Annotated in this window: 116 protein-coding genes, 1 tRNA gene and 1 riboswitch (2 of these 118 running past the window's edge); of the genes, 63 read left to right on the forward strand and 54 right to left on the reverse strand. The window is 63.4% G+C overall.

All coding sequences use genetic code 11. The features are described from left to right. On the reverse strand, positions 1-631 hold the 5' portion of the coding sequence (locus IB277_RS11480; protein WP_090294479.1) for an alpha/beta hydrolase. The gene continues 269 nt to the left of window position 1, outside the view; 631 of the gene's 900 nt are visible here — the first part of the coding sequence; the start codon lies at positions 629-631; the stop codon falls past the left edge of the window. A 179-nt stretch (positions 632-810) separates the two neighbouring features. On the opposite strand from IB277_RS11480, the gene IB277_RS11485 reads away from it, so the two are divergent. The 10 genes from IB277_RS11485 (at position 811) to IB277_RS11530 (ending at position 10,921) form a co-directional block, all read left to right on the forward strand. Then, a complete protein-coding gene (locus IB277_RS11485; protein WP_029742595.1) occupies positions 811-1,719 on the forward strand; it encodes a LysR family transcriptional regulator in 909 nt (302 codons plus the stop codon). 183 nt (positions 1,720-1,902) lie between these two features. Beyond that, positions 1,903-3,063, forward strand: a complete 1,161-nt coding sequence (locus IB277_RS11490; protein ID WP_029742594.1) for an ABC transporter substrate-binding protein — start codon at positions 1,903-1,905, stop codon at positions 3,061-3,063. A 193-nt stretch (positions 3,064-3,256) separates the two neighbouring features. Further along, positions 3,257-4,255: an ABC transporter ATP-binding protein gene (locus tag IB277_RS11495; protein ID WP_029742593.1), complete on the forward strand. Its 999-nt coding sequence runs from the start codon at positions 3,257-3,259 to the stop codon at positions 4,253-4,255. Continuing rightward, positions 4,252-5,202 (forward strand): ABC transporter permease, encoded by a 951-nt coding sequence (locus IB277_RS11500; RefSeq protein ID WP_060515874.1) that lies wholly within the window; start codon positions 4,252-4,254, stop codon positions 5,200-5,202. The genes IB277_RS11495 and IB277_RS11500 overlap by 4 nt, the downstream gene beginning before the upstream one ends. Next, positions 5,192-6,004, forward strand: coding sequence for an ABC transporter permease (locus IB277_RS11505; RefSeq protein ID WP_034792091.1), 813 nt, complete (start codon positions 5,192-5,194; stop codon positions 6,002-6,004). The genes IB277_RS11500 and IB277_RS11505 overlap by 11 nt, the downstream gene beginning before the upstream one ends. Before the next feature lie 24 nt (positions 6,005-6,028). Then, on the forward strand, positions 6,029-7,456 hold the full coding sequence (locus IB277_RS11510; protein ID WP_034792090.1) for a gamma-aminobutyraldehyde dehydrogenase: 1,428 nt from the start codon (positions 6,029-6,031) through the stop codon (positions 7,454-7,456). Positions 7,457-7,515: 59 nt separating this feature from the next. Next, complete coding sequence (locus IB277_RS11515; RefSeq protein WP_060515873.1) at positions 7,516-8,010, forward strand: ester cyclase; 495 nt, start codon at positions 7,516-7,518, stop codon at positions 8,008-8,010. 333 nt (positions 8,011-8,343) lie between these two features. Next, positions 8,344-9,003 carry a siderophore-iron reductase FhuF gene (fhuF, locus tag IB277_RS11520; protein WP_090294481.1) on the forward strand — a complete coding sequence of 220 codons (660 nt, stop codon included), beginning with the start codon at positions 8,344-8,346 and terminating at the stop codon, positions 9,001-9,003. A 33-nt stretch (positions 9,004-9,036) separates the two neighbouring features. Continuing rightward, positions 9,037-10,146, forward strand: a complete 1,110-nt coding sequence (locus tag IB277_RS11525) for an ABC transporter substrate-binding protein (RefSeq protein ID WP_034793544.1) — start codon at positions 9,037-9,039, stop codon at positions 10,144-10,146. A gap of 250 nt (positions 10,147-10,396) precedes the next feature. After that, a complete protein-coding gene (locus tag IB277_RS11530; protein ID WP_060515871.1) occupies positions 10,397-10,921 on the forward strand; it encodes a hypothetical protein in 525 nt (174 codons plus the stop codon). A gap of 59 nt (positions 10,922-10,980) precedes the next feature. Here IB277_RS11530 and IB277_RS11535 read toward each other — a convergent pair whose 3' ends face one another. Next, positions 10,981-11,565 carry a cysteine hydrolase family protein gene (locus tag IB277_RS11535; protein WP_089043398.1) on the reverse strand — a complete coding sequence of 195 codons (585 nt, stop codon included), beginning with the start codon at positions 11,563-11,565 and terminating at the stop codon, positions 10,981-10,983. Between the two features lie 113 nt (positions 11,566-11,678). Here IB277_RS11535 and IB277_RS11540 point away from each other — a divergent pair, with 113 nt between their 5' ends. Continuing rightward, the gene (locus IB277_RS11540) at positions 11,679-12,122 is read left to right on the forward strand and encodes an Lrp/AsnC family transcriptional regulator (RefSeq protein WP_226020607.1); all 444 of its coding nucleotides are present in this window, start codon (positions 11,679-11,681) and stop codon (positions 12,120-12,122) included. Between the two features lie 62 nt (positions 12,123-12,184). Here IB277_RS11540 and IB277_RS11545 read toward each other — a convergent pair whose 3' ends face one another. From IB277_RS11545 to IB277_RS11555, 3 genes are all read right to left on the reverse strand, one after another. Further along, complete coding sequence (locus tag IB277_RS11545) at positions 12,185-13,417, reverse strand: aromatic ring-hydroxylating dioxygenase subunit alpha (RefSeq protein WP_090294368.1); 1,233 nt, start codon at positions 13,415-13,417, stop codon at positions 12,185-12,187. Between the two features lie 130 nt (positions 13,418-13,547). Continuing rightward, the gene (locus IB277_RS11550; protein ID WP_090294370.1) at positions 13,548-15,995 is read right to left on the reverse strand and encodes an FAD-dependent oxidoreductase; all 2,448 of its coding nucleotides are present in this window, start codon (positions 15,993-15,995) and stop codon (positions 13,548-13,550) included. After that, positions 15,992-18,439 carry an FAD-dependent oxidoreductase gene (locus IB277_RS11555; protein WP_090294372.1) on the reverse strand — a complete coding sequence of 816 codons (2,448 nt, stop codon included), beginning with the start codon at positions 18,437-18,439 and terminating at the stop codon, positions 15,992-15,994. The genes IB277_RS11550 and IB277_RS11555 overlap by 4 nt, the downstream gene beginning before the upstream one ends. 123 nt (positions 18,440-18,562) lie before the next feature. Between IB277_RS11555 and IB277_RS11560 the strand changes: the two genes are divergently transcribed. Then, entirely contained in the window at positions 18,563-19,438 is an 876-nt protein-coding gene (locus IB277_RS11560) for a LysR family transcriptional regulator (RefSeq protein ID WP_090294373.1), read from the forward strand. Here the strand turns inward: IB277_RS11560 and IB277_RS11565 are convergent. The 4 genes from IB277_RS11565 to IB277_RS11580 all read right to left on the reverse strand — a co-directional run bounded on the left by IB277_RS11565 (position 19,435) and on the right by IB277_RS11580 (position 22,038). Beyond that, positions 19,435-20,106: an amino acid ABC transporter permease gene (locus IB277_RS11565; protein ID WP_034792072.1), complete on the reverse strand. Its 672-nt coding sequence runs from the start codon at positions 20,104-20,106 to the stop codon at positions 19,435-19,437. The two genes, IB277_RS11560 and IB277_RS11565, sit on opposite strands and share 4 nt — an antisense overlap. A 17-nt stretch (positions 20,107-20,123) precedes the next feature. Beyond that, positions 20,124-20,939: a transporter substrate-binding domain-containing protein gene (locus tag IB277_RS11570; protein ID WP_176960265.1), complete on the reverse strand. Its 816-nt coding sequence runs from the start codon at positions 20,937-20,939 to the stop codon at positions 20,124-20,126. Between the two features lie 11 nt (positions 20,940-20,950). Next, complete coding sequence (locus tag IB277_RS11575) at positions 20,951-21,253, reverse strand: GYD domain-containing protein (protein WP_090294375.1); 303 nt, start codon at positions 21,251-21,253, stop codon at positions 20,951-20,953. A 119-nt stretch (positions 21,254-21,372) separates the two neighbouring features. Continuing rightward, positions 21,373-22,038, reverse strand: a complete 666-nt coding sequence (locus tag IB277_RS11580; protein ID WP_090294377.1) for a cysteine hydrolase family protein — start codon at positions 22,036-22,038, stop codon at positions 21,373-21,375. Between the two features lie 137 nt (positions 22,039-22,175). Here IB277_RS11580 and IB277_RS11585 point away from each other — a divergent pair, with 137 nt between their 5' ends. Then, a complete protein-coding gene (locus IB277_RS11585; protein ID WP_110818695.1) occupies positions 22,176-23,090 on the forward strand; it encodes a LysR substrate-binding domain-containing protein in 915 nt (304 codons plus the stop codon). Here the strand turns inward: IB277_RS11585 and IB277_RS11590 are convergent. The 3 genes from IB277_RS11590 to IB277_RS11600 all read right to left on the reverse strand — a co-directional run bounded on the left by IB277_RS11590 (position 23,084) and on the right by IB277_RS11600 (position 26,803). Continuing rightward, a complete protein-coding gene (locus IB277_RS11590) occupies positions 23,084-24,769 on the reverse strand; it encodes an alpha/beta-hydrolase family protein (RefSeq protein WP_090294380.1) in 1,686 nt (561 codons plus the stop codon). The two genes, IB277_RS11585 and IB277_RS11590, sit on opposite strands and share 7 nt — an antisense overlap. A 148-nt stretch (positions 24,770-24,917) precedes the next feature. Continuing rightward, positions 24,918-26,207 (reverse strand): mechanosensitive ion channel family protein, encoded by a 1,290-nt coding sequence (locus tag IB277_RS11595; protein WP_060515860.1) that lies wholly within the window; start codon positions 26,205-26,207, stop codon positions 24,918-24,920. Positions 26,208-26,344: 137 nt separating this feature from the next. Beyond that, positions 26,345-26,803, reverse strand: a complete 459-nt coding sequence (locus IB277_RS11600; RefSeq protein ID WP_034792047.1) for an Lrp/AsnC family transcriptional regulator — start codon at positions 26,801-26,803, stop codon at positions 26,345-26,347. Between the two features lie 126 nt (positions 26,804-26,929). Here IB277_RS11600 and IB277_RS11605 point away from each other — a divergent pair, with 126 nt between their 5' ends. Then, complete coding sequence (locus IB277_RS11605; protein WP_192370997.1) at positions 26,930-28,213, forward strand: cystathionine gamma-synthase family protein; 1,284 nt, start codon at positions 26,930-26,932, stop codon at positions 28,211-28,213. Positions 28,214-28,367: 154 nt separating this feature from the next. Here the strand turns inward: IB277_RS11605 and IB277_RS11610 are convergent, their stop codons facing one another. After that, the gene (locus tag IB277_RS11610; RefSeq protein ID WP_034792008.1) at positions 28,368-28,718 is read right to left on the reverse strand and encodes a VOC family protein; all 351 of its coding nucleotides are present in this window, start codon (positions 28,716-28,718) and stop codon (positions 28,368-28,370) included. Between the two features lie 126 nt (positions 28,719-28,844). Then, positions 28,845-29,465 carry a TetR/AcrR family transcriptional regulator gene (locus IB277_RS11615; protein WP_110818696.1) on the reverse strand — a complete coding sequence of 207 codons (621 nt, stop codon included), beginning with the start codon at positions 29,463-29,465 and terminating at the stop codon, positions 28,845-28,847. Positions 29,466-29,548: 83 nt separating this feature from the next. Between IB277_RS11615 and IB277_RS11620 the strand changes: the two genes are divergently transcribed. From IB277_RS11620 to IB277_RS11630, 3 genes are read left to right on the forward strand one after another with little or no spacing between them, the layout of a single operon-like run. Beyond that, positions 29,549-30,364: a crotonase/enoyl-CoA hydratase family protein gene (locus tag IB277_RS11620; RefSeq protein ID WP_110818697.1), complete on the forward strand. Its 816-nt coding sequence runs from the start codon at positions 29,549-29,551 to the stop codon at positions 30,362-30,364. 50 nt (positions 30,365-30,414) lie between these two features. After that, a complete protein-coding gene (locus tag IB277_RS11625; protein ID WP_110818698.1) occupies positions 30,415-30,777 on the forward strand; it encodes a helix-turn-helix transcriptional regulator in 363 nt (120 codons plus the stop codon). Beyond that, the gene (locus IB277_RS11630) at positions 30,774-31,340 is read left to right on the forward strand and encodes an SRPBCC family protein (protein WP_090294387.1); all 567 of its coding nucleotides are present in this window, start codon (positions 30,774-30,776) and stop codon (positions 31,338-31,340) included. The genes IB277_RS11625 and IB277_RS11630 overlap by 4 nt, the downstream gene beginning before the upstream one ends. 69 nt (positions 31,341-31,409) lie before the next feature. On the opposite strand, the gene IB277_RS11635 is transcribed toward IB277_RS11630, so the two are convergent. Continuing rightward, positions 31,410-31,889, reverse strand: a complete 480-nt coding sequence (locus IB277_RS11635) for a DUF1772 domain-containing protein (RefSeq protein ID WP_110818699.1) — start codon at positions 31,887-31,889, stop codon at positions 31,410-31,412. Further along, positions 31,886-32,716 carry an NAD(P)H-binding protein gene (locus tag IB277_RS11640; protein WP_110818700.1) on the reverse strand — a complete coding sequence of 277 codons (831 nt, stop codon included), beginning with the start codon at positions 32,714-32,716 and terminating at the stop codon, positions 31,886-31,888. Before IB277_RS11640 ends, IB277_RS11635 begins: the two co-directional genes overlap by 4 nt. Positions 32,717-32,820: 104 nt before the next feature. On the opposite strand from IB277_RS11640, the gene IB277_RS11645 reads away from it, so the two are divergent. From IB277_RS11645 to IB277_RS11655, 3 genes are all read left to right on the forward strand, one after another. Beyond that, positions 32,821-33,513, forward strand: a complete 693-nt coding sequence (locus tag IB277_RS11645) for a TetR/AcrR family transcriptional regulator (protein ID WP_110818701.1) — start codon at positions 32,821-32,823, stop codon at positions 33,511-33,513. Further along, a riboswitch (cobalamin riboswitch) is annotated at positions 33,512-33,774 on the forward strand. It overlaps the preceding gene by 2 nt. Before the next feature lie 40 nt (positions 33,775-33,814). Next, complete coding sequence (locus IB277_RS11650) at positions 33,815-33,991, forward strand: CbtB-domain containing protein (protein ID WP_034791966.1); 177 nt, start codon at positions 33,815-33,817, stop codon at positions 33,989-33,991. A 197-nt stretch (positions 33,992-34,188) separates the two neighbouring features. Further along, a complete protein-coding gene (locus tag IB277_RS11655; protein ID WP_110818702.1) occupies positions 34,189-34,986 on the forward strand; it encodes a CbtA family protein in 798 nt (265 codons plus the stop codon). A 38-nt stretch (positions 34,987-35,024) separates the two neighbouring features. Here the strand turns inward: IB277_RS11655 and IB277_RS11660 are convergent, their stop codons facing one another. Together IB277_RS11660 and IB277_RS11665 are read right to left on the reverse strand one after the other, a co-directional pair. After that, positions 35,025-35,873, reverse strand: a complete 849-nt coding sequence (locus tag IB277_RS11660) for a (2Fe-2S)-binding protein (protein ID WP_110818716.1) — start codon at positions 35,871-35,873, stop codon at positions 35,025-35,027. A 20-nt stretch (positions 35,874-35,893) separates the two neighbouring features. Next, entirely contained in the window at positions 35,894-37,240 is a 1,347-nt protein-coding gene (locus tag IB277_RS11665) for a glucoamylase family protein (RefSeq protein ID WP_110818703.1), read from the reverse strand. A 147-nt stretch (positions 37,241-37,387) separates the two neighbouring features. Here IB277_RS11665 and IB277_RS11670 point away from each other — a divergent pair, with 147 nt between their 5' ends. From IB277_RS11670 to IB277_RS11680, 3 genes are all read left to right on the forward strand, one after another. Then, positions 37,388-38,182, forward strand: coding sequence for a DUF1194 domain-containing protein (locus IB277_RS11670; RefSeq protein ID WP_034791962.1), 795 nt, complete (start codon positions 37,388-37,390; stop codon positions 38,180-38,182). 104 nt (positions 38,183-38,286) lie between these two features. Then, complete coding sequence (locus tag IB277_RS11675; protein WP_090294484.1) at positions 38,287-39,009, forward strand: GntR family transcriptional regulator; 723 nt, start codon at positions 38,287-38,289, stop codon at positions 39,007-39,009. A gap of 245 nt (positions 39,010-39,254) precedes the next feature. Then, positions 39,255-39,494, forward strand: coding sequence for a DUF982 domain-containing protein (locus IB277_RS11680; RefSeq protein ID WP_034791960.1), 240 nt, complete (start codon positions 39,255-39,257; stop codon positions 39,492-39,494). Positions 39,495-39,652: 158 nt separating this feature from the next. Here the strand turns inward: IB277_RS11680 and IB277_RS11685 are convergent, their stop codons facing one another. Continuing rightward, on the reverse strand, positions 39,653-40,669 hold the full coding sequence (locus IB277_RS11685; RefSeq protein WP_090294394.1) for a glycoside hydrolase family 26 protein: 1,017 nt from the start codon (positions 40,667-40,669) through the stop codon (positions 39,653-39,655). Positions 40,670-40,855: 186 nt separating this feature from the next. Then, entirely contained in the window at positions 40,856-41,209 is a 354-nt protein-coding gene (locus IB277_RS11690; RefSeq protein WP_034791958.1) for a hypothetical protein, read from the reverse strand. 54 nt (positions 41,210-41,263) lie between these two features. Here IB277_RS11690 and IB277_RS11695 point away from each other — a divergent pair, with 54 nt between their 5' ends. Next, positions 41,264-41,680, forward strand: coding sequence for a hypothetical protein (locus tag IB277_RS11695; RefSeq protein ID WP_210339595.1), 417 nt, complete (start codon positions 41,264-41,266; stop codon positions 41,678-41,680). 358 nt (positions 41,681-42,038) lie between these two features. Then, the gene (locus tag IB277_RS11700) at positions 42,039-43,229 is read left to right on the forward strand and encodes a glycosyltransferase family 4 protein (RefSeq protein WP_090294396.1); all 1,191 of its coding nucleotides are present in this window, start codon (positions 42,039-42,041) and stop codon (positions 43,227-43,229) included. On the opposite strand, the gene IB277_RS11705 is transcribed toward IB277_RS11700, so the two are convergent. The 3 genes from IB277_RS11705 to IB277_RS11715 form a co-directional block, all read right to left on the reverse strand. After that, positions 43,226-43,624: a hypothetical protein gene (locus tag IB277_RS11705; RefSeq protein WP_090294399.1), complete on the reverse strand. Its 399-nt coding sequence runs from the start codon at positions 43,622-43,624 to the stop codon at positions 43,226-43,228. The genes IB277_RS11700 and IB277_RS11705 overlap by 4 nt on opposite strands. Positions 43,625-43,744: 120 nt before the next feature. Further along, positions 43,745-44,071, reverse strand: coding sequence for an ATPase inhibitor subunit zeta (locus tag IB277_RS11710; RefSeq protein WP_060515850.1), 327 nt, complete (start codon positions 44,069-44,071; stop codon positions 43,745-43,747). Between the two features lie 200 nt (positions 44,072-44,271). Next, positions 44,272-44,347, reverse strand: a tRNA-Ile gene (locus IB277_RS11715). 259 nt (positions 44,348-44,606) lie between these two features. On the opposite strand from IB277_RS11715, the gene IB277_RS11720 reads away from it, so the two are divergent. Beyond that, complete coding sequence (locus IB277_RS11720) at positions 44,607-45,347, forward strand: SIMPL domain-containing protein (protein ID WP_034803426.1); 741 nt, start codon at positions 44,607-44,609, stop codon at positions 45,345-45,347. 749 nt (positions 45,348-46,096) lie between these two features. Here the strand turns inward: IB277_RS11720 and IB277_RS11725 are convergent. The 4 genes from IB277_RS11725 to IB277_RS11740 form a co-directional block, all read right to left on the reverse strand. Next, positions 46,097-46,483, reverse strand: a complete 387-nt coding sequence (locus tag IB277_RS11725) for a hypothetical protein (protein WP_034803430.1) — start codon at positions 46,481-46,483, stop codon at positions 46,097-46,099. 407 nt (positions 46,484-46,890) lie between these two features. After that, on the reverse strand, positions 46,891-47,295 hold the full coding sequence (locus IB277_RS11730; RefSeq protein WP_034803432.1) for a ketosteroid isomerase-related protein: 405 nt from the start codon (positions 47,293-47,295) through the stop codon (positions 46,891-46,893). A gap of 100 nt (positions 47,296-47,395) precedes the next feature. Further along, complete coding sequence (locus tag IB277_RS11735) at positions 47,396-47,818, reverse strand: secondary thiamine-phosphate synthase enzyme YjbQ (protein ID WP_110818704.1); 423 nt, start codon at positions 47,816-47,818, stop codon at positions 47,396-47,398. Positions 47,819-47,945: 127 nt separating this feature from the next. Beyond that, complete coding sequence (locus tag IB277_RS11740; RefSeq protein WP_090294485.1) at positions 47,946-48,299, reverse strand: DUF1428 domain-containing protein; 354 nt, start codon at positions 48,297-48,299, stop codon at positions 47,946-47,948. A 159-nt stretch (positions 48,300-48,458) separates the two neighbouring features. Between IB277_RS11740 and IB277_RS11745 the strand changes: the two genes are divergently transcribed. Continuing rightward, positions 48,459-48,911: a VOC family protein gene (locus IB277_RS11745; RefSeq protein WP_090294405.1), complete on the forward strand. Its 453-nt coding sequence runs from the start codon at positions 48,459-48,461 to the stop codon at positions 48,909-48,911. A gap of 44 nt (positions 48,912-48,955) precedes the next feature. Here IB277_RS11745 and IB277_RS11750 read toward each other — a convergent pair whose 3' ends face one another. Further along, a complete protein-coding gene (locus tag IB277_RS11750; RefSeq protein ID WP_034803436.1) occupies positions 48,956-49,525 on the reverse strand; it encodes a membrane protein in 570 nt (189 codons plus the stop codon). Positions 49,526-49,773: 248 nt separating this feature from the next. Here IB277_RS11750 and IB277_RS11755 point away from each other — a divergent pair, with 248 nt between their 5' ends. Together IB277_RS11755 and IB277_RS11760 are read left to right on the forward strand one after the other, a co-directional pair. Further along, positions 49,774-50,187: a lysozyme inhibitor LprI family protein gene (locus IB277_RS11755; protein WP_090294407.1), complete on the forward strand. Its 414-nt coding sequence runs from the start codon at positions 49,774-49,776 to the stop codon at positions 50,185-50,187. Beyond that, on the forward strand, positions 50,163-51,008 hold the full coding sequence (locus IB277_RS11760) for a DUF2066 domain-containing protein (RefSeq protein ID WP_090294409.1): 846 nt from the start codon (positions 50,163-50,165) through the stop codon (positions 51,006-51,008). The genes IB277_RS11755 and IB277_RS11760 overlap by 25 nt, the downstream gene beginning before the upstream one ends. Before the next feature lie 55 nt (positions 51,009-51,063). Here the strand turns inward: IB277_RS11760 and IB277_RS11765 are convergent, their stop codons facing one another. From IB277_RS11765 to IB277_RS11775, 3 genes are all read right to left on the reverse strand, one after another. Next, complete coding sequence (locus IB277_RS11765) at positions 51,064-51,357, reverse strand: GYD domain-containing protein (protein WP_034803438.1); 294 nt, start codon at positions 51,355-51,357, stop codon at positions 51,064-51,066. Positions 51,358-51,550: 193 nt separating this feature from the next. Further along, entirely contained in the window at positions 51,551-53,608 is a 2,058-nt protein-coding gene (gene rpoD / locus IB277_RS11770) for an RNA polymerase sigma factor RpoD (protein WP_034803439.1), read from the reverse strand. A gap of 462 nt (positions 53,609-54,070) precedes the next feature. Continuing rightward, complete coding sequence (locus IB277_RS11775; protein WP_034803441.1) at positions 54,071-54,415, reverse strand: GFA family protein; 345 nt, start codon at positions 54,413-54,415, stop codon at positions 54,071-54,073. Between the two features lie 217 nt (positions 54,416-54,632). Here IB277_RS11775 and IB277_RS11780 point away from each other — a divergent pair, with 217 nt between their 5' ends. After that, the gene (locus IB277_RS11780) at positions 54,633-55,091 is read left to right on the forward strand and encodes a hypothetical protein (protein WP_090294487.1); all 459 of its coding nucleotides are present in this window, start codon (positions 54,633-54,635) and stop codon (positions 55,089-55,091) included. A 37-nt stretch (positions 55,092-55,128) separates the two neighbouring features. Here the strand turns inward: IB277_RS11780 and tdh are convergent, their stop codons facing one another. From tdh to recQ, 3 genes are all read right to left on the reverse strand, one after another. Further along, positions 55,129-56,163 carry an L-threonine 3-dehydrogenase gene (gene tdh, locus IB277_RS11785; RefSeq protein WP_060611193.1) on the reverse strand — a complete coding sequence of 345 codons (1,035 nt, stop codon included), beginning with the start codon at positions 56,161-56,163 and terminating at the stop codon, positions 55,129-55,131. A gap of 11 nt (positions 56,164-56,174) precedes the next feature. Then, on the reverse strand, positions 56,175-57,362 hold the full coding sequence (locus IB277_RS11790) for a glycine C-acetyltransferase (protein WP_192370998.1): 1,188 nt from the start codon (positions 57,360-57,362) through the stop codon (positions 56,175-56,177). Between the two features lie 201 nt (positions 57,363-57,563). Next, entirely contained in the window at positions 57,564-59,441 is a 1,878-nt protein-coding gene (recQ, locus tag IB277_RS11795; RefSeq protein ID WP_090298522.1) for a DNA helicase RecQ, read from the reverse strand. A 194-nt stretch (positions 59,442-59,635) separates the two neighbouring features. On the opposite strand from recQ, the gene IB277_RS11800 reads away from it, so the two are divergent. Beyond that, a complete protein-coding gene (locus IB277_RS11800) occupies positions 59,636-60,475 on the forward strand; it encodes a glycosyl transferase (protein WP_210336605.1) in 840 nt (279 codons plus the stop codon). 52 nt (positions 60,476-60,527) lie between these two features. Here the strand turns inward: IB277_RS11800 and dnaG are convergent, their stop codons facing one another. Continuing rightward, entirely contained in the window at positions 60,528-62,540 is a 2,013-nt protein-coding gene (gene dnaG / locus IB277_RS11805; protein WP_090298520.1) for a DNA primase, read from the reverse strand. 215 nt (positions 62,541-62,755) lie between these two features. Here dnaG and IB277_RS11810 point away from each other — a divergent pair, with 215 nt between their 5' ends. After that, positions 62,756-63,661: a hypothetical protein gene (locus IB277_RS11810; RefSeq protein WP_246812725.1), complete on the forward strand. Its 906-nt coding sequence runs from the start codon at positions 62,756-62,758 to the stop codon at positions 63,659-63,661. Positions 63,662-63,667: 6 nt separating this feature from the next. Here IB277_RS11810 and IB277_RS11815 read toward each other — a convergent pair whose 3' ends face one another. Continuing rightward, positions 63,668-64,117, reverse strand: coding sequence for a GatB/YqeY domain-containing protein (locus IB277_RS11815; RefSeq protein ID WP_090298517.1), 450 nt, complete (start codon positions 64,115-64,117; stop codon positions 63,668-63,670). Positions 64,118-64,443: 326 nt separating this feature from the next. Between IB277_RS11815 and carA the strand changes: the two genes are divergently transcribed. Beyond that, the gene (carA, locus tag IB277_RS11820; protein WP_034788670.1) at positions 64,444-65,649 is read left to right on the forward strand and encodes a glutamine-hydrolyzing carbamoyl-phosphate synthase small subunit; all 1,206 of its coding nucleotides are present in this window, start codon (positions 64,444-64,446) and stop codon (positions 65,647-65,649) included. Positions 65,650-65,731: 82 nt separating this feature from the next. Here the strand turns inward: carA and IB277_RS11825 are convergent, their stop codons facing one another. Next, a complete protein-coding gene (locus IB277_RS11825; RefSeq protein ID WP_060606786.1) occupies positions 65,732-66,622 on the reverse strand; it encodes a LysR substrate-binding domain-containing protein in 891 nt (296 codons plus the stop codon). A 116-nt stretch (positions 66,623-66,738) separates the two neighbouring features. Between IB277_RS11825 and IB277_RS11830 the strand changes: the two genes are divergently transcribed. The 3 genes from IB277_RS11830 (at position 66,739) to IB277_RS11840 (ending at position 68,876) form a co-directional block, all read left to right on the forward strand. Next, entirely contained in the window at positions 66,739-67,500 is a 762-nt protein-coding gene (locus IB277_RS11830) for an SDR family oxidoreductase (protein ID WP_089044985.1), read from the forward strand. Positions 67,501-67,538: 38 nt separating this feature from the next. Beyond that, positions 67,539-68,405 (forward strand): NAD(P)-dependent oxidoreductase, encoded by an 867-nt coding sequence (locus tag IB277_RS11835; RefSeq protein WP_090298514.1) that lies wholly within the window; start codon positions 67,539-67,541, stop codon positions 68,403-68,405. Positions 68,406-68,570: 165 nt separating this feature from the next. Then, the gene (locus tag IB277_RS11840) at positions 68,571-68,876 is read left to right on the forward strand and encodes a hypothetical protein (protein ID WP_060518687.1); all 306 of its coding nucleotides are present in this window, start codon (positions 68,571-68,573) and stop codon (positions 68,874-68,876) included. Between the two features lie 129 nt (positions 68,877-69,005). Here the strand turns inward: IB277_RS11840 and IB277_RS11845 are convergent, their stop codons facing one another. Continuing rightward, complete coding sequence (locus IB277_RS11845; protein ID WP_034788681.1) at positions 69,006-70,208, reverse strand: pyridoxal phosphate-dependent aminotransferase; 1,203 nt, start codon at positions 70,206-70,208, stop codon at positions 69,006-69,008. 458 nt (positions 70,209-70,666) lie between these two features. Here IB277_RS11845 and IB277_RS11850 point away from each other — a divergent pair, with 458 nt between their 5' ends. The 3 genes from IB277_RS11850 (at position 70,667) to IB277_RS11860 (ending at position 74,951) form a co-directional block, all read left to right on the forward strand. Further along, positions 70,667-73,021 (forward strand): marine proteobacterial sortase target protein, encoded by a 2,355-nt coding sequence (locus IB277_RS11850; RefSeq protein WP_090298511.1) that lies wholly within the window; start codon positions 70,667-70,669, stop codon positions 73,019-73,021. Beyond that, positions 73,011-73,679, forward strand: a complete 669-nt coding sequence (locus IB277_RS11855; RefSeq protein ID WP_371590007.1) for a class GN sortase — start codon at positions 73,011-73,013, stop codon at positions 73,677-73,679. The genes IB277_RS11850 and IB277_RS11855 overlap by 11 nt, the downstream gene beginning before the upstream one ends. Positions 73,680-73,763: 84 nt before the next feature. Beyond that, positions 73,764-74,951: a PQQ-dependent sugar dehydrogenase gene (locus IB277_RS11860; protein ID WP_090298505.1), complete on the forward strand. Its 1,188-nt coding sequence runs from the start codon at positions 73,764-73,766 to the stop codon at positions 74,949-74,951. Between the two features lie 18 nt (positions 74,952-74,969). Here the strand turns inward: IB277_RS11860 and IB277_RS11865 are convergent, their stop codons facing one another. Further along, the gene (locus tag IB277_RS11865; protein WP_090298502.1) at positions 74,970-75,401 is read right to left on the reverse strand and encodes a hypothetical protein; all 432 of its coding nucleotides are present in this window, start codon (positions 75,399-75,401) and stop codon (positions 74,970-74,972) included. A gap of 172 nt (positions 75,402-75,573) precedes the next feature. Here IB277_RS11865 and IB277_RS11870 point away from each other — a divergent pair, with 172 nt between their 5' ends. After that, on the forward strand, positions 75,574-76,470 hold the full coding sequence (locus tag IB277_RS11870) for a DMT family transporter (protein WP_090298499.1): 897 nt from the start codon (positions 75,574-75,576) through the stop codon (positions 76,468-76,470). A gap of 198 nt (positions 76,471-76,668) precedes the next feature. Here the strand turns inward: IB277_RS11870 and IB277_RS11875 are convergent, their stop codons facing one another. Continuing rightward, positions 76,669-76,941, reverse strand: coding sequence for a hypothetical protein (locus IB277_RS11875; protein ID WP_192370999.1), 273 nt, complete (start codon positions 76,939-76,941; stop codon positions 76,669-76,671). A 207-nt stretch (positions 76,942-77,148) separates the two neighbouring features. On the opposite strand from IB277_RS11875, the gene IB277_RS11880 reads away from it, so the two are divergent. Beyond that, complete coding sequence (locus IB277_RS11880) at positions 77,149-77,364, forward strand: cold-shock protein (RefSeq protein WP_034788690.1); 216 nt, start codon at positions 77,149-77,151, stop codon at positions 77,362-77,364. Between the two features lie 144 nt (positions 77,365-77,508). Further along, positions 77,509-77,955 (forward strand): BA14K family protein, encoded by a 447-nt coding sequence (locus IB277_RS11885; protein ID WP_034788692.1) that lies wholly within the window; start codon positions 77,509-77,511, stop codon positions 77,953-77,955. 76 nt (positions 77,956-78,031) lie between these two features. Here IB277_RS11885 and IB277_RS11890 read toward each other — a convergent pair whose 3' ends face one another. Both IB277_RS11890 and IB277_RS11895 read right to left on the reverse strand, forming a co-directional pair. Then, a complete protein-coding gene (locus IB277_RS11890) occupies positions 78,032-78,673 on the reverse strand; it encodes an MBL fold metallo-hydrolase (protein ID WP_060581775.1) in 642 nt (213 codons plus the stop codon). 172 nt (positions 78,674-78,845) lie between these two features. Then, positions 78,846-79,013 carry a hypothetical protein gene (locus IB277_RS11895; protein ID WP_192357202.1) on the reverse strand — a complete coding sequence of 56 codons (168 nt, stop codon included), beginning with the start codon at positions 79,011-79,013 and terminating at the stop codon, positions 78,846-78,848. Positions 79,014-79,162: 149 nt separating this feature from the next. Between IB277_RS11895 and IB277_RS11900 the strand changes: the two genes are divergently transcribed. Next, positions 79,163-79,786, forward strand: coding sequence for a DUF1236 domain-containing protein (locus tag IB277_RS11900; protein ID WP_090298497.1), 624 nt, complete (start codon positions 79,163-79,165; stop codon positions 79,784-79,786). Positions 79,787-80,107: 321 nt separating this feature from the next. Next, positions 80,108-80,374 carry a hypothetical protein gene (locus tag IB277_RS11905; RefSeq protein ID WP_034788698.1) on the forward strand — a complete coding sequence of 89 codons (267 nt, stop codon included), beginning with the start codon at positions 80,108-80,110 and terminating at the stop codon, positions 80,372-80,374. 79 nt (positions 80,375-80,453) lie between these two features. On the opposite strand, the gene IB277_RS11910 is transcribed toward IB277_RS11905, so the two are convergent. Further along, positions 80,454-81,344 (reverse strand): branched-chain amino acid aminotransferase, encoded by an 891-nt coding sequence (locus IB277_RS11910; protein WP_034788707.1) that lies wholly within the window; start codon positions 81,342-81,344, stop codon positions 80,454-80,456. 268 nt (positions 81,345-81,612) lie between these two features. On the opposite strand from IB277_RS11910, the gene IB277_RS11915 reads away from it, so the two are divergent. From IB277_RS11915 to IB277_RS11930, 4 genes are read left to right on the forward strand one after another with little or no spacing between them, the layout of a single operon-like run. Then, complete coding sequence (locus IB277_RS11915; RefSeq protein WP_034788710.1) at positions 81,613-82,092, forward strand: MarR family winged helix-turn-helix transcriptional regulator; 480 nt, start codon at positions 81,613-81,615, stop codon at positions 82,090-82,092. Between the two features lie 45 nt (positions 82,093-82,137). Next, a complete protein-coding gene (locus IB277_RS11920) occupies positions 82,138-82,839 on the forward strand; it encodes a response regulator (protein ID WP_043618070.1) in 702 nt (233 codons plus the stop codon). Positions 82,840-82,871: 32 nt separating this feature from the next. Continuing rightward, positions 82,872-84,254 carry an ATP-binding protein gene (locus tag IB277_RS11925; protein WP_034788716.1) on the forward strand — a complete coding sequence of 461 codons (1,383 nt, stop codon included), beginning with the start codon at positions 82,872-82,874 and terminating at the stop codon, positions 84,252-84,254. A gap of 55 nt (positions 84,255-84,309) precedes the next feature. Beyond that, positions 84,310-84,813 carry a tetratricopeptide repeat protein gene (locus tag IB277_RS11930; protein WP_090298494.1) on the forward strand — a complete coding sequence of 168 codons (504 nt, stop codon included), beginning with the start codon at positions 84,310-84,312 and terminating at the stop codon, positions 84,811-84,813. Between the two features lie 5 nt (positions 84,814-84,818). On the opposite strand, the gene IB277_RS11935 is transcribed toward IB277_RS11930, so the two are convergent. From IB277_RS11935 to IB277_RS11960, 6 genes are all read right to left on the reverse strand, one after another. After that, positions 84,819-85,382: a protein-tyrosine phosphatase family protein gene (locus IB277_RS11935; protein ID WP_090298491.1), complete on the reverse strand. Its 564-nt coding sequence runs from the start codon at positions 85,380-85,382 to the stop codon at positions 84,819-84,821. Between the two features lie 5 nt (positions 85,383-85,387). Further along, positions 85,388-85,729, reverse strand: coding sequence for a tRNA-binding protein (locus IB277_RS11940; protein WP_034789031.1), 342 nt, complete (start codon positions 85,727-85,729; stop codon positions 85,388-85,390). 38 nt (positions 85,730-85,767) lie between these two features. Beyond that, entirely contained in the window at positions 85,768-86,727 is a 960-nt protein-coding gene (locus tag IB277_RS11945) for a LysR family transcriptional regulator (RefSeq protein WP_060606766.1), read from the reverse strand. Between the two features lie 351 nt (positions 86,728-87,078). Next, the gene (gene proC / locus IB277_RS11950) at positions 87,079-87,897 is read right to left on the reverse strand and encodes a pyrroline-5-carboxylate reductase (RefSeq protein WP_090298482.1); all 819 of its coding nucleotides are present in this window, start codon (positions 87,895-87,897) and stop codon (positions 87,079-87,081) included. A gap of 2 nt (positions 87,898-87,899) precedes the next feature. After that, on the reverse strand, positions 87,900-88,400 hold the full coding sequence (locus IB277_RS11955) for a YbjN domain-containing protein (RefSeq protein ID WP_034788736.1): 501 nt from the start codon (positions 88,398-88,400) through the stop codon (positions 87,900-87,902). Between the two features lie 447 nt (positions 88,401-88,847). Beyond that, a complete protein-coding gene (locus IB277_RS11960) occupies positions 88,848-89,108 on the reverse strand; it encodes an accessory factor UbiK family protein (protein WP_034789034.1) in 261 nt (86 codons plus the stop codon). Between the two features lie 216 nt (positions 89,109-89,324). Here IB277_RS11960 and lgt point away from each other — a divergent pair, with 216 nt between their 5' ends. From lgt to IB277_RS11990, 6 genes are all read left to right on the forward strand, one after another. Continuing rightward, positions 89,325-90,161 (forward strand): prolipoprotein diacylglyceryl transferase, encoded by an 837-nt coding sequence (gene lgt, locus IB277_RS11965; RefSeq protein ID WP_034788738.1) that lies wholly within the window; start codon positions 89,325-89,327, stop codon positions 90,159-90,161. 61 nt (positions 90,162-90,222) lie between these two features. Then, positions 90,223-91,326 carry a class I SAM-dependent methyltransferase gene (locus tag IB277_RS11970; protein WP_034789036.1) on the forward strand — a complete coding sequence of 368 codons (1,104 nt, stop codon included), beginning with the start codon at positions 90,223-90,225 and terminating at the stop codon, positions 91,324-91,326. A gap of 151 nt (positions 91,327-91,477) precedes the next feature. Beyond that, positions 91,478-92,272 (forward strand): peptidoglycan editing factor PgeF, encoded by a 795-nt coding sequence (pgeF, locus tag IB277_RS11975; protein ID WP_034788741.1) that lies wholly within the window; start codon positions 91,478-91,480, stop codon positions 92,270-92,272. Between the two features lies 1 nt (position 92,273). Next, positions 92,274-93,425: a Xaa-Pro peptidase family protein gene (locus IB277_RS11980; RefSeq protein ID WP_034788744.1), complete on the forward strand. Its 1,152-nt coding sequence runs from the start codon at positions 92,274-92,276 to the stop codon at positions 93,423-93,425. Positions 93,426-93,514: 89 nt separating this feature from the next. Further along, entirely contained in the window at positions 93,515-94,354 is an 840-nt protein-coding gene (locus tag IB277_RS11985; protein WP_060518713.1) for a hypothetical protein, read from the forward strand. 207 nt (positions 94,355-94,561) lie between these two features. Beyond that, complete coding sequence (locus IB277_RS11990) at positions 94,562-95,494, forward strand: ribose-phosphate pyrophosphokinase (RefSeq protein WP_034788749.1); 933 nt, start codon at positions 94,562-94,564, stop codon at positions 95,492-95,494. Between the two features lie 72 nt (positions 95,495-95,566). On the opposite strand, the gene IB277_RS11995 is transcribed toward IB277_RS11990, so the two are convergent. Next, positions 95,567-96,595: an aldo/keto reductase gene (locus tag IB277_RS11995; RefSeq protein ID WP_090298554.1), complete on the reverse strand. Its 1,029-nt coding sequence runs from the start codon at positions 96,593-96,595 to the stop codon at positions 95,567-95,569. A gap of 117 nt (positions 96,596-96,712) precedes the next feature. Between IB277_RS11995 and IB277_RS12000 the strand changes: the two genes are divergently transcribed. Further along, a complete protein-coding gene (locus tag IB277_RS12000; RefSeq protein ID WP_090298476.1) occupies positions 96,713-97,618 on the forward strand; it encodes a LysR family transcriptional regulator in 906 nt (301 codons plus the stop codon). 9 nt (positions 97,619-97,627) lie between these two features. On the opposite strand, the gene IB277_RS12005 is transcribed toward IB277_RS12000, so the two are convergent. The 3 genes from IB277_RS12005 to IB277_RS12015 all read right to left on the reverse strand — a co-directional run bounded on the left by IB277_RS12005 (position 97,628) and on the right by IB277_RS12015 (position 101,005). Then, positions 97,628-98,026 (reverse strand): DUF779 domain-containing protein, encoded by a 399-nt coding sequence (locus IB277_RS12005; protein WP_060581759.1) that lies wholly within the window; start codon positions 98,024-98,026, stop codon positions 97,628-97,630. A 157-nt stretch (positions 98,027-98,183) separates the two neighbouring features. Then, positions 98,184-99,692: an aldehyde dehydrogenase gene (adh, locus tag IB277_RS12010; RefSeq protein ID WP_090298472.1), complete on the reverse strand. Its 1,509-nt coding sequence runs from the start codon at positions 99,690-99,692 to the stop codon at positions 98,184-98,186. A gap of 356 nt (positions 99,693-100,048) precedes the next feature. Further along, the gene (locus tag IB277_RS12015) at positions 100,049-101,005 is read right to left on the reverse strand and encodes a helix-turn-helix domain-containing protein (RefSeq protein WP_060606738.1); all 957 of its coding nucleotides are present in this window, start codon (positions 101,003-101,005) and stop codon (positions 100,049-100,051) included. 249 nt (positions 101,006-101,254) lie between these two features. Between IB277_RS12015 and IB277_RS12020 the strand changes: the two genes are divergently transcribed. The 6 genes from IB277_RS12020 (at position 101,255) to IB277_RS12045 (ending at position 108,532) form a co-directional block, all read left to right on the forward strand. Continuing rightward, a complete protein-coding gene (locus IB277_RS12020) occupies positions 101,255-102,436 on the forward strand; it encodes a benzoate/H(+) symporter BenE family transporter (protein ID WP_060606735.1) in 1,182 nt (393 codons plus the stop codon). A 154-nt stretch (positions 102,437-102,590) separates the two neighbouring features. Further along, the gene (locus IB277_RS12025) at positions 102,591-103,199 is read left to right on the forward strand and encodes a 50S ribosomal protein L25/general stress protein Ctc (RefSeq protein ID WP_034788765.1); all 609 of its coding nucleotides are present in this window, start codon (positions 102,591-102,593) and stop codon (positions 103,197-103,199) included. Positions 103,200-103,458: 259 nt separating this feature from the next. After that, a complete protein-coding gene (locus tag IB277_RS12030; RefSeq protein WP_089045004.1) occupies positions 103,459-105,843 on the forward strand; it encodes a bifunctional diguanylate cyclase/phosphodiesterase in 2,385 nt (794 codons plus the stop codon). Positions 105,844-105,959: 116 nt separating this feature from the next. Next, complete coding sequence (locus IB277_RS12035) at positions 105,960-106,694, forward strand: ABC transporter substrate-binding protein (protein ID WP_090298466.1); 735 nt, start codon at positions 105,960-105,962, stop codon at positions 106,692-106,694. Between the two features lie 67 nt (positions 106,695-106,761). Next, entirely contained in the window at positions 106,762-107,481 is a 720-nt protein-coding gene (gene pth / locus IB277_RS12040; RefSeq protein ID WP_034789041.1) for an aminoacyl-tRNA hydrolase, read from the forward strand. Positions 107,482-107,539: 58 nt separating this feature from the next. Beyond that, a complete protein-coding gene (locus IB277_RS12045; RefSeq protein ID WP_090298463.1) occupies positions 107,540-108,532 on the forward strand; it encodes a squalene cyclase in 993 nt (330 codons plus the stop codon). A gap of 35 nt (positions 108,533-108,567) precedes the next feature. On the opposite strand, the gene IB277_RS12050 is transcribed toward IB277_RS12045, so the two are convergent. After that, positions 108,568-109,197 (reverse strand): TetR/AcrR family transcriptional regulator, encoded by a 630-nt coding sequence (locus tag IB277_RS12050; protein WP_244546799.1) that lies wholly within the window; start codon positions 109,195-109,197, stop codon positions 108,568-108,570. Positions 109,198-109,316: 119 nt separating this feature from the next. Between IB277_RS12050 and IB277_RS12055 the strand changes: the two genes are divergently transcribed. After that, positions 109,317-109,877: a GFA family protein gene (locus tag IB277_RS12055; RefSeq protein WP_244546798.1), complete on the forward strand. Its 561-nt coding sequence runs from the start codon at positions 109,317-109,319 to the stop codon at positions 109,875-109,877. Next, on the forward strand, positions 109,861-109,881 hold the beginning of the coding sequence (locus IB277_RS12060) for a hypothetical protein (RefSeq protein WP_034788781.1). The gene runs 282 nt beyond the window's last position; 21 of the gene's 303 nt are visible here — the first part of the coding sequence; it begins with the start codon at positions 109,861-109,863; its stop codon lies beyond the right edge, outside the window. The genes IB277_RS12055 and IB277_RS12060 overlap by 17 nt, the downstream gene beginning before the upstream one ends.

The raw sequence follows: 109,881 nt of genomic DNA on the forward strand, positions 1-109,881 counted from the left end.
GCGCCTTGAGGATATCGCGATAATAGCTGACATCGGCGGTCGTCAACCCCGGCGCCTCGGCCATGTCGGCATAGGAACCCGACACGAGATCGCCGCCAAGGCCGGGATAGATCAGCACTTGGCCAACGATGCCGGAAAGCCTTTCCGCCCGTGCCTTGAGAACGATGCCAGCCGTGAGATTGCCGCCGGCGCTGTCGCCGGCCACGACGACCGGGCGGCCGTCGGACAGGAGGTGTTGCAGCACGGCGTAGCTGTCGTCGAAAGCAGCCGGCCAGACATGCTCCGGCGCGAGCCGATAATCGACCGAGACCAGCTCGGCCTGAGCGAAATTCGCAAGCTCGGCACAGATCGCATCATGGCTGTCGAGCGAACCGACGACGAAGCCGCCGCCATGGATGTAATAGATGCGCGTTTCGCTCGAGACCTTGGCCGGCCGGTAGCGCCGGGTCGGGATACGGCCGTCGACGAGTTCATCCATGCGCGTCAGCCCGGCCGGGCTCGGCGCATCGAACTCGGCGCAGAGCGCGTCATACCATTTGCGCTGCTGTTCGATCGAGGCATCGACCGCGTCGGCGGGATAGAAGTCCTCGCAGCGGCGATGAAAGGCGAGGATCCCCTCCTCCGTCGGCATCGGCCGCTTGGTCACCTGATCCACGTCGTCCTCCCTGCAATCCCGAAGTCGCCTGCAGCTTAGCACCGGCGTTCCGGCTCCCTGTCCGAAAACCGACATGACGGGAAAAAATCGGCGGTCGATCCGGTTGCATCGGCCACCCGCTTGCCAGCCCGGCCTCGCACCTATTAACTCGCGCCATGGCCTTCACTTTCAGACAGTTGCAGTATTTCGTCGCCGTTGCCGAACAGGGGTCGATCACCCGTGCGGCGCAGAACCTGTCGATCTCGCAATCCTCGATCACCGAGGCGATCAAGGAGCTGGAAGGCGATCTCGGCGTCGAGCTCTTCGACCGGCATCCGCGCGGCCTGTCGATCACCCACAACGGCCACCAGTTCCTGCGCCACGCCACCAAGATCCTCTCCAATGTCTCGGACGCCCGCCGCAGCTTTTCCGACAGCCGCGAGGAAACCGGCGGCAAGCTCAATCTCGGCGTCACCTCGCTGGTTGCCGGCTACGTGCTTTCCGATCTGCTCGCCCGCTATCGCCGCGCCTGCCCCGGCGTGGAAGTCAGCGCCATCGAGGACAACGGCTCCTATCTCGAACATCTGCTGATCGGCGGCGAGCTCGATGTCGCCGTCATGGTCATATCCAACCTGCGCGACCGCATGGCGCTGCAGGCGGAGATTTTGGAGACCTCGCCCTATCGCCTATGGCTGCCGATCGGACATCCCTTGGTCAGCGCCGACATCATCTCCGTCAGCGATATCGCCAAGGAACCGCTGATCATGCTGACAGTGGACGAAATCGAGGAGAACACCGGCAAGCTTTTGTCCGCACTTGGCGCCCGCCCGCATGTCGCCTTCCGCACCCGCTCGGTCGAAGCGGTGCGCAGCCTGGTGGCGACAGGCGCCGGCATCGCGCTTTTGCCTGACCTCGTCTACCGCCCCTGGTCGCTGGAAGGCGACCGCATCGAGAGTCGCGACGTGTCGGGCGCGCTTCCCGTCGTGCAGGTCGGCATGGTCTGGCGCAAGGGCTCCGGCCTGCCACAATCGGCGCGCGATTTCGTCGGCATCGCCGAAGCGCTGAGAAGCGCCAGACCGCGCTAATTCACTAGATTTATTAGTCTTCTCCCGACACTGGCCACACCTTTGGCGTGCCGGTGGGTGACCGATATCGGAAAAACCGAAAGCGACATTCTGTTTAATGAATTTGCGAATACGGTGAAATGAAGGCACGCTTCATCCTGGGAACGAAGCCGCAAAACGCGGCTCAAAACTGGGAGAATTCAGATGAAGCAGATGCTCAAATCCTGCACGGCATTGACCTTGTCGCTCGGCCTTGTCGCCCCGGCCTTCGCGCAGGAGCCGCTGAAGGAACTCGGCAAGGGCGAAGGCGAACTCTCCATCGTCGCCTGGGCCGGCTACATCGAGCGCGGCGAGACCGACAAGGCCTATGACTGGGTCACGGATTTCGAAAAGCAGACCGGCTGCAAGGTCTCGGTCAAGACCGCCGCCACCTCGGACGAAATGGTGGCGCTGATGAACGAAGGCGGCTTCGACCTTGTCACCGCCTCGGGCGACGCCTCGCTGCGCCTCGTCGCCGGCAAGCGCGTCCAGCCGATCAACACCGATCTCATCCCGAGCTGGAAGACGATCGACGAGCGCATGCAGAACGCGCCCTGGTACACAGTCAATGGCGTCCACTACGGCACGCCCTACGTCTGGGGCCCGAACGTGCTGATGTACAACAAGGACGCCTTCAAGGGCGAAGCGCCGAAGAGCTGGAACGTCGTCTTCGAGGAAATGAACCTGCCCGACGGCAAGTCCAATAAGGGCCGCGTCCAGGCCTATGACGGCCCGATCCATGTGGCCGACGCTGCCAACTACCTGATGAAGCACAAGCCGGAACTCGGCATCAAGGACCCCTACGAACTCAATGAAGACCAGTACAAGGCAGCGCTCGAGCTGCTGCGCGGCCAGCGCAAGATCGTCGGCCGCTACTGGCACGACGCAATGATCCAGATCGACGACTTCAAGAACGAAGGCGTCGTCGCCTCCGGCTCCTGGCCGTTCCAGGTCAACCTGATGGAAGCCGAGAAGCTGCCGATCGCCTCGACCATTCCGGAAGAAGGCGTGACCGGATGGGCCGACACCACCATGCTGCACGCCGACAGCCAGCATCCGAACTGCGCCTATATGTGGATGGAGCACTCGCTGTCGCCGAAGGTCCAGGGCGACGTCTCCGCCTGGTTCGGCGCCAACCCGTCGGTCGGTGCGGCCTGCAAGGGCAACGAACTCTTGACCGACGCCGGCTGCAAGACCAACGGCTACGAGGACTTCGACAAGGTCAAGTTCTGGAAGACGCCGGTGACGAAGTGTGAAAGCCAGGGCGAATGCGTGCCCTATCACCGCTGGGTCTCCGACTATATCGGCGTGATCGGCGGCCGCTAAGCCGTCAGACCTATCGCAAGCATTTGCCCCTCACCCTGACCCTCTCCCCGCACGCGGGGAGAGGGAACGCCCCCGGCCAAACCGTAGGGCGTGAACTTGAGGCAAGACGCCCGCCGCATGTCCCCTTCGCCCCGCCTGCGCGGAGAAGGCGCCGGCAGGGCGGATGAGGGGCCACATTTCCCGGAGCCATACAATGACCACCGCCGTTCTCTTCGACAATGTTTCCCGCCACTTCGGCGCCGTGCGCGCCGTTGATGGCGTGAACCTCGAGATTGCCGAGGGCGAGTTCTTCGCCATGCTCGGCCCCTCAGGCTCCGGCAAGACCACCTGCCTGCGCCTGATGGCCGGCTTCGAGCAGCCGACCGGCGGCCATATCGAGATCTTCGGCGAAACGGCGGAGGGCGTGCCGCCCTATCGCCGCAGCGTCAACACCGTCTTCCAGGACTACGCGCTCTTCCCGCACCTCTCGATCCTCGACAACGTCGCCTATGGGCTGATGGTCAAGGGTGTCGGCCGCGAGGAGCGGCGCAAGGCGGCCGAGGACGCACTCGCCATGGTGAAGCTGCCGGGCTATGGCACCCGCCGTCCCGGGCAACTCTCCGGCGGCCAGCGCCAGCGCGTGGCGCTCGCCCGGGCACTTGTCAACAAGCCCAAGGTGTTGCTCCTCGACGAGCCGCTCGGCGCGCTCGATCTGAAGCTGCGCGAGCAGATGCAGGAGGAACTGAAGAGCCTGCAGAAGTCGCTGGGCATCACCTTCGTCTTCGTCACCCACGACCAGGGCGAGGCGCTGTCGATGGCCGACCGCATCGCCGTCTTCAACGATGGCCGCATCCAGCAGCTTGGCAGCCCGGAAGACGTCTACAAGCAGCCGAAGACGCGGTTTGTCGCAGATTTCGTCGGCTCGTCCAACGTGCTGCCGCAAAAGCTCTGCCAGCGGCTCGGGCTGAAGGCACCCTTTGCGAGCCTGCGTCCCGAAGCGATCGTCCTCGCCCAGCCGGTAGATGGCGCGCTCAGCCTCTCGGGCACCGTCTCGGCCCATAGCTTCCTCGGTGCCGTCAACCGTGTCGTCGTCGATGTCGATGGCGCCCGCGTCGCGGTCGCCAGCCCCGCAGCGCTCGCCGTGCCCGCGCTCGGCAGCCCCGTCACCATCAGCTTTGCCGCAAACGAGCTGCACCCGATGGAGGACGCATGACCGCCTTTGCCGAACCCCTCGTTCTGCCTGAACGCCGAGGCCCCGCCGGCCGCCTGTCGGACTTCTTCTGGAAGCACCCGCATCTGCTTCTGTTGATCATGCTCGCCCCGCCGCTGCTCTGGCTCGGCGTCGTTTATCTCGGCTCGCTGTTTGCGCTTCTGCTCCAGAGCTTCTTCTCGATCGACGATTTCTCGGGCCTGATTAACTACGAGTTCACGCTCGCGACCTATCGCCAACTGCTCAGCGAAACCAATCTCGACATTATCCTGCGCACCGTGCTGATGGCGGCGACCGTCACCGTCGCTTCCGCCGTCATCGCCTTCCCGATCGCCTATTACGCCGCGCGCTACGCACAGGGGAAATGGAAGGTGCTCTTCTATCTCGGCGTGATGCTGCCGCTCTGGTCGAGCTATCTGGTCAAGATCTATGCCTGGAAGCTGATTTTGGCCAAGGAGGGCATCCTCACCTGGTTCTTCGAAAAGCTGCATCTCATGTGGCTGCTCGACGGCTGGCTGTCGCTACCCGTGGTCGGCGGCAACTCGCTCTCGGTCAGCTACACCGGCACCTTCATCGTCTTCGTCTATGTCTGGCTGCCCTTCATGATCCTGCCGATCCAGGCAGCGCTGGAGCGCGTGCCCGGCAACCTGATCGAGGCCTCCTCCGATCTCGGCGGCACGCCGGCCCAGACCTTCCGCTACGTGCTCTTTCCGCTGGCCCTGCCCGGCATCGTCGCCGGCTCGATCTTCACGTTCTCGCTGACGCTCGGCGACTACATCATCCCGCAGATCGTCGGCTCGTCGCGCCTCTTCATTGGCCAGGCCGTCTATGCCCAGCAGGGCACGGCCGGCAACATCCCGCTGGCTGCCGCATTCACGGTCGTCCCGATCGTCATCATGGGCGCGTACCTCTTCGTCGCCAAACGCATGGGAGCCTTCGATGCGCTCTGAACGAAACCGCTCACCGATGGGCCTGAAGATTGCGGCCGCCGCCGGCCTCGCCTTCCTGCACCTGCCGATCCTCCTGATCTTCCTCTATGCCTTCACGACGGAGGAAAAGAGCTATCAGTTCCCGCCGCCGGGGCTGACGACGCAATGGTTCGCCGTTGCGTGGAACCGGCCCGACGTCTGGGCGGCGCTGACGCTTTCGGTCAAGGTCGCCTCGATCGCAACCGCGGTCGCGCTGGTGCTCGGCACGCTCTGCGCCGCAGCCGTCAGCCAGACGCGCTTCTTCGGCCGCGAGACGGTCTCGCTGCTCGTCATCCTGCCGATCGCGTTGCCCGGCATCATCACCGGCATTGCGCTGCGCTCCGCCTTCTCGATGGCCGATATTCCGTTTTCCTTCTGGACCATCGTGCTCGGCCACGCGACCTTCTGCATCGTCGTCGTCTACAACAATGCGGTCGCACGCTTCCGGCGGATTTCCGGCTCGCTGATCGAGGCCTCGATGGACCTTGGCGCCGACGGCTTCCAGACCTTCCGCTACATCATCCTGCCCAACATCGGCACGGCTCTGCTTGCCGGCGGCATGCTCGCCTTCGCGCTCTCCTTCGACGAGGTGATCGTTACCACCTTCACTGCCGGCCAGCAGTCCACGCTGCCGATCTGGATGCTCGAAGAGCTGATCCGCCCGCGCCAGCGGCCGGTGACCAATGTGGTTGCCATGGTCGTGGTGCTCGTCACTTTCCTGCCGATCCTCGGCGCCTACTACCTCACCCGCGACGGCGACCAGATCGCCGGCGCCGGCAAATAACTCGACTATCAAGGGAGAACAGACATGGACACCCAACTGCTGATCGGATCGCGCTTCGAGGCCGGCACCGAGGCCGACGAACACATCCTGAACCCGCGGACGGGCGGCAAGATCGTCGATCTGCCGGAAGCCTCGCATGCCCAGGTCGAGGCGGCCGTCGACGCTGCTGAAAGCGCCTTCACCAGCTGGTCGCAGACGACACCGGCCGAACGCTCCAACTATCTCTTGAAGATCGCCGATGCGATCGAGAAGGATGCGGACGGCTTTGCAGCCCTCGAGGCGCTCAACTGCGGCAAGCCGATCAACGCGGTCAAGAACGACGAACTGCCGGCGATCGTCGACTGCTGGCGTTTCTTTGCCGGCGCCGTGCGCAACCTGCACGCCCCGACCGCAGGCGAATACCTGCCCGGCCACACCTCGATGATCCGCCGCGATCCGATCGGCATCGTCGGCTCGATCGCGCCGTGGAACTATCCGCTGATGATGATGGCCTGGAAGCTGGCGCCGGCGATCGCCGGCGGCAACACCGTCGTCTTCAAGCCATCCGAACAGACGCCGCTGACGGCGCTGAAGCTGGCCCGCGTGCTTGCCGACATCCTGCCGGAAGGCGTGGTCAATGTTGTCAGCGGCCGCGGCGAAACCGTCGGCAATGCGCTGATCAACCATCCGAAGATTTCGATGGTCTCGATCACCGGCGATATCGCTACCGGCAAGAAAGTGCTGGCGGCGGCCGCCAAGACCGTGAAACGCACCCATCTGGAGCTCGGCGGCAAGGCCCCGGTCATCGTCTATGACGACGCCGACCTCGAAGCGGTGGTCAACGGCATCCGCACCTTCGGCTATTACAATGCCGGCCAGGACTGCACCGCCGCCTGCCGCATCTATGCCGAAGCCGGTATCTACGAGAAGCTGGTCGCCGACCTCACCTCGGCGGTCTCGACCATCCGCTACAACCTCGCCGACGACACCGAAAACGAGATCGGCCCGCTGATCTCGCGCCGCCAGCGCGATCGCGTTGCGAGCTTCGTCGAGCGCGCCGCCGACCAGAAGCACATCGAGATCACCACCGGCGGTGCCGCCGGCAGCTCGGACGGCTTCTTTTTCCAGCCGACGGTTGTGGCCGGCGCCACGCAGGAAGACGAGATCGTGCGCCGCGAAGTCTTCGGCCCCGTCGTCTCCGTTACCCGCTTCACCGGCAAGGACGATGCCGTCGCCTGGGCCAACGACAGCGACTATGGCCTCGCCTCCTCCGTCTGGACCAAGGACATTTCCCGGGCGATGAAGGCCGCCTCCCGCCTGCAATACGGCTGCACCTGGATCAACACCCACTTCATGCTGACCAACGAGATGCCGCATGGCGGCGTCAAGCAGTCGGGCTACGGCAAGGACATGTCGGTCTACGCGCTCGAGGACTACACCGCCGTTCGCCACATCATGATCAACCACGGCTGAGGCTCACCGCCCCGGGCGCGGAGAATGCATGCAAACGAAACAAACGGGAGGAGTTTGCGATGTACCGTCGTCAATTGCTTGTTGCCGCTGGAGCCCTCGGCCTCAGCGCCCTCGTGCTCACGCCGGCGGCGTTTGCCGCCGACGCGGCGCCGGATGTGGTCGCGGCCTATGTCGCGGCCTGGAATGCCCATGACTCGAGCAAGGCCGCATCCTACTTCGCCGATGACGTCACCTATTACGACGCGTCGGTCGGCAAGCCGGTCACCGGCAAGGATGCAGCCAAGACCGGCGTCATCGACAATTTCCTGAACGCGGTGCCTGATGCCGTCTGGACCATGAAGGGTGATCCGATCGCTAGCGGCGACAAGGTCTCCTTCGAATGGGAGTTCTCCGGCACCAATTCGGGCGCCTGGGCCGACGGCACGGCCGCGACCAACAAGAGCTTCAAGTTCACCGGCGCCTCGGTCTTCACCGTCAAGGATGGCAAGATCGCCGCCCAGAATGACTATTACGACGCGCTCGGCTTTTACAAGCAGCTCGGTCTGATGCAGTAGGCGAGCCGAGCGGCGGTTTCGCCGCTTCGATGGCCGCAGGCTTCGGCTTCCGGCCATCGTCTCTTGGCTTCAAATCATGAATACAAAACTCATAAATGACTTGCACCGGAAAAAATCTTGAGTAACACGATCACCTTATGAGTTTCTGACCACGCTCAGAAGGTATCGCATGCTTGCAGGACGGCGTTCTTCCAAGGCTCCATTACCGATCGGGCTTACCCGCGCGCGGGTGACGTCTTGACGGCGGCCGTGTCCGAACCGGTCGTCGCGACAGGCGGCCCCAAGGCGCTGTCGGTCGCCTTTGCCGGCACCCATGCCTGGTGCAATGAGAAGATGGTGCTCTCGGACGAGCTTTCCGACGGCATGGCGCTGCCGGACTTCTTTGCCTCCGGCGCCTTCGACCGCGCGCTCGATATCTACACGGAGAAATCCGGCGCCAGCGACCGCCGTGCCGTCGCCTCCATGTGGTCGCTCTACTATTTTTCGAGCCTCACCATTCCCTATCTCGTCGCGCGCGTGCTTGACGATCAGGTGCTGCCCGTCGCCTTCGATCAGATGAAGGTGGCGCTCGCCGAGGATGGCCTGCCGCGAACCTTCGGTGTCGCCACACTGGGCGACTGGCAGAAAGCGGACGATAGCGACGTTTTCGCCACGCTTGCCCCCCTGATGCAGGGGCATCTGCGTGAGGTCGTCAGTTATCTCAAGTCCGTCGGCGGCATAGCCCCGAAGCTCGCTTGGAACAATGCGCTCGTCTATATCGACTATGCGCTGCGCGCCTCCGGCATCGAGCCGCTGAACGCGCAAGCCGACGCGCTGATCGGCAGCAAGTCCCTGCCGGACGGCACACCCAATCCCTTCTTCGATTGCCTGCGGCACGAGGAGGAAGATGGCGCCCGTGTCTGCCGGCGCAAGATCTGCTGCCTGCGCTATCTGCTGCCCGGCGTCCCGAGCTGCGGCAGCCTCTGCGCCCTCCCAAGCCAAAGGAACCAATAGGTTTTGTCTTCCCGCTTCCTCTTCCCGGCCGCCCTGCGGCTGACGCTCGTTTTCATCACCGCCCTGCTCTTTGCTGTCTCCGCCCGCGCCGAAAGCAACTGGCCGATGACCGTCACCGATGCGGTCGGCCGCGAGGTGACGATACCGGCAAAGCCGAAGGCGATCCTGCTTGGAAGCGGCTTCAATCTCGTCGCCCTGTCGCTCATCCATCCCGATCCCGTCAGCCTGCTTGCGGCCTGGTCCGGCGACATGAAGACCGACAACCCCGAGATCTACGAGAGCTTCCGGCGTAAGTTTCCTGATATCGCCGACGTGCCGCAGATCGACGATGGCACCGGCCCGGGCCTCTCCTTCGAGACGCTGCTGACGGTGAAGGCCGATCTCGCGCTGCTCAATAACTGGCAATCCGACACTGAGTCCGGCAGGCGCGCCATCGAGTATCTGACCGGCATCGGCGTGCCCGTGGTGGTGGTCGATTTCAACAACGACGCGCTGACCGGCACGCCGCGCATGATGCGTCTGCTCGGCCGCATCCTCGAACGGGACGAACAGGCAGAAGCTTTCGCCCGGTTCTACGAGGACAAGCTCAAGCTGATCCGCGACCGCATCGCCGCCAAGCCGGAACCGCGCCCGCTGGTGCTGATGGACGCCTTCCCCCAACCCGACCGCTGTTGCTGGGCCTATGGCACCGGCGGTCTCGGCGAATTCCTGACGGTGGCCGGCGGCCGCAATTTTGCCGAAGGCGTGCTGCCGCGGCCGGGCGGGACCGTCAACGCCGAGGCGATCATGGCCGCCAATCCGGAAATCTATATCGCCACCTCCTCGCCCGGCGGCAAATACGGCACGCTCTCGATCGGCCCCGGCGTCAGCGAAGACGAAGCGCGCGAGACGCTGGCCCGCACCATCGAGGCGCCGGCGCTGAAGACCATCCGCGCCGTCGAGGAAAAGCGCGTGCACGGTCTCTGGAACTTCTTCAACGCGATCCCGCTCAACATCGTCGCCGCCGAAGCCTTCGCCACCTGGATCCGGCCGGATCTGTTTGGCGATCTCGACCCCCAGAAGAGCCTTGCCGAGATCAACGCCCGCTTCGCCGCGGTGCCGTTCGAGGGCACCTACTGGGTGGACCTGACACCCGCCAGATAGGGAGACGCCCTGCACACGCGAGCGCGGACCCGCACGGCATCGTCACGCGTGTTCACCAATTCGTCAGGGTGCTTCCTTTCGTCCGACGCCCCGGCGTGTTGCCAGTCGGCGCCCACCCTATATAAAGGCCAGGTGGTGTAGCGCGCCGTTCCAAAAGGCGAGCGTCGCTGTAACACGTTGATCGGCTGCACGATTTCTCTGTTGCGTCGATTCCGGACCAAGGAATGATGCGGGGTTGAGGAGGATCTTGATGCTATGGTTGATCGCGTTACCGCTGGGTCTTGTCGTGGTGTATCTGGCAGCGCGCTTCAGCCGCTTTCGTCATTGGGCCGAACCGATCCTCTCCGTCGCCGTGGCGCTCGGCCTGCTCGTCGCCTTCATCATCTGGTTTGCCGACCGCGACGGTCGCACGCCGGCCGCGCCGCCGCCCGTTGAGACGACCCAACCGGCCGGCCTCACGGCCGCCGACGTTGCCCTCGAAGGCCTGACCTTCGAACAGAGCCAGCCGGAGAGAAGCTTCCGGCTGCGCGGCACGGTGACGAATAAAGGGCCGCAACTGCTCGAATATTTCCGCCTCGCGGTAACGCTCGAAAACTGCCCTGACGGCAATTGCGAGACGATCGGCAATGACACCGCACTCATCCTCGCCCGCGTGCCGGCGGGCCAGAGCCGTTCGTTCGAAACCTTCCTCACCTTCCCCAACCGCGAGGGCGAAAGCCTGACGGCGCCGAAATGGACGACCGAGATCCAGGAAGTCCGCGGCGCCAACCGGTAGTCGGCGGCGCGGGAGCGGAAGCGCCTGAACGGTAGCCCCCGTCTGCCCTCGCCCGACCGTCAAGCCGCTGCCGGTCGCTGCAACGCCTCGACGAGCTTCGCCGTCGACAACACCTCGGCAAATTCCGCCCGCAAGGTCGCCACGTGGGCGCGGTGGATTTCGCGCGCCGAGATGACTCCGCCTTCGCCGTCCGGCTGGTCGAAACAATCGCAGGCATCCTCGACGAGGATCATTCGGTAGCCGAGATTGGCGCCGACGCGCACCGAGGTCGAGACGCACATGTCGGTAGAAATGCCGAAGGCGACGACCGTCTCGACGCCGAGACGACGCAGGCGCAAGTCGAGGTCGGTGCCGATAAAGGCGGCGTTGACGCCCTTGGTGACGAGTGCCTCGTCTCCCATCGGTCCGAAGCCCGGCCGGAAGCCGTTGCCGGGCGCGCCGAGGGAAAGCGTCGAGCCGGGCATGACGCTGTCGTGGCGCACGTGAATGACTGGTCGGCCGCTTGCCCGCCAGGCGGCAAGAAGCGCAAGGCCGTTTTCATCGACCGCCTCATTCCAGCGACGCGGCCAGGGGGCGCTGTCAAAGGCCTGCTGCATGTCGATCGGCAGCAGCACGGCGTTGTCGGGGACACTCATTTTGGGCATGGCAAGGCTCCTTGGTTGTAGGGAGACGCTATCTTGCCTATCGTCCGATTTCACTGGACACGATGACGCCTGACCGGACATATGTCCGGAAATGGCGACAAGGAGGCGACGTTTTGACGGAAATCGATGAAAAGGATCGCCTGCTTTTGGCAGCGCTCAGGCAGGATTCGCGCCAGAGCCTGGTGGCACTGGCCCGCCACAGCGGCCTTTCGCGCAGCGCGGCCCATGACCGGCTGCGACGGCTGGAATCCAAGGGCGTGATTGCCGGCTACACCATCCGCCTCGGCATCGAAGACCAGAGCCCGACCGTCAAATCGCTGATCGCGATCACTTTCCAGCCCGGCAAGAACTGCGACCATATCGTGCCGCATCTCTCGGCCATGCCGCCCATCGTCACCTGCTGGTCGCTCGCCGGCGCCACCGACCTGATGGTGCTGGTCGAATGCGCCTCCAACGGCGATCTCGACACCATCCGCCGCCAGATATCGATCATCCCGGGCGTCGCGACGGTGCAGACGCACGTGGCGCTGAGGACGCATTTCAACCGGCGGGACTAGGCAAACGAAATGCGTCGCCGGCACGCTTGCAACGGCGACGCGATTTGCCTGCAGCTTGCCGCTCAGGCCGGCCGGCTGATCTCGTCGAGATACCAGTTGATGTAGCGCAGCTCGTTCTGCTCCATCGGCGCGATTGGGCCTGGCACAAAGTAGTGCGAGCGCACGCCCCGAGCGGTGTGCTCGATGATCGCCTTGTCCTCGTCGGTCGTCACCTTCCAGAGCCAGGTGAGCTTTTCCAGATCGTAGTCGCGCCCCTCCTCGGCCTTGCCGTCGACGAGCCAGATCAGCTCCATCTCCGAGGTTTCGGCCGTCTTCGGGATGAAGCGGTAGATCATGCCGTGGTCCGGATAGCAGACGAGGAAGGTGGTGCCGCCCAGATGGATCGAGGTGACGCCGCCGTCGAAATCGGTGAAGCGGCCCATCAGCGTGCTCAGCGCCTGCCCGTCCTTGCTGCCGGTCTGGACGCCATCATAGAGCGCGTAGCGGAAGGCATGAATGGTCTCCTTGCCGCCGGTGGAATTCTGCCAGTGATTGCCGGAGGCGACCTCGATGCCGAGCGCGCAGGTGCGCGCCTCCATCCTGGCGTTCAGTTCCTCGATCAGGTGCAGCGGCTGTTCCAGCGCATGGGTTTCGGAATATTCCGGATGCGCCGGCCCGCAATGGTAGCACTCGACATAGTTTTCGACCGCAAGCTTCCAGTTGGCGTCGATCGCATAGCTCTGACGATGGGCGATCTTCGCCGATCCCCAGCCATACTGGCCGCAAGTCGCACGCAACAGGCGCTCGACTTCGGAGAAATCAAGCGGCTCGGCGGCAAAGGAGATGAAGATCAATCCTTCGACGACACGCACGTTGAGCTTCTTCAGGCCGTGGTCCTCGCGCTTGAAGTCCTTGGGCATCAGCCGCGCCGCCTTCAGCGCGCCATCATTGCCATAGGTCCAGGCATGGTAGGGACAGATGAAGGCACGGGCATTGCCCTTGTCCTTGGTGCAGACCTCGGCCCCGCGATGACGGCAGACATTGAGCATCGCATGGATCTCGCCGCTTGCCGTACGGGTGACGATCACCTGCTCGGACGCCATGCGGAAGACCTCGAAATCATTGGCGTTGGGGATCGCGCTTTCATGGGCGACGCAATGCCAGTGACGCCGAAAAACCCGCTCGAGGTCCCGTTCATAGATCTCCGGGTCGAGGTAGAAGGCGCGGGCAAGCCCATGGCCCGGACGATGGCCGGCGACCAGCTGATCGATGCGGTCGCCCGCAACTGTCGTATCCTTAAGCTCCGATGCGAGCATGGACTGAACTCCAGAAAGAAGACCGGAAACCCGCGATCCGGCACGCGTATTTTCGTTGTGCCTCGAAAGGCCCCTCATCCGCGCGGTGAGGGGCTGTCTCAAGCGCCAGGCACGCCACCCAAACGCCTGCCTACATCCGCACCCGCTCCGCCCGCGGGTCGTACATCGGCTTCAACGACACCTCCGCCTTCACCCGCGTTCCGGCGATCTCGATCTCGAAGCTTGATCCGAGCACCTCCTCTGCGCTCTCGCCTTCCGAAGGCACGTAGCCAAGCCCGATGGCACCGCCGAGGTGGTGGCCGTAATTGCCTGACGTGATCGTGCCGACGATCTTGCCGTCGCGAACGATCGCCTCGTTGTGGAAGAGCAGCGGCTCTGGATCCGAGAGCCGAAACTGCACCAGCCGGCGCGAAAGCCCGCGATTGTGCTTGGCGAGCACCGCTTCGCGGCCGATGAAATCGCCCTTGTCGGCCTTGACCGCAAAGCCGAGCCCGGCTTCGAGCACATGATCTTCGTCGGTGATGTCGTGGCCGAAATGGCGGAAGGCCTTTTCGATGCGGCAGCTATCCAGTGTGTGGATGCCGCAGAGCTTGAGGCCCAGGTCCTGCCCCGCCGCCTCCAGCGCCTCGAACACATGCGCCGTCTGGTCGGTCGAGACATAGAGCTCCCAGCCGAGCTCGCCGACATAGGTGACGCGGTGGGCGCGGGCGAGGCCCATGCCGACCTCGATCTCGCGCGCCGTGCCGAACGGATGCCCCGCGTTGGAAAAATCGTTCGGGCTCACCTTCTGCATGAGCTCACGCGCCTTCGGCCCCATGACGCAGAGCACGCTTTCGCCAGCGCCGACATCGGTGATCACCACGAACTCGTCCGTCAGATGCTTGCGCAGCCAGGCGAGGTCGCGCTGGAGCGTGGCGCCGGGCACGACCAGCAGGAAGGCGGTTTCCGACAGCCGCGTCACCGTCAGGTCGCTCTCGATGCCGCCGCGGGCGTTGAGCATCTGGGTATAGACGATCCGGCCGGGCTCGACGTTCATCTCGTTGGCGCAGAGCCGCTGCAGGAAGGAAAGCGCATCGCGCCCTTCGACCCGGATCTTGCCGAAGGAGGTCATGTCGAACAGGCCGACGCCGTTTCGCACCGCAAGATGCTCGTCCCTCTGGTTCTCGAACCAGTTCTGCCGCTTCCATGAATAGCGGTACTCGCGCTCCTGGCCTTCCTTCGCAAACCAGTTGGCGCGTTCCCATCCGGCGACTTCACCGAAGACAGCGCCGCGGGCTTTCAGATGCTCGTGCAGCGGCGAACGGCGCACCCCGCGCGCGGTCGCCATCTGGCGATAGGGGAAATGGTCGGCGTAGAGCAGGCCGAGCGTTTCCGAGACGCGGTCTTTCAAATACGCGCGGTTCTTCTGGAACGGCTGCGCCCGGCGGATATCCACCTCCCAGAGATCGAAGGGCGGCTCGCCGTCATTCATCCATTGGGCGAGCGCCATGCCGGCGCCGCCCGAGGAAACGATGCCGATCGAATTGTAGCCGGCCGCGACCCAGTATCCCTTCACCTCCGGCGCTTCGCCGAGATAGTAGCGGTCGTCGGGCGTAAAGCTTTCCGGGCCGTTGAAGAAGGTATGGATCCCAGCCGTTTCCAGCATCGGCATGCGGTTGACCGCCATTTCGAGGATCGGCGCGAAGTGGTCGAAATCGTCCGGCAACTGGTCGAAGCAGAAATCCTCGCGGATGCCGTCCATTCCCCAGGGCTTGGCCTTGAGCTCGAAGGCCCCGATCAGCATCTTGCCGGCATCTTCCTTGTAATAGGTGCACTCGTCCGGCACGCGCAGAACCGGCAGGCGCTTCAGCTCCGGAATCGCCTCGGTGACGATGTAGAAATGCTCGCAGGCGTGCAGCGGCACCGTGACGCCGGATTGCCGCGCAAACTCCCTGCCCCACATACCGGCGCAGTTGACGACATGATCGGTCTCGATCGTGTAGCTCTCGCCGTTCTGCTCGCAGGTGACGCCGGTGACCCGGCCGTCCTTCTTCAGGACGGACGTCACCTTGACGCCCTCGATGATCGTTGCGCCGTTCTGGCGGGCGCCCTTGGCGAGCGCCATGGCGATGTTGGCCGGGTCGCACTGGCCATCGAGCGGCAGATGCACCGCCGCCTTCACATCCGAGGTGTTGAGGTGCGGATACATCGCCTTTACTTCGTCAGGCGTGATCTCGCGCACGTCGACATTGAAGGCACGCGCCAGCGACGCCTGGCGATAGATCTCCTCCTTGCGCTCCTCCGTCAGCGCGACGGTGATCGAGCCGTTCTGGCGCATGCCGGTGGAAATGCCGGTTTCGGCCTCGAGCTTGACGTAGAGGTCGGCCGAGTATTTCGCGAGCCGCGTCATGTTCTGCGAGGCGCGAAGCTGACCGATCAGGCCGGCCGCATGCCAGGTGGTACCGGAGGTCAGCTGCTTGCGCTCAAGCAGAACCACATCGGTCCAGCCGAGCTTGGCGAGGTGATAGGCGACGGAACAGCCGGAGACGCCGCCACCGATGATGACTGCGCGGGCTTTCGAGGGAATGGGCTTGCTCATGCGCGCAGTCTTTCATTGGAGGGATCCCAGAGCGGTTGGTCCGCCTCGACCGTCGCCTTGAAGCGATCGCCGAAGATCTCGACCTCGATTTCCTTGCCGGGCACGGCAAGGTCGGCGCGCAGCATGCCGAGCGCGATCGACTTGCCGACGCGGTAGCCCCAGTTGCCCGAGGTCGTCTCGCCGACAACCTGGCCGTCGGACCAGAGCGTCGACATGTAAGGCGCGTCGCAGCCGTCGGCGGCGACGGTCAGCGTCACGAAGCGTTTGGAAACGCCCTGCTGCTTCTCACGCTCCAGCGCCGCCTTGCCATTGAAGCCGGGCTTGCCCCAGTCGACGAAGCGCTCCAGCCCACCCTGCAGGATGGTGTAGTCGGTCGACAGATCGCCCTTCCAGGCACGGTAGCCCTTCTCGATGCGCAGACTGTCGAGCGCTTCCATGCCGAAGGGTTTGAGGCCATGCTTCTGACCGGCCGCCCAGACGGCGTCGAAGATGGCGGCCGTGTCCTCGACCTTGGTATGGATCTCCCAGCCGAGTTCGCCGGCGAAGGAGACGCGCACGAGCTGGCAATAGCGCCCGGCGATCTGCGCCGTCTGGTGCGTGAGCCAGCCCTTGGCGAGATCCGCTTCGCTGACCTCGGCGAGGATCGCGCGCGATTTTGGCCCGGTGAGGATCTGGCAGGAGAAGGACTTGGTGACGTCGTCGATGGTGAAGGCGGCGTCTGCCGGCCGGTGCTTCATCAGCCATTCGAAATCGTGCCACTGCGCGGTTGCGGCGGTGATGAGGAAGAAGAAGTCTTCGTCGAGCATCATCACCGACATCTCGGTAACGATCCGGCCCTTGTCGTCGGCGAAATAGGCCAGGCCGATGCGCCCAGGCTTCGGCACGCGGCCTGTGATGAGGCCGGAGAGCCATGCGGTCGCGCCCTCGCCCTTTACCCGGAAGCGCGAGAAGCCCGGCAGGTCGAGAATGCCGGCGGCATCGCGCACGGCCAGGCACTCTTCTTCGATGCGCTTGGCCCAAGGCCCTTCGCGGCCCCAGGTCTGCGTCGCCTCTTCCGAGGTGTCATCGCCTGGTTTGGCGTACCACATCGCACGCTCCCAGCCGTTATAGGGCTTGAACTGGGCGCCGAGTGCGGCGATGCGATCGTGGATCGGCGATAACTTCTTGCCGCGCCCGGCTGGCCAGTAATGCTTCGGAAAGTGCATCGCGTATTCATGGCCGTAGATCTCCATGCCCTTGGCGATGCAATAATCCTGGTCGGTGTAGTCGGTGTAGCGGCGCGGATCGCAGGACCACATGTCCCACTCGGTCTGGCCCTCGGTGATCCATTCGGCGAGCACCTTGCCGGCGCCACCCGCCTGGCAGATACCGAAAGTGAAGACGCAGGCCTCGAAGGCATTGGGCACGCCGGGCATCGGCCCGATCAGCGGGTTGCCGTCGGGTGCATAGGGGATCGGGCCGTTGATGATCCGCGACAGCCCGGCCGTTCCGAGGATCGGCACGCGCTCGACGGCGTCGTTCAGGTACCATTCCAGCCGGTCGAGATCGTCCGGGAAGAGCTGGAACGAAAAGTCTTCCGGCATCGGGTCGTCGGGCGTTACCCAGTGGGCGCGACAGTTGCGCTCGTAGGGGCCGAGGTTCATGCCGTTCTTTTCCTGGCGCAGATAGTAGGAGCTGTCGACGTCGCGCAGGAGCGGCAGCTTGTGGCCGGCCTCCTTCGACCAGGCGGCGAGTTCCGGGATTTCGTCGAACAGGATATACTGATGGCTCATCACCATCATCGGCACGTCGCGGCCAAACATCTTGCCGACCTCGCGGGCGTAGTAGCCGGCGGCGTTGACGACGTATTCGCAGCGGATCTCGCCCTGCGGCGTCGAGATGACCCATTCGTCGTTTTCGCGGCGCGCGCCCGTCACCGGACAGAAGCGGATGATCTTGGCGCCCATGTCGCGCGCACCCTTGGCGAGCGCCTGGGTCAGCTGCGCCGGGTCGATGTCGCCGTCATAGGGATCGTAGAGCGCGCCGGTCAGCTCGCGGGTTTCGAGGAAGGGATAGCGGGCGCGCATCTCGTCGGGCGACAGGATATCGAGATCCATGCCCTGGTAGCGCCCCATGCCGACGACGCGTTTGAACTCCTGCAGCCGCTCCTTGGAGTGGCCGAGCCGGATCGAGCCGGTGACGTGATAGTTCATCGGATAGTCGACGAGCGCCCCGAGGTCACGATAGAGCGACGCCGAATAGCGCTGCATGTTCATGATCGACCAGGAGGACGAGAAAGTCGGCACGTTGCCGGCGGCATGCCAGGTGGAGCCCGCCGTCAGCTCGTTCTTTTCCAGAAGCACGCAGTCGGTCCAGCCGGCCTTGGCAAGGTGGTAAAGCGAGGAAGCCCCAATCGCTCCCCCACCGATGATCACGACGCGTGCGTGCGACGGCAAATTCGACATTAACTGTTCCCTCGTTTTGGCGAATTCTTGCCGGTGAAGCCGGGCGCCATCAAGCAACGGAAACAGGCTTTATTGATCGATGTTTTCGATTAGATTGGAGCGATTGCAGCGGGAGAGAACGGCATGCAGGTGGAGCTGATCGAAACCTTCCTGGACCTGATGGAGAGCCGCTCCTTCAACCGCACCGCCGAGCGCCTGAACCTTACCCAGTCGACCGTCTCACATCGGGTGAAGGCACTGGAAGCGCAGTTCAACCGCAAGCTCTTTACCCGCAACAAGGGCGGCACCGTGCCGACGGCCGCCGGCCTGCGCTTTCTAGATTACGCAAAAGCCCTGCAAAACCAATGGCATGAGGCCACACGCGCGGTCACCAACGCCGGCGCGCTGGAGCGCTCCATGCGGCTTGGTGTCCAGCATGATCTGGCGGAAGCCTTTGCCGGGGAATGGATGGCGACGATCCGCCGGGAGCTGCCCGGCATCGAGATCTATATGGAGGCGGACTACTCCAACCAGATGAACCGCGATCTCGGCGCTGGCGAGCTGGATCTGGCGATCCTCTACACGCCCCACTACCTGCCCGATCTCTATTACGAAAGGATCGGCGATCTGCATTACGTGATGGTGAGCACGGAGGCGCAGATGCTCGCCGAGATCCGCTCCGAGAGCTACATCCGCTCAAGCTATTCGCCAGGCTTCGATCGCGCCCACCGGCTGGCGCTGCCGCATCTCTCCGCAGCGCTGCTTGCCGCCGGCCAGAACATGGCGATCACCCGGCTGCTTCGCACACTCGGCGGATCGGCCTACGTGACGGCAGCAACGGCCGAGCGGCTGGCGGACGATGGATTTACTGCGCGCGTTCAGGACGCGCCCGTCATCCCGCAAACGGTCTATGCCGCCACCAGCCTGCGCACCCGCCACGCCCACCAGCACCGCAAGATCATCGCCGCCATGGCCGATCTGCTTGCAACGCTGCCGGTGCCGAATTCGGAAACGGGTTAAGCCATGCGGCGTTGAATCAGCCGCTGCAGAAACATCAGGATCGAAACGATCGCGAGATAGTAGACCAGCGCTGCCGAATACCACTCGACGAAGCGGAAGCTGGAGGCGATCGCGTCGTTGACGACCGCCATGATCTCGCGCATCGAGATTACATAGGCAAGCGAGGTCAGCTTGATCAGGTTGATGAATTCGTTGACCAGCACCGGCATGACGATCCTGAGCGCCTGCGGCAGAACCACCAGAAAGAAGGTCTGCCAGCGATTGAGCCCGAGCGCGCGGGCGGCATCCGTCTGCCCCTGGCCGATCGCCGCAAGCGCCCCGCGCATCGCCTCCGCCATATAGGCGGCCGTGACCAGCGTAAACGCGATGAAGGCAGCGACGAAGGGCGTGTACCAGGGCGCCCGCGTGAGCCCCGGAAAGAGCTGCGGTGCGCCGTTCCAGACGATCAGGAGCACGAGTATCAGCGGCGCCGAGCGAAACAGCCAGACATAGACCTGCGCCGCTGTGCGCCTGACCGCCGCCATCGAATTGAGCGCGACGGCCAGCGGCAGGCAGAGCAGGAACGACGCCGCCTGCACCAGGATCGACAGCAGGATGGCGATGCCCGCCCCCTGCAACATGACGGGCATGGTCAGGGCATCGAAAAACAGTTTCGTATCGAAGTTCATGCCCCGCCTCCTTTCGCTCAGGAGTCGTAGTCGACGTCGAAGAGCGCCGGATCGAGCCCGTATTTCCTGGCGAGATCGCCGAAGAAGCCCTTCTCCTTGAGCGCCTTCAGCCCTGCCTTCACCGCGGCTGCATCGCCACCGTCACGGCGGCTGTAGATGCCGTATTTGAAGTCCGAGGCCCAGATATAGGGGAGCGTGAGCGCGCCGTCGGAGCGCGACGCGCGATAGGCGCCCTCCGCCTCTTCCGTTACGGTCGCATCGACGCGGCCGACGAGCACCTGCTGGTAGGCGGCCTGCTGGGTCGGGTATTCCTGCACATCGACCGGCGGCAGGCCCTTGGCCGCGAGCGCCTCGTTTAAGGGCCCGATCCGCTCTTCCTTGTAGTAGGCGCCGGCTTCGAGCGCGATGACCTTGCCGCTGAGATCCTCCGGCGCCTTGATCGTATCGCTGCCCGCTTTGGTGACCATGGCGGTCGCCGATTTCATGTAGGGCACGCCGTCATAGGTCTCGCGCCGCTTGGCGTTGATGTAGATGCCGCTGACGATGACGTCGCAGCGCCCTGCCCCGAGCGTCGGCAAGAGGCCGGCGAATTCGGTGACGGTGTAGTTCACCTTCGCATTCCATTGCGCGGCCAACGCTTCGGCGATCTCGATGTCGATGCCGGTCGGCTTCGCATCGGCCGGATGTTCCTTGAAGGAGAGCGGCGGAAAGGCCGCGGTGGTGCACACGCCAACCTCTCCATCGGCGGCGAAAGCCGGCGGCTCGGCCTGTGCGGCGCCGGCCGAAAGCACGGCGGTCGTCAGAAGGGTTGCGCAGGATGCCAGTCTGATCATCTTCATTCCCCTCATTGTGCTGGTGAAACGCGGCCGACGATGTCGCCATAGGTCTGGCTGTCGAAGGCGGGAAGGATGAGCGGATCCACAAAGCCGTCGCGCCGCGCCGTCAGCGCGTATTGCATCATCGACGCATTGTCCGGCATCTCGAAAACCTGGACGAAGTCATAGGTCCCGAGCGTGGCATAGAAGGCGACCGAGCGGCCGCCGAGCGCTGCGACCCGATCCTCGCTCACCTTGCGCCGGCTGCCACTATCGGCAAGCTCGGCCAGTCCCTTCGAGGTCAGTCGCATCAGCGAGATGTATCTTTGCATGGGGCATCATTCCGTTGAACGGTTGGCAAAAGGCTTTGGAAATGTGAGGACCGCGCCTGGAGCAATTCCAGGAGAAGCCTGAAGCGGCTTTTCGTCCGGAATTGCGCGGTGCCAGAGCGCTAGCGGGCGGCCTTGGCCAGTCCGGCAATTACGGCATCACTGGTCGAGACCGTGCCGAAGATGCCGTTCTCGATCGAGATCATGTTGATCGCCGCCTCATGCGCCCACTGCTCGCCGCTGGCGCAGCAGTCCGAAATCGTCAGGCACTGGAAATTGCGGTCGCAGGCTTCGCGCAGCGTCGTATGCACGCAAACGTCAGTGGTGCAGCCGGTAAAGAGCATGTGGGTGATGCCCTGGGATCTCAAGACATGCTCGAGATCCGTATAGGTGAAGGAGCTGTTGCAGGTCTTGTCGATGATGACGTCGGTCTCGGCGACATCGAGTTCCGGGAGCAACTGGAAGCCGGGGCTGGAACGCAAAAGCACCTGCGTGTTCTCAAGTCCCGAGCGCTTGCGCCGCCATTTCTCGTAAGGCGTCATGTCGGCGAGATCGGCGCGGTAGCCCTGGCGCGTGTGGATGATCAGGCAGCCGGCTTGCCGTGCCGCCGCAATCACCCGGTTGACCGCGGGCACGATCGCGGCCAGCGGCGCCGGATCGTAGCCCATCGAGGCGAAGTAACCGTTGGGCGAGCAGAAGTCGATCTGCAAATCGATCACCATCAGCGCCGTCTGCGCCGGAACCAGCTTTCCATCATAAGGAAAATCAAACGGTTGTGCCTCGATCATCGTAGTCCTCCCTCTCTCCGGTCCGATTCATAGGAGCAAAAATCGATTGGGAATAGCGATTTTTTATGCTTGATATTGTGCAGTCTGGCTAAACGATTTCACGCCGTGAGGGGCGCGATCAGAGCGGGAGGGCTCACGTGAAGGCGTTGCATTTCCTGCCCTATATCCGGGCGTTCGAGGCGGTCGCGCGCATCGGTTCCGTGCGCCAGGCGGCGGATGAGCTGGGCTTGAGTCCCGGCGCCGTGTCGCTGCAGCTGCGCCGGCTCTCGGAGACGACCGGCCTGACGCTGCTTGAAAAATCCGGCCGCAACATCAGGCTTACGGCCGCCGGCCGCGAGTTCGCGCAGACGGTTTCCCACGCGATCGGCAACCTTGCCGCCGCCGTCGAGGACGGCACCGACCGACGGCTCGAAAGCCACCAGCGCAAGCTGACGGTCGGCCTGCCCCCGGCGCTCGCGATTGCCTGGATGGCCGGCCTCCTCGTACAGTTCGCGGGTGCGCGCGGCGTCACCGATCTTTCGATGCGCAATTGCATCCGCGCCAGCGACGTCGTCTGGGACGATGTCGATCTCGCCGTCGTCTACGACAATCCGCCCTTCGACGGCCTGTGGTGGCAGGCAGTCAGCGACGTGAAGCTCAGGACGGTCTGCTCGCCGCTGCTCTTTCCGCGGCTCGAAGGCCCGCTGCGCGAGCGGAAGCTGCGCGACGTCACGCTGCTGCATGAGGATGACGGCCGGGAATGGACGCGCTGGTCGGCCGCCTCGCGCATCTCGCTCGAAGGCAGCCGGAGCGTGCGGGTGCAATCGGTCGCGATCGCCGTCGCCTCGGCGCTACAGGGCCAGGGCATCGCGCTCGTCTCCGACGTGCTGACACGCTCCTATCTCTACGAAGGACGCCTGATCCAGCCCTTCCCGACGGCGATACCGGCCTCGGCCGGCTACTATCTGCTCTGCCCGACGGAAAAGGCGGAGGAGCCGCTGATCCAGGCCTTCGCCAACCAGATCGCCGCGCACCTGCGTGGCGAGCGGTCCGGCGACAAGCAGGCTCAGTAGCGACCCTTGAGCAGCGCCTTCAGCCGCTCGGCGTCCGCCTCGCTGACATCAGCCGGTGCCATCACCTGCATCCACGCGTCGATATAGTGCTCCGGCGCATAGACATGGCCGTAGCCGATCGGCGAGGTCGTCGCGAGCGCCATGTCGGCGAGCAGTTGGAACATGGTGACGACGGGGAACCATCTGAGCGCAGGAGAGACGTCGGCACCGCGCGGCGCCTTCATCCAGTCGGGCTCGCGGTAGAAGGAGTATGGATCGAAGAAGGTGATCGGGTCACTGGCATATTGCAGATAGACGATGCGGACATTGCCCCAGGTCGCGCCCGGGATGTTCAGCGCATTCTCCTGATTGGTGAAACGGATCACCGAGCCGTCGCGATAAAGTGGCCGCCATTCCGGCGAGCCCGGATTGCGGTTTCGGGTGATCTGCAGCCAGGTCTTGGTCGGGAATGGCGAGCCGACCCAGAGCGCGCCCTGGAACGGATCGCTGATGATATCGAAGGGATCGACCGAGCCTTGCGAGTTCATCGAGCCGAGGCTGAGGCCATAGAGATAGAGCTTCGGCCTTCTGTCCTTCGGCAACGTCGTCCAGTAGCCATAGACCGCATCGAAGAGCGCATCGGCAGTCTCCGCGCCATATTCCGGCTCGACCAGCAGCGACAGCCAGCTCGTGAGATAGGAATACTGCACCGCGACGCTGGCGACGTCGCCCTTCAACAGATATTCGAGCGAATCGAGGCCCGGCGGATCGATCCAGCCGGTGCCGGTCGGCACCACGATCAGAAGGTTCGATCGCTCGAAACCACCGACGCGCTTCAATTCCTCCAGCGCGAGCTTCGCCCGCTCCTTGGCGGTCTCGGCCGAGTTGAGACCGGCGTAGACGCGCAATGGCTCTTTTGCCTCTCCGCCGAAGAAGCCGGCGATGTCCTTCGCCGCCGGACCGGAAGCGATGAACTGGCGGCCCTGGCGGCCGAGTTCGTCCCACGTCATCAGCGACGCGTTGCTGCCGGTCTTCAACGGATCGGTCGGCGGCGCGACATCCGGATCGATCAGCGCGTCCAACCGCTGGAACGAGCTGTCGGCCGCATGCAGCGCGAAGCGGAAGATGACGCCGTCAACGGCGGACCAGAACAGCGCGACGGCGGCAACGACGGCTGCGACCTTTGCCAGCGGCCGGGTCAACACATGCTCGAAGCGGCGGGTCAGAAACCGGAAGGTCAAGCGGAATAGGCGCGCGATGAGCACGATGGCGACAAACACGAGGGCCGCGATCAGCCCGAGCTTGAACGGCTCAGCACTTTCGACCGGGTCGAGCCCCATGATCTGCCGCACCGTGTTCTGCCAGTAGGCGGTGCGCCAGAGGAAGGCGAGCGCAACCGCGGTGCAGCCGAGCGCCGCTAGCACCTTCACCGTAAGGCCTGTGCGGCCGCGGATCTCCGGCAGGTCGAGCAAGGACCACAGCCAGCGCAACAGTACGCCGATCGCATAGCCGGCGGAAAGCGACAGGCCCGAAATCACCGCCTGCACCACATAGGGCCGCGGGATGAGGCTCGGCGTCAGCGACATGGCAAAGAAGAAGACGCCGACGATGAGCCCCGTGGTCGAGAACGATGCCAGCAGCGTCGAGAGAAAACGCGGCATCGGCAACCTCGACAGCGGCGTCTGTTGAAGATGGTCCATGGCGTCGGGTCCCCACTGATGCTGGCACGGTCACCGGAACAACTGCGGGCTGTTCCGGCGCCGGCAATGTCGCTTCCCCGGCGTGTCCAGTCAATCGCCACAACCGCACGACACCCTGACGCGAACCGGTCGACGGGCACTTCGGCCCCTAAACCCGGGTGACCTCGACCGGCGTCTTCATGATGATTTCACGGTGCGGGAACGGGATCGAAATGCCCGCCGCCTTGAACGCATCCCAGAGCGCCATCAGCACCTGGCCGCGGATGTTGGTGAGCCCGTTGCTCGGATCGGAAATCCAGAACCTCAGCTTGAAATCGAGCGACGAGGCGCCGAAACCCGTCATCCAGCACACCGGCTGGGCGTAGCTGCTCGCCACCCGCGGCAGCGATGCGGCGGTCTCGATGGCGATGCGCGCCACCTCGTGCGGGTCGCTGTCATAGGAGGTGCCGAAATCGACCTCGATGCGGACGAAGTCGCTGGAGAACGACCAGTTCACCACCTGCTGCGAAATGAAGTCCTCATTTGGAATGAGGTATTCCTTGCCGTCCCGGGTGATGACGGAGACGAAGCGGGAGCGCAGGTCGCGCACGGACCCGAAGGTATCGCCGAGCGTGATCGTGTCGCCCGGCTTGATGGATTTGTCGAGCAGGATGATGATACCGGAGATGAAGTTGGAAACCACCTTCTGCAGACCGAAACCGATGCCGACACCGACCGCCCCGGAGAAAACCGTCAGCGCCGTCAGGTCGATGCCGGTGGCCGATAGCGCGATTGCGCCGGCAAAGCCAATCAGTGCAATCTTGACCAGCTTGCTGATCAGAACCTTGAAGGAGGGTGTCAGGTCCGCTGACCGCTGGATCCAGTGCGACGAGACATTGCCGATCAAAACGGCAAGCCAGATCAGCGCGGCGGAGAGCACGATGGCTTTCAGGACGAGCAGCAGCGACAGGCGAACCGCACCGAGATTGATGGCAACGCCATCAAGTGTCGTCAGGATCACCCGGTCGAGCCCGACCGCATAGAGCGCAAAATAGATCCAGCCGACGACGGCGGTGACGCGCGCCAGCATCTGGTTGCGGATGATGCGTGTGAGCACCGAGATGACGAACCACGCCGCCGTCAGCGTCAGCGCGGTCGCCACCAGCCAGCGATAGGACGGCCAGCCAAAGCGCAGGATCATGCCGTCGGCAATCCAGAGCCAGACGATCAGAAACAGCCACCGCAGCCGCCGCATGAAGGCGATGATGACCCGCAAGAGATCCGGGTTGCCCTTGATCAGACGGGCTCGGGCTTCGACCCGCGGCTCTATCCGCTTCGCCAGTGCGCCGCAGACCAGGTAGCCGGCGACGATGATGGCGAGCTGATAATAGGTCCACTCGTTCAAAAAGACCGTCTGTAGCCAGGAAGCGGCGGCATCGAGCGCTGTTGCGAAATCCATCGTCTCTCTCCGAGAGAGCAAGGCGCCCGCCGAGCGTGTGGGACGCCCTCCTAACTCGAATCTAGGGCATCCCTGATGGTTTCAAAGCCGGATGGACGATTATCGAACCGCTTCAGAGGCTTATGGAGGGGTTGGCACTAGACGCGCCGCTCCTTGATCGTGTTCATCACGAAACTCGTCTCGATCGAGGCGACGCATTTGAGCCTTGCGATCTTCTCCTTGATGAAACGCTCGTACTGATCGAGGCCGGCGCTCATCACCTTCAGCACGTAGTCGCGCGAGCCGGTCACCAGATGGCATTCGAGCACCTCGTCCCAGCCGCGCACCGCCTCTTCGAACATGACGATCTCGTCTTCGTGCTGGCGGCTGAGCGTGACGGTCGCAATCGCCGTCATCGTCCAGCCGTCGACTGCGGGATCGACCAAAGCCGTATAGCCGCGGATGACCCCGGTCTCCTCCAGCCGCCGTAGCCGACGCAGACAGGGCGACGCCGAGAGCCCCACCCGCTCGGCGAGCTCGTTGTTGGTCAGGCGGGCATCCGCCACCAGTTCCTTCAAAATCCTGCGATCCGTCTCGTCGGCAATTTTCTGCGCCATATCTTCTCAACTCAGCCAAATCTTTGCGCAACTCAAGGCGATCCCGCCGGAAATAGCAAGGATCGGTCCAAGCATCTGATATAATTTGCCTGTCAGTCGAGTCCGCTTCGCTTGAGGAGACAAGCCATGACCGTACCGCATCCCTCCAAAACCCACATCGGAAACCACAAGCTGCATCCTGAAACGCAGATGCTGAACTATGGCTACGATCCGGAACTGTCGGAGGGCGCGGTCAAACCTCCGGTCTTTCTGACCTCCACCTTCGTCTTCCGCTCCGCCGAAGAGGGCCGCGACTTCTTCGACTTTGTCTCCGGCCGGAAGGAACCGCCGGCGGGTGTCGGCGCCGGCCTCGTCTATTCGCGCTTCAACCACCCGAACAGCGAGATCGTCGAAGACCGTCTCGCCGTCTACGAGCGCACCGAAAGCTGCGCACTGTTCTCGTCGGGCATGTCGGCGATCGCCACGACGCTGCTCGCCTTCGTCAAGCCGGGCGACGCGGTGCTGCACAGCCAGCCGCTCTATGGCGGCACCGAGACGCTGCTTGCCCGCACCTTCCTCAATCTCGGCGTTTCCGCCGTCGGTTTTGCCGATGGCGTGAACGAGGCGGCCGTCAGCGCCGCCGCAGAAGAGGCGATGGCCAAGGGCCGGGTCTCGGTGATCCTGATCGAGACGCCGGCGAACCCGACCAATAGCCTCGTCGACGTCGCCATGATCCGCCGCGTTGCCGATGCGATCGGCAGGAAGCAGGGCCATACCCCGATCGTCGCCTGCGACAACACGCTGCTTGGGCCCGTCTTCCAGCGGCCGATCGAGCACGGCGCCGACATCTCGCTCTATTCGCTGACCAAGTATGTCGGTGGTCACTCCGACCTGATCGCCGGCGCCGCGCTCGGCTCCAAGGCGGTGATGAAGCAGGTAAAGGCGCTACGCGGTGCGATCGGCACGCAGCTCGATCCGCATTCCTGCTGGATGCTCGGCCGTTCGCTCGAAACGCTGGCGGTGCGCATGCAGAAGGCCGACGACAATGCCCGCATCGTCGCCGAATTCCTGCACGACCACCCGAAGGTCGAGCGTATCCACTACCTGCCCTTCCACGGCGAGGACACGCCGGTCGGCCGCACTTTCAAGACGCAGTGCACCGGCGCTGGCTCGACCTTCTCCTTCGATATCGCTGGCGGCCAGGAGGCGGCCTTCCGCTTCCTCAATGCGCTGCAGATCTTCAAGCTCGCCGTCAGCCTCGGCGGCACGGAATCGCTCGCCAGCCACCCGGCGGCGATGACCCATTCCGGCGTGCCGATCGAGGTGCGCCACCGCATCGGCGTGCTGGAATCGACCATCCGCCTGTCGATCGGTATCGAGCATCCCGACGACCTCGTGGCCGATCTTTCAAACGCGCTGTCGCTCGCCTGATGCAAGAGGCCGCCGGTCCAGCCGGTGGCATCCTTCGCGAGTTCGCAAGGACGCAATTCCGGACGGAAAACCGCTGCGCACTTTTCCTGGAACTGCTTAGCTTGAAGTGGCGCATTCCGGACGGAAAACCGCTGCGCACTTTTCCTGGAACTGCTCAGTGCGCCAGGATGTTGACGATATTGCCGAACGGGTCGCGCATGTAGAAACGGCGCACGCCCCAGGGCTCGTTGGTGATGTCGTAGACGATCTCGACACCGGCGGCCTTGGCTCGCTGATAGGCCCGGTCGACATCGTCCACCTCGATCGAAAGCACCGGCACCGGCGTATCGTTGCCGCCCTCGCTGGCGATGCTCACCTGTGGCATCGCGGCCTTGCCCTCGGCGGCAAAGGTCAGGATCCAGCCGTGATCCATCACCACGTCGAGTTCAAGCAGGTCGCCGTAGAAGGCGCGCGCCACCTGCGGGTCCGGGGCGTAGAGGTTTGAGACGATACGCTTGACTGTCATGGAATTCTGCTCCCTTCGACGCGCCGCAACGCGGCAGCATCGACGCTTACTGGTTGTTCGGCTGATAACGATACAGCCCATACTGCCCGCCAACGGCAGCCGATTGAAAGCGGAAATCGCCTCGCTTCAGAATGAAGCCGCCGCATGTTCCGATGGCGCCTTCGGGTTTGCTCCGGAAAGCGCCACCCGCACAAGCGTCGCCGCAGCCTTGCCCGCCACCTCCATATAGCTTGGATCCCGGTGCAGCAGCACGACCGCGAAACTGCCGTCGAGCAGCAGCAGGATCTGCTTTGCCAGCATGGCCGGCTCGGCGACACCGGCTTCGGTAAAGGTCTCGGCAATCCAGGCCTCGAACTTCTTCTTGTGGGCGGCACCGATGCGGATCGCCGGATGACCGGGCATGTTGGCAAGCTCGGCGGACGTGCGCAGGAAGCCACAGCCCTTCCATTTCGGATGGCGCGCCGCCCGCACCAGGTTGACGAAGATCGCCTCGATCTTGTCGGCAATGTCCCCGTCGCCCGCGTCGAACCACTTGCGGAAGAGTTTCAGATTGGGCTGGTCGCGGCCTTCGAGATAGGCGGCGATCAGCTCGTCCTTGCTGTCGAAATGATAGTAGAGCGTGCGTTTGGTCACGCCCGCGGCTTCCGCCACCGCATCGACGCTGACGGCGCGGATGCCCTCGGCATAAAACAGCTTTTCCGCCGCTGCGACGATCAGCTCCCGGGTCGATTTCTCTGCTTTCGCCATCTCTCATCTATACCGACTAGTGAATATACATGGCATCTTCCCTCACCTAGCCTCTCCCCGTCAACACCTGCCGGAGAGCAACCATGTCGAACACCGTGCTGATGCAGATTTCCGAGGGCATCGCCCTCCTCACTCTCAACCGCCCAGAGAAACTCAACGCGCTGAACTACGAGCTGATCGACCGGCTCATGAGCCTTCTCGACCAGATCGAAGCGAACGACGGCGTCGGCGCCGTGATCATCACTGGCACCGGCGACCGCGCCTTTTCCGCCGGCGGCGATATCCATGAGTTCTCGGAAAGCGTGGCCAAGGGCGTAAACCCGGCCGTGCGCGATTTCGTCCGTCGCGGCCAGGGCCTGACGGCCCGGCTCGAAGCCTTTCCGAAGCCGGTCATCGCTGCCGTCAACGGGCTTGCTTATGGCGGCGGCTGCGAGATCACCGAAGCGGTGCATCTCGCTGTTGCCAGCGACCGGGCGCGTTTTGCCAAACCGGAAATCAAGCTCGGCATGCCGCCGACCTTCGGCGGCACCCAGCGCCTGCCGCGGCTCGCCGGCCGCAAGCGCGCGCTTGAACTGCTGCTGACAGGCGAGGATTTCTTGGCCGATCGCGCGCTGGAGCTGGGGCTCGTCAACCATGTCGTCGCTCATGAGGAACTGATGTCGGCCGCCCGTGACCTGGCAAAACGCATCATGGGCTACTCCCCGCTTGCAGTGCGCTCGATTATCACCGCCGTCACCCGCGGCCTCAACATGTCGATCGCCGAGGGGCTGTTGGTCGAAAGCGAACAGTTTGCCCAGATGGTGCCGACCGACGATCTTGCCGATGCGCTTGCCGCCTGGACGGGACGGCGCCTCCACGACGACCCACCGCGGCGTGGTCTCTTTTCGCGATACTTTTAAATTCAACCGAACGGTTGACAATTAGGTCGACCGAGAGGATATTCAACAATATGGTTGAATATCAGAACGCACATCTCGATGCCGTGTTTCACGCGCTTTCGGACCCGACGCGGCGCGCCATGCTCCAGGACCTTTCGCAGGGCGAAAGACTGGTGGGTGAGCTTGCGGCGCCGTTCTCGATCTCGCTGGCCGCGGCATCGAAGCACATCAAGGTGCTGGAAGGAGCAGGTCTGGTGCGCCGCGAAGTGAAAGGTCGCACGCATGTGTGCCGGCTCGATGCCGCGCCGATGCATGCAGGCATGGAATGGATGCGCCACTACGAAGCCTTCTGGCGCACCCGCATCGACGCACTCGAGGCGCTGCTTCTCGTCGAAGACGCCACAATCCAAACTGATCCGGAGGAAAAGCCATGACTTCGTCTGCCACAGCCTTTGCCGGCGCCGACTACGGCCGTGTCGTCGCACCGGACGCGGTGCGCATCGAGCGCCTGCTTCCCGGCCCGATCGAGCGGGTCTGGTCCTATCTGACGGAGGAAAGCAAGCGCCGGCTCTGGATGGCGTCCGGAACGATCGGATCGAAGGAAGGGGCCGAGGTCGAGCACGTCTTCCGCCATTCGGAACTGACGACGGAGGACGATCGGCCACCGCAGAAATACGCCGAGCACGCCGGCGAGGTGCGCAATTACGGCCACGTGCTCGCCTGGGAGCCGCCACGACTACTGGCCTATACCTGGAACGAAGAGACCGGCACCCCGTCGGAGGTCCGCTTCGAGCTCAGCCCCCGCGGCGACAAGGTGCTGCTCGTCGTCACCCATAAGCGCATCGCCGACCGCGCGGTCATGACCAGCTTCTCCGCCGGCTGGCACGTACACCTCGACATTTTGCGAGCTCTGCTCGAAGGCGAAAAGCCGGCAGCCTTCTGGAGCAAGTTTGCCGACCTTGAAGCGCAATACGACGCGCGTATTCCGAAGCCCTGACGGCGGGATGGGCTTGAAGGTCAGGACGCGTGCAGGCGCCGGCAAGGATCGACTTGCCGGCGCTTTTCGTCAGGTGCGGGCGAAACCGAGAACGAAAAACGCCAGCGCGCCGATCGAGGCCCATGTGCGCACGTGGTTCCACCAGACCCAATCGGTCAGATAGCGCTCATGCCAGAGATCGGTCGCCGCCTGACCGGGGGCTGCCGCGGCGAGCGCGTCATTCATCGGCACGTTGAAGACAATGGTCACCAGCAGTACGCCAACGACATAGGCAATGCCACCGGCGGCAAGCCACCACCTGCCCTCGCCGCCCGAGATGAAGGCGACGACGACGAGCGCCAGGGCGAGCAGCGCCGTGCCCATGAAGGCGCTGAGGAAGATCGGGTTCTGGATCACGACATTGATGGCGTTCATCGCGGCGATCCCCTGCTCCGGCGGCAGCCGCGACAGGGCCTGCATGATGCAGACCGAGAAGATGAAGAAAAGCCCGGCCATCAGGCCGGAACCGATCGCGGCGGCAAACGCCAGAGCGGGGATCAGCGGGATCATGCGGCAAGACTCCAAACACCAGTTGCTGCGGTTTCCCGGGCGTAATCGGCAAAGTCGCGCGGACGCCGCCCAAGCACGCGCTCGACATCGGACGTCATGCTGGAATTGCGCCCGTCGAGCACCGAGGTGAAGAGATAGCGGATGAGTTCGACATAGTCATCCGGCACGCCGTCCGCCTTGAGATGCGCTGCGAAGTCGGAAACCGGAATGGCCTGATAAGAGATCCGACGGTTGGCGGCCGCGGCGATCTCGGCGACGGCCTGGGCAAAGGTCATCAGGCGCGGGCCGGTCAAGGCATAGACCTTGCCGATATGCGCATCGTCCAGAAGGGCCTCAACCGCCACGTCGGCAATGTCGTCGCAACTGACGAAGGGCTCGGTGACCTCGTCCACCGGCAGGAAGACCGAACCACTCACCACGCCGTCGGCCAGGAAGCCTTCGTCGAAGTTCTCGAAGAACCAGCTGCCCCGGATGACCGTCCAGTCGGCGCCGGAGGCCTGCAGCGCACGCTCGGAGGCTTCCGCCTCGTCCTCGCCGCGGCCCGACAGGAGCACCAGCCGCTTGATGCCGGAGCGAACGGCAAGGCTCGAGAACCGGTCGATGACGTCGACGGCGCCCGGCACCGCCAGATCGGGCTGGTAGCAGACATAGATGCGATCGACATTTTCAAGGGCGGGCGTCCAGGTCGCCTCATCCGTCCAATCGAAGGAAGGCGACGCCGAACGGGCGCCGATGCGGACCGCTATGCCCCGCTCCCGAAGGCGATCGGCCACCCGCCGCCCCGTCTTGCCGGTACCGCCCAAAACCAGTGTGACTTTCCGAGACATCGTTTCCTCCTGAGGTTCCATCAACAAACATGAGCATCTCTCACATTTGCAAATGTGATAAATCCTCGTATTTTAGGAGTCAAGTCAAAATGTGAGCATTACTCATGATTCCAGATGCAAGTCCCGCCACGCTTCCCGCCGACGACGAGCGTGCGCTGCGCCGGACGCCGAGCCAGAAGCGCAGCCGCGAGCGCGTCGAGCAGATCCTTGCCTGCGCGACGGCGCTCATCCAGGAGAAGGGCAGCGACGCCATGCGCATGAGCGAAGTCGCTGAAAAGGCTGGGATTTCGATCGGATCGCTGTATCAGTACTTCCCCGACAAGGCGGCAATCGTGCGCACGCTGGCCGAGCGCTACAATGCGGTCTGCAACGAGTGCATCGCGGCCGAACTGGCCAAGGTCACGTCGATAGCCGAACTGCGCGACGCCTTCTCGCTGCTGTTCGACATCTACTACGACATGTTCCTCGCCGAGCCGGTCATGCGCGACATCTGGTCGGCGATGCAAGCCGACAAGGCGCTGCGCGAGATCGATCTTGCGCAAAGCCGCGCCGGCGGAAAGCTGCTTGCCGATGTCTGGGCCCGCCTTGTGCCGGAGACGCCGCGCGAAGAGATCGACAGCGCCGCCTTCCTGATCATGCATCTCGGCGACTGCACCATGCGACTTGCAGTCTCGGTCGACCGGGCCGAGGGTGACCAGATCGTCGAAGCCTACAAACGCATGACCGTCAAGGATTTTGTCGCGGATGGACCGCGCGGCGGCGCGCACTCAATTGACAACTCCATGACACAATCCTAATCATCTGGGATCGATTGGTTCCCGGGACGCGAACGTGTTTCGGGAGTAAACGGGAATGTGACGGATGGACCCAAGCTGGGCATTCAAATCACGGCCGACCCCGCGACTGTAGAGCGACGTCGATCCACCGTTCCGGAGCGATCCGGAAGAAGCCACTGGCAAGACCGCGAGAGGGCGGCCGAGCTGGGAAGGCGAGGCAGATCGAGGGCATCGAGCCCAACGCCGTGAGCCAGGAAACCTGCCACTCGATACGGGCATAGGGCCCAACCGGGAATTTCCCGATGCCATCACGGAGGTTGTCATGGCTACGTCTACCATTTCGAGCACCCCGCTCTCCCTCAGCGATCGTCTGACCGCTGGCGTCATCGCGCTCTTCATCGGCGCATTCCTCGTCTTTGGCGCCGGCCTTGCCAACTCGGCAGTGCTGCACGACACGGCGCACGACACCCGCCACTCCTACGGCTTCCCCTGCCACTGACCGATGCGCCGGAACGTGAACAACGTTCCGCATCGAACAATCTGCGGACCTGAACGCATCCGGCCCGAGCCGGATGGAGGCCTGCGTGCATCCCGGTTTTTCCGGCGCGCGAAGGCCATCCGCAGCATAGGGAAAATGGGAAGGCTCGAGGACCACGCCATAGGGCGTGGCTTTTGTCGTTATCGAGGGATTTCAAGATGATTGTCAGAACGCTTCTGGCCGCGATCGTGGCTGGATTGATTGCCGGTGTCTTCATGACCGGCGCCCAGGAACTGCGCGTCACACCGCTGATCCTGCATGCAGAAGAATTCGAAGGCGAGGCACCGGCCGCTACCGAACAGCCCGCCGCCCAGCCGGGTGCGGCACAGCCGGCCGCAGAAAACCACGACCAGCATTCGTCGCTCAAAGCCGTGTCGCCGTTCGGCGCTTTCCTCGACGCTTTGTCGCCGATCACCCCGGCCTATGCCCATGAGGGCGAGCATGAGGAAGGCGGCATCATGTTCGGCATGAGCCGCTTCTCCGGCACGCTGATGGCGAACCTCGTCACAGGTTCCGGCTTCGGCCTGCTGCTCGCCGGCGTCAGCCTGGTGATCGGCTACCCGATCACGCTCAGGAACGGCGCGCTGTGGGGCGCCTGCGGCTGGCTTGCCGTGCACATGCTGCCGGCGATCGGTCTGCCGCCGGAACTGCCGGGATTTCCGGCAGCCGAACTCGGCGACCGCCAGACCTGGTGGCTGGTGACCGTGGCGCTCTCCGCCGTCGGCCTCTATCTCGTCGTCCTGCGCGAGGAGATCGTCTCCAAGGTCGCAGGCCTGGTGCTGATCGCAGCACCCCATGTCTACGGTGCGCCGCAGCCGCTCGATATCACCAGCAACGTTCCGGCCGTGCTCGGCGCCGAGTTTGCGGTTGCCGCACTCGCCACCACGCTTGCCTTCTGGATCGTGCTCGGCGTCGTCTCCGGCTTCATCAACGAGCGCTTCGTCAAGGCACAGTGATCACTGATCACAGATCGTCAGCAAAGCGACGGCGGGGTTCAGGTCCCGCCGTTTTGCATGAGATGCGCCGCCAGCCGCGCGCGGCGATCTTCCGGCTCCAGCAGCACGCAAGTGTCGCAGAAACTGCCCCCTTCCGTCTTGAAGTAGAGACAGCAGCCGCAACGGATCCGATACTGGCGCGACAGCTCAGCGCCGCTTGCCGGATCGAGAGCCGCGATCTGCTCGTAGCAGAGCTCCTCTGAGTAGAGCCGCGAACCCGGTCGTTTGACGATCGCCAGCGCCTCGGCCATGCCGCGCGCCTCGTCGCCGATCGCGCGGCCGATTTCCAGGAACGCGCCGGCCAGGGCATCGGCCGCGAGCCGCCATTGCGCCCCGCTCGACAGCCCTGCTCGCGCTTTCAGAACCGCAACGACGGGTGCCAGATGGGCGATGAAGCCCTGTTCGAATGCGCTGACGCCTTCGCCACCCTGGCGCTCCGTGGCCGGCGGATGCAGGCGAAAATGATAGCGCTTGCCCGCGATTTCGACGCCACGGTGAAGCCGCGTCCAATCCTCGAAACGAATGCCGGCCACCTCCGCCTGCAACCCGGCGCCGAGATGGAACGCGCCAAGGACCACGCTCAGCTGGCGGCTATAGAAGGCGATCAGATGCGCCGCCCGGATCCGGTCGGTCATGCCGACCCCAAAGAAATCCTGATAGGCGAGCCCCGCCTCGAGGCCAGCGCTGCCCGCAGCCCAGAAGTCGCCCGGCGCGCTGAAATCACTGGCCGCCGGCCCGAGCGAGACGGCAGCCTCGGGAAACTGGGTACGCAGATGGTCGGCGACGGCCAGCGCCTGCGGCGCAAACGCCGCGGTCTCCGCTGTCGGCCGGTGGTCGTTCAAGCGCATGCCGTCTCCGTCGTCCATTCTCATCCTCTGGCGCAGGATGCGGGCGGATTACCACACGCGCCTTCCCCCTCCTGCAGCCAGCCACCGTCGAAGCCCGCCCGTTCAAGGCCGAGGCGGATCGCCGGCATGCTGCGCATCAGTGCCCAGCTAAGGCCGCTTTGCCAGTTCTCGATCATCATGACAACGAGGCCCTGGTCAAGACCGACGACCCGCGCATCGATCCAGCCCTCCGGGCCTGCGCCGGCGGCCAGGCTCGGGTTGAAGCCGCCGGGAAAGCGCCCTTCGCTCAGAAGTCCCGGATAACTGTCTGCCATATGCACGAGGGAGGCCTGCGCCGCATCCGGCTCGAACGGCAGGCAGGCAAGCGGCGCCCAGGGCACCAGCGTGCCGTCATCAAGGCCGTAGGGTGCGCCGCGGTTCACATAGCCGAAAAGCCGCTGCTGGCGCCCATCCGCAAGCCGCAGCCGGCCGCGGGGCGCATGGCAGGCGCTCAGGCCCCACAGGTCCTCGCCATATCCGGCAAAACCGCCGGGATTGGAGCGCGCATGGTCCCGCTGCAAGGCAATGGCGCGTCGGGTATTCTCGAAATAATCCGTCCCCCGCTCCCGCATCGGCCGGTCGGAAAGCCCGCGTAGATCGAGCCAGGCCTGCGGAAAGAGATGGATGAAGAGTGGGGCCGCATGCAGATGCGGCCGGCCGTCGACCGGGATCCAGTCATGGCCCTCGGCAAAGGCCGCATAGTGCTCCGGTTCGATCGAATGGTCGGGCGCGCCGAGTGCCAGCACATAGAGCAGCAGCGCTTCGCTGTAACCCCGCCAGCGATGCTTCAAGAACCGCCCCGGCGGCCGCCAGCCCATCGTCAGCGTGTCGCCCCGATTGAGCGCCCAGCGCCAGTCCACCCGCGCATAGAGCCGATCGGCAAGAGCGCGGATCTCGCATTCGTCCGCATCCCTACCGGAAAAATATGCAGAGGCGGTCAGGCAGCCGGCGATCAGCAGCGCCGTATCGACGGTCGAAAGCTCGCTCTGCCAGGTGCGCTCGCCGGTCCGCATGTCGAGGAAGTGATGGTAGAAGCCGCGATAGCCGGTCGCCTGCCGGTGGCGGGACTGCGGGCTTTGGACAAGGAAGCGCAGCGTCGTCGCCACCCGCCGCGCGGCATCGCTGCGCGAGAGCCAGCCGCGCTCGACGCCGATGGGATAGCAGGAAAGGCCGAAGCCGGTCGCAGCGATGCTCGCCGGCGCGCCCGGCAACGCGGTGTCGGCGATCAGTCCGGTGACCGGATCCGAATGTTCGAGGAAATACCCGAACGCCGCCTGCTGCAATCGATCAATCTGAAATCGCTCAGTATTTTCCGTACGCTGCGGCATTTCGCCTTTCCTGTCCGACATCCGGCCTCATGCAGGAACCGGCAAAATCACTCTTTAGTGAAGGCCAACTACACCCAAACGGTCGCCGAAATCCAATCTTGTGTTACAGTCTTCTAATCTGACCGCGCGCAATGACTGGTTGAAGCGATGTTGAGCGTGTTGGCGTTACTCCTTTCATTGAGTGGTGGCCCGAGCCCATCGACCGCCGAGGCGACGAATGTCGACGTCGAACTGATCCTGGCGGTCGACATGTCCGGCTCGATGGATCTCGACGAGGCCCGCATCCAGCGGGCCGGCTATGTCGAGGCACTCCGGCATCGCGACTTCCTTGATGCGGTCGAAAGCGGCCAGCTGGGCAAGATCGCCATCGGCTATTTCGAATGGGCCGGAACGGTGAACGAGTCCTCCGTTGTCGCCTGGAAGGTCATCGACAATGCCGCCGACGCCGACGCCTTCGCCAAGCTGATCGAAGCGCGGCCGGTCGGCACACGCCGCGGCACCTCCATCTCCAACGCCATCACCTATGGCACGGCGCTGATCGATTCCAACGCGTTCAGCGGCGTGCGAAGGGTCATCGACATCTCCGGCGACGGGCCGAACAACATCGGCCCGCCGGTGCTTCCAGCCCGCGAGATCGCGATCACGCGCGGCATCACCATCAACGGGCTTGCCATCCTCATCCGCCCGTCGGTTTCGACCGGCCCGCTTGACCAATACTATGCCGAATGTGTCATCGGCGGCCCCGGCTCCTTCGTGCTGCCGGTGCACGAGCCCGAAGATTTCTCCATCGCGATCCGCCAGAAACTGGTGCTCGAAGTCAGCGGCCTGCCACCGCCGCCGACCATACGCTATGTCGATGCCTTCCCGGCGCCCGATTGCCTGATCGGCGAGAAATTGCGGCCGGGCTTCCTCGACCGGGTCTATCCGGAGCTCGACAAGTAGCCTCGCTAGACCGGACGATGCCCCCGCAACCTTTGCGCGTCAGATTGTCGTTTCCCTTCGCTTCGTCCGACGATAAGATGGCGCGTTGCTTCGCGGATCGATTCATGTCCTTGACCACCACGCCCCATCAGGCCGACCTGGCCACAGACCCGACCACCGACACCGGCAGTCAGCACATCCGCGATACATTGCGCGATGCGATCGTCGAGCGGCGGCTTGCGCCTGGCACGAAGCTTTCGGAAAGCGACGTCGGCGAACTGTTCAACGTCAGCCGAACGCTGGTGCGCGCCGCCCTGCAGGCGCTGTCCTATGAGGGCCTCGTCAACGTCGAGAAGAACCGCGGCGCCTTCGTTGCGCACCCTTCGATCGACGAGGCGCGCCAGATCTTTGCGACCCGCCGGCTGATCGAACCCGGCGTCGTGCGCGCCGCCGCCGCCCAGATCGGCAAGGCGGAGCTTTCCGAACTCAGGCGCATGCTGGCAGCCGAGCGCCAACTGACTGAACAGCGCGGTCAATCGGCCCGTCGTGCGGAAATCAAGGCATCGGGCGATTTCCACCTGGCGCTTGCCGACCTCTCGGGCAACACCATTCTGCGCCGCTTCATGGACGAGCTCGTCGCCCGCTCCTCGCTGGTCATCGCGCTTTACGGACAATCGACCGTTTCGAGCTGCGGCCACAGCGAACACGACGAGATCGTCAACGCGATCGAGCGTGGCGACATCGACGCGGCCGCGCGGCTGATGGTCCACCACATCGACCATATCGAAGCCGACCTCGACCTGCGCGTTCTGAAGTCGACCGACCTCAAGGCAGCGCTGGAACTCTAGTGCCGCCACCTGCGCCGGGCCTGGATTTTCAAAGCTTTTCAACACCGGTCCGAGCCCGATGGAGCTCCCCGCCGCACCTCCCTTCGTCCGCCGTCGGCAAAAGCGACGCAACCAAAAGATCAGGTTCGCAAAGCCGGAGAGAACTCGCCTGCCGTCAGCGCGAATAAAATCGGTAGACAACATGGAACCATCCCGCTGCTCTCGCGTTGCCCTCTCGCTCGAAAAGACTGTGAACGAGGAATGCAATGAGCGAGAAACTCTTTCCCACTCCCATCCCCCTGAAACTTTCGGCACGACGGCAGACCGTGGTCAGAACGGTGTTCGAAGCCGTGGAACTGCTCAGGCAGTGGCCGGGCCGTCGTGGCCGGGAATATCGCGCAGCCCTCAGGCGCTGCCTGGATGCGCTGGATGGATTGACGAGTACGGACCGGGCGAGCCGCTGCTTTGCCGCAGCCGCCCGGGAATCGGGCCTGTTGCTGGCCTGATCCGGGCGACCGGGATGATCCGGAACCGCAAAGGTGATCCGGGATATCAAGGGCTCGGCGTTTGAAGCTTTCACGATGCGCCGAAGGACGATCGGCGCATCGCCCCGACCGAAAGCACCTCAGCTGCGATCAGCAAGATTTCATGCCACGCGCGGTGATCAGTCGGCGAGTTCGGCCGCTTCCTTCGGTCCACGGTCGGCAAGCGCCTTGAGCGCCGCCTTGTCGAGCCGCCAGTCCGGCGCGCCGTAACCGAGCGGCCACTTGTACGGCTCCTTGTCGTTGAAGAAGACGACGGTCGTCAGAAGCGGGAAGGCCTGGCGGTAGGTCTGCTGATCCAGGATTTCGGCATACCATGCACGCTTGTAATCGGCCGAGCCGGAGACCCCGAGTTCGGCAACGATCACGGGCTTGCCGTAACGCGAAACGCGCTGGTACTTTTCCTTGAGCGCTTCGCCGAAGCGACGCTCGCGACCCCAATAGTCGACGTCCATCTTCTGCAGGCCCCAGACAGGGATGCCGATCGCATCGACGACATCGTCGCCCGGATAATAGGCCGCGAGATTGCGATGGCCCTTCGGCGACCAGACGTAGCGGGCGGCCGGCGCGAGTTCCCGGCACTTGCTGACGAAGTAGCGGAACGCCGTCTTGTAGCCTTCGCTGTCGCGCCGCGCCCAGGGATAGCGCTCGCCGGGCTCTTCCATCTCATGGCCCCAGCGAACGTAGACCGGCCCGCGGAAGTCGGCGGCGCGCGTGCAAATATCGGTAATCTCGCGATCGAAGCGGCCGTTGCCGATATCGGCAAACAGCCGGTTGCCGCCGGCGCGCCAGTCGGCGGCATGGGTATAGGGCTCGACTGAAAGCATCAGCGCCCGCCCCTGTCGCGCGGCATTTGCGAACTTCCGTTTCAGCTGCGCCCGATCCGGCTTCTGCCAGTAGACGAAGACATGCTCAAGTGTCAGCGCGTCGCTGGATGCGACCGCATCATGCGGATCGTAAACGCCGATTTCGACCGTGCGTGTTTCCCGCTCCCTTGCCTCAGGCGTGATGGCGGCGGTCGTCAGCGACCGGTCGATACCGTCTACGGAATCCTGCGCGCGGCCCGGCGTGACTCCGGCAACCGCCAGAAGCGCCAGCGCGCCAGCACCGAGGACCGATCTTGGGACAGCAATAGGCAACGATTTTCTCCGGCGTGCCACATCTGGCACCGCATAAAACCAGACATGGCTTGCTGCGCGCTGGAAGCCGGTGCGATCGCGAGGCCGTGGGCGTCATGCCCGGATGGCAAAAAGGCCGCCGCCAAGGCTGGCAACCGCCCCGTCTCCATGATCGATTGCGCCTGCCTTCCCGAACGCGACAGACCGTTAGAGCGAGGCTCTGAGGAAACAGTGCGACGTGCGCCCGAAGCCGCTCGGCGAGCAGATATAGGGCGCGCGGCCGAGGTAGGTTGCCGTGCGCCTGCGCGTCGGTGCCGGCTCGACGATGTCTTCATCCGCCTCGGCGATCTTCAGCTGCTTCTCTTCCTTGCGGACCTTGATCGAAGGGCTCGCATAGGCGCTCGAATGGCCCGATGCAAACAGCGGCGTTTCGCTGACGACCGTCGACGAGCAGCCGGCGGACAGAAGCAGGAGGCTTAGAACTGATGTCGTCGGTACGAGAAACTTGAAACCCGAAACGGCGGTGCGGCCTACGCCGGCACATGCGGTTTTGATTCGCATAAACGTCCTTTCGAATAGCGGTCCAGCCGCCTGGGGCTTCCTTTGGGCGAAAAGGTGGCGATCTTCAACCCCCTTTTTCATTATTCATTGCTTAAATTAACAATTCCTTTCTTAGAGATTCCGCCATGGTTGTGCCGCCGCTTTCGCCTTGCGCTGGCGAACATCGACGCCTTGCGGACGGCGGACGCAGGCATCGGCGTGGGCTATGAGCGAAACAAATACGGAAAAGCAAAGGCTTGCCGGGCCCCTGTATCACGGCATCGGCGAACGGCGACCCGTCTCTGCCGCTTCCGCGCCACCACGCCCGGTGGCAATATCCGGCCGATGCTACGGCTGATATCCCCGGACAAAAAATCGACCCCAGCCACCGGTTCTCCGCTGGAATCCGGACGGCGGCGGCTGGCGGGGACGACGGGCCGCTGCCATTCGCTATTTTTAGCTATCGCGCATTTACGGATCCTTGACCTCTGACGGCCACCTTGGAGCGAGGCGCAACATGTTTGAGCGTATGCGCCCACTCCAAAACTGCCCGCCTCCCGCGGGCATTTTTTTTGCGCGCACGGTAGCCCTGCGAGCACCAGCCGCCCGGTATTCCCAGAGACGACACCTTCCCCCGCGCGCCGCTTCAACCCGCCCCATCCTCGGCGCCCATTGCACGGGCTGAGGCCTTCCAACGTCTGGTCTTGCCTTGCCGATGGGACATGCGAACTGCGCGCCGGCCAGCCGCGATCGGCTGTTCGCCAGCGCGTTTACCACACTGCGAAAGTCCCATTGCGAGAATTTAAGGAGTTGTTAATAATAGAAAGCGGAGAGCGAGGGGCAATCCAAATTGGATCAAGATACAGGTGCCGACATCGTCGGAGCCGCCGGCATCGCTGGCGCGCGCATAACCATCATTGTTTCTGCACTCGGCGCCGGCGGCACCGAGCACGTCGTCAGTCTCGTTGCCAGCCACTGGGCCCGCCTCGGCTGCACCGTCACGGTGATTACGCTCGAAGCGCCGACCTCCGAACCCTATTACAGGCTCGATCCGCGCGTCACCATCGAGCGGCTCGACGTGCCGGTTCAGAAGGCTGGCAAGCTGCGGGCCGCCTGGCTGGTGGCAAGGCGGCTCTACCGACTGCGCTCGACGATCAGCCGCACCCGTCCCGACTTCGTGCTGAGCTTCCTGACGCGCACGAACGTGCTGACGCTGCTCGCAACGCGAGGCCTCAGGCTCCCGGTGATCGTGTCCGAGCGCAACAACCCGGCGGCGCAGCCCTTCGGCCCCTTCTGGAAATGGCTGCAGCTTCGTCTCTACCCGCGCGCCTTTGCGCTGGTGACGATGACCAAGGGCGCGCTGGACTATTTCCCGCCGAATGTTCGCCGCTCCAGCCGGGTGATCGCCAATGCGATCAATCTGCCCGACGGCTGGCAAAAGAAGCGCGGCAACAATGTGCTCACCGCCGTCGGGCGCCTGACTGAGCAAAAGGGCTTCGATCTGCTGCTCGAAGCCTTCGCCAAGGCGGCCAGCGACCACCCCGAATGGAAGCTCGTCATCTGGGGCGAAGGCGAGGCGAGAAAAGCGCTGGAAGCCCAGCGCAACGCGCTCGGATTGGCCGACCGGGTGGAAATGCCCGGCGTCACCGCGAAACCCGGCCTCTGGGTCGAAACCGCCGACCTCTTCGTCCTGTCATCCCGCTACGAAGGCTGGGGCATCGCCCTGCTTGAAGCGATGGCCGCAGGCCTCCCCGTCGTCTCCTTCGCCTGCGAATGGGGCCCGACCGACATGATTGCCAACGGCGACGACGGCATCCTCGTCGAAAACGGCGACATCAACGCCCTGGCCGAAGCCCTCTCCAACCTGATGGGCGACGAGACCCTGCGCGCCCGTCTCGCGGACAACGCCGAAGCCAATGTCCGACGCTACGACGCCGAACATATCCTCTCCCAATGGGACGCCGTGGCGCTCTCGGCACTGGAAAACTCGAGCACCCCGAGGGCCACGATGAAGCCCCGGGCCATCCCCGCTTCCGGCTAAGGATCTGGCCGCGTTAGCGGAGACAACTGCGAACGTGGCCTCGGAAAGGGTATGTCCTGACAAAGCGGTCGTGACAGGCGAGCGCTTTGTAGACCAATGTTGGTCAGCGTGCCGCCGCAGTTGAAGACCCGGTAGATGCCGGCGCCGAAGCTGCCGCCGGAGGGGACGGAAACGTTGAGCGTGGCGTCGAGCACCAGGTTGCCACCGACATCGACAAGATCGTTGAGCGCGCCACCGGCGACATTGGCCTGGCCGAATTCGAAATCGAGGAAGGAAGCGGCAGCGAGCGACAGATTGCCATTGATCGTCAACGTTCCCGGGCTGTTGCCGGGCGCCAGCGTGCCGCGGTCGTTCAGGACGACGCTGCCGCCGATCGTGCCGCTGCCGCCGGGCACGGCACCAGAACCAACCGTCGTCAGTCCGGTTGCAATCGACTGGTTGCCGTTGACCAGCAGCTTGCCGGCATCGACGTTCGTGGCACCCGAATAGCTGTTGCGCCGGAGAGGATCCGTCGCTCACGATCCTTGCATGAGGTGACGTGCAATCTGCACCAGCGCTGCATCGCTGCCGTCTGACCCCTTTGTTCGTTTTCCCGCCTCCAGCCAGCAAACGTTCATGACCGCCAGAATGTCGTCGTCGGATTGGACCACGCCTGCCGCGTCAAAGTCTCTTCGAATGATCGCAAGAATGTCGCTGCGTTCGACGTCCAGCGCCGCCATCGCAAGACCATCCGAGTAGGTCTTGGCATTTTCGCCGGCAAGGGCCAGTTTCTCCGCCGCCCAAAAGCCAACCAGCTTGTTGCGACGTACGATTCGCACCATTTCCGCGCCCGGACCAGCCATCGAAATTCTCCATTGCTGCCTGGCCGGCCATCCTAGCAGAAACCACGAGGGAGAGGGTTGGATTATCCGACGTTGGCGGAACATGCCGTGCGCAATTTCGCGTCGTACAAAATCGCTGGAAATGTCCCAAACCTGCGCGCACATCAAATCTGGGCAAAAATCAGCCAGAAAACCTAGAAAATTCAATGTTCGCAAGTGACTGGTGGGCCCGGAGGGACTCGAACCCCCAACCAAGCGGTTATGAGCCGCCGGCTCTAACCATTGAGCTACAGGCCCACTCTGGATCCGCTCCTGTCCTTAAACCGTAACGGTCCAGGGATAAGACACGGGGCAGCAACTTTAAGTGCTACGGTGGCCTTTGCGCTTCTGAACGAGGCGTGGCACCGTCGTGATCCAGGCCCGCGAACCAATGGCAGTTTGCGGGTGGCCAAGGCTCTAGCGGAAAACCTTTTTGCGGACAAGCCATTGCCGCAATGCTCACACAATCGATAGCCAAGAAGACGCTTGGGACGGAACAACCGGAGAGACATTGAAGATGATTTCCACACGCACTGCCCGCACGCTTTCGATCGCCGCCTTCGCTGCAGCTTTTGCTGGCGTTGCCGCCGCTCAGGCGCAGGAGACGGACAAGGACAAGGCCACCATCGTCGTTGCCGGCGAAGGCCGCGCGACGACCGCGCCGGACATGGCAGTCCTGCAGCTGAGCGTCGTCAAGGATGGCAAGACCGCGCGTGAAGCGCTGGACGCCAACAACAAGACCATGGCCGAAGTGCTGAAGGCGCTGAAGGACGGTGGCATTGCCGATCGCGACCTGCAGACGAGCGGCTTCATGCTCAACCCGCAATACAGCTACCCGACCAACACCGACGGCAGCAACCGCGCGCCGGAGCTGATCGGCTACCAGGTGACGAACGGCGTCAGCGTCCGCGTTCGCGATCTCGCCAAGCTCGGCGAAGTGATCGACAAGTCGGTTTCGCTCGGCGTCAACCAAGGTGGCGGCGTACAGTTCACCAACGACAAGCCGGAAGCCGTGATCACCGAAGCGCGCAAGGCAGCCGTTGCCGACGCGGTTGAGAAGGCCAAGGTGCTGGCCGAAGCGGCCGGCGTCTCGGTCGGCAAGATCGTCAACATCTCCGAGCAGGGCTTCCGCCCCGAGCCGGTGCCGATGATGCGCGCCGGCATGGCCAAGGAATATGCCGCCGACGCCGTTCCGGTCGCAACCGGCGAAAACAGCTACAACGTGACGGTCAACGTGACCTTCGAAATCAAGCAGTAAGGCTTGTCAGCAACGCCCGCGGCCAAGCGCGGGCGCTCAACGATCGAACGCCCCTGGTGCCAAGGATCGGTGCCGGGGGCTTTTCTTTTGGGCGCTGGTGATCGCGATGCACTCGACTAAGACTGGGCCCGGCGCTGAACGCCGTCCGACCTCCAGGCTTAAATTTGCCGGCACCTGCTTTGACATCGCTTCCCGCGCGCGATTTGCTGCCGTCCCTCGCCCTGCGGCATCGCCCGCGACCGCTCCGCGATCTCCGCCTAGCGTCGCCCTCGCCTTCACGTCCTCGTCATCCTCGCCGCTAAAGCGGACCTCCAGCCACATCGCATGGATCGTTGGTCCCGAGTGTTCGGTCGAGGAGATCCTTGGCAGGTGTTCCGGGCGATGGCTGACACATGGGCTGGATCCGGTCTGAAGAAGATCAGCCGATGCCTAGGCCGCAGATGTCCGCGATGGAATTGCGCCGCGCGTTCATTCGTCTGGCAATGCTAGAGGGCAAACCGGCCGGAGCCTTGCCGTCGGTTCGGCAACTACGGTGCCTGACACGACGATCGCCCGAGCGGACGATTCGCACGTGTGGACCGCGCTGTCGGCCTGATCCACTTCGCTTCGTTCACGCGTCCCGACCAGGGCTGCGCGCAACCGGCGCCCCTTGGTCGCTGCGGCGTCAAACAAAAAGCCCCCCATGCCTTGGCATGAGGGGCCATTCTTCCGCCGGCCGGGGGAGACGAGGCGGGAAGATTGCTTAGGTGTTACCAGCGGCCGATCGTCGGGCAGCCGCGGGCGTTCGCAAACACGATCGTCTGGCGTTGGCCGTGGCGACGGCCTTCGACGACGACGCGGCGCGAAGAGACGTCGGCGACATAGGCGCGGCGGAGTCCACGATCGCGGGCCTTGTCGACGGCCATCCAGGGCGCGCAACGGCCGCGGCGGTCACGGTCCCAGTGGCGGTCACGGCCGCGACCCCAGTCGCGCTCGTCACCGTAGCCGCCGTCGTAGTCGCGATACTGGACATCGACGCCACCGCGCGGGCCGAAACCGAATTCGATCGATTCCGCCGAAGCGGTGGAGGCGGCACCCAGCAGGCCGGTAAGTCCGATGACGGCGGCGGCAGCGGCGTTAAAAAGGCGGTTCTTCATAAGATCTCTCCAAGCTTGAAGGGTTCGAGGGGCAATCACCGTCCCAAGCGATTGATCAGAGAATAGGGTCGCCAAGCTGAACGACAGCGGAACCCGATGTTCATGGGACGTTCAGATTGCCAGAACGAGATGACCACACGCGCGTGGAGGAGACTTTCGTGCAAGTCACAGTCGATAAGGCATTGCTTATAAACAAGTATTTCGAAGGGCTTTGACCGCGGCCAAGGCGCTGGGACGCGCCTTCGCCTGCGCTTGGACAAGCGGCGAATCAGCCGCCGTCATCGGCGTGCCAGAGGTGATTCGCGCCCGTATTTTCCCGATCAAGACATGATCGGTCATCCGGCGGTCAGTAAGAAAACTTGAAAATGAAGGGGCGCGACCGTCAGGAGCGGTCGGCTACGCGTCGCTCAGCCGGCAAGCGCCCGCTCAAAGACGCGAATATTGCGATAATGGCTGAGGCGGGTGATGGCGCCGTCCTCGATCTCGAAGACGAGCACGCTGGGAATGGAGTAGCTCTGGCCAGTCGCAGGGGGAAAGCCTTCCATGGTCTCGCGGTAGGTGCCCCGTACCGTCAAATCGGCGGCCACGCGCTGGCCGAAGGCATCGCGCATCAGCACCACGTCTCCGAACTGCTCGTCGAAACGGCGCAGATAGTTCATCAGCCAGGCGCGCAAGGGGCCGACGCCGACGGTGCGTTGACCGGTCAGCGAATCGAGTTCTATGTCCTCATGCACGAGCCGCGCCAGCGCCTCGAAATCCCGCTGGTTCAGCGCCTCGATAAAGCCGCTGGCAATCGTCTGTGCATCGGTCATTCCGGTTCCTCCCTAGCCTCGAAGGCCGGTTCCCAAGCCCTTGCTCTCGCCCCTTTATCTAGAACCCTTGCGCCGCCGTTCAATCGTCGGCGCCGGCCAATCAGGCGGAAAGATGCAGGACGATCTCGCGGCGATGCGGGCGGTCGCGATGCTCGAAGAGGTAGAGCCCCTGCCAGGTGCCGGTGAGCATCCGGCCACCACTGACGGGAATGCCGAGCGATACCGGCGTCAACGCCGCCTTGATATGTGCCGGCATATCGTCGGGGCCTTCCTGGGTGTGCACGATCCAGCGCATGGAGGTATCCGAGGAAGGCGGCACGAGGCGGCGAAAAAAGGCGTCCAGATCGCGCTTCACGTCCGGGTCAGCGTTCTCCTGGATGAGAAGCGAACAGGAGGTGTGCCGCACGAAGACCGTGAGCAGCCCCTCGCAGTCGGCGTTGGCGCGTACGAAGGCCGCCGCCTGGTCGGTAAATTCATAGAGCCCCTGGCCATGGGTGGCGATGGTGATGCGCGTTTGCGGCATGAAGGCCTCCGGCAGGCGGTCGCATCCGCCTGAGAAGCGGTGCGACCCGGTGATATGCCCAATGCTTCTATCCCCGGACCGCTCCCGGTCCAAGGCGATCTGCCGCAATCCGTCGCGCAAACAGCGCCTACATCTCCAGGAAGGCCTCGAAGCCGCCATAGATCATGCGCTTGCCGTCGAACACCTGCTTCCAGGCATCGCCCTGCAGCCGCGGATCGGCCATGACCTTGGCAACGATCGCGTCGCGCTCGGCGCGGGATTTGTAGGTGATCCAGGAGAACACCACCGTCTCATCGTCCTTGGCCTGCACCGAGCGGGGAAAGGACGTCACTTCGCCATAGGGCGCGTCATCCGCCAGGCATTCGTTGTAGGCGAGCGCGCCGTGCTCCATCCACACCTCACCCGCCGCCTTCGCCATCGCCTTGTAGGCCTCGATATTCGCCTTCGGCACGGCAACGATAAAGCCATCCACATAGGTCATCGACATAGTCTCCTCTGTTCGTTCTACGAGCATAGGACGCAGGACGGCCAAGAGTTCCGACATCGGGACGGAATTTTCTTTCAAGTGCGGCGCTGCTTTTGTCGGAACCGCGCTTCCCCGTTCGTCCTTGGCCGGTAGCATCCAAATCGGGAGACACCCATGCAGAAGATCACGCCGTTTCTCTGGTTCGACGATCAGCTGGAGGACGCCATCACTTTCTACACCGACATTTTCCGCAACACCCGCATCACCGACGTGAAGCGGGGCCCCGACGGCAGGGCCTTTACCGCATCCTTCGAGATCGAGGGGCAGCACTTCATGGGGCTCAACGGCGGGCCGCATTTCAAGTTCAGCGAGGCCGTGTCGTTCTTCCTGCGCTGCACCGACCAGGCGGAAGTCGACTACTTCTGGGAAAGGCTCTTGGACGGCGGCACGCCGCAGCATTGCGGCTGGCTGAAGGACAGGTTCGGTCTTTCCTGGCAGATCATCCCGGACGCCCTGATGCGCCACCTCGGCGATCCTGATCCGGCGCGTGCCGCCCGCGCCCAGCAGGCGATGATGGGCATGGTGAAGATCGATGTCGCGGAACTTGATCGCGCAGCCGCTGGTTAAGCGGAAGAACGGTCCCCTGGCGCCGGCTCAACCGGGCTGCGGCGTTAGCTGCCGCAGCCTCTGAGCTGCTTGCTGTAGACCTGGGCCATGCCGGCCGCCCGCTTGGCGCCGTTCTTGGCCGTATCGCTCCAGTTGCCTCGGGAATAGCCGCCGTGGCCATGGTAATAGGCGATGTAGAGCCTGTAGGCGTCGTTGAGGGCGATGCCGTTCCGCTGGGCACTTTCGCGATGGTACCAGGCGATGAAGCGGATCGCGTCGCCGAAGTCCGAACGCCGCGCCGCCCAGCGGCCGGTCTCGCTCTGATAGCGCGCCCAGGTGCCGTCGAGCGCCTGGGAATAGCCGTAGGCGGTCGAAGCGCGCGTCCAGGGGATGAAGCCGAAAAGCTTGGTGCGTGGCGGACGGGCATTATGGCGGAAGCCGGATTCGGTGTAGATCGTCGCCATCAGGATCGGCACGGGCACGCCGTATTCACGCTGGGCGCTATAGGCTTCCCGGCGCCAATTGTTGAAAAGGCCATCTTGCTGCTCGAAAACCGCGCAGGCATTCCGGGTGTCTCTCGGCACCGTTCCGCAGCCGGCCAGCAACAGGAGGACGACGACAAATACGCAACGCATCGCAGAACCTCTTGCTTCCCGCAGCACGGCTTGCGCGCAAGGCAATGCCGCGGGAAAAATGCTCGAACACCACGGGCCGCCCGTCGGGGCCGCGGCGCTCCAGAGATTGATAAAACGTAAACCTTAAGGATCTCTTTTGATTCAAAGGAGAACCATCGAAGGCCCGGCCATTGAACTTTCGCCACCGGAGGTTTTACGATCCACGGGAGACATGCCGCGCCAGCCATTGGGCGCAAAGGAGCGTATCGATGAAAGTATCCGCCTTGATGGTGCTCGCCTTCACCGGCCTGTTCGCCGCGACTGGCCTCGCGCGCGCCGACGAATGCGCCGATGCGAGCGACCAGGCGACGATGAATGCCTGCGCCGACAAGGCGCTGAAGGCCTCCGACGCCGAACTGAACGCCCTTTACAAGCAAATCCAGGGACGCCTGAAGGACGATGCCGACAAGACGAAGCTGCTGGTTGCCGCGCAAAGGGCCTGGATCGCCTATCGCGATGCCGAATGCGATTTCGCAAGCTCGGGCGTTGCCGGCGGCTCCGCCCAGCCGATGATCACGCTTGAATGCCGCGACGATCGCACACAGAAGCGCGTCGCCGACTTCAAGACCTATCTGAGCTGTGAGGAGGGCGATCTCAGTTGCGTCCTGCCGCCGGCAAACTGATCCGGAAAAGAGCGACGGTCACGGCGCTCGTAGCGGCGCTTCTCTGCCACGCCGGCAGCAACGCCGGGGCGGCAGATATCGACGCGCTTTATCGCAGTGACGCGATCGTCACCGGCACGGGTGAGGCCAACCGTGAGATCGGTTTTCGCGAATGCCTGCGTGAAGTGCTCGTCAAACTATCCGGCGATCCGATGATCACAGAGGCGCCCCGGTTTGCTGCAGCGGAGGCCAAGGCCGGCAGCTTCGTCTCGACCTTCTCCTACCGCGATCGCCTCGAAGGCATCCCGATCCATGACGAACAGGGCACGCACGACCGCCCGCATGACCTCACCTGCCGGTACCAGCCAGCAACACTGAATCCGCTTCTCGCAGAACTCGGCCGCAAGCCATGGCTCTCCCCTCGCCCGGCGATCGCCGTATGGCTGGCGGTCAAGGACCAGAAGCGCCGCTTCGTGCTGACACGCGACGGCAGTGAAAGCCCCTATATGGCGGATTCGCTTGAGGCAGCTGCAAGGCCGCTGGCGCTTTCGACCGTGCTGCCGGATGCGGCGACCGTAACCGCCCGGAAACCCGCGCTCGACACCCTGCCGCAAGCGGATCCGGCGCAGCTCTTTTCACCCGTGACACAAACCGACGGCGACGTGCCGCTCCTCGGCACGCTCGTCTGGTCCGACGCCGCCCGTGGCTGGATCGCCCAATGGCAGATGGACGCGGGCGGCAAGCGTTACCGCTGGCAGTTGAGCGGCATCAGCTTTGACGACGCCTTTCGCAACGCCATGCGCGGCGCGGCCCGCATCCTCTCAGGAAACGGTGCGCCGTGAACGAGGCATCTGGCGTTGTGGCCGCGATTATCCTCACGGCCGCAACACCGGCTGTTCATCCAAGCGAGGCGATCAGTTCGCGATAGGCAGCCTCAGGGAAAGCTTTCAGCGTCGTCGAGCGCACATTGCCGGCCATGCCAAGCGTGAGCGCGAAGCGTGCGGCCACCGCATCGTCAGGCGCTTCGACGATGGCCACCATGTCGTAGTCGCCCATGGTCAGGAAGAAATGCTTGAAGGAGCCGCCCATCTCGCCGAGCACATTCCGTGCGAGGTCGAGCCTTTTCGGGGAATCACGCACATTCTTGACGCCCTGCTCGGTCCAGTTGAGGAGCATGACATACGTCGTCATCTGACACCTCCACGGGGGCACGCTTCACGCCCGCGGTGCGATTGCTCCCGCGTACAAGACGGGGTGCCCCAGATTACTGCGAAGGGGCGACTATACTCCCCGGCGAAAGCGCCCACAATAAATCGCATGGGTGAGGCGGAAACGAAAAAGCCGGGCACGTGGCCCGGCTTTCGATCTTTCCATGTCCCCGACTTTAGCTGTCGAGGAAGCTTCTGAGCTTCCTGGAGCGGCTCGGATGCTTGAGCTTGCGGAGCGCCTTCGCCTCGATCTGACGGATACGTTCGCGGGTAACCGAGAACTGCTGGCCGACTTCTTCGAGCGTATGGTCGGTGTTCATGCCGATGCCGAAGCGCATGCGCAGAACGCGCTCTTCGCGCGGCGTCAGCGAGGCGAGAACGCGGGTGGTTGTCTCGCGCAGGTTCGCCTGGATGGCGGCGTCGATCGGCAGCAGTGCGTTCTTGTCCTCGATGAAATCGCCGAGGTGCGAATCCTCTTCGTCACCGACAGGCGTTTCGAGCGAGATCGGCTCCTTGGCGATCTTCAGGACCTTGCGGACCTTTTCGAGCGGCATGGCGAGCTTTTCGGCCAGTTCTTCCGGCGTCGGCTCGCGGCCGATCTCGTGCAGCATCTGGCGCGAGGTGCGGACGATCTTGTTGATCGTCTCGATCATGTGCACCGGGATGCGGATCGTGCGGGCCTGGTCGGCGATCGACCGGGTGATCGCCTGACGGATCCACCAGGTGGCATAGGTCGAGAACTTGTAACCGCGGCGGTATTCGAACTTGTCGACCGCCTTCATCAGGCCGATGTTGCCTTCCTGGATGAGATCGAGGAACTGCAGGCCGCGGTTGGTGTACTTCTTGGCGATGGAGATGACGAGGCGCAGGTTCGCTTCGACCATTTCCTTCTTGGCGATACGCGCTTCGCGCTCGCCCTTCTGCACCATCGAAACGATGCGGCGGAACTCGGCGATCGAGATGCCGGTTTCCGTGGCCAGATTCTGGATCTCCTGGCGGATGTCGCGGATCGTCTGGTTTTCGCTCTTGGCGAATTCCTTCCAGCCCTTGCCGGCCAGGTTGCTGATCGACTTCATCCAGTTCGGATCAAGTTCGGCGCCCGAATACTGCTCCAGGAACGAGTCGCGCTTGACGCCGTAGGATTCTGCAAGACGCAGCAGACGGCCTTCGTTCTGCATCAGGCGCTTGGAGATGTCGTAGAGCTGCTCGACCAGGCTGTCGACGCGGTTCTGGTTGAGCGACAGCGACTTGACCGCCTTGATCAGCTCGTCCTTGAGTTCCTTGTAGCGGCGCTCCTGTGCGGGCGACAGCGTGCCGGTGGCAGCAAGGCGGGCTTCCACCTGCTGGTCCTGCAGCTTGCGCAGCTTCTTGTAGGTCTCCGCGATGATGTCGAGGGTTTCCATGACCTGCGGGCGCAGTTCCGCTTCCATGGCGGCGAGCGAGAGGTTCGACTCGTCGTCGTCTTCCTCTTCCTCCTCGGCTGGCATGACATCGCCGCCGACATTGGTGATGTCGTCGTCGTTGGCAGGCGAGCGAACCTTGCGGGTCTTTTCCTTTTCCTCGGCAGCCTTGCGGTCGGCCTCGATCTTTTCCGGGCTCTGGAACTGCGGAGCAGCCTTGGCCTCGGGACCGGAATAGGTGGTCTCGAGATCGATGATCTCGCGCAGAAGCGTCTGGCCTTCATTCAGTTCGTCGCGCCAGATAATCAGCGCCTGGAAGGTCAGCGGGCTCTCACAGAGACCGGCGATCATTGTCTCGCGGCCAGCCTCGATGCGCTTGGCAATCGCGATCTCGCCTTCGCGCGACAGAAGCTCGACCGAACCCATTTCGCGCAGGTACATGCGAACCGGGTCGTCAGTGCGATCGGTCGGTTCCTTCTTCTTGCTGGTGGCAAGCGAAGTACCGCTGGAAGGGGCCAGTTCGCCGCCTTCGCTTTCGTTATCGTCGTCGCTGGCCTCATCGTCGCCGCCGCCGGCAGCTTCTTCGGCTTCCTCGTCCTCGATCACGTTGATGCCCATGTCGGACAGCATCGCCATCGTGTCTTCGATCTGTTCGGAGGTGACTTCCTCGGACGGAAGGACGGAGTTCAGCTCGTCCATCGTCACGTAGCCGCGCTTCTTGGCAGCCTTGATCATCTTCTTGACAGCGTCATCGGAAAGATCGAGAAGCGGGCCGTCCGGAGCGCCTTCGCGTTCTACGTCAGCTTCTTCGTTTTCTTTGACTTTGGTTGCCATTTAGTTCGTCGCTTTCCTTGTCGCAACCGGCGTGAGCCCGGTGCCAATGCCGCTCGAAGGTCCGGGTGCGCCGCGCACCCGCCACCGAATCATTTCCCCTGACGTAACGGGATGATGTTTAATTCCTGTTTAACCACGAGTGTACTCGTGGCAAAGCGGACAAGCTCCGACAGTCCTGCCACTGAAACGTCTCTGGCATGATTCCCTAACCGCCGTGTCATCTCGCCATTTCTTATTCGGAAATGGTGATTCCCAGAATTTTCGATCCCGTCAAGCATTTCCGCTGAAAAACCGGATGATTCGGTAAAAATCACCGTTCCTGTCGCTTTTTGGGGTTTATCAGCTTCCGCTGAAGATGTAGGCGCTGCCCGCCAAAAGACAAGGGTAGCAACAATTTAATCGGCAAGGTCTCGTTGTGCCATATGCGCACGCGCAACCAGGACTGCATTTTTCGGTCCGGTCCTAAACCGACCGGCCGTCGTATTTGACGACTTTCACCGCCTCGATATCGAACTCCGGCAGGCAGCGCAGGTTGATCGCCGCCATCTTCCCATGCGGCCCGTCGCCCTCACCGAATGGCGCGATTCCGCAGGTGTCGCAGAACCGGTGCTGGATCACATGCTTGTTGAAGACATAGGTCGAGAGGTCCGCTTCCGGCGTCGTCAGCGTCAGCTTGTCGCGGGCAACGAAGGCGAGCAGTCCGCCGCGACGACGGCAGAGCGAGCAATTGCAGTCGATCGCTTCGCCAAATTCCCCTTCCACCTCGAAGGCGATCTTGCCGCAATGACAGCTTCCCTCATAACGCATGCATGCATCTCCTCTACTTCCCGGTGCGACGACGTCGCCACTGCCATCAAGATAGAGCCTCCCTGCCCTCAAGCAAGCGCAGGCGGCAGCCAGGCATGTGCACGCAAAACGATTCCCGAAGGAGCCCATTGTCGAGGAAAAATCGCAAGATTATTCCGGCTTTTTGCTTGCGCTTGACCTGATCGCGCAGGACCTTCGCACCGAAACGGAGGCTCGAATGCTCATCAAGGAAACCGACGCCATGCGGGTGTTATCGATCGGTCGGCGGCTCACCATTCCAGACGTCAAGACGGAGAGCGCCATGCTGGCGCCTCTCATCGAGGCGGAGATGGAACGTGCAGGCATGATGCCCGCAGGCCCTTGGATCTTCATCGCGAACGATCTACCGAAAAACGCCAAGACGCCGTTCGACTGGCGCATCTGCCGCCCGGTCACGGGCGGCAAGGATTATCGCGGCGCGCTCGATCTGATCGAACTGGAGCCGATCATGGTGGCGTCCACGCTGCACCAGGGTCCGATGCGCAGCCTTTTCACCCAGGGCTACGCGCCGCTGGTCGCAATGATCGAGATGTCCAGGCACAATTTCTCCGGCGAGAGCCGCGAGATTTATCATCGCTGGGCGGGCCAGGGCGCCCGCTATCACGAGATCGAGATCCAGTTCGGCCTCGCCAACTGAACCGCCGCCGTTCACGGGTACGGCGGCCCTTGCGACCTTACCAGTCCATGACGACCTTTCCGGAATTGCCGGAGCGCATGGCTTGAAAGCCGTCGCGGAACTCGTCGATCTTGATGCGGTGGGTGATGACGGGGGCAAGGTCGAGGCCGCCCTGCACGAAGGCGATCATCTTGTACCAGGTCTCGAACATCTCGCGGCCATAGATGCCCTTGAGGTTGAGCATCTTGAAGATCACCTTGTTCCAGTCGATCTCGAAGCCGGCCGGTGCGATGCCGAGGATGGCGATCTTGCCGCCATTGTTCATCTTGTCGATCATGTCGCGGAAGGCAGGGGCCGCGCCGGACATTTCCAGCCCGACGTCAAAACCTTCGGTCATGCCGATCGCCTTCATCACGTCGGCAAGGTTTTCCTTCGAGGCATCGACGACATGGTCGATGCCGACGCTTTTCGCGAGCGCCAGCCGCGTCGGGTTGATGTCGGTGATCACCACCTTGCGCGCGCCGGAACGCTTGGCGACCAGCGCCCCCATGATGCCGATCGGACCGGCGCCGGTCACCAGCACGTCCTCGCCGACGAGATCGAAGGAGAGTGCTGTGTGCACGGCATTGCCGAACGGATCGAAGATCGCCGCGATCTCGTCGGGCACATCCTCCGGGATCGGCACGACGTTATACTCCGGCAGGCAGACGAACTCGCCGAACGAGCCCGGCCGGTTGACGCCGACGCCGAGCGTGTTGCGGCACAGATGCCCGCGGCCGGCCCGGCAGTTGCGGCACTTGCCGCAGACGATATGGCCCTCGCCCGAGACGCGCTCGCCGACATGGTACTTGGTGACGGCCGATCCGACCTCGGCGATCTCGCCCATGAACTCGTGACCAACGACCATCGGCACCGGAATGGTCTTTTGCGCCCACTGGTCCCAGTTCCAGATGTGCACGTCGGTGCCGCAGATCGCCGATTTCTTCACCTTGATCAGCACGTCGTTCGGGCCGATCTCCGGCACCGGCACGCGCTCCATCCAGAGGCCCTCTTCCGGCTTCGACTTCACCAGCGCCTTCATCATGTTCGTCATCAGTCCCTCCCTCAGATCACGCCGAGGTCGCGGCCGACCTCTTCGAAGGCGGCGATTGCCCGCCGGACGTCCTGTTCGCTGTGTGCTGCCGACATCTGCGTGCGGATGCGCGCCTGGCCCTTCGGCACCACCGGGAAGGAGAAGCCGATGACATAGACGCCCTTCTTCAGCATGCGCGCCGCCATCTCCTGGGCGAGTGCGGCATCACCGAGCATCACCGGGATGATCGGGTGGCCCTCACCGGCCAGCGTGAAGCCGAGCTTGGTCATCTCGGTGCGGAACAGCGCCGCATTGGCATAGAGCCGTTCGCGCAAGGCATCGCCGTTGTCGATCAGGTCGAACACCTTCAGCGAGGCGGCGGCAATGACCGGCGCCAGGGTGTTGGAAAACAGATAAGGGCGCGAGCGCTGCCTGAGCCAGTCGACGACTTCGGCCTTGGCCGAGGTGTAGCCGCCCGAAGCGCCGCCGAGCGCCTTGCCGAGCGTGCCGGTGATGATGTCGATCCGGCCCTCGACGCCACAATGTTCGGCCGAGCCGCGGCCGTTCTTCCCGACGAAGCCGACCGCATGGCTGTCGTCGACCATGACCATGGCGCCATATTTGTCGGCGAGATCGCAGACGCCCTTAAGATTGGCGATGATGCCATCCATCGAGAAGACGCCATCGGTGGCGATCAGCTTGAAGCGGCTGCCCTCGGCCTTCTTCAGCTCCTCCTCCAGCGCCGCCATGTCGTTGTTGGCGTAGCGGAAGCGCCTGGCCTTCGACAGCCGCACGCCGTCGATGATCGAGGCGTGGTTGAGCGCATCGGAGATGATCGCATCCTCTTCGCCGAGCAGCGTTTCGAACAGGCCGCCATTGGCATCGAAACAGGAGGAATAGAGGATCGTGTCTTCCAGCCCGAGGAAGGACGAAATGCGTGCCTCCAGCTGTTTATGCTCCTCCTGCGTGCCGCAGATGAAACGCACCGAGGCCATGCCGTAACCGTAACGGTCGAGCGCCTGTTTGCCGGCCTCGGCCAGTTCCGCGTTGTCGGCAAGGCCGAGATAGTTGTTGGCGCAGAAGTTGAGCACCCGCTCGCCCGAGGCGACTTCGATCTCACCCGCCTGCTTCGAGGTGATCACACGCTCCGACTTGTACAACCCGGCCGTCTTCAGGCCTTCGAGTTCTGAACGGAGATGGGTGAGAAAGGCTGAAGTCATGGCGCTCTCGCTTCAAGAAAACATCGCGTGCCTGACGAGTATCATGACGGCTTTTGACTTGCAGCAAAATCCGGCGCTCGGCCGCATCCAGCGTAAAAACGACAGGCCATTTCAAGGCGCGATGGCGGGCCGGACATATTATGTCGCGAAGCGCTTCGCCACAGACATTTTCCGACGACGGAGACGCGGGGCCTACCGCCATCACCCGTCGAGATACCCGTCGATGACCGCCAGAAATGCCTCGCCGTAGCGTTCGCGTTTGCTTTCGCCGATACCGGGAATGTCGAGCAGTTCATCGAGGTCGCGCGGGCGTTCCTTGGCAAGCGCAATCAAGGTCGCATCGGGGAAGACGACATAGGGCGGGACGTTCAGATCCTTGGCGATCGAGAAGCGCTCGGCGCGCAGCAGTTCGAAAAGTTCGAGATCGGACCCGGCCAGATCGGCCCGTTCGCGCTGCGATCCCGACTTGGCGCCGCGCGCCGCCTTGCCCGAGGTCGGGCGGTCCTTGCGGAAAAACACCTGGCGCTCGCGCTTGAACACCGCACGCGCCTCCGCCTCGAGCTTCATCGCGCCGAAGGCCGCGTGGTCGACGCTGATCAGGCCCGCCGCCAGCAATTGCCGGAAGACCGATTGCCAGGTGCGAGCCGGCAGGTCCTTGCCGGCGCCGAAGACGGGCATGTCGACATGGCCGAAGCGCTCGGTCTTCTCGTTGACCGTGCCCATGAGCACATCGACGACATGGCCGGTGCCGAAGCGCTCGCCGGTGCGATAGACCGCGGCCAGCGCCTTGATCGCCGCTTCCGTCCCGTCCCAGGTCTCGACCGGCTTCAGGCAGGTGTCGCAATGGCCGCAACGGCCGGGATGGGCCTCGCCGAAATGCGCAAGGATCGCCTGGCGGCGGCAGCCCGCCGTCTCGCAGATCGCCAAGAGCGCGTTGAGCTTGCCGCGCTCGATGCGCTTGATGTCATCCGCCGCTCCACCCTCGTCGATCATCCGGCGGCGCTGCAGCACATCGGCCATGCCATAGGCCATCCAGACCTCAGAGGGCTGCCCGTCACGACCGGCGCGGCCGGTCTCCTGGTAATAGGCCTCCACCGATCCCGGCAGGTCGAGATGGGCGACATAACGCACGTCGGGCTTGTCGATGCCCATGCCGAAAGCGACGGTCGCAACGAGGCAAAGGCTCTCTTCTTTCAGGAAGGCGTCCTGATGCCTGTCGCGGAGCATGCGGTCCATGCCGGCATGATAGGGTAGCGCCCGGATGCCTTGCGCGTTCAGCCATTCGGCCGTGTCCTCGACCTTTGCGCGCGACAGGCAATAGACGATGCCGGAGGCCCCTTTGAAGCGGGAGAGAAAGCGCAGCAATTGCTGGCGCGGCTGGTCGCGCTCGACGATTTCATAGGCGATGTTCGGCCGGTCGAAGCTGGTGGTAAACACCTCGGCATTGCTGAGCGCCAGCCGCTCGACGATGTCGTCGCGGGTGTGCGGATCGGCGGTGGCAGTGAGCGCGATGCGCGGCACGCCGGGATAGCGCTCGGCTAGCAATCCGAGCGCGCGGTACTCGGGGCGGAAATCATGGCCCCATTGCGAAACGCAGTGCGCCTCGTCGATGGCAAAAAGCGCGATTCGGGCATTGCCTATGAGATCGGCGAAGCCGTCGGTGACGGTCCGCTCCGGCGTCACATAGAGAAGGTCGAGCGTACCGTCGTGGATCTGGCGCCTGACCGCAATCGCCTCCTCGCGCGTCAGCGACGAATTCAGCGCAGCCGCATTGACGCCAAGCTGTTTCAGCGCCTCCACCTGATCGCGCATCAGCGCGATCAGCGGCGAGACGACGACACCCAAACCGGGCCGGCAGAGCGCCGGGATCTGGAAGCAGAGCGACTTGCCGGCGCCGGTCGGAAAGAGAACGACGGCATCGCCGCCAGCGGTCACATGCTCGACCACTGCCTGCTGCTTGCCGCGAAAGGCGGAATAGCCATAGACGCGTTTCAGCACGTCGAGCGGTGCCTGGCCGGCTTCGTCGAAGGGCTTGCTGGCAGCGCTTCTTGAGGGCGTCGCCCTTTCGACGAACTCCATCACATCTCCTTCGGGAATCAGCTTAGGCCATCATGGCCAGATGCGCAGGCAATGCCATAGCCCTTGCCGCAACTGAAGAGACAAGGGCTGTTTTTCCCCGCAGGCCCTGCTGCGCTTCACCGGGGATTGCCCCGACAGCTTGACCTTGATAACGCATCGGTACTTTAGTGGCGCGCAGAAATCGGGACGTGATTATGGCAAATATTCTAGCGGCGAGCGGCGGCGTCAAGCAGATCATCTGCATCAACTGGGGTACGAAGTACGGCGCACCGTTCATCAACCGGCTCTACGCCATGGTGGCGCGCAACATCACCCCGCCCTTCACCTTCACCTGCTTTACCGACAATCGCGACGGCCTGCGTCCGGAAATCCTGTGCGAGGATTTGCCGCCGCTGGACATCGGCGAAATGCCCAAGAACACGCCCGGCATCTGGCAGAAGTCGCGGCTGTGGGGGCCGAAGCTCGGCAATCTCAAAGGCCCCGTCCTGTTCCTGGACCTCGACCTGGTCATCGTCGGATCGCTCGATGGTTTCTTCGAGAAGGGAGAACCGGACGACGTCATCCTCGCCCGTAACCAGACGACGCCGTTCGAGCGCCTCGGCCAGACCTCGCTGTTTCGCTATCCAGTCGGCAAGCTGGTGCCGTTGCAGGAGAAATTCCGCGCCGACCCGCAAGGCATTGCCGACGAATACCGTTTCGAGCAGCGCTTCGTCACGCGCAATGCGCCGGGCGGGACCAAACTTTTCCCCCGCCGCTGGGTCCTGCATTTCCGGCAGGACTGCCGCCGGCCGTTCCCGCTCAACTTTTTCCTGGCACCCCGACTGCCCAAGGACGCGCGCGTCGTGCTGTTCCCGCGCAACCTCCTGCCGCAGCATGCGATCGAAGGCCGCTTCGGCAAGAAGGACAAGGTCTCCACCCCGCTTGGCCATATCCTCGGGCTGTTTGCATCCGACCGTTACGAGAAGAATGCGTTTCGCTATCTCCGGCACTACCTTCGCCCATCGCCATGGGTGGCCGATCATTGGCGCGAATAGTCGAGACTTCGCCGAGAACAGGCCTGCTTTCGCTGCGGGGAAAACCCAGCAGCTAGCGCGCCGCCGGCCCCTTCACGCGGCCTGAAAGCACGCCGAAGCCCTCGATGATCGCTTCCTGGTTTTCAAGCCGCGTCACTTCGTGCTGCACTTCCTGAAGCGTGCGCAAAAGCTGTGGCACGGCTTCGAGGTCGCCCTCCTCGGTCGCATAGGCCAGTTCGCGTTCGAGCTCGCGCACCTGCCAGTGCAATGCCTTCGAGCGCTGGTGCAGTGCCAGCGCCTGCAGATAGCCTTCGCGGGCGTCCTCGGGCGCGGCCGCCGTTGTCGCGGTCCAGAGCCGCGCATAGCGGATCTGCTGGTCGATCGCGGTAATCAGCGCACCAAAACCCTCCGCCTGCAATTGTTCGAGCAGATCCTCGCGGTTCAACCGCGGCCCCTGCGCAGCCGCAGCGTTCAGCACCGCCGCCCAGCAGCGCTGCAGCTCGCGGTGGTCGAACTCGATCGTCGAGATCTCGTCATATTCGTCGAACAGCAATTGCGGGTGGTTGACGATGGTGAGTGCCAGAACGCTCTCTCTCAGAAGCGGCGCCACCTGCTGTCCGCTGACCAGTGTCGAGCGCGCCAGCCGGTCGGAGATTGCCGTCGGCCCGCTCGCATTCGGCCCCCGGGGCTGACCGGCACCGCGTGCTCCGCCGCCACCGCCTTGGCGAACGCCGCGTTCAAACGGGCGCCGCTCGCCCCGCCCTGCCCCTGAGGATTGCAGGAAGGCGTGAAGCCGGTCGCGCATGTCCTGGCCATAGTGCCGGCGCACGCTTTCGTCGGCGATCACGGATGTCACCTGCTTCAGCCGTGCTTCGAGCTCGGCGCGCTTTTCCGGCGTGTCGAAAGCGCCGCCCTGGACCTCGCGCTGCCAGACCATCTCGGCGAGCGAACGGGCGTTGGCGAGCACCTTGTCGAAAGGCCCACGGCCCTCCTGACGCACGAGGTCGTCGGGATCCTTGCCGTCCGGAAGCATGGCGAAGCGGACCGAACGACCGGGCTTCAGATGCGGCAGCGCCAGGTCGACGCCGCGGTTTGCGGCACGAATGCCTGCCCCATCGCCGTCGAAGCAGAGCACCGGCTGCGACGTCATCTTCCACAAGAGATCGAGCTGGTTTTCGGTGAGCGCCGTGCCGAGCGGCGCAACGGCGTTTTCGACGCCTGCCTGATGCAGCGCGATCACGTCCATGTAGCCTTCGACGGCGATGATCGTTCCGGCCGCATCGTCCTGCCCGACGTCACGTGCGGCTCCTTGCGAAGCACGGCGCGCGCGGGCGAAATTGTAGAGCACGTTGCCCTTGTGGAAGAGCTCGGTCTCGTTCGAGTTCAGATACTTGGCCGGTGCGTCCGGCGACATGGCGCGGCCGCCAAACGCGATGACCTTCTCGCGCGACGACAGGATCGGGAACATGATGCGGTCGCGGAACCGGTCGTAGGAAACCGGCACGTCCGGCCCGTGCACCACGAGGCCGCAGGCCTCGATCTGTTCCTTGCCGACACCCTTGCCGGCGAGATGTTCCTTGAGCGCGTTGCGGCTGTCGGGCGCGTAGCCCAAACGAAAGGTCTCGATCGTGCGCCCCGTCAGCCCGCGCTCGCGCAGATAGGCGCGCGCCTTGGCGCCGTTGGCCGTCTGGAGTTGGTCCTCGAAGTACGCGGTCGCCAGCTCCATCACGTCGAGCAGGCTTGTACGTTCCTTCTCCCGGCGCTCTGCCTGCGGATCCGGTTGCGGCATGGCAACGCCCGCCATGTCGGCGATCTGCTGTACGGCTTCGGGAAAGCTCAGGCCTTCGAGATCGGTGAGAAAGCGGAAGTGGTCACCCGAGACACCGCAGCCGAAGCAATGGTAGCGGCCCTTGCCGTCCTCGCAGTGAAAGCTCGGCGACTTCTCGCCGTGAAAGGGGCAGCAGGCCCAATAGTCGCCGCGCGAGACGTTGGTCTTGCGCCGGTCCCAGCTAACGCGCTTGGCAATCACGTCCGAAATCGGAACGCGATCGCGTATCTCGTCAAGAAAGGACTGTGAAAAGCGCATGGATACCTCTGGTCGATCCTCCATATAGGCGGCATGGCCGGCGGGCGCTACAACAGTGATCCTGCTTGCACGCTATTCACAGGAGCGAAACGGGAATCGCACGCCGGACGCCCAATCAAAAGTTGTGTATGAATATTTTCTGAAGACCAAAAGTAGCACTTGACACCCCTTTGACGAAAAGGATCAATTCGCCGTCTCGAATTGGATCACTTGCCATGGCCATTTCCGTCAACGTGCTCGCCTCCAGTCCGGCTTTCTTCGGCGCGGTGCTGAGCTATGCGCGCGGCATGGTGGAGATGTATGCGGCAAACCCGCGGCTCGCCTCGATCTTTGCCTCGCAGCAGCGCTGGCTGATGGCCCAATCCGGGCTTGCACTTCATCACGACCGCGATCCGGATGATCCCTCGAGCGGCCTCTACAGCGGCCGTTTCATCAACTATGCCGTCATGCACGGGATCGCCAGCCGCAACACCGCGGCATCCTTCGTGCAGGAAATGGTTACCTACCGCTTCGCCCGCTACATCACGGTGCAGCCAGACAAGCGCAGCCGGCCGCTGGAGCCTACCGAGGCAGCACTCGACTATGTCTGGAAATGGATGCAGTCCCATCTGGCCATCCTCGACGCCTTCGATGGCCAGTCGCGGCTGGCACGGCTAAGCGAAGAGCAGGCCCAGTTCGGCCGGCTGCAGGCCGCCGTCGCCCACGCGCTTGTCGGCAACGACACGGTCCGTCGTCCAGGCCCGACCTTCGACCTCTTCACCTGGGTCAATTCCGGGGGCGTGGTGATGGACGATCTCTTTTCCCGCATCGGCGCCTTCGACCCCGAGGCAGAGCGCCTCGCCATCGGGCCGGTTTCGCCGAGCGATCTCAGCGAACGCTTCATCATCTCCAAGACCCACCTCAAGCGGATCTTCGACAAGGCAGCCCTTTTGGGCAATATGGGGTGGGAGCGGTCGCCCGGACGCGGCGCGGTCTGGCTGTCCAAAGCCTTCATCCGTGAATACTGGGATTATCAGGCGGAGAAGTTCGCGCTCATCGATCGCGCATTCGAAGCGACGTTTCCGGCGAAAGCCGAGGTGGCGACGCCCGTCTTATCGCAACGGGCGGCGGCACTGACTTGAGCGGAGCTACTTGAGCAGTTCCTTCACCAGGCCGGAGGCCTTGGCGAAGTCCATCTGGCCGGGGTAGCGCTCCTTGAGCACGTTCATGCACTTGCCCATATCACGCAGGCCATGTGCGCCGGTTTCGGCGATGACCGAGGCGCAGAGTTCCTTCACCTTTGCCTCCGGAAGCTGGGCCGGCAGGAACTGGTTGATGATGACGATTTCCTCACGCTCCTGCGCGGCAAGCTCCGGCCGGCCGGCGTCGTCGTAGATACGAGCCGATTCTTCGCGCTGCTTGATCATCTTGGCGAGGATCTGCAGGATTTCGTCATCGCTGACCGGGTCCTTGCCGAGGCCCCGATTGGCAATGTCCCGATCCTTGATCGCCGCCTGGATCAGCCGCACGGTCGAGGTACGCCGTGCGTCCTTGGCTTTGAGGGCTTCCTTCAGTGCGTTAGCGAACAGGTCGCGCATGTCCATACTCCATGTCAAAACCGGCCCGCGGTGCTCTGCCCGGAACCGGTTCGAAACCATCGTTGTTGTCGTCGTCTTAAACCAGTGTGACAGGCGCAATCAAACGGAATACGCAACCGCTTGAATTATAAGGAATTTTATTTCCCGACAATTCACAGCGGCCGGTTGACCCGGCTAAGCGCTTTGGGTATTTTCCCGCACCTGCACAACATCGGCATGAGAGCACTTTTCCGCGGGGTTTCCGCGCGTCCATGCCTGAGCAAAGAAATGGCGATCGACTGCCGGGCTTTCAAGCCCCCGCTTCGCGCCGCAACGGGATAGGAACGATGACCGCGACACCCGCATGGACCACTGAAAAACCAACCGCACTGCTCGTTCTGGCCGACGGCACCGTGATCGAGGGCAAGGGCATCGGCGCGACCGGCAAAGTGCAGGCGGAGGTCTGCTTCAACACGGCGCTGACGGGCTACCAGGAAATTCTGACGGACCCCTCCTATCTCGGCCAGATCGTCACCTTCACCTTCCCGCACATCGGCAACATCGGCGCCAATGACGAAGACATCGAAGACCTGACGCCGGCAGCACGCCACGGCGCGGTCGGCGTCATCTTCAAGGCCGACATCACCGAGCCGTCCAACTACCGCGCCGCCAAGCACCTCGACGCCTGGCTGAAGGCCCGCGGCATCATCGGCCTTTGCGGCATCGACACCCGCGCCCTCACCGCCTGGATCCGCGAAAACGGCATGCCGAACGCCGTCATCGCCCACGACCCCTCGGGCGTCTTCGACATCGAGACGCTGAAGAAAGAAGCCAAGGCCTGGAGCGGCCTCGAAGGCCTCGACCTTGCCAAGGTCGCGACCTCCGGCCAGTCGTCGCGCTGGGACGAGCAGCCCTGGGTCTGGAACGAAGGTTATTCGACGCTCGGCGAAACCGATGCCGCCTACCATATCGTCGCGCTCGACTACGGCGTGAAGCGCAACATCCTGCGCCTCTTTGCCGGCCTCAACGCCCGCGTCACGGTCATGCCGGCCACGACCAGCGCCGACGAAGTGCTGGCGCAGAAGCCGGACGGCATCTTCCTGTCGAACGGCCCCGGCGACCCGGCAGCAACCGGAAAATACGCCGTGCCGGTCATCCAGGACCTGCTCAAGACCGACATCCCGGTCTTCGGCATCTGCCTCGGCCACCAGATGCTGGCGCTGGCACTCGGCGGCAAGACCGAAAAGATGCACCAGGGCCACCACGGCGCCAACCATCCGGTCAAGGACCACACCACCGGCAAGGTCGAGATCGTCTCGATGAACCACGGCTTCGCGGTGGATTCGAAGTCGCTGCCGCAGGGTGTTGATGAGACTCACATTTCGCTCTTCGACGGCACCAATTGCGGCCTGCGCGTCGCCGGCAAGCCGGTGTTCTCGGTCCAGCACCACCCGGAAGCCTCCCCCGGCCCGCAGGACAGCCACTATCTCTTCCGCCGCTTCATGAACCTCGTGCGCGAGAAGAAGGGCGAACCGGCGCTCGCAGAGCGCTAAGCGACCGATCGAGACAAGCTTCGAAGGCCCGCTCCTAGCGGGCCTTTTCTTTTCGAGCATGCGCCTTCGCTGCCGCCCAGCCTCACTCTCCTGGCAGATGCGTGACGATGAAGTCGACGACGGCGCGAACCGACGGCAGTTGCCCGCGCCGATGCGGCATCAACAGCGTCGTCGTCACGCTGCCTGCCTCCCAATCGGCAAGCACACGCACAAGACTTCCAGCCTCGATTGCCGCCCGACAGATCTTTCTCGGTAGCGCGGTGATGCCAAGACCGGAGACGGCGGCCTCGAGCAACACGTTGGATTCGTCTGCGAGGAACCGCGGCATGGGGCGCACCCTGACGACCACGCCCGCGTCGTTGCGCATCGTCCATCCCTCCGAGGTCAGGGAGGCCAGCAGCCCGTCGTGGCGCGAAAGGTCGCTCGGTTCGCGCGGGTGCCCGCGATTTTCCAGGTAGGCGGGCGCTGCCACGAGCAGGATGGCATCGTTTGCCACCCGCCGCTGCACCATGCCGGAATCGGGCAACGGTGCGAAGTGATCGCGCACTGCGATGTCGAAGCCCTCCTGCACCACATCGACGAAACGGTCCGTCGCGTGCAGCATCACCCGCATCTTGGGATAGGCCTGCGCCAGCGGCGGCAGCAGCCCCGCCAGCATCATCTGAGCCGTCGGCACAGAGGCGGTGATCCTCACCGTTCCGCTCGGTTCGGCAAGGCGCCCCTTGACGATGGCTTCGGCCGCTTCCGCCTCTATCAACATCGCCGAGGCATGCCGGTAGAAATCCTCGCCTATCTCCGTCACGGTGAAGCGACGCGAAGTTCGGTTGATCAGCCGGACACCAAGCGTCTTTTCCAACTCGGCCACGCGCTTGCTCAGCGTCGATTTCGGCACGTTCAGCGCCCGCGCCGCCGGCGCGAACCCCTTGTGATCGACCACATGGGCAAAGACGATGAAGTCGTTGAGATTGCGCATCGCGGGCCTCCAATGTCTACAAGCGTGGACGATACATCCACGTTTGCCCGTCTTACGCAATATCGTCCACGAAATTATCTCTTCCTCATCGAAGCCTGATATCGAAGGAAAAGACAATGGGTATCTATCAAAACAAGAAAGCCGTCGTCATCGGCGGCACGCATGGCATGGGTCTGGCGACGGTCGAGCGGCTCGTCGACGGCGGCGCCGAGGTGCTTCTGACCGGAAACAACGAAGAGAACCTCGCCCGGATCCAGCAGCGCTTCGGCGACCGCGTTCATGCGGTAAAGTCAGATATCGCCGATCTCGGCGAGATCGCTGTGCTCGGGGCGACGGTCGGGCAGAAACTGGGTTCGATCGATCTCCTGCACGTCAACGCCGGCACATCGCTGCTCGAGCCATTCGACCAGGTGACGGAGGCCTCCTACGATCGCCAGTTCACCATCAACACCAAGGGTGCCTTTTTCACCGTCCAGCGGCTGGCGCCTCTGATCCGCGACGGCGGCTCGATCGTCTTTACCTCGTCGGTTGCTGATGTCGGCGGCCATCCGGGAATGGCGGTCTATAGCGGCAGCAAGGCGGCGCTGATCTCGTTTGCCTCCGTCTTTGCCGCCGAGCTTCTGCCGCGCGGCATAAGGGTCAACTCGGTCAGCCCCGGCTTCATCGATACGCCGACCAAGGGCGTGGCGGGCGTCACCGACGCCGAACGTGCCGAGTTCAAGGCGCTCGGCGATGCGATCACCCCGATGGGCCGCAACGGCACGGCGGACGAAGTCGCCCGCGCCGTGCTGTTCCTCGCCTTCGATGCCACCTTCACCACCGGCGCACGCCTCACCGTCGACGGTGGCCTCGGCCAGCAATTGTCGCCGGCGGCCTGAAGCGGGCCAGAGCGGGGAACCAGGAGCGGAGAATCACGATGTCCAAATCCATCGCCATCATCGGCCTCGGCGCCATGGGCACGGCACTTGCCAAAACCCTCATCGACGCGGGCAACACCGCCACCGTCTGGAACCGTACGTCCGCGCGGGCCGACGCGCTGGTTGCCCGCGGCGCTCGCCGGGCAGCAACGGTCACCGAAGCCATTGCGGCCAGCGATATCCTCATCCTATGCCTCACCGACTACGCCGCCGTCGAAACGACGCTGGCAGATGTCGGCCCCATGCTCGCAGGCAAGACCGTCATCAACCTCACCAACGGTCGCCCGGATGAAGTCCGGGCGGTCGCGGCCCGCCTTGAAGCGTACGGCGCACGCTATCTCGACGGAGGAATCATGGCGACGCCGCCGATGATCGGCACACCGGATGCCTTCATTCTCTGTAGTGGCAGCGCCGATGCTTTCGAAAAAACCAGGGAGCAATTGGCCGCCTTCGGCCAGAGCCACTATCTCGGCGAGGATCCTGTTCTCGCCGCGGTCAGCGACCTCGCCTTGCTGTCGGCGATGTACGGTCTCTTCGGCGGCTATCTGCACGCAACGGCGCTCGCCGGCAGCGTCGGCTTCACCGCGAAGCAGTTCCTGCCGCTGGTCGAGCCCTGGCTTGCCGCGATGATGACGGCGCTGCCTGATTATGCCGAACGGATCGACAGCGGCGACCACGCCCGCGACGTGATGTCGAACCTCTCAATGCAGTCGGTGGCGATCACCAACATCGTTGCCGCAAGCCGCAGCCTGGGCATCGATCCGGCCTTCATGGAGCCGATCGAAAGGCTGGCAAAGAAGCGCCTCGCCGCCGGCTTTGGCGGCGACGAGGCCTCCGGCCTCATCGAGGCGATACGGGGCAAATAGAGGGCGGCCCCAGCGGTCCGGATGCAAGCGCACGCCGATGATGCTCGCCAGCGCGCCGCAAGCAAACAACAAGCAGATGGCCCGCGGTCGAAACGCCGCGGGCCATCTGCTTGTTGTTGACCCTCGGCCACCCTTCGCGCATCCTCACCGCAACTGGAGGTGACGATGATTACAGGTCCACAGTGCCGCGCCGCCAGGGCGCTGATCGAAATTTCGCGCGAAATGCTTTCAAGCTTTTCCGGCGTCGACGAGGAGACGATCCTCAAGTTCGAGCGCAAGCTAGAGAAACCCGGCGACGCCGTGATCCTCTCGTTGAAGCATGCGCTCGAAAATGCCGGCGCGGTGTTTCTGCCGGAGGGCGAACGCGGCATCGGCGTACGGCTGAAGTTCACCCGCTCAGAGGCCCGCCGCCTCTCGATCCTCGAAAGCGAGGGTGGCATCGTTGGCGACGACGAGGTTCCCGGCGCCTGAGAATGAAACCTGATTTCAAGGCCTTAGCCGGCTGACTTGAATCAGTATGGCCAACGGTTGAATCGGTTTACGAACGAAAAAACCCGCCGTTGCCGGCGGGTTCTTTTTTTGAAAGACGGTCGCCCCCGCTTACTTGCAGGCGGCGCAGAAACGCTGGATTCGGCGGCAGGCTTCCTCGAGCTGGGCTTCCGAGGTCGCATAGGAGATGCGGAAGTTCGGGCCGAGGCCGAAGGCCGAACCGTGGACGACGGCGACGCCTTCGGATTCCAGCAGTTCCGACACGAAGTCTTCGTCCGTCTCGATGACCTTGCCCGACGGCGCGGTCTTGCCGATCAGGCCGGCGCAGGACGGATAGACGTAGAAGGCGCCTTCGGGCGTCGGGCACGAAATGCCCTTGGCCTGGTTCAGCATCGACACGACGAGATCGCGGCGGCCTTCGAAGATCTTCTTGTTTTCGGGAATGAAGTCCTGCGTGCCGTTCAACGCCTCGACGGCCGCCCACTGGGCGATCGAGGTGGCGCCCGAGGTCTGCTGGCCCTGGATCATGTCCATGGCCTTGATCAGCTGCAGCGGGCCGGCGGCGTAGCCGATGCGCCAGCCGGTCATGGCATAGGCCTTGGAGACGCCGTTCATCGTCAGCGTGCGGTCATAGAGACCGGGCTCGACTTCGACCGGGGTCGCGAACTTGAAGTCGCCATAGGTCAGGTGCTCGTACATGTCGTCGGTGAGGATCCAGACATGCGGGTGCTTCATCAGCACGTCGGTCAGCGCCTTCAGCTCGGCATGGCTGTAGGCGGCACCCGACGGGTTGGACGGCGAGTTGAAGATGAACCACTTGGTCTTCGGCGTGATCGCCTTGTCCAGATCTTCGGCCTTGAGCTTGAAGTTGTTTTCCTGCTTGGTCGAAACCGTCACCGGCGTACCACCGCACAGCGCCACCATTTCCGGGTAGGAAACCCAGTAGGGTGCAGGGATCACGACTTCATCGCCGGCGTTCAGGGTCGCCATGAAGGCGTTGAAAAGAATCTGCTTTCCGCCGGTGCCGACGATCGTCTGGGCGGCGGTGTAGTCGAGGTTGTTCTCGCGCTTGAACTTCTTGGCGATCGCTTCGCGCAGTTCCGGAATGCCGGAGACCGGCGTGTACTTCGTCTCGCCGCGGTTGATCGCGTCGATGGCGGCCTTCTTGATATTGTCGGGCGTGTCGAAGTCCGGCTCACCGGCGCCAAGGCCGATGACATCGCGGCCTTTCGCTTTCAGCTCACGGGCTTTCTGCGAAACGGCGATGGTGGCGGAAGGCTTTACACGGGAAAGGGCATCGGCAAGGAAGGCCATGGGTGAAGGTCCTGATCGTTTCGAGACGAGGTGATCGCTACGGAACGAAAAGGCAGGCTCCATAGCGGTTAGGTCTATGTCGAAAGACGCCCGGTCTTGCAAGCGCCGGATAGGCAAAAACGCCGGAAACGCGGGCAAAAAGCGTCACCATGACAAAGTTTCATGAATGCGATCAGCATCGTCGATCGGAGGTCGCGATACCGAGCGATGCATCACCGTCCGTCGAGCGCCGACAAAACGGATTGTGGCACCCGTTCGAACGGCCACGAAACGTAACGGCCAGAAACGGTTGGTGATCGCGATTTATTCAAAAAAATCAGCGCAATCCCGCAATTTTTCAAATGCCATAATTTAGCCACCACAACTGTCGCGGAACGCCGCAATTCCGTCCAGCAACAGCCGGTTTCCGGGCATTTCCTTCGATGATCCGAACACATTCGCATTACGGGGGTTATGCAATGTTTCTCGACGACGAAATCGCTTCCATGAAGACACGGCAGAACGAAGCACGCTGGGGCATGTACCTGGCGCTCGCGGCCCTTGCCGCCTGCATCCTGATGTTCATCGGCCTGATGACCCAGGCGACCGCGCAAACTGCTGATGCCAAGCCGCGGCAGCTGGCGGGCTACGTTCGCCCCAACGACATCGGCACCGGCGCCCTGCTCTTTCCGTCGAAGGAGCCGGGCTATTTCGTCGAGGCGCCGCGCCTTGCGACCGACGTTCAGATCGACGTCAACGGCCCGATCATGCGCACCCGCGTCACCCAGCGCTTCGAGAACCCGAGCAAGGGCTGGGTTGAGGGCACCTATGTCTTTCCCCTGCCCGAGGATTCGGCCGTCGACACGCTGAAGATGCAGATCGGCGACCGCTTCATCGAGGGTGAGATCAAGGCGCGTGAGGCGGCCAGGGAGATTTACGAGCAGGCAAAGGCCGAGGGCAAGAAGGCAGCGCTTCTCGAACAGCAGCGCCCGAACATCTTCACCAACCAGGTCGCCAATATCGGTCCCGGCGAAACGGTCGTCGTGCAGATCGAGTACCAGAGCGCGGTCCGCCAATCGAACGGCCTCTATTCGCTGCGTTTCCCCATGGTCGTGGCGCCGCGCTACAACCCGCAGCCGATCGTTCAGACCGTCGATCTCGACAGCCGCACCGGTTATGCCGTCAGCGACCCGGTCCCCGACCGCGAGAAGATCGAAGCGCCAGTCCTCGACCCCAAAGAGAACGCCAGGATCAACCCCGTCACACTGACGGTGAACCTCAAGGCCGGCTTCCCGCTCGGCGAAGTGAAATCAGGCTACCACGACGTCGATATCGCCAATCTTGACGATCTCAGCCGCCGCGTGACGCTGAAGGGCGACAGCGTGCCTGCCGATCGCGACTTCGAGCTCACCTGGAAGGCGATCGAGGGCAAGAGCCCCTATGCCGGCCTGTTCCGCGAAACGGTCGGCGGCAAGACCTATCTGCTCTCGTTTGTCACCCCGCCGGCAGCAGCAAACGAGGCTGACGCCAAGCCGGTCAAGCGCGAGATCGTCTTCGTCATCGACAATTCCGGCTCCATGGCCGGCCCGTCGATGGAGCAAGCCAAGGAGAGCCTGGCGCTCGCGATCTCCAGACTGAAGCCCGAGGACCGTTTCAACGTCATCCGCTTCGACGACACCATGTCGGTGCACTTTCCCGAGCTGGTCGAAGCGACACCGGACAAGCGGGAGGACGCAATCGCCTATGTGCGCGGCCTGACAGCCGATGGCGGCACCGAGATGCTGCCAGCGCTGGAAGCGGCCCTCCGCACGCAAGGATCGGTACAGCCCGGCGCGCTTCGCCAGGTGGTCTTCCTGACCGACGGCGCGATCGGCAACGAGACGCAGCTTTTCGAGGAGATCCAGAAGAACCGCGGCGAGGCTCGCGTCTTCACCGTCGGCATCGGCTCTGCTCCGAACAGCCACTTCATGACCAAGGCGGCCGAATATGGCCGCGGCACCTTCACGCTGATCGGCTCGGAGAGCGAGGTCGCCGCGCGCATGGGCGAGCTTTTCACCAAGCTCGAGAGCCCCGCAATGACCGATATCGCCGCGAGCTTCGAGGGCGCCTCGGCGAGCGACATCACCCCCAACCCGATGCCCGATCTTTATCGCGGCGAGCCTGTGGTGCTGACGGCCGAACTCGACGGCACCGCACCCGAAGGCAAGCTGCAGATCCTCGGCAAGGCCGGCGACCAACCCTGGCGGGTGGAGATGGACATCGCCAAGGCCTCGACCGGCAAAGGCATCGCCAAGCTCTGGGCGCGCCGCAAGATCGACGACCTCGAGGCGAGCGCGTCGACGATCGCCGACCCCGCGACCCTCGACAAGCGGATCGAGACGGTGGCACTTGCCCACCATCTGGTCTCCCGCGTGACCAGCCTCGTTGCCGTCGACGCGACGCCGTCGCGGCCCGCCAGCGAGAACCTGAGCGAAACGAAGCTGCCGCTCAATCTCCCCGCCGGCTGGGACTTCGGAAAGGTCTTCGGCGAAGCCCCTGTCGAGACTGTCCCCGGCAAAGTCGACGAACGTGACGCCGCGCTCGAAAGCCGAACCAAGCTTGCGATGGTCACGGCCGACCGCATGCTGGCCGCACCGACGGCGCGGGCGGCAGGTCTGCTCGCGGAAGCCAACAACCAGGTCGCCCTGCCGCAGACGGCAACGGAGGCCGACAAGCAGATCCTGATCGGCCTGATGCTGCTCGTCTTCGCTCTGCTTGCCGGCACGACCTTTGTCTACTGGCGGGCGCCGATCGCCGCCGTCGTGCTTGCCGGAGTGCGCCGCCGTGGCCGCTGACAAGAATCAGTCCGAGCCACGGCCGGGCTTTCTCGCCCGCCTCTCGGCGGTCGAAACGATCGTGCTCGCGATCATCTCGCTCATTGCCCTTGCCGGTCTGCTTCTGATCGGCAAGGGCTTCTACATGAAGGCCAAGGCCGAGGTCTCGCAGGTGCTTCTGAAGCGTACCTTCGAGGCGCAACTGCACGGCAATCCCGACGGCAAGCCCTGGCCCTGGGCCGATTTTCAGACAGCCGCGGAAATCTCGGCGCCACGGATCAACCGCTCGGCGATCGTGCTCCAAGGCGCAAGCGGCGAAGCGCTGGCCTTCGGGCCCGCCTGGCTGACGACGACGCCGCTCCCCGGCGACGAAGGTACCTCGGTCATCGCCGCCCATCGCGACACGCATTTTCGCTGGCTGAAGGAGGTCAACCCCGGCGACCTTCTGGTGCTGACCCGCAAGGACGGCCGCCGCTTCCTGTTTAGGGCCGGCGAAAGCCGGGTTGCCCGCTGGGACGAAAGCGGCATCAACGCGTCCGCCAGCGGCCACCATCTGGCGCTCGCCACCTGCTGGCCCTTCGACGCGATCGAGCAGGGACCGATGCGCTACATCGTCGATGCAGAACTCATCGGCGAACAGCGTCCGGTACCGCTGACGACGGGCTCGATCTCGAAATAAACCGCTTTTGATCGGATGTGACTTGAACCGCTCCGTCGATCGCCCCAGCTTGCCTGCTGAACGAGTCGGTGTGGGAGAAACGGAATGGGGCATACGGGCGCTGGAACATCGGGACGGGCGGGCAAACGGTCGCGTGCGGTCGGAATCCTGGCCGTGTCCGTTGCGCTGGCAACGTTTGCTCCTCCGAGCGCCGGGGCACAGGATGCCCGCGAGTTTCCGAGCGAGCACGGTAGCGTGCGTGTCGAGACGCTCGCGACCGGGCTTGAACACCCCTGGTCCGTCGAGGCACTCCCCGATGGCGGCCTGATCGTCAGCGAGCGGCCGGGTCGGCTGCGGATCCTGCGCGACGGCAAGCTCTCGAAACCGCTGACGGGCGTGCCCGAGGTCGCCGAGCGTGGCCAGGGCGGCCTGCTCGACATCGCGCTCGATCCCCGTTTTGCAGAAACCCGGACGCTCTACTTGACGATGGCCGCCAACGGCAAGGGCGGCTACGGCACCGTCGTCGTACGGGCAAAGCTCGCCGCCGACGGAACCGGGCTTATCGACGTCAAGGAGCTCTTCCGGATGAGCAAGTTTACCGGCAAGGGCCAGCATTTCGGCTCGCGCATCGCAATCGCTCCCGATGGCAGCCTTTTCTTCGGCATCGGCGATCGCGGCGAAGGCGACCGGGCGCAGGACCCGCGCGATCATGCCGGCGCCATCCTGCATATCAATGCCGACGGCAGCGTTCCCGGATCGAACCCTTATCGCGGCGGCACCGGCGGCCTGCCGGAGATCTGGTCGAAGGGCCACCGCAATCCTCAAGGGATCGCCTTCGATCCGAAGGACGGCACGCTTCTGACGGTCGAGCACGGCGCGCGCGGCGGCGACGAGATCAACAATCCGAAGCCCGGCCACAATTACGGCTGGCCCGTCATTACCTACGGCAAGGACTATTCCGGCGCCGAGATCGGCGAAGGCACGGCGAAAGAAGGCCTCGATCAGCCGCTCTTCTATTGGGATCCCTCGATCGCGCCTGGCGCGCTTGCCGTCTATCGCGGCGAGATGTTTCCCGAATGGGATGGCGATCTTCTGGTGGCGGCGCTGAAGTACCAGTTGCTCGCCCGGCTCGAACGCGACGACAGCGGCGCGATCGGCTCCGAGGAGCGGCTGTTCGACGGCGAATTCGGCCGCATCCGGGACGTCGTCGTGGCACCCGACGGCGCCTTGCTTATGGTGACGGACGAGGAAGACGGCGCCGTGCTCAGGGTCTCCAAGGCGGCGACGCAATAGCCGGCGCGCGCCGCACGTTCACGATAGCCGATCGCGAACCTCGCGCCGGAACATGAATTTCAGCCCGGACCAGACGGCATCGACCGCGCAAACCTTCACGTCGACAAGGCCGAGCGGCAGGAAGATTTCGCGCAAAACGTCCTCGGTCAGTGTCGTCGGCCGCTTCGACGCCTTCTTTGGCCAAGAGACCCACAGCATGCCGTCCGGCTTCAATCTCGCAGCCAGCTTCGGCGCGAGCTCTTCCAAAACCGATCGCTCCGTTTCGAACACATGCGCATAGTCAATGTCGCGCGCGGCCACGGTGCCGATCTCGGTCTCGCTGGCCCGAAAGCCGGAAAAACCGCTGATCGCATCGAGCCCGGCTGGAACCCCGAGAAGCAGGGCCCGCTGCCCGTCTTTCAGCCCCAGCTTGCGCCCGAGCGGCGTGCCTGAATAGCCGGCATCGCTCATGGTCGCCGATCTCCGATGGGTGATAGGAGCTGAGCCCCCTCCTCGGCGCCCTCTCCCGGCACCGTGTCTCCGGCCGTTTCCATCGACAACAACTCCGCCCAACCGTGGCGACGATGAGCCTTGCCCGGCGAAAACGCAACTGCTAGACGCGCCTGTCCGAGGAGAGAACGACATGTCGCGCATTCAGGCCAATCTGCTGCTTTTGATTTCAGGCGCCATCTGGGGCGCCGGCTTCGTTGCACAGTCGACGGCGATGGATGCGATCAGCCCGCTGTGGTTCATCGCGCTTCGTTTTGCGATCGCGACACTGGTCGCCATGCCCTTGGCCATCATCGAAACGAAACGCGCGGCCGAACCGATCAAGCTGACGACCGTGCGCAATTTCATCTTCATCGGCCTGGCGCTCTTTGCCGGCGCCGTGACGCAGCAATTCGGCCTGCTCGACACCAGCGTCACCAATTCCGGCTTCCTCACCGGTCTCTACGTCGTCTTCGTCCCGGTCTTGACGGTGATCTTCTTGCGCCGCAAGCCGCATTGGGTGATCTGGCCGGGGGCGTCGATGGCACTGTTCGGCATTTTCCTCTTGAGCGGCGGCACGCTGTCGACGCTGACGGGTGGCGACTACCTGACCGTGGTCTGCGCCCTGTTCTGGGCGGTGCAACTGCTGCTCATCGGCCTGTTTGCCCCAAGCAGCGGCCGGCCGATGCTGCTGTCGATGACGCAATTCGCCGTCTGCGCCGTGCTCGGCTTCGCCCTCGCCGTCACGACCGAGCCGCTGAGCTTCGCTGCCATAGAGGGCGCGCTCTTCGAGATCCTCTATGCCGGCATCTTTTCGAGCGGCCTTGCCTTCATTCTTCAGGTCGTCGGGCAGCGCTACACCACGGCGCCGCAGGCTGCGATCTTCCTGTCGAGCGAAGCACTCTTTGCCGCCCTCTTCGGCGTTCTCCTGCTTGGCGAAGTCATCACCCCGATCGGTTATGCCGGCTGCGCCATCATCTTTGCCGCCATGCTGACGGTAGAGATCGTGCCGGAACTGACGAAGGGCCGCCGCGCCGCAGCACCTGCCTGAGGGCTCCTCAAGAAACTATAGGCACCCCACCGCCAAGACGCTGGACTGAGGCTTTACTTGCTGTTGTTCAGGCAATAGGCCCGTTGCTTCGCAACGAAGGCGTAGCTTTGCCCTGCGTTTTCGACCCGGCCCGAGAGCTCTGGATTTTCTGCAAGAAATCTACGTAAGAAACCGCCGACGTGAGAAGCCTCAAACATATCAGGGAGTTGCCGACGGCACGCATCCCAGGCGATTGGCCTGCTTTACGCGCCGCGCACGAGGAATCGGCGAAAACCACTCAATTTTGCAGCAATTGTTTTCAAAAAGCTGTGATTTCAACAGCTTGCGATATATTTTGTGCAACGCCCCACAAAGCCGCAAATGACCGATTTTTGAGCAATGACAAGACGCAATACCAATCCCGAAAAGTTTTGCTTGCCAATTCAAAATAAACCCATCAATCTTACTTTCGTTCGGGCAATCTGCGAACATGGGAAGATCTTGAAATAAAAGCGGGCCGGAGACGCAAAAACTCCGGGCGGCCAGACCGATGGGAAGCAGAGATGCGGCCCTTCCAATGGCTGGCTGCGGTAACCAGGACCCTTTCCTCAAACGTCGAGAACTGCCTGCCAACGCCCATCCGGGCACATTGCAATGCTACCCGTCCGTCAAACGGGTGGAGAGAAAAGGACCTGACGCATGGCCGAAACTGGCACTGTAAAATTCTTCAACACCGACAAGGGCTTTGGTTTCATCAAGCCTGACAACGGTGGTGCAGATATCTTCGTACACATTTCCGCGGTCCAGGCTTCCGGCCTGACCGGTCTGACGGAAAACCAGAAGGTAAGCTTCGACACCGAACCGGATCGCCGCGGCAAAGGCCCGAAGGCGGTCAACCTGCAGATCGCCGGCTAACGCCGTTATCTGCTGACAGATTCCAGTTGAAGCCCGGCATTCTTGCCGGGTTTTTTTGTTCAGGCTCGGTTCAGTTTGGCCGCGTTAACCTTCCTCCATCATGAAGGCCGGGTTGATCCGGTCCATGCGAAGGATTGAAGCCAAATGAACAAGTTCATCAAAGCCGCCGTTCTCTCGATCGCCGCAGCCGCTATGGTCATCCCGACCTTTGGCGCCGCCGAGGCAGGCGGCAGGCATCACCACAATAATGACGATGCATGGGCAGCTGGTGCAGCAGGTCTCGTTGCCGGCGCTCTGATCGGCGGCGCGATCGCTTCGCAGCCGCGTTACAACGGCGGCTACAACGAGCGCGTCTACATCGATCCGGAACCGGAATACGACTATTACGAGCCGCGTCCGGCCTACCGCCCTCGCCCGGTCTACCAGGCACGCCCTGTCGTCGTCGACAGCTATGGTGGCGGTTACCGCTCGCTCGAGCCCTGGACCCCGTCCTGGTACCGTTACTGCGCGCAGCGTTACCGCTCGTTCAACCCGGATAGCGGCACCTTCCGCGGCTACGACGGCCGCAGCTACTTCTGCACCGCCGGCTAATCAGGTTCGGCGTAAGAATCGAAAAGCCCATGTCTTGATAGAGACATGGGCTTTTTTCGTGAGCGTGTGTGGTGGCTCAGAGCCCGCGCAGATAAGGATTGGTGCGGCGCTCCTCGCCGATCTGACCACCCGGGCCATGTCCGCAGATGAAGCCGACGCTATCGCCGAGCGGCAGGATCTTGTCGCGGATCGAATCGAGCAATTGCTGGTGATTGCCGCCGGGCAGGTCCGTGCGGCCGATCGAGCCGTGGAAGAGCACGTCGCCGACATGGGCGAAGTTCTGCGCCCGGTTGAAATAGACGACGTGTCCCGGCGCATGGCCCGGGCAATGCAGGACTTCGAAGACATGGTCGCCGAAGGAGACCGTGTCGCCTTCTTCGAGCCAGCGATCGGGAATGACGTTCTGAACCTTCATCGCCAGACCGAAGCGCTCCGCCTGGCTTTCGAGCCTTTCGAGCAGCGGCAGGTCGTCCTTGTGCGGACCGATGATTTCGAGCCCGAGGGCGTCCTTCAGTTCCTTGGCGCCGCCGGCATGGTCGATATGGCCGTGGGTGATCCAGATCGCCTTCAGCGTGATGCCGTTTTCGCGGATGGTCTGCAGGATGAGATCGACGTCGCCGCCGGGATCGACGATCACGCCTTCCTTGGTCTCGCTGTCGAACAGCACGGTGCAGTTCTGCTCGAAATGGGTAACCGGGATGATGCCCGCCTGTAACATGCGCGTGTGCCTCTCTAGAGCATGTCGCGCAAAAATTTGGGAGCGGTATTGCGATAACGACATGCGACAAATCCAGAACCTAAAGCGTAGGAAGCGAATCTGGAAGATCGCAACGCGCTCTAGGATCTCGTCATCTTCCTATAGCGGCAATTGGCGGCGGTGACAGCGCCAATCAGCGAAGCGAGGCTATTTGCGGTGCAGACAGCTGCTGGGGTGCCGGCCACTGCACGGTGGTCATCAGCAGCGCCGAAATCGCGATCTCCGCGGCGACGACGATCCGAACGACCGGCTTCAGGCTGCGCGCGGCGACGTTGTTCTGATTCGGCTGAGCATTCTGCATTTTGTCCCTCTCCCGTTGCCTGTTCTCCTGGCGTGTCCTGCCCTCGGCAACGGCTGGAGAATGTCACAGCGTCACATTTCGTGACGTTCCCGGGGGAACATCCGCGCGCTTGCTGGCGTTTGGCCCTCGTCAATATAAGGAGAAACACGATGGTGAAGCTTACCCGCCCCCTGTTGCGAGCCGCTGCGGCCGCGGGTTTGGTGTTGGCGATCGGTACGCCGTCCGCCTTTGCAGCCATGACCGCGACCACGGTGACGGACCTTAACATCCGCACAGGTCCGGGCCCTCAATATCCGACAGTCGGCCTTGCGACCCGCGGTAGCACCGCGGTTATCGACGGCTGCATCGAAGGCAGCAAGTGGTGCCGCATTGACGTCGGCGGCGTGCGCGGCTGGGTCTATTCCCAGTATCTGACGACGGATCTTGGCGGTTCCGCCGTCGTGGTCCAGGAGCGCCGGTCCGACCTGGCCATTCCGGCCGTCACCTACGAAGTGCAGCCCAATGACCCCGTGATCGTCAGCAGCGGCGACGAATTGATCGGCCCGGTCGAACAGATCGACCCGATCGTGCCGCCGGAAAATGTGCGGACCTACGTCACGTCCAACCCCGGCGAGACCGTCTATCTCGATGGTGAAGTCGTCGTCGGTGCCGAACTGCCACAGACCGTGGCCGTTCAACGCGTTCCCGACTACAGCTACGACTATGTCAGCATCAACGGCCAGCCCGTTCTGGTCGAGCCGGCAACGCGACGCATCGTCTACGTCTATCGCTAACAATCGAGACCCCCGGCAATCGTTCGGTTGCCGGGGGTTCCCGACGTGCCTGCATTACCCTCCCTCGCTCTCCCGACGGCACGAATCATGCGCGGCAAGGTCATTCCCTCCAGCCGCCCCCGCCGCCGGCTTCGTTTTCCCGCTTTGCCTGTAAGAGGTTGCCTCTGCCTAAAATCGAGCCATTTCAATTGGCTACGAAGCGGGCGCCGCAACGTCATTTCACTCAAATTGACAATAATCCGGAATAGGCTTCAACCTATTGATGCCGGCTCATCGGCTTTTAGTGGCGCGTCCACGACGAGCCACGACACGGAGGGATCAATGGAAGCATTAATGCCTATCATTACCCAATTGATCGCGGGGGCCGCCGGCGGGAACGCGGCCAGCGCAGTGTTGAAGCAGCAGGCATTCGGTGTCGTCGCACGGACCATCGTCGGCGCCATTGGAGGCCTTGGCGGCGGGTTCCTCATTCAGATGCTCGGCGGAGAAGCAGCCGCGACCGGTCTCGCCATGCAAGCCATCGGCGGCCTTGTCGGCGGCGGCGTACTGAGCGGAATCGTCGGGCAATTCTTGGGGAAGACCGCCTAATTCTGCGATCATATCCGTAGCAAGACAAAAGGCGGCCCGGGGGCCGCCTTTTCTGCTTTCGAGAGCATTCCGGATGCCGTTACTCGGCTGCCGCGGCAACCGGATAGACTTCCTTCATGTAGTCGTTCATCAGCGTTTCGCAGATCGTCGCCGGCGTGAAGCGGTAAGGACCGATTTCGGAAACCGGCGTCACTTCGGCGGCCGAGCCGGTGAGGAAGCATTCGCTGAAACCGGACAGTTCCTCCGGCATGATCGCCCGCTCGACCACTTCATAGCCGCGGCGCTTGGCAAGCTCGATCACCGTGCGACGGGTGATGCCGTCGAGGAAGCAATCCGGCACCGGCGTGTGGATGACGCCGTCCTTGACGAAGAAGATGTTGGCACCGGTCGCTTCGGCCACGCGGCCGCGGTAATCCAGCATCATCGCGTCCGCATAGCCCTTGGCCTCGGCCGCATGCTTGGAGATGGTGCAGATCATGTAGAGGCCGGCGGCTTTCGACTTCGAAGGTGCCGTCTGCGGATCCGGGCGGCGATATTCTGCGATATCGAGCCGGATGCCCTTGAGCTTTTCGGCCGGGTTGAAATAGCTGCCCCACTGCCAGATGGCGATGGCGACGTTGATGCGGTTGTTCTGCGCCGAAACGCCCATGCTCTCGCTGCCGCGCCAGGCGATCGGCCGCACATAGGCCTCGGAGAAGCCCTGACGCTTCAGAAGCTCGACGCTGGCTGCGTCCAGTTCTTCCACCGAATAAGGGATCTTGAAGCCGAGGATTTCGGCGGACTGATGCAGGCGCTGGTTGTGCTCGGTCAGCTTGAAGATGCGCCCGCCATAGGCGCGCTCGCCCTCAAAGACCGCGCTGGCATAGTGCAGGCCGTGGGTCAGCACGTGAATCTTGGCATCCTTCCACGCGACGAACTCGCCGTTGAACCAGATCTGTCCGTCCAACTGATCAAAAGGAACCGCTGCCATGGTGTCATCCTCCGGCGCATGCGCGCCATTCTTAGTTGATTATCGCCCTGCTTTCAGTCTATCGGCAAACTGATTGAGGGAAAATTCAATTTCGTGATTTTGGATTTGCGATCGGAACGGCACGGCATATCCTTTCAGATGTTGCCAACGCCAAATGTCTCGCTTACCGAGCATGGACGCTAATGCTATGGTAAAAATATGTCAACAAAGCTGACATATTTTTTCGAATGTTTCGCAAGTTGCAATCAGGCTGAAAGGAAATGACCGCGTGGCCGGCCAATCCAAAGAGAACACCCGGTATCTGAACGATGCCGCCGCCGATGACGATACGATCGATTTCGAGATCATCGAGCTGCTCTTCTTCGCCTATCGCGACTTCACCTCCGACCCGGATGCGATCCTGGAAAAGAGCGGCTTCGGACGGGCGCACCACCGCGTCGTGCACTTTGTCGACCGCGAGCCGGGCATGACAGTCGCCGACCTCCTGGACACGCTGAAGATTACCAAGCAGAGCCTTGCCCGGGTGCTGAAGCAACTGATCGACTCCGGGTATATTCGCCAGGAAACCGGCCCTGAAGACCGGCGCCAGCGGATGCTCTACACGACGGAAGAAGGCCAGGCACTGGCGCGTGCGCTTGCCGAGCCACAGTCCCGCCGCATAGCCGATGCATTGGCAAGAACCGGTCCGGGCGCGCGCGAAACGGTCAAGCGCTTTCTCGCCGGGATGAAGAACAACGCCGCAGACTGACGCCCGCCGTAGCGCGGGTCTGACCTGCAACTTGGGAAGCGTGGAATGACGACAAAAGCGACTGTCTCGGACGATGCGGCTCACCTTCTGGTCGTTGACGACGACCGGCGCATCCGCGATCTGCTCAACCGCTACCTGGTCGAACAGGGTTTTCGCGTGACGACCGCGTCCGATGCGGACGAAGCCCGACGCAAGCTCGTCGGCCTCGACTTCGACCTTCTGATCGTCGACGTGATGATGCCCGGCGAAAGCGGCATTTCGCTCACCCAGAGCCTCAGGCAAATCAAGACCGTGCCGATCCTGATGTTGACGGCGCTGGCGGAATCCAACTCCCGCATCGAGGGTCTCGAGGCCGGCGCCGACGATTATCTGTCGAAGCCCTTCGACCCGCGCGAACTGGTGCTGCGCATCAACAACATCCTGCGCCGCAACCAGCCGGCCCAGGCCCCCAAGGTCGACCAGGTGATCTTCGGTCCCTACACCTTCTCGGTGGTGCGCAAGGAGCTGCGTCGTGGCGCCGATCACATCCGCCTGACGGACCGCGAGCAGGAGATCATGACACTCTTTTCGCAACGTGCCGGCGAAACCATCCCGCGCCACGAGTTGATCGGCGACGATGCCGAAGTCGGCGAGCGCACGATCGACGTGCAGATCAACCGCCTGCGCCGCAAGATCGAGGACGACCCGTCCAACCCCGTCTGGCTGCAGACGGTGCGCGGCATCGGCTACCGGCTGAGCGTGGACTGAAATGGCAGCCTTTCCGATGAGCGCGGCAAACCATGGCAAGCTTTGACGGCATAGAGCACGGCGCATCCGGGGCGAACGACAATGCCTGGAGGCGGTTCACCCGCTGGCTGCGCCGTCGCCTGCCCATGGGGCTTTACGCCCGCTCGCTGCTGATCGTCATCATTCCCATGGTGCTTCTGCAGTCGGTGGTCGCCTTCATCTTCATGGAGCGCCACTGGCAGCTGGTGACGCAGCGCCTGTCGGCCGCCGTCACCGGGGACATTGCCGCGATCGTCGATCTTATCGACACCTTCCCTGCCGACCGCGACATCTCCGAGATCATCCGCATCGCCCGCGATCAGCTCGATCTCAGCATCTCCGTGGACCCGCCCGGCGAACTGCCGCCGCCGCGCCCCAGCCCCTTCTTCGAAATCCTCGACCAGATCCTCGGCGAAGAGATTTCCAACCAGGTCCGCCGCCCCTTCTGGATCGATACGGTCGGCAACTCCAAGCTCGTCGAGATCCGCATCAAGCTCGATGACGGCCGCATCCTGCGCGTCTATGCCCGGCGCAACCAGGCCTACGCTTCCAACACCCACATCTTCCTCGTCTGGATGGTGGCGGCCTCGCTGGTGCTGCTGACGATCGCGGTGCTCTTCCTGCGCGGCCAGATCCGCCCGATCCTGGCCTTGACCAAGGCGGCCGAAAGCTTCGGCAAGGGCCAGAAGATCGACGACTTCGCGCCGCGCGGCGCCGATGAAATCCGCCGCGCCGGCCTCGCCTTCATCCAGATGCGCGAGCGCATCGAACGCCAGATCGAGCAGCGCACCGCGATGCTGACTGGCGTCAGCCACGATCTTCGAACCATCCTCACCCGCTTCAAGCTGCAGCTGGCGCTTGCCGGCAACAACCCCGATCTCGAAGGCCTGAACCAGGACGTCGATGACATGCAGAACATGCTGGAAGGCTATCTGGCCTTCGCCCGCAGCGAAGCGGAGGAGGACGTCGGCCAGCTGAAACTCAGCGACCTGATGACCCGGCTCGCCGCTGAAGCCGAACTGCTCGGCAAGACCCTGACCACATCCATCGAGGGGGAAGACGATATCCGCGTGCGGCCAAACGCCTTCACCCGTCTCGTCGCCAACATCGCCTCGAACGCCTACCGCTACGCCAACACTGTCAAGATCGATGCGCGCCACAGTGCCAAGTGGCTCACCATCACCGTCGACGATGACGGCCCAGGTATTCCCGAACGTTCGCGCGAGGATGTGTTCAAGCCGTTCTTCCGCCTCGACGAAGCCCGCAATCTCGACAGTTCCGGCACCGGCCTCGGGCTGGCGATCGCCCGCGATATCGCCCGCAGCCACGGGGGCAACGTCACGCTTGGCGACAGCCCGCTCGGCGGCCTCAGGGCAACGGTGCGCGTCCCGGCTTGACGTTCCCGCGCGGGCGGGCCACTTCTGGCCACGAATGGGCTAAGGGGAACGGGCCATGGTAGACGCCATCGATTGGGCTGACTGGGAGCGACGGCTGGCCGAACTCTGGGCAACCTTCGACCCGACAGATAGCGACGCCTTTATCGCCCGCATCGATGCCCTTGCCGCCGAACTGCCGGCAGGACATGCCATCGGATTGTTCGAAAGAGCCTCGGCGCAGGATTCGACCGGCCATGAGATGAAGGCGGAGCCGCTCTACCGGCAGGCGCTGGAAAACGGTCTTCAGGGAATTCGCCGCCGACGGGCCACCATCCAGCTCGCCAGCACCCTGCGCAATCTCGGCCGCGCCAAAGAAGGTGTCGCCCTGCTCACCGCCGAGCGGGACAAGCCATCGGACGAACTCGACGATGCGGTCGTCGCCTTCCTGGCGCTCTGCCTCGTCGATACTGGCCAGGCGCAACAGGCGGCCGCGCTCGCGCTCGCCAGCCTGTCACGGCACCTCCCCCGCTACAACCGCTCACTCAAGCGCTACGCCGAGATGCTGTTGCCGGAGAGTTGAGCCCGTCAGCGCTGGTAGATCGACGTCAGGCCGCGTCGTTCGTTGAAACGGTGCCAGGCGTCGATACGGCGCGGATGACGGGCGCGCATGACATCGAGCGGCGCGAGCAGTCGGCCGCCGCGGCCAAGGGCGGCATCGAGGATCTCGATGATGCGGCGATTCGGCCAGGGCTTGCGGGTGATCGTCAAGAGCGCCCGGAAGGCTTCGTCCTCTCGTCCCGCGCCAAGCTGATGCGCAATCAGACCATAGGCAAAGGCCGTCGAGCGGCTGACGCCGGCATGGCAATGCACGAGAATGCGGCTCTCAGCATGCTCGGCCGCCGGGCGCATCGCCTCGAAAACTTCGAGCACCAGATCCGGGAAATGCTGGGTGGCGGTCGGGTTTTCCTGGTCGCGCATGCGCACGACCCGGTGGCTGGCGTCCGCAATCACGGGCACGTTGGCATCCGGCAATTCGGGATCGAGCAGCGACAGCACATGACTTGCGCGCCAGTCGCGCGCGGCATCGGCGGCGCGCCAAAGGCAGGACACCTTGACGCGCTCGGGGATCACTTCGAAAGCAATGTTCATGGGGATCACATCAATTTCTTGCCGTTGGGGACCGGCCGTTCGGTGGCAGCCAGCACGATCGCACCGGCCTCGTCTGCAAAGCCCAGCGTCAGCACTTCAGAGCGCACAGGTCCGATCTGGCGCGGCGGAAAATTGACAACGCCCAGCACCTGCCGCCCGACGAGATCCTCCGGACGATAATGCACCGTGATTTGCGCTGATGACTTTTTTATGCCGATTTCCGGGCCGAAATCGATTTTCAGCTTGATGGCCGGCTTACGCGCTTCCGGAAACGGTTCGGCCTCGACGATGGTGCCCACGCGAATGTCCACGCGCTCGAAATCAGCAAATTCAATAGTTTCAGCCATCGTCATTCCCTATGTGAAATCTCATCCGAGGAGCTGGATTAAAGCATCGGGCGAGATTTCGGAAGCACGGCGGCCTCGGCGGGCTCCCCGCGAAATCTGGCCTCCTCCCATGGGCGACGCGCGAACTGCTCGGCAAGGAAATCGACGAAAACACGCACGCGTGGCGGCAAGAATCGCCGGTGCGGATAGACGACCGTGATCGGCTCTGCCTCGGCATAGTTGCTGCCGGTCAGAAGCGGCACCAGCAATCCCGCCTTGATATCTCCGCCCACGAGCAGTTCGGAAAGGCGCACGATGCCGATGCCTGCGAGCGCAAGCCGTCGGAGCGCTTCGGTGCTGTTGGCTTCGACGGAGCCACGAACACGGATCGCACGCCGGCCGTTGCCATCCTGAAATTCCCAAACGTTGAGACGGCCGCGGGCGGTGATGGCAAGGCAGACATGCCGCTGCAGGTCGTCAGGCGTTTGCGGCGCGCCGTGCCGCTCGAGATAGGCGGGTGCAGCGCAGATGACGCGACGGTTTGGTGCGAGCCGCCGCGTCACCAGCGTGCTGTCGCTTTGTTCCGCCACCCGCAGCGCAACATCCGCCTCACCGTTCATGAGGTCGACGACCGCGTCGCTGAAATCGAGTTCCAGGTCGATCTCCGGAAACCGTTCGATGAAATCAGGCAGCATGGGCACGATCAGACGATGACCGAAGGCGCTGGGCAGGCTCACCCGCAGCCGCCCGCGCGGCACCGCCCCCGGTTGGATCGCAACCTCCGCATCTTCCATGTCGCCGAGGATGCGGCGGCTCGATTCCGCATAGGCGCTGCCTTCGCTCGTCAGGCTGATGCTGCGCGTCGATCGCTGCAGCAGGCGCACGCCAAGGCGCGCCTCCAGCCGGCCAACGATCTTGCTGACCGCCGATGGCGTCATGCGCAACCGCCGCGCCGCCGCCGAGAAATCTCCCTCCTCGACGACAGCGAGAAACACCGCCATGGCTTCCTGTCGATCCATCTATCTATTCCATTTCGTCACAGATAAACGGAATTTAACATGGATTATCGCCGCGAGCGACAGGCTGTAGCTTGGACCGGAACTCAGACAGCGAAGCTTGAGGAGTAACGGAAATGGGCAAGCAGCCGAGCAGCAGTCTGCCGATGAGTTATGAGCTGCATTCCTGGGCTCGGCGTCAACGCAGCATTGCGATCGGCGACCTCTGCCGCCGCGTGATCGGCACAATCTGGAGAAGTCTCGTCAATCGCCAGCCAAGCCGCGATCATGGGGCCTGCGCCGGCGCTTCCCCGGCGCGAAACCCTTAGGCCAGGCGCCATGCCGGCCCAACATGGGGCCAGCCGCATTCAATATTCAGCCTGCGAGTTCTTCCGCGCGCTTGCGCGCCGCAGCGATCGCCTTGTCAAACAGCGGCTGCATGCCGTCGTCGGCCATCAGCACGGACAGTGCCGCAGCCGTCGTGCCGCCGGGCGAGGTCACGTTCTGGCGCAGCCGCGCGGCTTCGTCAGGCGACTGGTGCAAAAGTTCGCCAGCCCCAGCGACGGTTTCCCGCGCGAGCCGCATGGCGAGGTCCGCCTCAAGGCCGGCCTTGCGGCCCGCCTCGGCCATGCATTCGACGAGGTAGAAGACATAGGCCGGACCGCTGCCCGAAACGGCGGTGACGGCATCGATCTCGGCTTCGGTGCGGACCCATTCGACCGGACCGCTGACCTTCAGGAGATCATGAACCCGAGCGCGCTGCTGATCGCTGACGCGGGCATTGGCAAAGGCGCCGGTGACACCGCGGCCGATCATGGCCGGGGTATTCGGCATGGCGCGCACGGTCGCCGCGGCACCAAGATGGGCTTCGATGAAGGAAAGCGTCTTGCCGGCAGCAACCGAAACGATGACGGTATCCGGGCCGACGAGAGATTTCAGCGGCGGCAAGACGGCGTCCATCACCTGCGGCTTGACCGCAAGGAAGATCACACCCGCCTGGACACCCAACGGTACCGAGGTCGCATGCGTCACGCCGTTGTCCGAGATCAGCTGCGCCATGGCCGGCGGCGGGCCGGGATCGACGACGAGAACGTCCGCGCCTTTAACGCCGCTCTTCAGCCAGCCCGAAAGCATGGCGCCGCCCATATTGCCGGCGCCGACGAGCACGATGGGACCGGAAGCGGCGTTCGTCATGATCAGGCTTCTCCAACCGTTTCGAACAGGACGGCATCGACGGCGCGCTGCGCGTCCATGCCGGACCAGACGACGAATTGAAACGCCTGATAATAGGATTCGCAAGCGTCGAGTGCGCTCGAAAGCAGAACTTCGACCTGCTGGTTGGTGGGCTCGGCGCCGCCGGCAAGCAGCAGCGACTGGCGGAAGATCACCACTTCCTCCTGGCGCCACAGATCGAAGTGGCCCATCAAAACCTGCCCATTGATATGGGAGAGCAGACGGATGACTTCGTTGACCCGGCTTTCCGACACCTTGATGTCGAAGGCACAGGCCAGGTGCAGCGCCTCGAATTCCTCCATCCAGGAGAAGGAAACGTGGTAGTCCGCCCACTTGCCTTCGACCGTCATGGCGATTTCGTCTTCGCCGGATCGTTCGAACGACCAGTCGTTATTGGCAGCCACGAACTCGATCATATCGACCGGGTTGGATTGGCGCTCGACTTCCATTTCCAAAAGGCTCATGCATCACCCTGCATAGGTGTGGCACGGGCATGCGTCATCACGCTCACAAGACGCAACGCCGCAAACCCAACACCGATTACAAACACGTATGATTGCTGAACTCACATCCATCCTGGCTGACTTACCCTGCCCGGAGCTTACGTGGTTCGTTTCGAATCATCATTTAAAATCAGTGTATAATGGCGGAGTCAGGCTGCCAGCCCCTCGGCCCAAAAATAGCCGTGAACAATCGCGTCCACGTTGTCATGTGAATGAAGCGGTTGAGCTTAACTGACTCTGCCATAAGGGTTTTTTGGCAGTGTCCACAGGTGGAAAACTTTTCAGGTTTTATTAACCACCCATCATGCCGTTTCAGACCTATGCGGCTGAACCACAGCAAAACGCCCGCAGATGAGGTCCGCGGGCGAAGTAAAAACGCTGAAATGCCGTTATTTCAAGGGAATCGCGTTACTTGCCCGTATCGACGAGACGCGCTTCGAGAGCCTCAATACGGGCCAGAAGCGCATCGTTTTCCTCGCGCGCCTTGATGGCCATTTCCTTGACCATTTCGAACTCTTCGCGCTTGACGACGTCGAGCGAATTCAGCGCCCGCTCCGCCTGCGCCCGGAAGGCCGTTTCAACCTCGCGGCGCACGCCTTGAGCGGCGCCGGCAGCATCGGTCATCAGCTTGGCAAAGTCATCCAGGATGCGGTTGGTGCCTGTGCTCATCGTCGCGATCTCCATATCAGCCATCGCCTCTAAAGGCGCGATGCGGTCCATGGGTTTCAGGTAGGGTCACCGGCCGCGCGATGCAAGAAAAATCACGCGCGCCATCACGGCTCCCTTCACGACCCTGTGTCCGGGGCGCGCATTGCCGCCCTTGACCGAGGTGAAATCGCTCGCCATGGTCCGCCGAAACAACCGGCCCGGCACGAGAACAATAAATTGGAAACATTAGCGACCCGCCTCGCCATCCTCCCCTTCCCCGAAATCGACCCCGTTATCGTCCAGATCGGCCCGCTGGCCATCCACTGGTACGGGCTCGCCTATGTGGCGGGCATTCTGCTCGGCTGGTTCTACGCCCGGCGCCTGGCGATGAACGCCTCGCTCTGGCGGGACGACAAGCCGGCCATCACGCTGCAGCAGCTCGACGACTTCCTGCTGTGGGCCGCCGGCGGCATCGTGCTCGGCGGCCGCATCGGCTACATTCTCTTCTACGATCTCGGCTCAGTGCTCGCCAATCCGATCCGCGCGCTGGAAATCTGGAACGGCGGCATGTCGTTCCACGGCGGCTTCCTCGGCACGACACTCGCCATGATCCTGTTTGCGCGCAAGAACAAGATCGCCATCTGGAGCCTGTTCGACATTGTCGCCGCCGTCGTCCCGATCGGCCTGTTCTTCGGTCGTATCGCCAACTTCATCAACGGCGAACTCTGGGGCCGCCTCTCGTCGATGCCCTGGGCGATCGTATTCCCGACCGGCGGTCCGTTCGCCCGCCACCCGAGCCAGCTCTACGAGGCCGCCCTTGAAGGTATCGTCCTGCTCTCCGTCCTCGCCTGGTTCATCTATCGTCGTCACGCGTTGAAATCCCCGGGGCTCGTCACCGGCATCTTCGTGCTCGGCTATGCCCTGAGCCGCATTTTCGTCGAATTCTTCCGCGAACCGGACGCGCAGATCGGCTATCTTGTCGGTGGCTGGCTGACCATGGGCATGCTTTTGTCGCTGCCAATGGCGCTCGCCGGCATCTGGGCCATTGCCCGGGCGCGGCGCGCAGCCACCTGAGAGCGGATGGGGCAAGGGCGCGCGGCTATTCCGGCCGCCGCCCCGCGAATTGGACGAAGGCATGACGACACCACTTGCGGACAAGATCAAGGCGCTGATCAAGACCCACGGGCCGATCAGCGTCACCGATTATTTCTCGCTTTGCCTGGCGGATCCGGAGCACGGCTACTACCGTGTGCACGAGCCCTTCGGCAAGGAAGGCGACTTCACCACGGCGCCGGAGATCAGCCAGCTCTTCGGCGAGATGATCGGCATCTTCCTCGTCCATGCCTGGCAGCAGCACGGCAAGCCTGAGGGCGCCGTGATTGCTGAAATCGGCCCCGGCCGCGGCACGATGATGGCCGACATGCTGCGCGTCGTGCGCCGCCTGGCACCTGATCTCTATGCTTCCGCCGGCGTGCATCTCGTCGAAACCAGCGAACGGCTGCGTAAGGTGCAGTCGGAAACGCTCGCCGCCCATGGTCACAAGGTCGAATGGCACACGAGCTTCGAGACCCTGCCGGAAGGCTTCCTGCTGCTTGCCGCCAACGAGCTTTTCGACGCCATTCCGATCCGGCAGTTCGTGCGCACGGCGCAAGGCTTCCGCGAGCGCATGGTCGGGCTTGATGCCACGGACGAACTGACCTTTGCCGCCGGCGTTGCCGGCATCGATCCCGAGCTTCTTCCGACGCCGGCGCAGGGTGTTGCCGAAGGCACGATCTTCGAGATTGCTCCCGCCCGCGACGCTGTCATGTCGGCCCTCTGCGAACGGTTGAAGATCAGCGGCGGCACCGCCGTGATCATCGACTATGGCCATATGGCTACCGGCTATGGCGATACGCTGCAGGCCGTGCGCGATCACGAATACGATCCGCCGCTCGCCAGCCCCGGCCGCGCCGATCTCACCAGCCACGTCGATTTCGAGCAACTCGCCCGCCGCGCCAAGACGGACGATGTGCAGATCAACGGTCTTGCCCACCAGGGCGATTTTTTGGTCGGCCTCGGTCTTCTGGAACGCGCCGCGGCCCTTGGCCGCGACAAGGATGCGCTGACGCAGGAAACCATCCGCCAGGACGTCGAGAGGCTTGCCGGCGCAGGCGCCGGAAAGATGGGCGAACTGTTCAAGGTCCTGGCCGTCAGCAGCCCGCCGGTGCCGCTCTCGCCGTTCCGCAAACCGAAGGCTTGAACCTCCACCCGACGGCACCCCTGCCGTTCGGGAATTGACAGCCCTGCCGTCGCGGGTCAACATCGCGCCGGCAAATCAAGAGCCAGTCGCCGGGCCGGAGCGCGCGCCCAAACCCATTGATTTTCCTGATAAAGCAAAGGCGAATATACCAATGCAGCATGACGCCGCGCTCTCTCCTGTGCAAAGCTCGCTTTTCAGCGAGAAGGCCGGACCGGCAATCGCCCATGGCTATTTCACCCGAACAGGCGGCGTTTCCGAAGGGATCTATCGCGGCCTCAATGTCGGGCTTGGCTCCAAGGACGAGCGTACCCATGTCAACGAGAACCGCGCCCGCGTCGCCCGCTGGTTCGGCGCCTCGCCAGAGCGCCTGGCGACCGTGCACCAGGTCCATTCCCCAGACGCCGTGGTGGTCGACGAAAGCTACGACGGCGCCCGCCCCGAGGCCGATGCGCTGGTGACGGCAACGCCGGGCATCGTGCTCGGCGTGCTCTCGGCCGATTGCGGCCCCATCCTCTTTGCCGATGCCGAAGCCAACGTCATCGGTGCCGCGCATGCCGGCTGGAAGGGCGCGCTCGGTGGCGTGCTCGAAAGCACCATCGACACGATGGTTTCGCTCGGCGCGCAGCGCGAGCGCATCGTCGCCTGCCTCGGCCCGTCGATCAGCCGTCGGAACTATGAGGTCGGCTCCGAGTTCGTAGAACGCTTCGTCGCGGCGAACGAAAGCTACGCCACTTTCTTCCGGCCTTCGGAGCGCGACGGCCATGCCATGTTCGACCTGCCAGGGCTGACGATCAAACGGCTGGTCGAAGCGGGCGTTGCCGCCGAGAATCTCGACATCTGCACCTATGCCGACGAGGAGCGTTTCTTCTCCTATCGGCGCACGACCCACAGGCAGGAACCGGACTACGGCCGACAGATTTCCGCCATTTGCATACGAGGGACCTGACATGGCGCTTCACTTTGCCCAGGAAGAATATGCAAGCCGTCTCGAGCGGCTGACGGAGAAGATGCGCGAGGAGAAGCTGGACGCGGTGCTGCTTTTCGCCCAGGAGAGCATGTACTGGCTGACCGGCTACGACACCTTCGGCTACTGCTTCTTCCAGACGCTGGTCGTCAAGAAGGACGGCTCGATGGTGCTTTTGACGCGCTCGGCCGACCTGCGCCAGGCCCGTCATACATCGAACATCGAGCGTATCGAGATCTGGGTCGACCGGGCCAATGCCGACCCGACCATGGATCTCAAGAACCTCTTGAGCGAACTCGACCTGCTCGGCTGCCGCATCGGCATCGAATACGACACCCACGGCATGACCGGCCGCGCCGCGCGGCTGATCGACCGGCAGCTACAGACCTTTGGCGAGCTGATCGACGCCTCGCATCTGGTCGGCCGCCTGCGCCTGATCAAGAGCGAGGCGGAAATCGCCCATGTCGAAAAGGCCGCAAGCCTTGCCGACGACGCGCTCGATGCCGCCCTGCCCCTCATTCGTCCTGGCGGCAACGAGGCCGACATTCTGGCCGCGATGCAGGGAACGATCCTTGCCGGCGGCGGCGACTATCCGGCCAACGAGTTCATCATCGGCTCCGGCGCCGATGCGCTGCTCTGCCGCTACAAGTCCGGACGGCGCCTGCTGGACAGCCAGGACCAGCTTACGCTGGAATGGGCCGGCGTCAGTGCTCACTATCATGCGGCGATGATGCGCACCGTCGTCATCGGCGAGCCGACCAATCGCCATCGCGAACTCTACAGCGCCTGCCGCGAAACCATCCAGGCGATCGAGATGGTGCTTCGCCCCGGCAACACCTTCGGCACCGTCTTCGACGTGCACGCCAGGATCATGGACGAACGCGGCCTTGCCCGCCACCGGCTGAACGCCTGCGGCTATTCGCTCGGCGCCCGCTTCTCCCCCTCCTGGATGGAGCAGCAGATGTTCCACCTCGGCAATCCCCAGGAGATCGAGCCGAACATGTCGCTGTTCGTGCACATGATCATTATGGATTCCGACAGCGGCACCGCCATGACGCTTGGCCAGACCTACCTCACCACGACAGACACGCCGCGCGCGCTGTCGCGTTACGGCCTGGACTTCATTTCTGCTTAGGGAAATCCGCCTAGACTTGCGTTCGTAATGGCAGACGACAGGAGACGTTTCAGGAAACTGCCGCGAAGAAACGGACGGACGGTTTGAACATGCGAAAGCTCACCACGCCCATCGTAGCTCTTGGCCTCGCCATTGCGCTCGCCGCCTGCAACAGCACCGAGATGCTGACGCCACAGGTTGACGTCGGCGGGGGAACCTTCCGCTCGCCGCCAGTGACGCAATCCGACCTCGACGCCATGTCGACGCAGACGGCGATGGCGCCGGTGCAGCGCGAACCCGTCAGCCAGACCACCGCCTATTCGCCTCAGCCGGCTCCGTCGAACACACCGACGGCCTATGCCACCGGCGACGCGACCTATACCGATCCGGCCGGCACCTTCGAGGGACAGGCAAGCCGGCTTGCCGCCGGTTCCGAGCCCGTCCAGAACACGATCGAGAGCCGCCAGGCACCGGTGGAACAGGCGCCAATACAGCACACGCCCGTTCAGCAGGCGGCGGCCGCGGCCGAAGAAATCCAGAGCCAGCCGACCGTCGCCGCCCTGCCGAAGGCAAGTGCTGCCGCGAGCGGCACGATCCGCTTCCTGCCGATCATCGGCGCACCGGTCCAGGCGGTGACACCGCTTTCCAAACAGCTCGGTGCCGACGCTCGCGCCCGCGGCCTGACGATCAAGGGCTCGGCGGACGCCAGCAGCGAGCATATCCTCAAAGGCTATTTCTCGGCGCTGAAGGACGGCGACAAGACGACGGTCGTTTATGTTTGGGACGTGCTCGACGGCAGCGGCAACCGCCTGCACCGCATCCAAGGACAGGATCAGGTTCCCGGCGGCGGCACGGATTTGTGGAGTGGCGTTCCGGACACAACCATGCAGGGAATTGCGACGAAAACCATCGACGCCTATCTCGAATGGCGGCAATCTCAAGCCGGTTGACACAAAGTTTTTAGGATATTGGCCTTCGCGGCGCAGCATTCCCCTTGCATTCAAGTTCAGTCTCGCTAAAAAGCGGCCGATCAGCTCTGAACGGCGGCCATCCGCAAAGAATGACCGCGATTGGAATGGCTCTCGGAATCTGCGCGGAAAACACCGCTGCCGGAAAAGTACCGGACGGTGACCGCGCCAGCTCAAGGCGGTCCGTCAATGAAGGTTTTCGCAGGTAATTCGAACCGGCTCCTGGCCGAAGCGATCTGCAACTATCTCAACCTGCCTCTCGGCAAAGCGACGGTACGCCGTTTCGCCGATCAGGAAATCTTCGTCGAGATCGGCGAAAACGTACGCGGCGAGGATGTCTTCATCATCCAGTCGACCTCGTTTCCCACCAACGATCACCTGATGGAACTGCTCATCATGATCGACGCGGTGCGCCGCTCCTCCGCTCGCCGCATCACTGCCGTGCTTCCCTATTTCGGCTATGCCCGCCAGGACCGCAAACCCGGTCCGCGCACGCCGATCTCAGCCAAGCTGGTCTCCAACCTGATCACCGAAGCCGGCGCCGACCGCGTGCTGACCCTCGATCTTCATGCCGGCCAGATCCAGGGCTTCTTCGACATCCCGACCGACAACCTCTATGCGATCCCGATCCTGGCGCGCGACGTCAAGGAAAACTACGACCTGAAGAACGTCATGGTCGTTTCGCCGGACGTCGGCGGCGTGGTACGCGCCCGTGCGCTTGCCAAGCGTCTCGACTGTCTGCTGGCGATCGTCGACAAGCGCCGCGACCGTCCGGGTGAATCCGAAGTCATGAACGTCATCGGCGACGTGAAGGGCAAGGACTGCCTGCTGATCGACGACATCGTCGATTCCGGCGGCACGCTCTGCAACGCGGCCGAGGCGCTTTTAAAGAACGGCGCGACCAGCGTCACCGCCTACATCACCCACGGCGTTCTCTCCGGCGGCGCGGTTGCCCGCGTTACCTCGTCGATGCTGAAGGAACTGGTCATCACCGACTCGATCCAGCCGACGACCGCCGTCCAGTCAGCCCACAACATCCGCGTCATCTCGACCGCGGGCCTGCTCGGCGAAGCCATCAGCCGCACGAGCCAGGAAGAGTCGGTATCGAGCCTCTTCGACTGAGGTCGTCCGGAACGCCCGAATTTCCAAATCGCCGGCGCCATACGCGCCGGCGTTTTTCGTTGCGGGACGCGGTTACTCCCCGAACGCCTGGGCCAGCGGCTGGTCGACGAGATTGTCGATGAACCAGTTGGGATAGACAGGCGCCGGCACGGTCTCGGCATCGAGCGCCGAGATCTCCGGCGCCGTCAGAGCGAGATCGGCGGCGCCAAGATTGTCCTTCAACTGGTGGGGCTTGGAAGCGCCGAGCAGCACACTGGTCACCGCCCTCTTCGAAAGCAGCCAGGCGATCGCCACCTGGGCGACACTCGCCCGATGTTCGCCGGCGATGCCGCGCATGCGCTCCACCAGCTTGAAGCCCTGCTCCTTGTCGAAGGGCAGGATGTCGAAGCCGGAATAGCGGTTGTCCGGATCGCCGAGATTGTCGCGGGTGTACTTGCCCGAAAGGAAACCCGAGGCGAGTGGGCTCCACACCGTCAGCCCCAGCCCATAGCGCTGCATCATCGGAATGACGTCACGCTCGACGTCGCGGCCGAGCAGCGAATAGTGCATCTGGCCATGGGTGAAAGGTGCCAGTCCGTTGGCCTTCTGGATTTCGAGGGCCGCTGCCACCTTCCAGGCCGACCAGTTGGAAAAGCCGATATAGCGTACCTTGCCGGAGCGCACGACCGCGTCGAGCGCTGCGAGCGTTTCCTCAAGCGGCGTATGCGGGTCTTCCTTGTGGACGATATAGGCGTCGATCCAGTCGGTTGCGAGCCGCTTCAGGCTCTGGTCGACCGACCAGAGAATGTGACGGCGCGACAGACCGGCCTGGTTGAGCGACGTGCCGGTGCGGAAACCGACTTTGGTGGCGATCACCACCTCGTCGCGACGTGATTTGAGCGCCGCACCCAGGATCCGCTCCGACTGGCCGGAGGCATAGGCGTCGGCGGTGTCGAAGAAATTGATGCCGGCATCGAGCGCCTGCCCGACAAGGGCGTCGGCAGCCTCGGCATCGGTCTTGTAGACCGCGCCGAGGCTGCGGTCGCCGGCAGTAAACGTCATCGCCCCGAAGGCGAGGCGCGAAACCACCAGACCGGTATTTCCAAGCGTCGTATATTGCATGTCGATCTCCATCCTCTGAAAGACAGGTTGCCGTTGGACAGATCATGCCGAAGTGGATTGCGGTGAAAAACCACCGCCTTCTTGATGGGCTTGGAAGAGTTGCTTCATAATCGCCGGATGGCGAACGACCCTTTCAACGGACTGAGAGAGTTTCTGGCGGTGGCAGAAGCAAAGAGCTTCACCGCAGCAGCGGCGGCGCTCGGCGTCACGCCCAATGCCGTCAGCCAGACGATCAGGGCGCTCGAAGCCCGCCTCGGCCTCCAGCTTTTCGTGCGCACCACCCGGCGCGTTGCTCTGACCGAGGCGGGCCTCGCCTTCCTGAAGCGCGTACGTCCCGCCGCCACCGAGATCGCCGACGCCTATGAGTTGCTCGGCGATTTTCGCGACCGGCCGATGGGCAATCTCCGGCTGACCGTGCCGCGCATGGCCATCCCACTTGTGCTGACGCCCCTCCTGCCGCGGTTTCGCCAGGCCTATCCAGACGTTTCCGTCGAAGTCTCCATCGACGATGCGGCCGTCGACATCACCGAACATGGCTTCGATGCCGGTATGCGCATCGGCGAAGCGGTCGAGCGCGACATGATTGCCGTCCGGCTGACGCCTGACATCACGTGGGCCGTGGTCGGTTCGCCCTCCTATTTTGTCAAGCACGGGCGGCCGTCGACACCCGAGGACGTGACGCGCCACGAAGCCGTCCGCTATCGTTATCCGGGATCCGGCACGATCTACCGCTGGGAGTTCGAGCGCGAGGGGCGCGACGTCTCGGTCGATGCTCCGGGCGCCCTCACCGTCAATGATTTTCAGATGCTCATGGAGATGGCGGAGGCCGGCACCGGGCTTGCCTATCTGCCGGATCTTTCGGTGCGCGACGCCGTTGCGAGCGGCCGCCTCGAACGGGTGCTCGAAGCCTATCTGCCGACGTCGCCAGGTCTGTTCATCTATTTCCCCGCCAAGGCCCAGACACAGCCAAAACTGCGGGCCTTTCTGGACCTGGCGGCAAAAGTCATGCGGGAGCGGACATAGTTCCGCAGCTCACCGTCCACGGAAAACCACGGCACAGGCCTCGCCGCCGCCAAAGAGCCGGGAGCGCGTCAGGAAACGTCTCTCCCGTCCGTTGTCGAGCGAAAACATGCCGCCCCTGCCCGGCACCACGTCGATGATCAGTTGCGTGTGTTTCCACACTTCGAACTGGCTGGCGCTGATATAGACAGGCACGCCGCCGATCTCGCCGAGCTTCACGTCATTGTCGCCGACGATGTAGTCATCGGCCGGATAACACATGGGCGACGAGCCGTCGCAGCAGCCACCGGACTGGTGAAACAGGATATCGGGGTGATCCCGCCGGATTTCGGCGATGAAGCCGAGCGCCGCATCGGTTGCAAGCACGCGGGGTTCGCCGATTCCGCTGGATCCTATGAGTTCAGTGGACATTCGCGAGCCTCACTGTTCGAGAGCATTCTGCAAAAAGCCGGCTGAGGCGCGGGTGGAGAGCACGCCTCAGCCGTTGATCGAGCGAGAGGTAAAGGAGGAGAACACCCTCCCTCCCGCTCCTGTCGCCTTCCCCAGGCGGCGGGGAAGGCAGATCCAATCAGAAGAAGCCGAGCGCCTTGGGGCTGTAGCTCACCAGCATGTTCTTGGTCTGCTGGTAGTGATCGAGCATCATCTTGTGCGTCTCGCGGCCGATGCCGGACTGCTTGTAGCCGCCGAAGGCCGCATGCGCCGGATAGGCGTGATAGCAATTGGTCCACACACGCCCGGCCTGGATCTCGCGGCCGAAGCGGTAGCAGCGGTTGGCATCGCGGCTCCACACACCGGCTCCGAGGCCATAGAGCGTGTCGTTGGCGATCTCCAGCGCTTCGGCCTCGGTCTTGAAGGTGGTGACCGAAACGACAGGCCCGAAGATCTCCTCCTGGAACACGCGCATCTTGTTGTGCCCGCGGAAAACGGTCGGCTTGACGTAGAAGCCTTCCGACAGCTCGCCTTCGAGCACATTGCGGCCGCCGCCGGTCAGCACCTCGGCGCCTTCCTGTTTGCCGATATCGATGTAGGAGAGGATCTTTTCGAGCTGTTCGCTCGACGCCTGCGCGCCGATCATCGTGGCGCTGTCGAGCGGATTGCCCTGGCGGATCGCCTCGACGCGTTTTACCGCCCGTTCGATGAAGCGGTCATAGATGCTCTCCTGCACCAGTGCGCGGCTCGGGCAGGTGCAAACCTCACCCTGGTTCAGCGCGAACATGGCAAAGCCTTCGAGCGCCTTGTCGAAGTAGTCGTCGTCTTCGGCGAGCACATCGGCGAAGAAGATGTTCGGCGACTTGCCGCCGAGCTCCAGCGTCACCGGAATAAGGTTCTGGCTGGCATATTGCATGATCAGCCGCCCGGTCGTCGTCTCGCCGGTAAAGGCGATCTTGGCGATGCGCGGGCTGGTGGCGAGCGGCTTGCCGGCTTCGAGACCGAAACCATTGACGATGTTGAGCACGCCGGCCGGAAGGAGATCGCCGATCAGCTCCGCCCAGACGAGGATCGACGCCGGTGTCTGCTCCGCCGGTTTCAGCACGACGCAGTTGCCGGCCGCAAGTGCCGGCGCCAGCTTCCAGGCGGCCATCAGGATCGGGAAGTTCCAGGGGATGATCTGACCGACGACGCCGAGCGGCTCGTGGAAGTGATAGGCGACCGTGTCATGGTCAATCTCGCCGATCGAACCTTCCTGGGCACGGATGCAGGCGGCGAAATAGCGGAAATGGTCGATGGCCAGCGGAATGTCGGCGGCCATGGTCTCGCGGATCGGCTTGCCGTTGTCGAAGGTCTCGGCCCGTGCCAGCAGTTCGAGATTGTCCTCCATCCGGCCGGCGATCTTCATCAGGATGTTGGAACGCTCGGCGGCCGAGGTGCGGCCCCATTTCTCGCGGACGGCATGGGCAGCATCGAGCGCCAACTCGATATCGGCGGCATCCGAGCGCGCCACCTGGCAAAGCACACCGCCGGTCACCGGCGTCGTATTGTCGAAGTAGCGGCCGGCCACCGGCTCGCGCCATTCCCCGCCGATGAAGTTGCCGTATTTCTGTTTGAACGGGCTTTCGACGATCTTCTGATGCAGCATGCTCATTCCTCCCTGAGACCCAGCAATGGAGCTGTGAGGAGGAGCGTGGAGCGGTTCGGTTGTCTTCGATAGTGAGGCGTGATCGCCCGCGACGCGATCTGTTTCAGAATTGAGACAGCCAGGCGCCAGCTACTGTGCTGCAACGCAGCAAACGGGAACGGACACGATCGGAAGCTGCACCTCATCCCCCTGCCGCTTGCCCCTTCTCCCCGCGAGCGGGGAGAAGGGGCAAGCGGCAGCCCCCACGTCCCAATCAACGTAGTCACCCAAGCACGAAGACCGCCGTAAGGCACGTCCCCTCTCCCCGTATGCGGGGAGAGGGCTATGGTGAGGAGCAGATCGAGAATGTTGTGCGGTCAGTTGACCTGAAGCCGCTTCATCTTGCGGTAAAGCGTGGCGCGGCTGATGCCGAGCAGATCGGCCGCCATGGAGACATTGCCGTTGGCGCGCGAGAGCACCCGTCGAAGCGCAGCACGCTCCGCATCGGGAAGCTCGCCGGCATCACCCGACGTATCTTCCCGCAGAAGGTCAGAGGCCGGAACTCCGGCGGCAATGCGTTTGTCGTCGAGATCGAGCCATTGCCGGGCTGCACGCGTTGCGCCTAGCACGAGGTCGTCGCGGTCGACGGCGAGAAGCGCCGGCCCGGCGCGATCGACCGGGACCAGCACGATGCGCGCGCTGGCAAAGGCGCGACGGAAAAGGCCTGCCTCGATGCGCGCAGCCGCGTCGCGCACCGCCTGCGACAAGAGCGACATGGTCATTTCGGAGGCGTCCGAGCGGCAGGTGGAGATATCGATGGCCGCGGCCAACCGGCCGAGATGGTCGCGGATCGGCGCCGTGGTGCAACTGAGGCCGATATTGCTGCTGAGGAAATGCTGGTCGCGCTGGATGACGACGGCGCGCTCGTCGGCGATCGCGGTGCCGATGCCGTTGGTGCCGACGCTTGCCTCGCTCCAGACCGTACCCGACCAGAGCCCGACATCGCGAAAATCGGCATCGTCGCCGACGGCGCCGCGGCGTTCCAGCGCCACGCCCTTGTCGTCAGTCAAAAGCAGGCAGCAGCCGGCCCGGCCGACGGTGGCGAACAGCCGGTCGAGTTCACCGCCCGCTTCCAGGATCAGCTCGGCCGACCTCTGCCGGGCAAGCTCGAACTCCGCGCCGGACAGTCTGAGCGGCTGACGCCCCTCCTCGGGTGCCAGCCCATGCAGCGTCATGCACCGGCGCCACGACGCGGCGATCGGCGAACTGGCAGCCGCCGACGGCTGGTGCGCAACCTTGTAGACATAGTCTGAATGTTCCCTGACGGCAGCCATCGGCTTCCTCCCTGAAAGCGTCGTCCGGCGAAATGTCGACACGGCCGATCTCCCAAGCAGGCCGCATCCACGGGGGCCACTATAGCCGTCGTTTTCCGCGAAGGTCCAGCCAGACGAAGGTTCGAGAGCCGGCGCCTGTCAACGAGTTTGATCGGTGGATCACGCCGCCGATATCGACAGAGCGCCCGAATGTGCTACGCGAAAGGATCAAATTGCCGCGACTCAACCTCACAACAGCCGGTTGCCGCCATGCTTCGTGACTTTTCGCTCCAGAGCCTGTTCATGGGCCTGCTGATCGCCTTCGTCGGCTTCGCCAGTTCCTTTGCCGTCGTGCTGCACGGGCTCATCGGCGTCGGCGCCAGCGAAGCGCAGGCAGCCTCCGGGCTGATGGCGCTGTCGATCTCCATGGGCCTTTGCGCCATCGTCATCAGCGCCGTGACGCGGCTGCCGGTCAGCATTGCCTGGTCGACGCCGGGCGCCGCCTTGCTTGCGAGCGCGGGCATCGTCGAAGGTGGCTTTAATGCCGCTGTCGGCGCCTTTCTCGTCTGCGGCCTGCTCGTCGTCGTCGCCGGCCTCTGGAAACCGCTCGGCCGCCTGGTCTCCTCCATCCCGGCGCCGCTCGCCAATGCGATGCTGGCCGGCGTGCTGCTCAGCCTCTGCTTTGCCCCTGTCAAGGCGATCGCCTTCAATCCGCTTTTCGGCCTGCCGATTCTCATCGCCTGGGCACTCGTCGGCAGCATCAACAAGCTCTATGCAGTGCCCGCCGCGCTGATCGCCTTCGTGCTGGTCATCACCTTCGGCGTCGAAATCCCGGCCGGCGCCTTTTCCGCCCTCTCCTCGGCGCTGGTACCGACCGTGGAATTCGTGATGCCGCAGTTCAACGTCGCGGCCATGATCAGCATCGCCCTGCCGCTCTTCATCGTCACCATGGCCTCGCAGAACATTCCCGGCATCGCCGTGCTGAAGGTCAACGACTATCACCCGGAGCCGGGACCGCTGTTTGCGACGACCGGCGTCTTTTCGATGTTGAGCGCCCCCTTCGGCGGCCATGCGGTCAATCTGGCTGCAATCACGGCCGCCATGTGCGCCGGCGGCGATTCCCATCCGGATCGCAACCGGCGCTACTGGTCGGCGATCAATGCCGGTGCCTTCTACATCCTCTTCGGCCTGCTTGCCGGCGTCGTCACCACCTTCGTCAGCCTTGCGCCGTCGATCCTGATCGAGGCTGTGGCGGGCCTTGCCCTCGTCGGTGCCTTCGCCGGCTCCGCCATGGCCGCCTTTACGGACCCGAAGACCCGTGAGGCGGCCGCAATCACCTTCCTCGTGACCGCGTCCGGCGTCAGCTTCGGCGGTGTTTCTGGCGCCTTCTGGGGGCTGATTGCCGGCGGTGCCATGCTGGCGCTCGCACGTTTCACCGGTAAAAAGAGCTGAAACCGCGGCAAAGCTTGCATTTGCGGGGGATCTCGTCTATGGAGCGCCCGTCCGCGTAGACACCCTTGGAGGCAACGCGGATGAAGTCCTTGCGGCTTCAGTTCTTCCGCATGGCGGTCGAACTCTCCAGCATTAGACACAGAAAGGTCTATCCATGAGCCACGCATCCTACGAGCTCAAGGCCGAGACGCGCGAACGGGTTGGTAAGGGGTCCTCCCGTGAACTTCGTCGCAACGGTCTTATCCCGGCTGTCATCTACGGTGACAAGCAGGCCCCCCTTTCCATCGCGCTCTCCACCAAGGAAGTGACGATGAAGATCCACGCCGGCGGTTTCATGACCACCGTTGCAACCATCGACGTCAACGGCGAAAAGATCCGCGTCCTGCCGAAGGACTACCAGCTGGATCCGGTCCGTGACTTCACGATGCATGTCGACTTCCTGCGCGTCTCCAAGGACAGCCAGGTTACCGTTGCAGTTCCGGTTCACTTCGAAAACGAAGAGAAGTCCCCGGGCCTCAAGGCTGGCGGCGTTCTCAACATCGTTCGTCACGACGTCGAACTCAACGTTTCGGCTAACGACATTCCGGAATTCCTGACCGTTGACCTCTCCGGTCTCAAGGTCGGCGACGCCATTCACATCTCCAACATCAAGCTGCCGAAGGGCGCGACCCCGGTTATCACCGACCGCGACTTCACCATTGCAACGATCGTTGCTCCGGCCGGTGGCGTGAAGGAAGAAGCCGAAGGCGAAGCAGAAGCCTGATTGGCCTCTGGGCGACCGGCGAAAGCCGGTCCCGCCACACTTCATCGAAAGCCCGTCCCATTCGTTTGGGGCGGGCTTTTTGCATTGGCGGCTGCCCGCCGTCACTCGGCCGCATCGATGCCGCGCCCCACGAATTATCATGAAGCGATTTCAGCAACATTTAAGATTTTGATGATGTTCTTCTGACGGGGAAAATGGGCTTGTCTGAAGAGAATCCTGATATGAGATGGGTGGCAGCTGCTTCTGAGGCGTGCATGCGATGATGCACTCCGTGGAGAACCGGTTTATTGCGATTGTCTGCGGCGCGATGCTCGTCTTCATTGCCCCGCTGCTTGCACTCTTTCTCAGCATCTCCAGCGATCGCATTGCACGCGAGCGCCTGCACAACATCGAACTGTTGATGGCCGCGAGCGCCGAGGCGCTCGGCAAGCCCATCTGGGACTTTGACAGTGACGCCATCAAGCACATCGCCCGTTCGCTGATAAACGGCACCGACATCCTCTCCGTCACCATCCGCGACCAATCCGGATCGATCCTCGCGCAGATGCCGCTGGGCGGCGTGTTGCCGAGCACCAAGGACCGGGTCCTCATCCTGCCCATTTCCTACCAGTCGGTCGATGGCATGAAAGAGGTCGGACGCATCGAAGTCAGGGTCCCGACGCCGGGTCTGCTGTCGCAATTCAGTAAGGACGAACTGGCGATTCTCGCCATCCTGCTTTTTGCGGTCGCGATCGTCTTTGCCGCTGCGCTCGTCGGCAATCGCTTTACGGTGATGCGCCCGCTGATGCGCCTGACCGCCGCGATCGAGGCTACGCGCCGGCTCGGGTCTCGCCACCGCGTCGACTGGACCTCCGACGATGAAATGGGCGCACTCGCCGCCAACTTCAACGAGATGCAGGACCGCCTCGAGCGCGAAGAGACCGAGCTGAAGAACGCCCATGAGCGCGTCACCGACATCTACAACCTGACGCCGGCGATGCTGTTTTCGCTGGATGTCGACGGGCGCCTGCTCGCCGTCAGCGACTATTGGCTGCTGGCGACCGGCTACAGCCGCGACGACGTCGTCGGGCGCGACTTCATCGATTTCGTCGATCCGCACTGGCACGAAACCTATCGCAGCCACGCCAAGACGATCGCCGTTGCCGATCACGCCATCCGCGAAGTGACCGTTCCCTTCCGCAAGGCGGATGGCGAAGCGATGACCGTGCTGATCCAGGAGACGAAGGCGACCGGCGAGAGCAGCCTGTCGCTCTCGGTCATGACCGACGTGACCGCGCTGAAGCAGGCGGAAAGCCGCAACCACACCCAGGCGATCACCGATCACCTGACCGGCCTGTTGAACCGCCAGGGTTTCGAAGCCGCGCTCGACGAGGCGATCACCGAGGCCGATCAATGCGGCATGCAGCTCGGCTGCCTGTTCATCGACCTCGACCGCTTCAAGTGGATCAACGACAATTTCGGCCATGCCGCCGGCGACGAAGTGCTGCGCCAGACGGTCGAACTCATACAGGCCGCCCTGCCGCCCGGCGACATCATGGCCCGGCTCGGTGGCGACGAATTCGCCATCCTGCTTTCCGATCCGAACGCCGGGAACCTTGCGGCCGAGATCGGCGAGCGCATCGTCACGGCGCTGCACGAACCGATGGCGATCGCCGGCAACGAGCTTTTCGTCAGCGCCAGCGTCGGCATCGCCGTCTACCCGACTCATGCCGAAAACGCCTCCGACCTGCTGCTGAAGGCGGACATGGCGATGTATGCGCGCAAGCACGACGGCAAGAATGGCCTGCAGGTGTTCGACGCCGGCATGCTCGACGCCTCGCGCGAGCGCCACGAGATCGAGCAGTGCATCGAAGCCGGCCTGAAGGACGATCACTTCGAAGCCTGGCTGCAACCGATCGTCAGCCTCGCCGATGGGCAGATCGCCGGCTTCGAGGCGCTGATGCGCCTCAACCACCCGGAAAAGGGCCTGATGGCGCCCGGCAAGATCATCGGCATCGCCGAAGAAACCGGCATGATCGCCCGCATCGGCGACCAGATCCTTGAAAAGGCAATCCGCCATCTGGCAGCGATCTCCGAGCTCGACGGCACCCAGAACACCTATCTCGCTGTCAACTTCTCACCGCTGCAGTTCGAACTGACGCTGCCGCACAAGCTCGCGGCCCTGCTTCTGAAGCATCATATCTCGCCGAGCCGGATCGTCGTCGAGATCACCGAAGCGGTGCTGATGCTCGACAATCCGGAAGTTCACTCGGTGCTGAAGCAGCTCAACGAATTCGGCTGCCGCATCGCGCTCGACGATTTCGGCACCGGCTATTCGTCGCTGAGCTATCTCAACCGTTTCCCGGTCGATATCGTCAAGGTCGATCAGTCCTTCACCCGGTCGCTGAGCTCCGGCACCGCCGATATCCGCCGCAAGAGCCGCATGCTGATCAAGGGCATCCGCACGATCTCGCACCAGATGGGCTGCACCGTCGTTGCCGAAGGCATCGAGACGAAGGAACAGTGGCAGCTGCTGCGCAAGCTCGGCGTCGATTGCGGCCAGGGCTATCTCTTCAGCCGTCCGATGCCGGTCGACCGGATGCTGGCCATGCTCGAAAGCGACTCCGAGGCAAAAGCGGCTTCCGCACCCAGCATGCGGGCATGAGTTCACCCACCTGGTTCCCTGGGGCGCGGGAGAGCTTTGGGGCCTAAGGTCGAGCACAGGCCGGGGATAGAAAGAAAGATCCGTCGCAAGGCGGACGCAGAAGAGGAGGAAAAGATGTGAAGGCGCTGATCGCAGCATTATTCCTTGGTCTTGCAACGACGGCCGAGGCTCAGACGATCAAGTTCGTCACCGAGGAGTATCCGCCTTACAACTTTTCGACCGGGGCCGGCCCGAGCGGTGCGGCCGTCGACCAGGTCAAGCTCATCATGGAGCGCCTGAAGCTGCCCTATACGATCGAGGTTCTACCCTGGGCGCGGGCTTTCATGCTGGCCGAGACCGATCCCGCCTATTGTGTTTTCACCACCGGCCACGACGCCGAGCGCGACCGAAACTTCCAGTGGGTCGAGCCGCTGCTGATCGACCACATGGTCATGGTCCGGCAGGCCGGATCCGCCATCGCGCCGGCATCGCTGGAGGACGCGCACCAATATACCGTGGGCACGCAGCGCGAGGATTTTTCGGCGTCCTATCTCAAGGAGCACCGCTTCCCCAAGATCGACTATGCGGCCAATCTCGACTCCAGCCTGAAAAAGCTGCTCGCCGGCCGGGTCGATCTTTTGATGACGTCCGAGAAGACCTTCGAAAGCATGCGCAGCGAAGGCAAACCGATAGAGGCGGCGCTCGTGCTGGAAGGCAAGCTTTACGGCATCGCCTGCCATCGCGACTTTCCCCGCGATATCGTCGCCGCCATGCAATACGAACTCGACCGGCTGATCGGCAACGGCACCCAGGATGTGATCTTCAAGCAATATGGGCTCAAGCCCAATGCCAGCCTGCAGGCGGAGAAATAGGCGTTGACTTCCGGGGGGCGCGGTGTTTTTGGATGGCATCACCCCGAAATCATGAATGCGCAGCACCATGTTGATCATCGTAGGGCTTGGCAATCCAGGTTCGAAATACGCCGCCAACCGGCACAATATCGGCTTTATGGCGGTTGACGTCATTCACCGCCGGCACAGCTTTTCCTCCTGGTCGAAGAAGTTCAAGGCCGAGATCGCCGAGGGCGACATCGGCGGCGAGCGCGTTCTGTTGATGAAACCGCAGACCTACATGAACCTGTCCGGCGAAGCGGTCGGCGAGGCCATGCGCTTCTACAAGCTGCAGCCGAAGGACATCACCGTCATCTATGATGAACTCGACCTGCCGTCCGCCAAGGCGCGCATCAAGGTTGGCGGCGGCCATGGCGGGCATAACGGCATCAAGTCGATCGACGCCCATTGCGGCAAGGACTATCGCCGCATGCGGCTTGGCATCGGCCATCCCGGCGTCAAGGATCTGGTGCATGCCCATGTGCTCGGCGATTTCGCCAAGGCCGACCAGGCCTGGCTGGTGCCCCTGCTCGACGCCATCGCCGACAATGCCGACATGCTGGTGCGCGGCGAGGATTCCCAGCTTCTGAACAAGATCGCGCTTGCCACCGGCGGCAAGCCGGAGGCGGAAAAGGCTGAAGGCCCGAAGAAGCAGGGCGCGCAATCACATATCCGCCAGGCGCGCAATTCCGCCCAGCCGAAGAAGCTGCCGGCAACCGGCCCAATGGCCGACATGCTGAAGAAGATGTTCGGCTCGAAGAACGACTAGCTTCCCCAATCCGGAACGCGCCCTAGCTTGTCCAGTCGAAACGGGTCAGATCGACCCGATGGCACAAGCCTGGAGCACGCCCGTGACCGACCCGGTGATTGACTGGCTTCTCGCATCGGATCCCGCAATTCGCTGGCAGGTGATGCGCGACCTGCTGGACGCCCCAGATTCCCTATGGAATGCCGAACGGGCCAAGGTGGAGACCGAAGGCTGGGGCGCCAGGCTTCTCTCGCATCAGGATGACGATGGGCAATGGGCGGCAGGCGCCTTCATTCCCGCCGGTTTCGACGCGCACGAGTGGACCGAGCACGGCCAGCCCTGGACGGCAACGTGCTTTTCGCTGTCGCAGCTGCGGGAGTTCGGTCTCGACCCTTCGTCCGATCGGGCCCGACGAACCGTCGACCTGATCGGCGCCAATTCGCGCTGGGACGAAGGCGGCCAGCCCTATTGGCAAGGCGAAGTCGAGGAGTGCATCAACGGCCGCACCGTTGCCGACGGCGCCTATTTCGGCGTCGACGTTTCGCGGATCGTCGACAGGCTCGTCGGCGAGGCCCAGGCCGATGGCGGCTGGAACTGCGAACGGGCAAACGGTTCGCTCCGGTCCTCCTTTGCCACCACCATCAACGTGCTCGAAGGCTTGCTTGCGTTCGAAAGGGCGACCGGTGGCACGCCACAGTCCAAGGCGGCGCGCCGGGCCGGCGAGGACTATCTGCTCAAGCGCCATCTCTTCCGCCGCCTGAGCACGGGCAAAGCCGCCGACGAACGCTTCCTGTGCCTCTGCCACCCGAGCCGCTGGCGATACGACATCCTGCGGGCGCTCGATTACTTTCGCGCCGCGACGCTCCTTTGCGGTGCGGCACCTGATCCACGGCTCAGCGAAGCGATCGGCCATCTGCGTTCGAGGCGGCTCGAAAACGGCGCATGGCCGCTCGACTGGCGCCCCGCCGGAGGCGTGTGGTTCGACGTCGATGACGGGGTCGACGCCCCTTCGCGGTGGGTGACGCTCAAGGCGATGCGCGTGCTCAAATGGTGGGACGCCCACTTGCCGTGAAGGCGGCGCGCCTGAGCACAGTCCGTATCCATCCATCACCCGGGCCTATGGGCCGCCAGAAAGATCCGCACCGCCTCCGACGCATGGGCTCGGAGCACCTCCGGCGTCGGAATGGCGCTGTCTCCGAGCAGCATGGCGTCATTTACCGGCCCGCCCATGACCAGCCAGTTGAAGAACCCGCCGGCGACCTCGGCGTCCTTCACCCGAATGTCGCCCTTCTCGCCATAGCGCCTGAAGGCGACCGCCAGCCGCCGGATCGAGCGCATCGGCCCGCGCTCGTGCAGCGCTTCGCCAAGCTGCGGAAACCGCTCCACCTCGGCGATGACGAGACGGCGAACCTGCATCAGCCGCGGCGTCATCACGATCGTCAGCAACTGCGTGGCATAGTCGAGCAGGAAGTCCTCGATCCGCGCGTCGCCATCGGGATCGGCCACCTGCTCCTGGAATTCGTCGCCTGCTCCCCCCGTCATGCTGCGCACGACTTCGAGAAACAGCGCCTCCTTGTTCTGGAAATGGGAATAAACCGTCTGCTTCGACACCTCCGCCGTCGCGGCGATCTCGTCCATGTTGGTGCCGAGAAAGCCGTGCTTGAGAAAGAGATCACTGGCTGCAGCCACGATCAGTTTGCGGGTGCGCTCCATGCGCGTCTTTGCGCCATTGCTCAAACCTGCCCTCCCCCTGCCGTATCTCACCAAATCACTTGGCTTACAGAATAGGCCAGTCGGATTGACAAATCAAACTGGACGGTCCAGTCTAGTTAGTGAAGTCGGATCAGGAGATGGCCATGGCCAAACCACAGGAAAGACATCGCATTGCCGCCTGCCGCTGCGGGTTAGTTGCCTTTGAAGCCGCCGGCGAGCCGATCGTCGGCGCCGCCTGCTACTGCACCAGTTGCCGCACCGCCGGCGAGCGTTTCGAGGCCTTGCCGGAGGCGTCGCCGGTCATGGAAGCCGACGGCTCGACGCGGTTTGCGCTCTACCGCAAGGACCGGATCCGCTGCGTCAGGGGCAGCGACCTTCTGCGCGAACACCGGCTGACGCCGGAAGCGCCGACGCGCCGGGTCATCGCCAGCTGCTGCAACTCGGCCATGTTCCTGGAATTCAAGGGCGGTCACTGGCTGAGCGTCTACAACCAGCGTTTTGCCCGGGACGAACAGCCGCCGCTCGAAATGCGCACGATGACGAAGGATCGCAAGGCCGGCGTCGAGTTTGCCGACACGCTGCCGAGCTACAAGACACATTCGGGCCGCTTCATGTGGCGGCTTTTGACCGCCTGGGCGGCGATGGGATTCAAGGCGCCGAAGATCGACTATGTGAAAGGCGAGGCCAATGGCATCCCAGGCTGAGAAG

It is taken from the genome of Ensifer sp. ENS07 (genome assembly GCF_014852185.1).
In the GTDB taxonomy this organism is placed as follows: Bacteria; Pseudomonadota; Alphaproteobacteria; order Rhizobiales; family Rhizobiaceae; genus Ensifer; species Ensifer adhaerens.

Bases quoted from the DNA above. Each gene is read 5' to 3' on its own strand.
- IB277_RS11485 (WP_029742595.1), top strand. From the start codon at position 811: ATGGCCTTCACTTTCAGACAGTTGCAGTATTTCGTCGCCGTTGCCGAA.
- IB277_RS11490 (WP_029742594.1), top strand. From the start codon at position 1,903: ATGAAGCAGATGCTCAAATCCTGCACGGCATTGACCTTGTCGCTCGGC.
- IB277_RS11495 (WP_029742593.1), top strand. From the start codon at position 3,257: ATGACCACCGCCGTTCTCTTCGACAATGTTTCCCGCCACTTCGGCGCC.
- IB277_RS11500 (WP_060515874.1), top strand. From the start codon at position 4,252: ATGACCGCCTTTGCCGAACCCCTCGTTCTGCCTGAACGCCGAGGCCCC.
- IB277_RS11505 (WP_034792091.1), top strand. From the start codon at position 5,192: ATGCGCTCTGAACGAAACCGCTCACCGATGGGCCTGAAGATTGCGGCC.
- IB277_RS11510 (WP_034792090.1), top strand. From the start codon at position 6,029: ATGGACACCCAACTGCTGATCGGATCGCGCTTCGAGGCCGGCACCGAG.
- IB277_RS11515 (WP_060515873.1), top strand. From the start codon at position 7,516: ATGTACCGTCGTCAATTGCTTGTTGCCGCTGGAGCCCTCGGCCTCAGC.
- fhuF (WP_090294481.1), top strand. From the start codon at position 8,344: ATGGTGCTCTCGGACGAGCTTTCCGACGGCATGGCGCTGCCGGACTTC.
- IB277_RS11530 (WP_060515871.1), top strand. From the start codon at position 10,397: ATGCTATGGTTGATCGCGTTACCGCTGGGTCTTGTCGTGGTGTATCTG.
- IB277_RS11535 (WP_089043398.1), bottom strand. From the start codon at position 11,565: ATGCCCAAAATGAGTGTCCCCGACAACGCCGTGCTGCTGCCGATCGAC.
- IB277_RS11545 (WP_090294368.1), bottom strand. From the start codon at position 13,417: ATGCTCGCATCGGAGCTTAAGGATACGACAGTTGCGGGCGACCGCATC.
- IB277_RS11550 (WP_090294370.1), bottom strand. From the start codon at position 15,995: ATGAGCAAGCCCATTCCCTCGAAAGCCCGCGCAGTCATCATCGGTGGC.
- IB277_RS11555 (WP_090294372.1), bottom strand. From the start codon at position 18,439: ATGTCGAATTTGCCGTCGCACGCACGCGTCGTGATCATCGGTGGGGGA.
- IB277_RS11560 (WP_090294373.1), top strand. From the start codon at position 18,563: ATGCAGGTGGAGCTGATCGAAACCTTCCTGGACCTGATGGAGAGCCGC.
- IB277_RS11565 (WP_034792072.1), bottom strand. From the start codon at position 20,106: ATGAACTTCGATACGAAACTGTTTTTCGATGCCCTGACCATGCCCGTC.
- IB277_RS11570 (WP_176960265.1), bottom strand. From the start codon at position 20,939: ATGATCAGACTGGCATCCTGCGCAACCCTTCTGACGACCGCCGTGCTT.
- IB277_RS11575 (WP_090294375.1), bottom strand. From the start codon at position 21,253: ATGCAAAGATACATCTCGCTGATGCGACTGACCTCGAAGGGACTGGCC.
- IB277_RS11580 (WP_090294377.1), bottom strand. From the start codon at position 22,038: ATGATCGAGGCACAACCGTTTGATTTTCCTTATGATGGAAAGCTGGTT.
- IB277_RS11590 (WP_090294380.1), bottom strand. From the start codon at position 24,769: ATGGACCATCTTCAACAGACGCCGCTGTCGAGGTTGCCGATGCCGCGT.
- IB277_RS11595 (WP_060515860.1), bottom strand. From the start codon at position 26,207: ATGGATTTCGCAACAGCGCTCGATGCCGCCGCTTCCTGGCTACAGACG.
- IB277_RS11600 (WP_034792047.1), bottom strand. From the start codon at position 26,803: ATGGCGCAGAAAATTGCCGACGAGACGGATCGCAGGATTTTGAAGGAA.
- IB277_RS11605 (WP_192370997.1), top strand. From the start codon at position 26,930: ATGACCGTACCGCATCCCTCCAAAACCCACATCGGAAACCACAAGCTG.
- IB277_RS11610 (WP_034792008.1), bottom strand. From the start codon at position 28,718: ATGACAGTCAAGCGTATCGTCTCAAACCTCTACGCCCCGGACCCGCAG.
- IB277_RS11615 (WP_110818696.1), bottom strand. From the start codon at position 29,465: ATGGCGAAAGCAGAGAAATCGACCCGGGAGCTGATCGTCGCAGCGGCG.
- IB277_RS11620 (WP_110818697.1), top strand. From the start codon at position 29,549: ATGTCGAACACCGTGCTGATGCAGATTTCCGAGGGCATCGCCCTCCTC.
- IB277_RS11625 (WP_110818698.1), top strand. From the start codon at position 30,415: ATGGTTGAATATCAGAACGCACATCTCGATGCCGTGTTTCACGCGCTT.
- IB277_RS11630 (WP_090294387.1), top strand. From the start codon at position 30,774: ATGACTTCGTCTGCCACAGCCTTTGCCGGCGCCGACTACGGCCGTGTC.
- IB277_RS11635 (WP_110818699.1), bottom strand. From the start codon at position 31,889: ATGATCCCGCTGATCCCCGCTCTGGCGTTTGCCGCCGCGATCGGTTCC.
- IB277_RS11640 (WP_110818700.1), bottom strand. From the start codon at position 32,716: ATGTCTCGGAAAGTCACACTGGTTTTGGGCGGTACCGGCAAGACGGGG.
- IB277_RS11645 (WP_110818701.1), top strand. From the start codon at position 32,821: ATGATTCCAGATGCAAGTCCCGCCACGCTTCCCGCCGACGACGAGCGT.
- IB277_RS11650 (WP_034791966.1), top strand. From the start codon at position 33,815: ATGGCTACGTCTACCATTTCGAGCACCCCGCTCTCCCTCAGCGATCGT.
- IB277_RS11655 (WP_110818702.1), top strand. From the start codon at position 34,189: ATGATTGTCAGAACGCTTCTGGCCGCGATCGTGGCTGGATTGATTGCC.
- IB277_RS11660 (WP_110818716.1), bottom strand. From the start codon at position 35,873: ATGCGCTTGAACGACCACCGGCCGACAGCGGAGACCGCGGCGTTTGCG.
- IB277_RS11665 (WP_110818703.1), bottom strand. From the start codon at position 37,240: ATGCCGCAGCGTACGGAAAATACTGAGCGATTTCAGATTGATCGATTG.
- IB277_RS11670 (WP_034791962.1), top strand. From the start codon at position 37,388: ATGTTGAGCGTGTTGGCGTTACTCCTTTCATTGAGTGGTGGCCCGAGC.
- IB277_RS11675 (WP_090294484.1), top strand. From the start codon at position 38,287: ATGTCCTTGACCACCACGCCCCATCAGGCCGACCTGGCCACAGACCCG.
- IB277_RS11680 (WP_034791960.1), top strand. From the start codon at position 39,255: ATGAGCGAGAAACTCTTTCCCACTCCCATCCCCCTGAAACTTTCGGCA.
- IB277_RS11690 (WP_034791958.1), bottom strand. From the start codon at position 41,209: ATGCGAATCAAAACCGCATGTGCCGGCGTAGGCCGCACCGCCGTTTCG.
- IB277_RS11710 (WP_060515850.1), bottom strand. From the start codon at position 44,071: ATGGCTGGTCCGGGCGCGGAAATGGTGCGAATCGTACGTCGCAACAAG.
- IB277_RS11720 (WP_034803426.1), top strand. From the start codon at position 44,607: ATGATTTCCACACGCACTGCCCGCACGCTTTCGATCGCCGCCTTCGCT.
- IB277_RS11725 (WP_034803430.1), bottom strand. From the start codon at position 46,483: ATGAAGAACCGCCTTTTTAACGCCGCTGCCGCCGCCGTCATCGGACTT.
- IB277_RS11730 (WP_034803432.1), bottom strand. From the start codon at position 47,295: ATGACCGATGCACAGACGATTGCCAGCGGCTTTATCGAGGCGCTGAAC.
- IB277_RS11735 (WP_110818704.1), bottom strand. From the start codon at position 47,818: ATGCCGCAAACGCGCATCACCATCGCCACCCATGGCCAGGGGCTCTAT.
- IB277_RS11740 (WP_090294485.1), bottom strand. From the start codon at position 48,299: ATGACCTATGTGGATGGCTTTATCGTTGCCGTGCCGAAGGCGAATATC.
- IB277_RS11745 (WP_090294405.1), top strand. From the start codon at position 48,459: ATGCAGAAGATCACGCCGTTTCTCTGGTTCGACGATCAGCTGGAGGAC.
- IB277_RS11750 (WP_034803436.1), bottom strand. From the start codon at position 49,525: ATGCGTTGCGTATTTGTCGTCGTCCTCCTGTTGCTGGCCGGCTGCGGA.
- IB277_RS11755 (WP_090294407.1), top strand. From the start codon at position 49,774: ATGAAAGTATCCGCCTTGATGGTGCTCGCCTTCACCGGCCTGTTCGCC.
- IB277_RS11765 (WP_034803438.1), bottom strand. From the start codon at position 51,357: ATGACGACGTATGTCATGCTCCTCAACTGGACCGAGCAGGGCGTCAAG.
- rpoD (WP_034803439.1), bottom strand. From the start codon at position 53,608: ATGGCAACCAAAGTCAAAGAAAACGAAGAAGCTGACGTAGAACGCGAA.
- IB277_RS11775 (WP_034803441.1), bottom strand. From the start codon at position 54,415: ATGCGTTATGAGGGAAGCTGTCATTGCGGCAAGATCGCCTTCGAGGTG.
- IB277_RS11780 (WP_090294487.1), top strand. From the start codon at position 54,633: ATGCTCATCAAGGAAACCGACGCCATGCGGGTGTTATCGATCGGTCGG.
- tdh (WP_060611193.1), bottom strand. From the start codon at position 56,163: ATGACGAACATGATGAAGGCGCTGGTGAAGTCGAAGCCGGAAGAGGGC.
- IB277_RS11790 (WP_192370998.1), bottom strand. From the start codon at position 57,362: ATGACTTCAGCCTTTCTCACCCATCTCCGTTCAGAACTCGAAGGCCTG.
- recQ (WP_090298522.1), bottom strand. From the start codon at position 59,441: ATGGAGTTCGTCGAAAGGGCGACGCCCTCAAGAAGCGCTGCCAGCAAG.
- IB277_RS11800 (WP_210336605.1), top strand. From the start codon at position 59,636: ATGGCAAATATTCTAGCGGCGAGCGGCGGCGTCAAGCAGATCATCTGC.
- dnaG (WP_090298520.1), bottom strand. From the start codon at position 62,540: ATGCGCTTTTCACAGTCCTTTCTTGACGAGATACGCGATCGCGTTCCG.
- IB277_RS11810 (WP_246812725.1), top strand. From the start codon at position 62,756: ATGGCCATTTCCGTCAACGTGCTCGCCTCCAGTCCGGCTTTCTTCGGC.
- IB277_RS11815 (WP_090298517.1), bottom strand. From the start codon at position 64,117: ATGCGCGACCTGTTCGCTAACGCACTGAAGGAAGCCCTCAAAGCCAAG.
- carA (WP_034788670.1), top strand. From the start codon at position 64,444: ATGACCGCGACACCCGCATGGACCACTGAAAAACCAACCGCACTGCTC.
- IB277_RS11825 (WP_060606786.1), bottom strand. From the start codon at position 66,622: ATGCGCAATCTCAACGACTTCATCGTCTTTGCCCATGTGGTCGATCAC.
- IB277_RS11830 (WP_089044985.1), top strand. From the start codon at position 66,739: ATGGGTATCTATCAAAACAAGAAAGCCGTCGTCATCGGCGGCACGCAT.
- IB277_RS11835 (WP_090298514.1), top strand. From the start codon at position 67,539: ATGTCCAAATCCATCGCCATCATCGGCCTCGGCGCCATGGGCACGGCA.
- IB277_RS11840 (WP_060518687.1), top strand. From the start codon at position 68,571: ATGATTACAGGTCCACAGTGCCGCGCCGCCAGGGCGCTGATCGAAATT.
- IB277_RS11845 (WP_034788681.1), bottom strand. From the start codon at position 70,208: ATGGCCTTCCTTGCCGATGCCCTTTCCCGTGTAAAGCCTTCCGCCACC.
- IB277_RS11850 (WP_090298511.1), top strand. From the start codon at position 70,667: ATGTTTCTCGACGACGAAATCGCTTCCATGAAGACACGGCAGAACGAA.
- IB277_RS11860 (WP_090298505.1), top strand. From the start codon at position 73,764: ATGGGGCATACGGGCGCTGGAACATCGGGACGGGCGGGCAAACGGTCG.
- IB277_RS11865 (WP_090298502.1), bottom strand. From the start codon at position 75,401: ATGAGCGATGCCGGCTATTCAGGCACGCCGCTCGGGCGCAAGCTGGGG.
- IB277_RS11870 (WP_090298499.1), top strand. From the start codon at position 75,574: ATGTCGCGCATTCAGGCCAATCTGCTGCTTTTGATTTCAGGCGCCATC.
- IB277_RS11875 (WP_192370999.1), bottom strand. From the start codon at position 76,941: ATGTTCGCAGATTGCCCGAACGAAAGTAAGATTGATGGGTTTATTTTG.
- IB277_RS11880 (WP_034788690.1), top strand. From the start codon at position 77,149: ATGGCCGAAACTGGCACTGTAAAATTCTTCAACACCGACAAGGGCTTT.
- IB277_RS11885 (WP_034788692.1), top strand. From the start codon at position 77,509: ATGAACAAGTTCATCAAAGCCGCCGTTCTCTCGATCGCCGCAGCCGCT.
- IB277_RS11890 (WP_060581775.1), bottom strand. From the start codon at position 78,673: ATGTTACAGGCGGGCATCATCCCGGTTACCCATTTCGAGCAGAACTGC.
- IB277_RS11895 (WP_192357202.1), bottom strand. From the start codon at position 79,013: ATGCAGAATGCTCAGCCGAATCAGAACAACGTCGCCGCGCGCAGCCTG.
- IB277_RS11900 (WP_090298497.1), top strand. From the start codon at position 79,163: ATGGTGAAGCTTACCCGCCCCCTGTTGCGAGCCGCTGCGGCCGCGGGT.
- IB277_RS11905 (WP_034788698.1), top strand. From the start codon at position 80,108: ATGGAAGCATTAATGCCTATCATTACCCAATTGATCGCGGGGGCCGCC.
- IB277_RS11910 (WP_034788707.1), bottom strand. From the start codon at position 81,344: ATGGCAGCGGTTCCTTTTGATCAGTTGGACGGACAGATCTGGTTCAAC.
- IB277_RS11920 (WP_043618070.1), top strand. From the start codon at position 82,138: ATGACGACAAAAGCGACTGTCTCGGACGATGCGGCTCACCTTCTGGTC.
- IB277_RS11925 (WP_034788716.1), top strand. From the start codon at position 82,872: ATGGCAAGCTTTGACGGCATAGAGCACGGCGCATCCGGGGCGAACGAC.
- IB277_RS11930 (WP_090298494.1), top strand. From the start codon at position 84,310: ATGGTAGACGCCATCGATTGGGCTGACTGGGAGCGACGGCTGGCCGAA.
- IB277_RS11935 (WP_090298491.1), bottom strand. From the start codon at position 85,382: ATGAACATTGCTTTCGAAGTGATCCCCGAGCGCGTCAAGGTGTCCTGC.
- IB277_RS11940 (WP_034789031.1), bottom strand. From the start codon at position 85,729: ATGGCTGAAACTATTGAATTTGCTGATTTCGAGCGCGTGGACATTCGC.
- IB277_RS11945 (WP_060606766.1), bottom strand. From the start codon at position 86,727: ATGGATCGACAGGAAGCCATGGCGGTGTTTCTCGCTGTCGTCGAGGAG.
- proC (WP_090298482.1), bottom strand. From the start codon at position 87,897: ATGACGAACGCCGCTTCCGGTCCCATCGTGCTCGTCGGCGCCGGCAAT.
- IB277_RS11955 (WP_034788736.1), bottom strand. From the start codon at position 88,400: ATGAGCCTTTTGGAAATGGAAGTCGAGCGCCAATCCAACCCGGTCGAT.
- IB277_RS11960 (WP_034789034.1), bottom strand. From the start codon at position 89,108: ATGAGCACAGGCACCAACCGCATCCTGGATGACTTTGCCAAGCTGATG.
- IB277_RS11970 (WP_034789036.1), top strand. From the start codon at position 90,223: ATGACGACACCACTTGCGGACAAGATCAAGGCGCTGATCAAGACCCAC.
- pgeF (WP_034788741.1), top strand. From the start codon at position 91,478: ATGCAGCATGACGCCGCGCTCTCTCCTGTGCAAAGCTCGCTTTTCAGC.
- IB277_RS11980 (WP_034788744.1), top strand. From the start codon at position 92,274: ATGGCGCTTCACTTTGCCCAGGAAGAATATGCAAGCCGTCTCGAGCGG.
- IB277_RS11985 (WP_060518713.1), top strand. From the start codon at position 93,515: ATGCGAAAGCTCACCACGCCCATCGTAGCTCTTGGCCTCGCCATTGCG.
- IB277_RS11990 (WP_034788749.1), top strand. From the start codon at position 94,562: ATGAAGGTTTTCGCAGGTAATTCGAACCGGCTCCTGGCCGAAGCGATC.
- IB277_RS11995 (WP_090298554.1), bottom strand. From the start codon at position 96,595: ATGCAATATACGACGCTTGGAAATACCGGTCTGGTGGTTTCGCGCCTC.
- IB277_RS12000 (WP_090298476.1), top strand. From the start codon at position 96,713: ATGGCGAACGACCCTTTCAACGGACTGAGAGAGTTTCTGGCGGTGGCA.
- IB277_RS12005 (WP_060581759.1), bottom strand. From the start codon at position 98,026: ATGTCCACTGAACTCATAGGATCCAGCGGAATCGGCGAACCCCGCGTG.
- adh (WP_090298472.1), bottom strand. From the start codon at position 99,692: ATGCTGCATCAGAAGATCGTCGAAAGCCCGTTCAAACAGAAATACGGC.
- IB277_RS12015 (WP_060606738.1), bottom strand. From the start codon at position 101,005: ATGGCTGCCGTCAGGGAACATTCAGACTATGTCTACAAGGTTGCGCAC.
- IB277_RS12020 (WP_060606735.1), top strand. From the start codon at position 101,255: ATGCTTCGTGACTTTTCGCTCCAGAGCCTGTTCATGGGCCTGCTGATC.
- IB277_RS12025 (WP_034788765.1), top strand. From the start codon at position 102,591: ATGAGCCACGCATCCTACGAGCTCAAGGCCGAGACGCGCGAACGGGTT.
- IB277_RS12030 (WP_089045004.1), top strand. From the start codon at position 103,459: ATGATGCACTCCGTGGAGAACCGGTTTATTGCGATTGTCTGCGGCGCG.
- pth (WP_034789041.1), top strand. From the start codon at position 106,762: ATGTTGATCATCGTAGGGCTTGGCAATCCAGGTTCGAAATACGCCGCC.
- IB277_RS12045 (WP_090298463.1), top strand. From the start codon at position 107,540: ATGGCACAAGCCTGGAGCACGCCCGTGACCGACCCGGTGATTGACTGG.
- IB277_RS12055 (WP_244546798.1), top strand. From the start codon at position 109,317: ATGGCCAAACCACAGGAAAGACATCGCATTGCCGCCTGCCGCTGCGGG.